We start from the raw sequence: 112282 nt of genomic DNA on the forward strand, positions 1-112282 counted from the left end.
GATGCGTTGCCGCGCAGATGGTCCAAGGCTTCGCGCGCCGTACCGACCTCATCCGCGGCGATGTCCATATCGAGCAACATGTCGACGGCGAGCATGCGGATCAACGCCTCGTCCTCGACCACAAGCACACGTTTCTGAGTCACGCCGCCCCCAATACCTTGCAGTCTTGCCGCCGCACTGAAAGCGGCGGGCCGAAGCCCGCCGCCTCTAGGCATGTCAGTCGACAGACGCGCCGCTTTGCTTGATTGGCGCTGCCCATTTCTCGATTTCGCTCTTCACGAACTTGCCGAGATATTCCGGCGTCCGGCGATCCTTGCTCACTACCGTCGCACCGAGACCGGCGAGCCGTTCTTTCACCGCAGGCGTGTCGACCGCCTGCGAGGCGGCATCAGCCAGTTTCTTCACGACATCGGCCGGTGCGCCCTTCGGCAGGAAGATGGCATTCCAGGTATAGGCCTCCATCGGCGTTCCCTGTTCAGCGGCCGTTGGAAGATTTGGCAGCGCCGGTGAACGCTCCTTGGTCATGATCGCAATCGCCTTCACCGATCCGCCGTCGATCTGCGGCTTCGCTGTCGAGATGATCTCGCACAGATAGTCGATGCGCCCGCCCTGCAGATCCTGCATCGCCGGCCCGGTGCCACGATAAGGCACATGCGTAACATCAGCTCCCATCGCCATGTTGGCAACCACGCAACCAAGATGCGTCGCTGAGCCCGCGCCGGCGGACCCGAAAGTCATCTTGTCCTTGTTGGCCTTGGTGTAAGCGACGAAGTCCTTGAGATTGTTTGCCGGGAAATCCTTGCGCGCAATCAACGCAATCGGCACCTCGGCGAGCAGCGCCACCGGCGTGAAGTCGGTCAATGAATTGTAGAGCGGCCTCTTGTAGAGCGTTTGGCCCTGCGCATGAGTACCGACCGTGCCGAGTACGAATGTGTAGCCGTCCGGTTTGGCATCCGCGACACGCTTGGAGCCGGTCTGGCCGCCGGCGCCGCCGACATTCTCGATGACCACCTGCTGTCCGAGAATTTCGCCCATGCGCGCGCCGACCACGCGGCCCAGAACGTCAGTCGGGCCACCCGCGGCGAAGGGGATAATCATCGTGACCGGCCGGCTCGGGTAATCCTGGGCCTGTGCCGCGCCTGCAAACACGAACGAAGCCAAAGCTGCGCCAAACAATGTCCTCTTCATCTGGACGTCTCCTTTGCCGAACCGCAGACTTGCCCGGCACGGGAGGCCGGTCAAGACGGCCGCACTTGTGACCCTGCCGGGCTCCACGTTAAGAACCCCGTCTGTGCAGGGAGATTTCAAGCATCATGGCAGTTCTTCGCGTCGCAATTGCCGGTCTCGGCGCCATCGGCCGTACACTCGCGCGCAAGCTCAACGATGGTATTCCGGGGCTGCAGCTCGCCTGCATCGCCGCCCGCGACAAGGCCAAAGCCGAAGCCTGGCTCAAGTCGGAAAATATCGCTTGCCCGGTCGTGACCTTCGAGGCGTTTCCGAAACATGCCGACCTCGTTGTGGAATGCGCGCCGGCCGCCGTACTCGATCAGATTTGCCGCCCGATGCTCGCGGCCGGCAAATCGGTGATGGTGCTGAGCGTCGGCGCGTTGCTTCCGCGTCCCGAGCTCACTGAACTCGCCAGGGCGAAAGGCGGGCGCATCATTGTGCCGACCGGTGCGCTCATCGGCCTCGATGCGGTCGCCGCCGCCGCAGAGGGCAAGATCGACTCCGTGCGCATGACGACACGCAAGCCACCTGTGGGACTGAAAGGCGCGCCCTATCTCGAACGCCACAACATTTCAATCGATGGCCTGACCGAGGCCAAACGCGTCTTCAGCGGCACTGCGCGCGAAGCTGCAGAAGGCTTTCCGGCCAATCTGAACGTTGTCGCCGCCTTGTCCCTGGCCGGCATCGGTCCTGACCGGACCATGATCGACATCTGGGCGGATCCGGCGGTCACCCGCAATTGCCACACGATCGAGGTGGTTGCGGATTCGGCGAATTTCAGCATGTCGATCGAGAATGTGCCATCCGACAATCCGAAGACCGGCCGAATCGTCGCACTGTCGGTGCTTGCGACATTGCGAAAAATGTACGCGCCGCTATGTGTCGGCACCTGACGCCAGCTGCAGAGAAAACCCCGCGTTCGCGCGCGGGGTTTTCTGTCACGGTTTCATCGTCACGAGCATCTTGGGCCGCAGAAGGCGCCCCAGCATCCCATCATGCGCCTTTCCCATTTCCCCCCAACGCAAACCATGCGCTGACACCAGCCAGCAGGATTGCAGTTGGCGGCGCAGACTTGCCCGGTCGTGCAGGCGGCAGGGGCCGCGGCCCTCTTCTTGCCTGCTGCGAAGGCAGCGTCGGATACAAGCGCAAGCGAAAGACATGTCAAAGCCGCAATCAGAATGGCTTTCATCGTTTCCTCCAGCGTTTCCTGACCCGTCGACAGAAGGAATATTTTATCCTTGTCCATGAGACTGACAAGAACGGCCTCCTGAACCGCCATTCATGAAATGACATCCGCGCCCGTCATTCTTGTTTTCGATTCCGGTCTTGGCGGGCTCACCGTTTATCGTGAGGTGGCGGCGGCGCGGCCCGATGCACAGTTTGTCTATGCCGCCGACGATGCCGCTTTCCCCTATGGCCGCTTCGGCGAGCGCGAACTGACCGAGCGGGTTTTGACGGTAATGGCGCGCCTGATTGAGCAGCATGCGCCGACGCTTATTGTAATCGCCTGCAACACCGCCTCCACACTGGTTCTTGCCGAACTGCGCAAGAATTTCCCGGTGCCGTTCGTCGGCACGGTGCCTGCGATCAAACCAGCCTGCACCGCTTCCCAGACGAAGCTCGTGTCGGTACTCGGCACCGAAGGCACCGTGGCGCGCGAATATACCCGCACCCTTATCCGCGACTTCGCGCAGGGCTGCGAGGTGACCCTGGTCGGATCAAAGAACCTCGCGATGCTGGCGGAAGCACATTTGCGTGGAGAACTTGTCGGCGAGGCCGCCATCGCCGGCGAATTGGCGCCCTGCTTCGTGGAGAAAAACGGCGTGCGCACCGACACTGTTGTGCTCGCCTGCACACATTATCCCCTGTTGCTGGAACGCCTGCAGGTGCTTGCCCCCTGGCCGGTGACTTTTGTCGATCCGGCCCCAGCCATTGCCCGGCGGGTCATTGACCTGATCGGCCCGGCTCGAGGCGCAAATTCCGGCACAGCCCGCCACTATTTCACGTCCGGCCGGCCCCCCGCGGGGCCGCTGGCCGCGGCCCTGGCCGGATTTGGCCTGACGGAAGGGGTCCTCGCGGTGCCTGCGAGGTTTGACACGTCCCGCTTTTCCTCCTAGATACCGCCGGTCGCGCGGGCCCGGATGGGCCCGTTCGGCGTTTCGCGACCCGCGGTTTTGGCCGACGCTTAAGGCCCAGACCTGTCGGTTCCGGCCGGAAAGCCGGGACAGAGGAGGGCGCGGTTCCTCATCCAGACCTGTCATTTCAAGAGGACGCGATATGTCAAAGCGCTCGTCTGCCAAGTACAAACTCGACCGCCGCATGGGCGAGAACATCTGGGGCCGCCCGAAAAGCCCCGTGAACCGTCGTGAATACGGCCCTGGCCAGCACGGCCAGCGCCGCAAGGGCAAGCTCTCCGACTACGGCGTGCAATTGCGCGCGAAGCAGAAGCTGAAGGGCTATTACGGCGATATCTCCGAGAAGCAATTCCAGGCGGTTTATAAGGAAGCCATCCGCATGAAGGGTGACTCCGGCGCCAACCTGATCGGCCTTTTGGAGCGCCGTCTGGACGCTGTCGTTTATCGCGCCAAGTTCGTTCCGACGATCTTCGCCGCCCGCCAGTTCGTGAATCACGGCCACGTCAAGGTGAATGGACGCCGCGTCAACATCCCGAGCTACAAAGTAAAGGTTGGCGATGTCATCGAGGTGAAGGACGCCTCCAAGCAGCTTGCTCTGGTGCTAGAAGCCGCCGCCCTCGCCGAGCGCGACGTGCCGGATTACATCGAAATTGATCACGGCAAGCTGACCGCCAAGATGACCCGCATCCCGTCTCCGGCTGAAGTGCCCTACCCGGTCATGATGGAGCCGCATCTCGTGGTCGAGTTCTATTCGCGCTAAGCGCGCTCTCACCACGCCAATTCAAAAGGCCGCCCACACGGGCGGCCTTTTTCGTGAGGGTCCTGTAATTTCGGGCGGCGAACGCGGCGCAATTAGGCGATCGCCTGACCCTGCACGGTCAAGCCTTTTTCCTTCAGCAGCGACTGCAATTCGCCGGCCTGGAACATCTCACGCACGATGTCGCAGCCGCCGACGAATTCGCCCTTCACGTAAAGCTGCGGGATGGTCGGCCACTGGGTGTAGGCCTTGATGCCTTCGCGCAGTTCGCCGGATTCAAGCACATTGATGCCCTTATAGGGGACGCCGAGGTAATCCAGGATCTGCACAAGCTGGCCGGAGAAGCCGCATTGCGGGAATTGCGGCGTGCCCTTCATGAACAGCACCACGTCGTTGCTCTTCACTTCATTGTCGATGAACTGGTTGATGCTCATTGTGTCTGTCCTGGGCGTGGCGCCCTGCTCCTTCTGAATTTAGCCTTCCGGCACACCGGTCTGCAGCGCAAGGGCGTGCAACACGCCCCCCATCTGGTCCTTCAGGGCCCGGTACACAAGCTGATGCTGCTGCACCCGTGACTTTCCGCGAAAGCTTTCGGCGATGACCGTGGCGGCATAATGGTCGCCGTCCCCGGCGAGATCACGGATGGTGACCTGGGCGTCGGGAATGGCGCTCCGGATCAGCCGCTCGATTTCGTTGGCATCCATTGGCATGCCAGACACGTACCCCCGAAAACCCTGCAAGCGCAATGCCGCTAAGCCGGCGTCCTCACCTCATATGGTCATTTTTTTACACGTGACAAATACCGGCCGGCTTTTAGGCTCCCCGGGCTTTCCGGCCGCCGGTGGGACCCTTGCGGCACGCTGATCTGCCGGCCGTTTGCAGAGGAGATTTCAATGAATTTGCGCCCCGTTTTCGCCTGCGCCGCGCTGGCGCTGGGCCTTGCCAGTCCGGCTCTGGGCCAGCCGACCGAAGCCCAGATGAGCGCCCTCAAGTCGAGCTGCCGATCCGACTACATGGCCAAGTGCATGAGCGTGAAACCGGGTGGCCCGGAAGCTTTCCAGTGCCTCAAGAAGAATGAGGCGAGCCTGTCGGCCGCCTGCAGGAACGCGGTCAACGCCGTCAGCGCGGCTTCCGCACCGGCTCAACAGCCGAAACAGGCAGCACTGGCACAACCGGCAGCCCCCGCACCCGCCGCACCGGCCACGGCCAGCCCGGCACCGGCGTCGCCGCCGCCGGCCGCAGCCGCCCCCGCCGCGAAACCGGCGGCGGCGCCCGCTCCGCAGCACAAGCCCGCCGCTCCGCCTGCCGCTGCCGCGCAGCCAAGCGCCGCCCAGCAAAACGCCATCAAGCAGAATTGCCGCAACGACTTCATGTCGCACTGCTCCGGCGTCCAGCCAGGCGGCGCGCAAGCCCTGAGCTGTCTGCAGACCAATGCCGCCAGACTGTCGCTGGCCTGCAAAAGCGCAGTCGCCATCGGCGGCGGCGCGGCCGCACCGAAGCCGGCCGCGGCGGCACCAGCGGCACCGGCGCCCGCTGCCATGCCCGCTCCCAAACTCAATTCCCCGATGGAGGCGCGCATCATCCGCGAATTCTGCTTCACCGATTTCAAGGTGCTGTGCAGGGGCGTGCGGCTGGGTAAGGGCCGTGCCTTGCAATGCCTGGCGGCGAACGCACCGGCGCTCTCACCCGGCTGCAAGGCGGCGATGGCGCAGGCGAGCAGATAGCCGCAAGTCCCTGACTTCGCGCAAATTCCTTCGCGAGGTCATGCTCGTAGAAACCGCGATCCTCGGGCGCGAGCATGGCTTGATCTCGCCCGAGGAGCGATCCTCGGGCGGTTCAACACGCCTGCGAGCAGATCGCAAGAAACTGGACCAAAGGCTCAGGCGCCGGCCGCCATGTAGGAGGGCAGCCAGCCTTCGAAGGCCTGGGTCAGCCTGGCCACAGGCACGACGCGCTCGCCTTCAATCGCGAGGACGTCGCCGCCGACCACGCCGAGCTTCGTGACAAGCACGCCAGGCGCCGTCGCCTGCGCGACCACTGCTTCCATGTTGCCGGGTTTCACAGTGACCACATAGCGCGCCTGGTCTTCGCCAAACCAGAAAGCCTGCGCCGGCATGTCCGAAGGCGCGGCAACGAGGGTCGCGCCCAGCTTGCCCGCCATCGCCATTTCGGCGAGGGCAACCAGCAGGCCGCCATCGGAAACATCATGTACGGCAGTGACTTGAGACTCGACAATGAGATGCCGCACAAACTCACCGTGGCGTTTCTCAACTTCCAGATCAACAGGCGGCGGGGCGCCTTCTTCCCGCCCGCAGATATCGCGCAGATAGAGTGACTGCCCAAGCCACGAAGGATTTTCTCCAATCAGAAGAATCGCGTCGCCCTCGTTCTTGAATCCCAGGCTCATCGACCTGGTAAAATCGTTGAGCACACCGACGCCGCCGATGGTGGGCGTTGGCAGGATCGCGCGGCCGTTGGTTTCGTTGTAGAGCGATACATTCCCCGACACGACAGGGAAATCCAGCGCCGTGCAGGCGGCCGCGATGCCGCGCACGCAGCCCACGAACTGGCCCATGATCTCCGGCCGCTCCGGATTGCCGAAATTCAGGTTGTCGGTGATGGCGAGCGGCAACGCGCCGACTGCTGACAAATTACGATAGGCTTCCGCCACCGCCTGCTTGCCGCCCTCGAAGGGATCAGCCTCGCAATAACGCGGCGTCACATCGCAAGTCATCGCGAGACCCTTCGGCCCCTCTTCCACCCGCACCACCGCCGCGTCGCCGCCCGGGCGCTGCACGGTGTTGCCGCCAATGATGTGATCATATTGCTCCCACACCCAGCGCTTGGAGCAGAGGTCGGGCGTGCCGATCAGCTTCTCCAGCGCGTCGGCGACCGGCATGGGATGCCTCACCTCTTCCGGCCTGATCACCGGCAGCTTCGGGCTCTCGACAAAGGGACGATTGTAGACCGGCGCCTCGTCACCCAGTTCCTTGATCGGCAGATCGGCCATCACGTCGCCGTGGTGGCGAATGAGGAAGCGCCTGGTCGGCGTCGTCTCGCCGACAATGGCGAAGTCGAGTCCCCATTTGCGGAAGATGCCTTCCGCTTCTTTCTCCTTCTCGGGCTTGAGCACCATGAGCATGCGCTCCTGGCTTTCCGAGAGCATCATCTCGTAGGCGCTCATGCCGGCTTCACGCGTCGGCACCTTCTCCAGATCGAGCGTGACGCCGAGGTCGCCTTTGGCGCCCATCTCCACCGCCGAACAGGTGAGCCCCGCCGCGCCCATGTCCTGGATCGCGATCACACAATCCTTCTGCATGATCTCGAGGCAGGCTTCGAGGAGGAGCTTCTCGGCGAACGGATCGCCGACCTGCACGGTCGGACGCTTCTCTTCAGAGTCTTCGCCGAATTCGGCCGACGCCATGGAGGCGCCGTGGATGCCGTCGCGGCCGGTCTTGGAGCCGAGATAGACGATCGGCATGCCGACACCGGAGGCCGCCGCGTAAAAGATGCTGTCGGTGCGCGCGAGACCGACCGCCATCGCATTCACCAGGATGTTGCCGTCATACCGGGTGTGAAAACGAACCTGTCCGCCGACTGTCGGCACGCCGAAGGAATTGCCGTAGCCGCCGATGCCGGCGACGACGCCGGACACCAGATGCCGCGTCTTCGGATGTTTGGGGTCGCCGAAGGACAACGCATTCAGGCAGGCGATCGGCCGCGCGCCCATAGTGAACACGTCGCGCAGGATGCCGCCGACGCCGGTGGTGGCGCCCTGGTAAGGCTCGATGTAGCTCGGGTGGTTGTGGCTCTCCATCTTGAAGACCACGGCCAAACCGTCGCCAATGTCGATGACGCCGGCATTCTCGCCCGGTCCCTGGATCACCCAGGGCGCCTCGGTCGGCAATCCGCGCAGATGCACCTTCGATGACTTGTAGGAGCAATGCTCGTTCCACATCGCCGAGAAGATGCCGAGCTCGGTCAGCGTCGGCTCGCGGCCGATGAGCTCGAGGATGCGCTGATATTCGTCAGGCTTGAGCCCGTGCTCGGCGACGAGTTCGGGAGTGATTTTGGGTTCGTTGCGCATCAACCAATTCGTTTCATCAAACTCCTATCCTCTTGGTGAGAAGCGCAGCGAAGCTGCGCGTCTCGAACCATGAGGCAGAGACCTCACAGGCCTCATCCTTCGAGACGGCGCTTCGCGCCTTCTCAGGATGAGCTTCAATGATCACGCCGCTTTCTCGAAATGATGCACCAGCCCGGCAAAAAGGCCGCGCCCGTCGGTGCAGCCCATGATGCCTTCGACATGGTTTTCCGGATGCGGCATCATGCCGAGCACATTGCCCTTGTCGTTGACGATGCCGGCGATGGCGTTGATGGCGCCATTATGATTCCAGTCCGGATCGATAAAGCCGTCCGGCGACGAATAGCGGAACAGCACGCGCCCCTCGCCTTCCAGCCGCGCGATGGTTTCGCCATCGGCGATGTAATTGCCCTCGCCGTGCGCGACCGGCACGCGGATCACCTGGCCGGCATTGTAGCCACGCGTGAACGGCGTATCGGAGCGCTCGACGCGAAGATAGACATCGCGGCAGATGAATTTGAGCTGCTGGTTGCGCATCAGCACGCCCGGCAGCAAGCCGGACTCGCAGAGGATCTGGAAGCCGTTGCAAACGCCGAGCACGAGCCCGCCCTTGGCCGCATGCGCGCGCACAGCGTCCATGATCGGCGCGCGGGCCGCAATGGCGCCGCAGCGCAGGTAATCGCCGTATGAAAAGCCGCCGGGCACCACCACGAGATCGGTCCCTGCGGGAAGCGCGTGCTCGGCATGCCAGACCATCGCGGGCTCGACGCCGGAGACGAGCTTCAGCGTGCGCGCCATGTCGCGCTCACGATTGATTCCGGGAAAGACGAGGACGGCGGATTTCATGAGCTACATCAGTCTCGCGATATAGGCTGCGAGTTTCTCAGTCGTCGTCCCCGTGGATTGGTAAGCCAAGATCACCCCACCACCTCGACGCGGTAATTCTCGATCACCGTATTCGCCAACAGCTTGTCCGCGGCCTGTTTCAGCAATTCCTCGGCCTTGGCACGATCCGTCGTCCCTTCCAGCTCAATGTCGAACACCTTGCCCTGCCGCACGCTGGCGACGCCTTCGACACCGAGCGATCGCAGCGCGCCTTCGATGGCCTTGCCTTGCGGGTCGAGAATGCCGGATTTCAGGGTGACGGTGACGCGGGCTTTCATCGCTGGCGGACTTTCATTCCTGCGGCCCGCCGGGCGGGCCTGAGCGGCCGCCATGCGGATTCGGCAGCCTCAGAGCCTCCGCCTAGCACCCTTCCGGGAGGCTCTCAATGCGCTATCCCCGGCTATTTTTAGGCGATTTCAATGCGCTTTTTTGGTGCGCGGCGCCGGCTGGAAGGCGGCCATCAGGGCGTCGAAACGCGGCTGCCAAGTCTCGATCTGGGCTTCCGTGGCGTGGCAGACCATCGCCACCGAATAGTTGCCTGCCGCAGTCATGTAGGAGACGTAGCGGGCGGTCTGTCCGGCCATGGACATGCGGAACTCGGCCCGTTGCACCGGATGGCGGGAAGACGACCACGGCCGATAGGGCTGCACGAGCTCCGGCGGCACGTCTGCGTCACGGTCCCAGCTCACGGCGCTGGCCACGGTCCGTTCCAGTTCAGCCTTCTGCTCGGCAAAGGCGGCGATCTGCTCGCGCGCGACCTCGGCGCCGTCGAACGTCTTCATGATCCGCTCCGCCGAGCCAAGCGGTACCTTCTCCTTGCTCAGCGAGCAGCCCGCAACCGCGCCCTGGCAGGCGTCGGGCTTGCATTCCACGCCGAATTCGCCGCTCGCATCGATGTCGAGCGACCAGAGTTCGTTGTCGTAGGTGAAGGCGAACACGTTCTCCGGATCGCGGTATTCCGCGGCAAAGGCCGATGTGGCCGCGGCCAGCAGCAACACACACGTCGCAATTGCCGTGCGGCGAAACGACCAGACAGACATCGCAGAAAACCCCGTGCGGAATTGCATCGTCCTGCTGGGTCGCGTCAGGCAAGCTTTGCGTTCAACCCGAATCCAGAAACGTAATGTAGCTAGGAAATGAAAACGGGGGCCGGAAGGCCCCCGCTTGTCACAATCTTTTTATAAATTCACGCGCTTTCAGCCCTTCACCAGCACCGGGCCGGTACCGCGCGGCGGCTCACCCTCGCTCATGATGCCGAGCCGCTTGGCGACTTCCGTATAGGCTTCGACAAGGCCGCCAAGATCGCGGCGAAATCGGTCCTTGTCGAGCTTCTCGTTCGACTTGATATCCCACAGCCGGCAGGAATCGGGAGAGATTTCGTCGGCAACGACGATGCGCATCATCTCGCCCTCCCACAGCCGGCCGCATTCCATCTTGAAATCGACCAGGCGGATGCCGACGCCAAGGAAAAGTCCGGAGAGGAAATCATTGACGCGGATGGCGAGCGCCATCATGTCGTCGATCTCCTGCGGCGTCGCCCAGCCAAAGGCGGTGATGTGCTCTTCCGACACCATCGGGTCGCCGAGCTGGTCGTTCTTGTAATAGAATTCGATGATCGAGCGGGGAAGCTGCGTGCCTTCCTCAATGCCGAGGCGAGTAGCGAGCGATCCGGCGGCGACATTGCGCACGACGATTTCCAGCGGAATGATCTCCACCTCGCGGATCAGTTGCTCGCGCATGTTGAGCCGGCGGATGAAATGCGTCGGCACGCCGATATTGTTGAGGTTCTGGAAGACGTATTCCGAAATCCGGTTATTCAGGACGCCTTTGCCCTCGATCACCTCGTGTTTCTTGGCGTTGAAGGCGGTGGCATCGTCCTTGAAATGCTGGATCAGTGTTCCGGGTTCGGGGCCCTCATAGAGGACCTTCGCCTTACCTTCATAAATGCGGCGGCGGCGGCTCATTGGAATGTACCGTGGTTTGAGAAAGTCCATGAATGCCGTGGCTCCAGGTTGGGTGTTCTGTCCGCGGCGGGACCGGACGGCGCGACGGAGAGACACAACGCGAACGGCCTGTCCGATCGGGGGCAACCTAACCGATCGACTTGCCGGATACAATGCAGCCTGGGGCCTGTCATCCACCGCATATAGCCCCTAAATTTCAGTCGTCTATGGTTGCCTTGACCCCTTTCCCCCGATATGCAAGGCGGCAACGCGCAGTATCGCGCCTATTGTTCAAAGATTGACGAGGGCAGGAATGACCACTTTCGACAAGCGCGAGGAAGGGTTTGAGAAAAAATTCGCGCATGACGAGGAACTGAAGTTCAAGGCCTATGCCCGCCGCAACAAGCTGCTGGGACTCTGGGCGGCCGAGCAACTGGGCAAGACCGGCCCGGATGCCGAAGCCTATGCCAAGGAAGTGGTGCTGGCCGATTTCGAGGAAGCCGGCGATGGCGACGTCGCCCGCAAGGTGATCGCCGATCTCGCGCCAAAGGGCATCAGCGAGGCGCAGGTGCGCGAAAAGATGAACGAATTTCTCGCCACCGCCGTCGCCCAGATCCAGTCGCAATAGTCAAAAAGGGCGGGCGGCATGTCGTCATCGCGGTTTTCGCTCGCCCGCCGGCTGCGGTCCGGCGAGACGGTATTCTCCGCCTGGTGCGGCTTGCCCGCGCCGCTGGTTGCCGAGAATGTCGCGCGCGCGGGATATTCCGCCGCAGTGATCGATCAGCAGCATGGCTTGTGGGATACCGCAACGACGTTGCAGGCGATCGGCGGCATTCATCAGGCGGCGAGCGCGCCGATCGTGCGCGTGCCGCTGAATGATTTTGCCAATGCGGCGCGCGTGCTGGATTTCGGCGCCGAGGGCGTGATCGCGCCGATGATCAACAGCGCCGCCGACGCGCGCGCTTTTGTCTCCGCCACCAAATATCCGCCGCTCGGCGAACGCAGCGTCGGCGCGCATCGCGCAGCGGCGCTTGCAGGCTTCCCGGATCAGCGGCCATATCTGAAGGAAGCGAATGACACGACGCTGACCATGGCGATGATCGAGACGCGCGCCGCGATGGCCAATCTCGATGCGATTGCCGGCACGCCCGGCATCGACATGCTGTTCGTCGGCCCGTCCGATCTTTCGATGGCCTTGACTGAGGGCAAGACGCTGGACGCGCATTCGCCCGAGGTTGAAGCCGCGCTCGAACAGATTCTCGCCGCCTGCAAGAAGGCCGGAAAAATCCCGGGGCTTTATTGCATCGACGGCGAACGTGCGGCGACGATGGCGAAACGCGGATTCAGGTTTCTCACCATCGGCAGCGATCTCGCCTTCCTGCGCGCCGGCGCGGCGGAGCAGTTGGGGAAACTGAAAACTTAACCGTCACCCTCGAACTGGCCAAAGAAAATGAAGTCGTCCCCGCGAAAGCGGGGACCCATAGCAACATGCTATCGAGATGTTTATGGGTCCCCGCGTGCACGGGGACGACACCGAGTATCGGTTAAACGATCAGGCCAGTGGATCAGTTTTGCTCAACGTTGAAGCGAGTGCATCCAGCACCGCCGCCACATCCTTCTCAACATCCCCCGCAGCAATCTTGATCACCTTGTAATCCCGTTCGGCGAGCCAAGCCCTGCGCTCCTCACGCGCACTCTCCGCCTCGCCGCTCTCCTGCACCGGCACGAGATCGATGACTGCCCGCAGCGGGAATGACACAAAGTCGACAATATGCGGACCGACCGGCGTCTGCCGCTTGAAGCCAGATGCGGCGAAGCGGCGGTCATTGGTCAGCGCGCGCCAGAAGATGCGCTCGGCGTCGGTCGGATTTCGCCGCAGAAGCCGCGCGAGCCCGCGCATCGGCGCATGCGCCGTAGCGCCTTCCGGAAGATTCGCCTGTCCGCTCAGCAGGCCGCGCAGCAATTCCGCCTGCGTGCCATCGAGCACGCCGCCCCGCGCCGGCCCTTTGCGGCCCTGCACCAGCGAGGTGATGATGCCGTGCAGGGTGCGGATATCCTGCTGCGTCGGCTGCATGCGCGTGAAGATGTTGCGCATATTGATGATCATGGTGTCGCGCTTCTCAGCCGGGCGGAAATATTCGATTTGCTCGAGCTCACTCTCGAGATCGCGGAAGAAGGCGAACAATTGTTCTTTCGGGGCCGGCGGCGACTTTTGCGGCATGCCGAACGGCAGGCCACCCTCGTTCGCCAGCTTGAACCATTCGTAACCGACCACCACCACCGCCTGCCCGAGATTGAGCGAGGCGAAGGCCGGATTGACCGGCAAGGTGAGGATGGCGTCGGCCATCCCGACTTCGTCATTCTCAAGGCCGTTGCGCTCGCGCCCGAACATCAGCGCCACCGTCTCGCCGCCGGCGATGCGCGGCGCCATGAGGCGCGCGGCCGCGTCAGCGCCGACCACGGGCTTGGCTTGATCATGCATCCGCGCGGTCGCGCCGAGCACATAATGACAGTCGGCGATGGCGGCTTCCACGCCGTCGAACAGCTCGGCCTGCTCCAGGATGCGGTCGGCGCCGGCGGCCATGACGCGTGCACGCTCGTTCGGCCAGCCCTGCACCGGCTTGACCAGCCGGAGCCGCGACAGCCCGAAATTGCCCATGGCGCGCGCCACCGCCCCAATATTCTCGCCGAGCTGCGGCTCGACCAGAATGACGATGGGCGCCGGGCGGGCGGCCCAGTCCTTGGTCTTGTCGGTTCCGGCGCCTGGCATGCAAAAAGCTCCTCGGCGGGCCAATGCCCTGAAGGCGCAGCCCCTGCCCAAGCTGGCCGGTTGCGTCAAGCGGCGGCCCCCTATCCGCCCCGAACCAGACGGCAGTGCTGGGGGGATTTCCGTGTCCGACTTTTTGCTGATGCGCCCAGCCGCATGTCTGGCGGCCGGGACCCATCTCGCACTTGCTCACAAGACTTTTACCGGCGCAGGCCGGATGCTATAGGGCGCGCGCCGAACCTCCGTCAGTCGGATTCCCGGTTGGCGGTCTCCGCGCCGCAAACAATTCATTTGAGGGCCCCTGGGCAGACGCCAGCCCGCGCCCGTCAATGTCGTTTCCGGTCGGCCCAAACAAGCCCGGCGACCATAGGTGCAAGCATGTCAAATAATGAAATCGTGTGGACAAAGGTTGATGAAGCCCCGGCGCTCGCGACCTTCTCCCTGCTGCCGATCGTCGAAGCCTTCGTTGGTGCGGCGGGCGTATCCATGAAGCTGAAGGACATCTCGCTGGCCGGTCGCATCATCGCCAATTTCCCCGAGAAGCTGACCGCCGCGCAACGGATCGGCGACGAGCTCACCGAACTTGGCGAACTGGCGACGCGGCCCGAGGCCAACATCATCAAGCTGCCCAACATCTCCGCCTCGATCCCGCAGCTCAAGGCCGCGATCAAGGAGCTGCAAGGCAAGGGCTATAACGTTCCGGATTATCCGGACAATGCCGCGACGGACGCCGAGAACGAGATCAAGTCGCGCTACGCCAAGGTGCTCGGCAGCGCCGTCAATCCCGTGTTGCGTGAGGGCAATTCCGACCGCCGCGCCGCCGGCGCCGTCAAGCAATACGCCCGCAACAATCCGCACAAGATGGGCGCCTGGAGCAAGGACTCCAAATCGCATGTGGCGCACATGTCCGGCGGCGATTTCTACGGCTCGGAAATCTCGACCACCGTCGCCTCGGCCACCAATGCCCGCATCGAACTCGTTGGCAAGGATGGCGCCGTGACTGTGCTGAAGGCGAAGACGCCGCTTGACCCAGGCGAGATCATCGACGCCGCGGTGATGAGCAAGAAGGCGCTGCGCGCGTTCTACGCGGAGCAGATCGAGGCCGCCAGGAAGGACGACGTGCTGTTCTCACTGCACGTCAAGGCGACGATGATGAAGATCTCCGATCCCGTCATCTTCGGCCACGCGGTGTCCGTGTTCTTCGCCGACGCGATCGAGAAGCACGCCGCCACGCTGCAGCGCCTCGGCGTCAATCTCAACAACGGCTTCGGCGATCTCCTGACGAAAATCGAGACGCTGCCGGAGGCTGAGAAGGCAGCGATCAAGGCCGACATTGCCGCGACTTACGAGAAACGGCCGGGCCTCGCCATGGTCAACTCCGACAAGGGCATCACCAACCTGCATGTGCCCTCGGATGTCATCGTCGACGCGTCGATGCCGGCGATGATCCGCGAGTCCGGCCGCATGTGGGGCGCCGACGGCAAGCTGCACGATGTCAAGGCCGTGATCCCGGATCGCGCCTATGCGACGCTGTATCAGACGGTCATCGAGGACTGTAAGGCCAACGGCGCGTTCGATCCGAAGACCATGGGCTCGGTGCCGAACGTGGGCTTGATGGCGCAGAAGGCCGAGGAATACGGCTCGCACGACAAAACGTTTGAAATTCCCGCGGACGGAACGGTCCGCGTCGTTGCCGGCGATGGCAAGGTGCTCTTGGAGCGTCCGGTCGAGACCGGCGACATCTTCCGCATGTGCGAGGCCCGGGACACGCCGATCCAGGACTGGGTCAAGCTCGCGGTGCGGCGCGCGCGCCTCACCGGCACCCCGGCCGTGTTCTGGCTCGACAAGAATCGTGCGCACGACGCGCAGGTCATCGCCAAGGTCGAGAAATACCTGAAGGATCACGACACCGCGGGGCTCGACATCCGCATTCTGTCGCCGGATGAAGCGATGAAGTTTTCGCTCGAGCGCATCCGCAAGGGACAGGACACGATCTCGGTCACCGGCAACGTGCTGCGCGACTATCTGACCGACCTGTTCCCGATCATGGAGCTCGGCACCTCGGCCAAGATGCTGTCGATCGTTCCGCTGCTGGCGGGCGGCGGCCTGTTCGAGACCGGTGCCGGCGGCTCGGCGCCCAAGCACGTGCAGCAGTTCCAGGAAGAGGGCTATCTGCGCTGGGATTCGCTCGGCGAATTCCTCGCCCTCGGCGCGTCGCTCGAACATCTGGCGCAGACCTACAAAAACGCCAAGGCGCAGGTTCTCGCCGAGACGCTCGACACGGCCATCGCCAAGATCCTCGAGTTCAACCGCTCCCCTGCGCGCAAGGTCGGCCAAATCGACAATCGCGGCAGCCACTTCTACCTCGCCCTCTATTGGGCGCAAGCGCTGGCCGCACAAACCAAAGATGCGGAGCTGCAAGCCCGCTTCAAGAACCTCGCCGAGACGCTCGCCAAGAACGAAGCGAAGATCAATGACGAACTGATCGGCGCGCAGGGCAAGCCGGTCAACACGGGCGGTTACTATCTGCCCGATTTTGCCAAGACGTCGGCCGCGATGCGACCGAGCGCCACGCTGAACGCCGCGATAGCCGCGCTCTGACGCTCAAGTCCGGCGGCGGCGGGCGTCGCCGAGGCATGACTTGCTGATGATGAACTGAAAAGGTGGCTTCTTAAAATGGCGAAGATCAAGGTGACGAATCCCGTCGTCGAAATGGACGGCGACGAGATGACGCGCATCATCTGGCAACTGATCAAGGACAAGCTGATCCATCCCTATCTCGACATCGACCTTCTTTATTACGACCTCAGCATCCAGAAGCGCGACGAGACCAACGACCAGATCACCGTTGACGCCGCCAACAAGACCCGCGAGATCGGCGTCGCCGTCAAATGCGCCACCATCACCCCGGACGAAGGGCGGGTGAAGGAATTCGGCCTGAAGGAGATGTGGCGTTCGCCGAACGGCACCATCCGCAACATACTCGGCGGCACGATCTTCCGCGAGCCGATCATCTGCAAGAACATCCCACGCCTGGTGCCGGGCTGGACCAAGCCGATCGTGATCGGCCGTCACGCCTATGGCGACCAGTATCGCGCCACCGACTTCAAGTTCCCGGGCAAGGGCACGCTGACCATCAAGTTCACCGGCGACGACGGCCAGGTGATCGAGAAGGAAGTGTTCAAGGCCCCGGGCGCGGGCGTCACCATGGCGATGTACAACCTCGACGATTCGATCCGCGACTTTGCCCGTGCATCGTTCAATTACGGCCTCAACCGCGGCTATTCGGTCTATCTCTCCACCAAGAACACGATCCTGAAGCAGTATGACGGCCGCTTCCTGGAGCTGTTCCAGAAGGTCTTTAACGAGGAGTTCAAGGCCGCGTTCGAGAAGGCGAAGATCACCTACGAGCACCGGCTGATCGACGACATGGTCGCCTCGGCGCTGAAATGGTCGGGCGGCTATCTTTGGGCGTGCAAGAACTACGACGGCGATGTGCAGTCGGACGTGGTGGCGCAGGGCTTCGGCTCGCTCGGCCTGATGACCTCGGTGCTGATGACACCGGACGGCAAGGTGGTGGAATCGGAAGCCGCGCACGGCACGGTGACGCGCCATTATCGCCAGCACCAGCAGGGCCAGGCGACATCGACCAATTCCATCGCCTCGATCTTCGCCTGGACGCGCGGGCTTGCGCATCGCGCCAAGCTCGACAACAACGCGGCGCTTGCGAAGTTCTCGACCACGCTGGAAAAGGTCTGCGTCGACACCGTCGAGTCCGGCTTCATGACCAAGGACCTCGCCCTCCTCGTCGGCCCCGACCAGAAGTGGCTCTCGACCACCGGCTTCCTCGACAAGATCGACGAGAATCTGAAAAAGGTGATGGCGTGACTTTCACCGTCACCCTGAGGGCCCGTGCAGCAATCTCGGGTCTGCCCGAGATCGGCATTTCTAAATTCGCGCAAGCCTCGAAGGGCGACGGTCCGAACGCCGCGGCGCACTGGCGGCGCATCCTTTGAGCTCGTTATCGGCGAGCACCTCAGGATGACGGATAGAGGTTTGTGGGCGGGCCTACGCCGCGCCCTTCTTCTTTTTGATCGCCTTGCGTAGTCCTTCGACTTCCTTGATGCGGATGTCGGCGATGCGCTGGGCCGCAACGTCTTCCGGAAAATCGAGCGATTCCAGCAGACGGCCGGCAAGCTGGAGACTGGCTTCGACGGTTTCCGGCACCGCCCCCATGCATCCGAGCCGGGTCAGCCGCGCGGCGTGCTCGGAATCTTTCGCGCGCGCCAGCACGCAAGCCTTGGGGCGCAGCTTGATCACCTCTTCCACCATGCGTTCGGTGGCTTCGGCGCCGCTCAGCGTCACCACGAAGGCGCGCGCGTGCTTGGCGCCGGCGCGCTCCAGCAATTCGCGGCGGCTGGCGTCGCCGAAATAGACCATGTGGCCGGCTTCGCGATGCTCGCTCACAAGATGTCCGTGCGTGTCGAGCGCGACCCAGGGAACGTTTTCGGAATCCAGCACCCGCGCCACCGTCTGGCCGACGCGGCCGAAGCCGCCGATGATGACGTGGTCGCGCAATTCGGCGATTTCCTCCTCGGGCGTGTCGCCGTCATGATCGAGCGGCTCGAGATATTCGCCGACCCGGCGCGCGGCGATGGCGAGCAGCGGCGTCACCATCATGCTGAGGCCGGCCACCGCGATGGCGGAGGTCGCGATCTCCGGATGCAGCAATCCTTTGCCGCGCGCGAGACCAATCACGATGAAGGCGAATTCGCCCCCCTGCGCGAGCAGCAAGGCAACTTCGGCCGCGATCGGCCGCGCCACGCGGAACAATCGCGTCGCCAGGTAAATGATGACCGCCTTCACGGCGATCAGGGACGCCAGGGCGAGCAAGATCCAGCCGATATGCGCCCACACCACCGTCAGCTCGATCATCATGCCGACAGTCACGAAGAAGATGCCGAGCAGCAGGCCCTTGAAGGGATCGAGATCGACCTCGATCTGATGGCGGTACTCGCTGTCGCTGAGCAACAGGCCGGCGAGAAAGGCGCCGAGGGCGGTGGACAGACCGGACATGCCGGTCGTAGCGGAAATGCCGACCACGATGACCAGCGAAATCGCCATGATCAGTTCGCGGCTGCCGGTGCGCGCCGCCGAACGCATCAGCGGCGTTACGACATATTTGCCGATCACCATGATCAGCACGACGGCGGCCAGCGCCTGGCCGAATGGCTTGATCAGATCGAGAAACGAATGGCCGCCCGCGCTGCGGGCCTCCAGAATGCCGATGGTGAACAGCACCGGCACCACCATCAGGTCCTGGAACAGCAGTACCGACAGCGCCACGCGCCCGACCGGCGCCGCCGCGCGATGCTGATCGAGCAGCAATTGCATCACGATCGCGGTCGAGGACAGCGCAAAGCACATGCCGAGAATGAGGCCGGTGGGCGGCGGCAATCCGCTCCAGCGGATCAGCGTGCCGATCGCAAGAATGGACGCGACCACCTGAACCGCGCCGACGCCCAGCACATAGCGCCGCAACTGCCAGAGCCGCTGCAGCGACAATTCCATGCCGAGCAAAAACAGCAGAAACACGATGCCAAGATCGGCGAGCGGCTCCGCGCGCGCCGGATCATCGAGGGTGACGTACTGGATCCAGGGAAAGCGATCGACCAGAAGGCCAAGGCCATACGGACCAAGGGCGAGACCGACCAGAAGGAAGCCGAGCACGGTGCCGAGCCGCAAGCGGTGCAGCAGCGGCACGATGATGCCGGCCGCGACCAGAAAAATCAGGATGCTCTTCAGGCCTTCGGCATGCAGCAAGGCGCATTCTCCAGCTTCGGCGATGCGATTCCCGCAATTCTCTTATCAGGTGAGCCGAGGGATTCGACACCGCCCCGCTGAAACTTTTTGGCCGCCGCCGCGGGTCACCACAGGGTCTTATTCGCCCGCTCCGACCAGGAGCGGTCATATTCGGCGCCCCCCACCCGGTTCTCGCTCAAGGCGGCGAGAATCTCTCCCGCGCTGGGGAGCGCCTTCGGATCGATGTGCCGGTTCGGATTCCACAATTCCGACCGGATGATCGCGCGCGCGCACTGGAAATAGACGGCGTCCACGGTCACGATCGCCACCGAGCGCGGCGCCTTGCCGTCCACCGCAAAGGACGACACCAGGTCGGCATCGGCGGAAAGCTGCGCCCGCCCGTTCACGCGCAGGGTATTGCCGGCGCCGGGGATGAGAAACAGCAATCCGACGCGCGGATCGCGCACGATGTTGCGCAGCGAATCGATGCGGTTGTTGCCGCGCCGGTCCGGCAGGATCAGCGTCTTCTCGTCCTGCACGCGAACGAAGCCGCGGCCGTCGCCGCGCGGCGAACAATCGAGCCCTTCCGGGCCGCAGGTCGCCAGCACCGCCAAGGGCGAGGCTTCGATGAACGCGCGATATTGCGCGGTGATGACGTCGGTCTCCTTGACGAGCGAAGCTGTGTTGGCGGTGCCGTAAAGCCCCTCAAGCTGTTCGAGGCTCGTGATGATCGACATGACTCAGGCTTGTCCGAGCGCCGCCGCGATGGCGGACAGCGCCGCATCGGCCTTGGAGCCGTCCGGACCGCCGGCCTGCGCCATGTCGGGCCTGCCGCCGCCGCCCTTGCCGCCGAGCGCTTCCGCGCCGGTGCGCACGAGATCGACGGCGTTGAAGCGCGCGGTCAGATCGGCGGTGACGCCGACCACGATCCCGGCCTTGCCGTCCTCGGTCTTGCCGACAATCGCCACGACGCCTGAGCCGACCTGCTTCTTGCCTTCGTCGGCAAGACTGCGCAGGTCCTTCAGGTCGATGCCTTCGACCGCGCGCGCGAGCAGTTTGACATCGCCGACCGAGCGGACCGCGTCGGCCGCCGCAGATTTCCCGCCGCCGCCCATGGCGAGCTTCTTTTTCGCGTCGGCGAGTTCCCGCTCGAGCTTGCGTCGCTCCTCCACAAGTTGCTCGACACGCGCGTCGATGTCGCCGACCGGCACTTTCAGCAAGCTCGCAAGATCGCGCAGCTTGCGGCTTTCCGAGGCCAGATGCTTTCGCGCGGCATCTCCCGTCATCGCCTCGATGCGGCGCACGCCGGCGCCGACCGCGCTTTCGCCCGCGACCGCGATCAGGCCGATATCGCCGGTGCGGTTCACATGCGTGCCGCCGCAGAGTTCGACCGACCAGCCCATCTGGTTGCCGGTGCCCTCGCCCATCGCCACCACGCGCACTTCGTCACCGTATTTCTCGCCGAACAGCGCGCGCGCGCCGGAGGCGATGGCATCATCGACCGCCATCAGGCGCGTCGTCACCGGCGTATTCTGCAGCAGCACCGTGTTGGCGATGTCCTCAACCCTGAGCACCTCGTCGTCGTTCATGGGCTTGGGATGCGAGAAATCGAAGCGCAGGCGGTCAGGCGCGACCAGCGAGCCTTTCTGCGCGACATGATCGCCCAGCACCTGCCGCAGCGCTTCATGCAGGAGATGCGTCGCCGAATGGTTGGCGCGGATGGCGGAGCGTCGCGCATGATCGACATCGAGCTGCAGGGCGATGCCCGCCTTCAGCGCGCCCTCTTCCACCACGCCCGAATGCACGAAAAGATCGCCGGCCTTCTTCTGCGTGTCGGTGACGCGGAAGCGCACGCCCTCGCCGGTCATGATGCCGGTGTCGCCGATCTGGCCGCCGGATTCGCCGTAGAACGGCGTCTGGTTCAGAACGACTGCGCCGGTTTCGCCCTTGTTCAGCGCGTCGACCTCTTTGCCGTCGCGCACCAGAGCGGCCACCACGCCTTCGGCGCTTTCGGTCTCGTAGCCGAGAAATTCCGTCGCGCCGACTTTCTCGCGCAGGCCGAACCAGACGGTCTCGGTCGCGGCCTCGCCCGAGCCCGCCCAGGCGGCGCGCGCCTTCTCGCGCTGCTTTTCCATCGCCGCGTTGAACGCCTCGACATCGACGCCGATGCCGCGCGGTCGCAAGGCATCCTGCGTCAGATCGAGCGGGAAGCCGTAGGTGTCGTAGAGCGTGAAGGCGGTGTCGCCCTTCAGCTTGTCGCCCTGCTTCAGCGCCTTCGATTCCGCATCGAGAATGGAGAGCCCGCGCTCCAGTGTCTTGCGGAAGCGCGTTTCCTCGAGCTTCAGCGTCTCCGAGATCAGCGCTTCGGCGCGGCGCAGCTCCGGATAGGCCTGGCCCATCTCGCGCACCAGCACCGGCACGAGCTTCCACATCAACGGCTCGCGCGCGCCGAGCAATTCGGCGTGGCGCATGGCGCGCCGCATGATGCGGCGGAGCACATAGCCGCGGCCCTCGTTCGAGGGCAAGACGCCATCGGCGATCAGGAAGGACGAGGCGCGCAGGTGATCGGCGATGACGCGATGCGAGGCCTTTTGCGGACCGTCCGGCGACACCCTGGTGAGGTCGGCGATGGCCTGGATGATCGCGCGGAACAGATCGATCGCGTAATTGTCGTGCGTGCCCTGCAGCACGGCGGCGATGCGCTCGAGCCCCATGCCGGTGTCGATCGAGGGCCTTGGCAGATTGACGCGCGCGCTGTCGGCCATCTGCTCGTATTGCATGAAGACGAGATTCCAGATCTCGATGAAGCGGTCGCCTTCGGCATCCGCGCTGCCGGGCGGGCCGCCGGGGATCTGGTCGCCGTGATCGTAGAAGATTTCCGAGCACGGTCCGCAAGGGCCGGTGTCGCCCATGGCCCAGAAATTGTCGGAGCCGGCGATGCGGATGATGCGGCTTTCGGGGAGCCCCGCGATCTTCTTCCACAGTCCGAAGGCTTCGTCGTCGTCGATATAGACGGTCGCGGTCAGCTTGTCCTTCGGCAGCCCGAATTCCTTGGTGACAAGAGTCCAGGCAAGCTCAATCGCTCGGTCCTTGAAATAATCGCCGAAGGAAAAATTGCCGAGCATCTCGAAGAAGGTGTGATGGCGCGCGGTATAGCCGACATTGTCGAGGTCGTTGTGCTTGCCGCCGGCGCGCACGCATTTCTGCGAGGTTGCCGCGCGGCTGTAGGGACGCTTCTCGAGGCCGGTGAAGACATTCTTGAACTGCACCATGCCGGCATTGGTGAACATCAGGGTCGGGTCGTTGCGCGGCACCAAGGGCGAGGACGCCACGACCTCGTGGCCGTTGCGCCTGAAATAATCGAGGAAGGAGGACCTGATCTCGTTGACGCCGCTCATGGACGGAATGCCGCTTCTTTCGCTCGCAGCGCAGCAACCGCGCCGCCCTCTTTGGTTACGGCGGCGCAGGCGCGCCGACTTGGCCGTTGCTCATGGCCAAGTCTCAAGCCCCGGCCCTTCTGGATTTTCAGGGGGATATGTAGCGACGAGGGTCAGGTCTGTCCAGAAAACGGCATAGCCCGCTCGGCCAATAGAAAAACTGCCCTCTCCCCCTTGCGGGAGAGGGCATCAGCGGTTCAACGGGGATAGCCGGATGAGGGGTGTCGTCCCTGGAACCCCCGGCTCGCGCTCGCCATCGCTCCGCGCGCGCCACCCTCTCCCACAGGGGGAGAGGAAAGCGTGCTTGTGGCTACGCCTCACATATTTGCCGACGTCGGTCAGCCGCCGGCGTTAACCCTCCGCCGCCTCGTCGCCGTCGCTCTCCGGCTCGCCTTCCAGAATCTTCTCGGCGAGGATGCCGGAATTCTGCCTAACCGCCGCTTCGATCTGCGCGGCCATGTCGGGATTGGCCTTCAGGAAATTCTTGGCGTTCTCCCGGCCCTGCCCGATCCGCTGGCTGTCATAGGAGAACCAGGCGCCGGATTTCTCGACCACCCCGGCCTTGACGCCGAGATCGATCAGTTCGCCGATCTTGGAGACGCCCTCGCCATACATGATGTCGAACTCGACCTGCTTGAAGGGCGGCGCCAGCTTGTTCTTGACGACCTTGACGCGGGTCTGGTTGCCGATCACCTCGTCGCGATCCTTGATGGCGCCGATCCTGCGGATGTCGAGGCGCACCGAGGCGTAGAATTTCAGCGCATTGCCGCCGGTCGTGGTTTCCGGTGAGCCATACATCACGCCGATCTTCATGCGGATCTGGTTGATGAAGATCACCATGGTCTTGGACTTGTTGATCGAAGCGGTGAGCTTGCGCAAAGCCTGGCTCATCAGCCGCGCCTGCAGGCCGGGCAGGCTGTCGCCCATCTCGCCTTCGAGTTCGGCGCGCGGCACAAGCGCGGCGACCGAATCGATCACCAGCACATCGACCGCACCGGAGCGCACCAGCGTGTCGGCAATTTCCAGCGCCTGTTCGCCGGCATCGGGCTGCGAGATCAGGAGTTCGTCAATATTCACGCCCAGCTTGCGCGCATAGACCGGGTCGAGCGCATGTTCGGCGTCGACGAAGGCGCAGATGCCGCCCTTCTTCTGCGCCTCCGCCACTGTGTGCAGTGCCAGCGTGGTCTTGCCGGACGATTCCGGTCCGTAAATCTCGACGATGCGCCCGCGCGGCAGCCCGCCGACGCCGAGTGCGATGTCGAGGCCGAGCGAACCTGTCGAGATGGTCTCGATTTCGATCGACTGGCCCGACTTGCCCAGCTTCATGATCGAGCCCTTGCCGAAATTGCGCTCGATCTGGGAGAGCGCGGCATCAAGAGCTTTGGACTTGTCCATGGATGAACCTTCAACCAGACGCAGGGCAGCTTGGGGGGCCATATCGCGCTCCTTTAAGACTTAAGATTCGGGGCGGGACAACACGAGCTTTTTCGCGCTGCACAGCCCTTCACCCGACTCGCCGGTCAATCCGACATCTGGAGCGCATTGTACATGGTTTGTTCTCGTTCGCAATATGTTCTTATGCGTCTCGCGAATATATGCGTTTCTTGGCATCTAAAGGGGACGTCCTGTCCGGGTTTACCCCCAGTGTCCTTATTCGACTCGGGGGATGTCCTACCGGGCGGCACTGCCGTTTGGACCGATGCGGCTCTTAAAGATGTGGCCAACTGGCTTTATGACGGGTCCCGGCGTTCAGCCGGACAAAGCAACGAATCGCCGCCGGTTTCATTTTGCCCTTATTCATTTTTGCTGTCGCAGGATGGGCAGGCACCGGAAAGGACTTCGCCATGTTTCGATTGCTGATCGCCTTCGCAGCGCTCGCCGCCGTTATCGGCGCGCCGGGCGAAGCCTCGGCGCAATATTACGATCCCTATTACCGCGGCTATTACCCGCCGCCGCCTCCGCCGCCCTATTACCGCGCGCCCGCCCCCCGCTATCGCAGCGACCGGCTGGAAAATTTCCGCCCGGCCTATGTCGACCGTCACGGCCAGATGACGTTTTACCCCAGGCGCGGCGGCGTCTGCCCGCGCGGCTACACCGTGCAGGACGGCGTCTGCAAACCCTATCGCGGCTACTGATCCGGGTCCGCCAGAATAATGCCGGACGCGCCTGAGCGCGCCTCTCGCTTGGGCTGACGCCGGCCGGCACGGAACCCGCCCCGGCGCCGGGCGTTTGCCCCGGCCTGCCGCAGCGGACCGCGCATGACGAACCCGCAGATCCTCGCCTTTGCCATCCTCGCCGCGATGATGGCGCTCTTCGTCTGGGGCCGCCTGCGCTACGACCTCGTCGCCATGCTGGCGCTGCTCGCCGCCGTGCTCGCCGGCATTGTGCCTTACAACAAGGCGTTCAGCGGCTTTTCCGACGACATCATCTTCATCGTGGCGAGCGCACTCGTGGTCAGCGCGGCGGTGGCGCGCTCCGGCGTCATTGCGACGCTGCTGCGGCCGGTCGCGCCTTGGCTCACCACGCCCACCATGCAGGTCTTCGTTCTTTCCGCCGCGGTCGCCGCGCTGTCCGGCTTTGTGAAGAATATCGGCGCGCTCGCCATGCTGATGCCGGTCGCCTTCCAGCTCGCGCGCAAAAGCAACACACCGCCCTCCGCGCTGCTGATGCCGATGGCCTTCGGCTCGCTGCTTGGCGGCATCGTCACCCTGATCGGTACGTCGCCCAACATTCTGGTTTCGCGCGTGCGCCACGAGCAGATCGGCGAGCCCTTCGCCATGTTCGACTTTGCGCCCGTCGGCGGGCTGCTGGCGATCGGCGGCGTCGCTTTTCTCGCCTTCGGCTGGCGGCTGTTGCCGGAACGCAAGGGTGCCGCCTCGATGGACGACGCCTTCACCATGGAAGGCTACACCACCGAGGTCAGCGTGCCGGAAAAATCCGACATCGCCGGCAAGACCGTGAAGGAGCTGGAAGCGCTCGGCGACGGCGACATCGAGGTGATCGCGCTGTTGCGGCGGCGCCAGCGCAATTCGGCGCCGTCCGGCAACATGAAACTGCGCGAAGGCGATATTCTCATCCTGCAGGGTGAATCCGAGGCCCTGGAGAAGATCGTCAGCGCCGCGAAGCTGACGGTCGTGCGCGACGATGCAACCAAGGAAACCGATACGCCGTCCGACGATATCGGCGTGATGGAAGCAATCGTGACGCCGGATTCGGCCGTCACCGATGCGACGCCGCAGCAATTGCGGCTCTATGACAACCACCACGTCAATGTTCTGGCGGTGAGCCGCCGCGGCCGGCGCATCTCCAGCCAGTTGCGGCATGTGCGTTTCCAGCCCGGCGATGTCATCATGCTGCAGGGCGATCTGACGCGCATGCCGGAGACACTCGGCGAATTGCGGCTGTTGCCGCTGGCGGAACGGGGTTTGCAATTCGCCACCGGCCGCCGCGGGCTCCTGCCGGTCCTGGTTCTGATCGCCGCCATGGCGCTGGTCGCCACCGGCCTCTTGCCGGTGGCCTTCGCCTTTGTCGCCGCCGCCGTGACGACGGTTTTGCTGAAGACCATCACCTTGCGCGAGGCCTATGACGCGATCGAATGGCCGATCCTAGTGATGCTAGGCGCGCTCATTCCGGTATCGGATTCCTTGCGCACCACCGGCGGCACCGATGTGCTCGCCGGCTGGCTGGCGGCCATCGCCGATGCGCTGCCGCCGGCCGGCACCCTGACGCTGATCATGGTGGCGGCGATGGCGGTCACGCCGTTTCTCAACAACGCCGCGACCGTGCTGGTGATGGGCCCGATCGCGGCGACCTTTGCGAAAAGTCTCGGACTGTCGCCCGATCCCTTCCTGATGGCGGTGGCGATCGGCGCCGCCTGCGATTTCCTCACCCCGATCGGGCACCAGTCCAACACCCTGGTCATGGGCGCCGGCGGCTATCGCTTCACCGATTACTGGAAGCTCGGCTTGCCGTTGTCGGTTTACGTCATCATCATCGGCGTGCCGCTGATCGCCTGGTTCTGGCCGCTGGTGCCGCGCTGACCTGCGATGAGCTACGTCGGCGTCAGTTTCATCTGCGCCAGCGCCGCGCGGCCGACGAGGCCATAGGGATTGGCCAGGGTCTCAACAAGCTCGAAATGATTGTAGCCCTCCCCGACCAAGAGCTCGACCGGCTTGCCTGCCTTCTTCACGGCCGCGGCAAAGTCGCGCGACTGGCGCTGGAATTCCGGCGTCTCCAATGTGCCGTGGGCGATAATCACCGGCCTGTTGAGCTTGTCCAGATGGCGTTGCGAGGACATCGCATGTTCCATGTCGTCGGTGAACTTCACATAGGATGAGCGCGCCGACAGCCGCACCGGCTTCAGGTCATACATGCCCGAGACCAGCACCGCGCCTTTCACAACATCCTTCGGCAGGGCGTAGTCCTTTTCCCAATCCGTCACCATCACCACGCCACCAAGATGGCCGCCGGAGGAATGGCCGGACATGTAGATGCGGTCGGGGTCGCCGCCGAAACTTTTCGCATTCTTGTAGATCCAGGCGATACCATCGCGGCATTGCTTCGCCATCGGCAGCAGATCGCCCTTGGTCTCCACCACATTGGTGAAATCGAGCGCGATATAATGCGCGCCGGCATTCACGAACATTTCGGCCGGGAATGAATAGCTCTGCGCCGTGCCGCCGCGCCAGGCGCCGCCATGCAGGAAGACATGGATCGGCGCGTTCGGTTTCTTGGCGGGGAACAGGTCGGCGCCCTCTACTTGCGACGATCCATAGGAGAGACGTTTTGGCTCGCCGATGCGCTTGCGCGTCTCGGCGGAATTCGTCGCATAGCGTTTCACGATCTGCGGCAGGTTCGGCGCGTATTTGATCTGGTCGTAGGCGTCGTCGAGTTCCTTCTGGTCCATGTTCATCCAGACCAGCGGCCCCTTCTCGCGCGCTGCGGGTGTCGCCGGCTGCTGCGCTGCGGCGGGAAAAGTCGAAGCGGTAAGAACGGTTGCCGCGGTTCCGGCCATCATGGTGCGGCGATTGACCGCCGTGTCGAATGCCTGATGAAGCTTTGTCATGGCGTCCCTCCTCATTGCGCGGAAGGGAATTATCTCGCCGCCGGCGTGCGCCTACCAGCGCAGAATGCGCGAACCCAGCAATGCGCCGATTGCGGTCACGATGACGATCGCAAGCGTGAACCAGGCGGCGACGAAAATCGGCGAGTCATCGGGACAATGTGAAATGTAAAGCGTCGCCGACAGCGCGCCGGAGAGCAGCCCCGCCGCCGCGCCCGCGAGCGCCGGCCGCGTCGGCGCCCCGTAACGCAAGCCGAACAGGATGGCCGCCAGCATCGGCAAGGCCAGCAGCACCATGTTCATCACGCAGACATACCAATGCACGCCTGCGAGCCGCACCAGCCATTCGCTGCGCGGCACCATCATCAATTCGACCGCCAGCGCGGCCACCATGATTGCGGGAACTGCCGCTGCAACCCAAACTGCTGATCGCGCCGACGATCCCGGTCGCGCCAGCCGCAGCACCATCGCCGCCGCCGCGATCACCAGCAGCCCCATTTCCAGCGGCTTCAGCATGAAGGGCAGCGACATCATCGCGCCGGCGAGATTGGGCCGCAGCCCGACCCAGAGCGCAAACAGCACCACCGACACGGCCAAACCGGCGAGCGCCGCCAGCCCCAGCGCAAGACCGGGCGCAGGTCCGGCCGGTTTGCGGTCCGCCGCCAAAGCACGAATGAGATCGTCGGTCCTCATGTCTCCCGTCCGTGTCGCTTGGCGAGCGAGGCCAGTCCGCGATGCAGCGCCACCCGCACCGCGCCTTCGTTCATCTTCAAGTGACTAGCGGTCTCGGAGATCGAATGGCCATCAACGGCGATGCATTGCACCACGTCGCGCTGGCGCGCCGGCAGGCCCGCGAGCGAGCGGCTGATCTCGCTGTCACGGCCCGGCTCCGGCCCCTCCTCCGCCGCCAGCACATCGGCAAAATCATCCACCGGTACTTCGATGCGGCCGCCGCGGCGGCGCAAGGCGTCGATCATCTTGTAGCGCGCGATCGCATACAGCCACGGCCCCACCGGGCGGCTGTCGTCCCAGGTCTGCCGTTTCAGGTGCACCGCGATCAGGATCTCCTGCACCACGTCCTCCGTCTCGGCCTCGCGGCCGGCGCGGGCAAGGCCGCGCCGCACATAGGCCCGCAAGGCGCGCGCGAATTCCTGCAGGCAAGCGTTATAGGCCGCCCCGTCGCCGGCATTCGCCTGCCGCATCCAGGCGGCCCATCGCACTTCGCGTTCAGTCACGCGCCGTCTTATCCCAATTCGCTCCGACACCGGACATTGTTACACGACGAGCGCTCACGATCACATGGACGTGAGCGCGCAGGTGAGCGCGTAACAGCCGGCATCGAGTCCACGAAAGCTCCCATGAGGTCGGACGATCCGGCCCGGCGGCCCGCTGGCCGTTTCATTGTCTATCAGAGTGGGAGATTCTTCATGAATGCCAAGATTACCGCCGCCGCGCTCGCTGGCTCATTCGTCGCCGCCATGTCGCTGGTGGCCGCTTCCGCCGCGCCGGTCGCGCCGCAGCCCGGCAAGGACAAGTGTTACGGCATCTCCATGGCCGGCAAGAATGACTGCGCCGCCGGTCCCGGCACCACCTGCGCCGGCACCTCCAAGGTCGATTACCAGGGCAATGCCTGGAAATACGTCGACAAGGGCACCTGCGCCTCGATGAAGACCCCGAAGGGCACGGGCTCGCTGACGCCGATCAAGAGCTGATTCGGTCGTCCGGAAGTCATCCCTCCCCTTCAGAGGAGGGATGACCCACGCCGCCGACACGCGGTCGAGAGACAACTGACATGCTGCACCAAAGCAACCTCCCCCGCGCCGGCGGCGTCGGCTTCAAGCCGCAGCATTTCGGCGACATCATTGCAGACGAGCAGCCGATCGGCTTTGTCGAGATTCATGCCGAAAACTACATGGGCCTGGGTGGCGCGCCGCATGCGCAATTGCGCGCCCTGTGCGAACGCTATGCATTGTCGGTGCATGGCGTGGGCCTGTCCATCGGCTCGATGGCGCCGCTCGATCTGGATCATCTCGCGCGCCTGCGCACTCTGTGCGAGCGCTATCAGCCCGCAAGCTTTTCCGAACACCTTGCCTGGTCCTCGCATGGCGACGTGTATCTGAACGATCTCCTGCCCCTGCCCTATACGCAGGAAACGCTCGATCGCATTGTGCAGCATGTCGATCAGGTGCAGCACACGCTGGACCGCGAGATGCTGCTGGAAAATCCGTCGACCTATCTGCAATTCGCGGACAGCACGATCCCGGAAGCGCAATTCCTCGCCGAAATTTCCCGCCGCACCGGCTGCGGACTTCTGCTCGACATCAACAATGTCTTCGTGCAGGCGACCAATCACGGCACCAGCCCCGAGGATTACCTTTCCGCCTTTCCGCTCGAGCGGGTGAAGGAAATCCATCTCGGCGGACATGACGCGCAGCAGGACGAAACCGGCGCACCGCTCCTGATCGACGCGCATGGATCGCCGGTCTCAGATCCGGTCTGGGCACTATATGCGCAGGTGATCGCACAACGCGGGCCGCTGCCGACCCTGATCGAATGGGACAATGACGTGCCCGCCTGGCCGGTGCTGGCGACACAAGCGCGCGCGGCGCAAGACATTCTGGACCGGGCCCGTCGGCAGAAGGCGGCCTGACATGTTCGCCGCGCTGCAGACCGAGTTCGCCACCGCCCTGCTTGACGCCGATCGCGCGGTGCCCGGCGCGTTGACCGCGCATACATCGCGCGAGCCGGTGAGACGCTTCGCCGTCTATCGCAACAATGTGGTGGTCAGCCTGGCGAATGCACTGCGCAGCCGCTTTCCCGCTACCGAAAGGATCGTGGGCGAGGACTTCTTCTTCGCGATGGCGCGCCTGTTCGTCGCCGTGCATCCGCCGCGCTCGAAAATTCTCAGCGACTATGGCGACGAGCTGCCCGGTTTCATTGCGGCCTTCGCGCCAGCCGCAGAACTCCGCTACCTGCCTGACGTCGCGCGGCTGGAAGCCGCCCGCACCCGCGCCTACCACGCCGCCGATGCAGCGCCGGTTTCGCCGGGCGAGCTTGCCTTGCTCGATCCGGCGAAGCTCGGCGAGATACGCGTCGCCCTGCATCCCTCGCTGCAGATCGTGCGCTCACGCTTTCCCATCGTCACCATCTGGGCGATGAATTCCGGAGAGACGCCGCTTGGCCCAGTCGATGAGACGCAAGCCGAAGATGCGCTGGTCCTGCGCCCCGCTTATGAGGTCGGCGTGCGGCGGCTGCCGCAAGGGGGCGCCGCTTTTCTGCTTGCCTTGTCCGATGGCGCGACGCTCAGCGCCGCCGCGGAAGCCGCACTCGCCGAGACCGCCGATTTCGATCTCACCGCCAATCTCGCCGGCCTGATCGGCTCCGGCGCGATGACGGGCTTCGCCCCTTCCCAAGGAGCAACATCATGAGCATGCCGCTCACCGCTTCCTCACAGCCCGGCCTCGCCGGTCTGATCGCCCGCGCCAACACATTGATGTCCGCCATTCCCTACACGCTTGTGGCGCTGATCGGCCGCGTTTCCATTGCCGCAGTGTTCTGGCGCTCCGGCCAGACCAAGCTCGACGGTTGGCACGTGTCGGAAAGCGCGATCGAATTGTTCCGCGAGGAATACAGGCTTCCGGTGATCGATCCGACGCTCGCGGCGTATCTCGCGGCCGCGGCCGAGCACATCTTCCCGATATTGCTGCTGTTTGGCCTCGCCACCCGCTTCTCCGCGCTGGCGCTCCTGATCATGACGCTGGTGATCCAGATTTTTGTCTATCCCGATGCCTGGCCGACGCACGGCTCCTGGGCCGCAATCTTTTTGATGCTGATGGCGCAGGGCCCGGGCAAGATATCGATGGATGCGCTGATCGCGCGGTCCCAGCAATAAAAGTGCCCCGCGGCGATGCCGCGAGGCATCCTGCATGCGATCAAGCAGCCGCTATTTCGCCGGCTTGACCTCGATCTTCTTGGCCTGCGCCGGCGCCGGTTTCGGCACGGTGACTTTCAGCACGCCGTTGGCGATGGTCGCCTTCACGGCATTGGCGTCGACACCCGCCGGCAATTCCAGGCTGCGGTAGAAGGAGCCGTAGCTGCGTTCGACCAGGCGGTAATTCTTGTCCTTCTCTTCCTTCTCGGCTTTCTTTTCGCCGCGGATGGTCAGGACATTGTCGGACAAGTCGATCTGCACGTCCTTCTCTTCCAGCCCCGGCAGTTCCGCGGTGATTTCGATCTCCTTGTCGGTCTCCACCACGTCGGTTGCCGGCATCAGACCCTTGGTCTCAAGCGATCCAAAGGACGGAAACCGTCCGAAATCCTCCAGCATGCGGTCCAGCTCCCGGTGCAGCCCAGCAAACGGATGAAAGCTCTGGCCAACAGCGCTGCGGTCGCGGGCAATAGGGATGAGGGATTTCAATGACATGAACACCTCCATTCGGCAAACGCCGCTCCTCACGGCAGGTACTATCTGTCACCACCGCACTGTGGCCGCTTTGATCGGCATCAAAACTATCAATGCGCGCCGGCCCACATCTTCCCGGATTCGATCGTCGCGCCCGACACCAGCTCGATCCAGACAAGATGATCCCGTACGCGCGGTGCAATATTTCAAACGCACCGGCGGCTGAATAAGCGAGGGGTGAGTTTCGCCGCTATTTCGCGCGTGGCCGTGTCCCGCCAGGCACATCCATCGCCGCATGTCCGCGATGCTCGGCGATGTTTTGATACATCTTGCGCAGCACGCTTTTCACCAGGGCGATGTCCTTTTCCGGCAGATTGCCGAAGGCGACCTCCTCGTCGGCGAGCATTTTCGGCACCAGATCCTCGACGACGCCGACACCTTTCTTGGTCAGCCGCACCGTCACCTCGCGGTTGTTGGTGTTCGACCGCGTGCGCGTGACGAAGCCTTTCTTCGCCGCGCCGGTGATCAGCCGCGACACCGTCGGCGGATCGAGACTGGTCGCTTCCGCCAGATCGATCTGCCGCATCTCGCCGCGATGCGCGAGCACCGCCAACATGCGCCAGAGCGGAATGGTGAGATGGAAATGCTTCAGCCCGGGCGAGGCGAAATCCACCATCGCGGCGCCGACGCGGTTGATCAGAAAGGGCAGCCGGTCGGTCAGGTCGTAGATCTTGCGGGACGTCACGGCGAGACTCGCTCTGCAATGGCCGGGCATTCTGTCGGAAAGCCCTTGTCTGTCAACGCGAAGGCCGATTGGCGACGTCATGCCGCGCTGCAACACATTTTCCTCTTTGACCTAGAACAAATGCATTTACAACAGTTGCATTTACAAGTATTATGCAGCCAACAAGACCAAGAACACGGCAGGAAACGCGAACAGGAGCGGTCCTATGGCGCAGGATCTGTTCAAGACCGAATTCCGCAAGGCGATGCGCAGGCTGACCAGCGCGGTCAGCGTCATCACCGCCTGTCACGAGACCCGCCGCTACGGCATGACCGCCACCGCAGTCACCTCGGTCTGCGCCGACCCGCCCTCGCTTCTCATCTGCATCAATCGCTCCGCCAGCCTGCACGAGCCGCTGGTCCGTTCCGGCCGCTTCTGCGTCAACATTCTGCTCGCCGAACAGAGCGACATCGCAACCGCCTTCAGCGGCGGCGTGCCGCAGGACATGCGCTTCGCGCAGGGCCATTGGTCGGCGGACGACGCTGGCGTGCCCTTCCTGCGCGAGGCGCAGGCGAATATCTTTTGCGAAGCCGATGCCATGTCGAGCTACGGCACCCACAGCATCATCGTCGGCAAGGTGTCGGATGTGCTGGTGCATGGCCGGGTGACGCCGCTGCTCTACCAGGATGGGCAATACACGGTCGGGCTCGGCGAAGGTGTGGACTGGGTGGTCCCGGTCGCGGGCTGGTGAAATTCAACAATCAAGAACACCGGAGGAAACAATGGAATTCGGATATTTCACCCTTTCCGACAATCACTATGAGGGCAATACGCGCGACGCCAACACCTTCGTGCAGGACCTCACGGCGGAAGCGCTCTATGCCGACCAGCTCGGCATGCATTCGGCCTGGATCGGCGAGCATCACTTCAACTCGCTCGGCGTGAATTCCTCGCCGGAAATGGTGCTGTCCTTCATCGCCGCGCGCACGAAACATATCCGCCTCGCACCCGCTGTCACCGTGCTGCCGCTGCACAATCCGATCCGTGTCGCCGAGCAATGGGCGACGCTCGACCTTCTTTCCGGCGGCCGCGTCGATTTCGCCGCCGGCCGCGGCTATGACCGCCGCGAATATATCCCGTTCGGCGTTTCGTTCGACAACAACCAGTCGATCTTCGACGAGGGTATGGAGGTCGTTCGCAAGCTCTGGAGCTCGGGCGGCAAACGCATCGACCACAAGGGTCAGCATTACCAGTTCGAGAATGTGCGCATCACGCCGCAGCCGTTGCAGAACCCGATGCCGATGTATGTCGCCTCTTTCTCTAAACCGTCGATCGAACTGGCGGCGCGGCTGAATTGCGGCCTCATTGTCGCGCCCTTCGCCGCCGCCATGAGCTTCGGCGGACTGAAGCAGGTCGCCGATCTTTATCACGAGAGCTGCGCCAAATACGGCACCAAGCCGCACCGTCTGATGTGCAGCTACTTCACGCATTTCGCCGACGACGAGACGAGCGAGAAGGCGCAGCGCGCGCGCCAGATCCGCTATTACAAGGAATGCGTGATCCCCTCCTTCCCCGGCGATCCGCGCACCGCGCCGCCGAGCTACCGCTACTTCATCGATATGGTCGAACGTCTGCACAAGGTGAAGCCGGAAGACCTGACCGAAAATTCGGTGCTGATCGGCAATTCCGCGCGCATCACCGAAATCCTGAAGAAGGTCGAGGCCGCCGGCTTCGACGAGGTCATCCTCTACTTCAATGTCGGCATGAAGCCGCACAACCAGGTCAAGGAAGAGATGCACCGCTTCATGAAGGAAGTGGCGCCGCATTTCGAGGGCAAGCACAAGCTGCGCGCGGCGTAGAGCCCCCAACCAATAAAAGCCTCTCCGACCTCCTGACCCGCCGTGCAATCGCATCGGCGGGCTTTTTCTTTGGCTGCGCAGCCGGCCGAAATTCCGCCACCTCGACCATGGCCTGCAGCAGGTCTGGCTTTGGCTCCATATACACAGAGAGCAGTCGGAATGCTTGCTTGACTCGGGTCGCGCCACGCGCATCGTCGCTGGACATTGCCTACCCAACAAGAATAACGCTGGGAGAAAAACGTGAGCATTCAGCAGAATACGGACCGCATCCAGACGACGCATATCGGCAGCCTGCCGCGCCCGCACGCATTGCTCGACATGATGAAGGCGAAATATGGCGGACAGTCCTATGACGAAGCGGCCTTCGAGGCGGCGCTGAAAAAATCCGTCGCGGATGTCGTCAGGAAACAGGCCGAGTGCGGCATCGACATCGTCACCGATGGCGAATTCTCAAAACCCGGCTTCTTTACCTACATCCAGGAACGACTCGACGGCTACGAGGCGCGGCCGAGCCGGAAGATGACCCTGTTCCAGAAGGAGGTTGAAGCCTTTCCGGAATATTACGCCGACTATTTCAAGCGGGCGATAATGGGCGGCGCCATCGTGCCGCTCAACCCGTTGGTCTGTGTTGGCGCTATCAAATATCGGGGAGAGAAATTCGCGAAGCGCGACATCGAGAACGTGAAGGCGGCGGCAAATGCCGCTGGCATTCCCGATCATCACGTCTTTCTGCCCGCAACCGCGCCCTCCGGCGTCGGCATCAACGAATATTACAAGAGCGACGAAGAATACTTTCACGCGCTTGCCGCGGAGATGCACAAGGAATACAAGGCGATCACCGACGCCGGCATTCTCGTTCAAATCGACGATCCGTTCCTGTGCGACATCTTCGTCGATCCGGGTCTCGACGAGCAGCAGATGAAGCGTCGTGCTGAGATCTACGTCGAGGCAACGAATAGCGCGCTTAAGGGCATTCCGGCCGAAAAGGTACGCTTCCACACCTGCTATGGCATCAACGAAGGACCACGCATCCACGAAGCCGCGCTTGCCGACGTCATCGATTATGTCCTGAAAATCAATGCCGGCTCGTTCAGCTTCGAAGGCGCAAATCCGCGCCACGAGCATGAATACCATCTGTTTGAGCGCGTGAGGGTGCCCGAGGGCAAGGTGCTCTGCCCCGGCGTCGTGACGCATGCGAGCAACATCGTCGAGCATCCGGAACTGATCGCGGAACGGTTGATCCGCTACGCCAATCTCGTCGGCCGCGAGAATGTCATGGCCGGCGCCGATTGCGGCTTCTCCTCGCAGGCGCTCTACAAGACCGAAGTGCACGTCTCCGTCATCTGGGAAAAGTTCAAGGCGATGCGCGCAGGCGCCGACATCGCAACGGAACAGCTCTGGCGCCAGCCGCAGAAAAAGTCAGCGTGAGGAACAAGGCCGCACACGGCCCTGTCGGAGGTGAGGAAGCAGATTGTGCCCCGCAAACGGCATTTTGCTGCTAGCGCCGTCATGCTGCAGTGCGGCAATGCAGCGCCGCCGTTTGATGCGAATCAAAGCGCATGGTTTTCTTTCCTGCCGCAATATAAAAAGACAATTGGGCAGGGTGGAACGCGATGATGTCGATCTCCGGCAAGACCGATCCCGTGGTGCGTCCGGTAACGACCGCCGACATTGCCGAGGCTCTGGCGTGGGGCATGCGCGATTTCCAGGCGGCCCCGCGTTACGGCCTCACCTTCGGCGCGCTTTATGCCGCAGGCGGTATCGTGATCGTTATGAGCCTCACGGCACTTGGCCTGACCTATCTCGCCTATCCGCTGGCGGCGGGTTTCGCGCTGATCGGCCCCTTCGTCGCCGTTGTCCTCTATGAAGTAAGCCGCCAGCTTGAGGACGGACAAAATCCGTCCTGGCGCGGCATCTGGTCGATCGTGACCAGCCGGCGCGAGATCGCCTGGATGGCCCTCGTCACTATGTTTATCTTTGTTGTGTGGATGTATCAGATCGGCTTTCTGATGGCGCTGTTCTTCGGACTGAATGCCCCCTTCAGCAGTCTGCCGCAATTCATCACAGTCGTGCTGACCACCAATCAGGGGCTCCTCTTCCTCCTTGTCGGCAACATGATCGGCGCCGCCTTGTCGCTGATCTTGTTCTCGCTGACCGTAGTATCGTTCCCGCTCTTACTCGATCGCGACGTCGATTTCGTCACCGCCATGGTGACAAGCGTACGCGCGGTTGCCGCCAGTCCGCTGCCGATGCTCGGCTGGGCTTTGATCATCGTGATGCAACTGATCGTCTCGGCCATCCCATTCTTTCTCGGGCTTCTGATCACATTGCCCGTACTCGGCCACGCGACTTGGCATCTTTACCGGCGCATCGTCGCGCCGGTCGGCGGGGAATGTTTGAGCGCACCTCTCTCTCCGCATTGCGGGGAGACACCGGCTTTCGAATGAAATGAGAAAGCCGGGCGAGTGGCCGTGCAATGCCCCTCACCCGGCTCGTACCTTTCAGGTGCTCGCCACCCTCTTCCCGTAAAATGGGCAGAGGGAAAAGCCGTCTTATCCCAAATTCAACTCCTGAAAGAAATCATTCCCCTTGTCGTCGATCACGATGAAGGCGGGGAAATTCTCCACCTCAATCTTCCAGATCGCCTCCATGCCAAGCTCCGGATATTCCAGCACCTCCACCTTCCTGATGTGGTGCTCGGCGAGTTTCGCCGCCGAGCCGCCGATGGAGGCGAGATAGAAGCCGCCGAACTTCTTGCACGCCTCGCGCACTTGCGGCGAGCGGTTGCCTTTCGCCACCGAGATCATGGTGCCGCCTTCCTTCATGAAATCGTGCATGAAGGAATCCATGCGCCCGGCCGTGGTCGGCCCAAACGAGCCTGACGCGTAACCGGCCGGCGTCTTGGCGGGGCCGGCGTAATAGACCGGATGGCTCTTGAAATAGTCAGGCAACCCCTTCCCGCTTTCCAGCCGCTCGCGCAGCTTGGCATGCGCAAGATCGCGCGCCACCACCATGGTGCCGGTGAGCGAGAGCCGCGTCTTGATCGGGTATTGCGAGAGCTGCGCCAGAATCTCCTTCATCGGCCGGTTGAGATCGACCTGCACCACCTCGCCGCCGAGCTTTGTGGTGTCGATGTCCGGCATGTATTTCGCCGGATTGCGCTCAAGCTCCTCAAGATACACGCCGTCTTTTGTGATCTTGCCCATCGCCTGACGGTCGGCGCTGCACGAGACGCCAAGCCCGATCGGCAATGAGGCGCCATGCCGCGGCAGGCGGATGACCCGCACGTCATGGCAGAAATATTTGCCGCCGAATTGCGCACCGACGCCGGAGTCCTGCGTCAGCTTGTGGATCGCCTGCTCCATCTCCAGATCGCGGAAGGCGTGGCCGTCCTCCGAGCCGTGCGTCGGCAGGTTGTCGTAGTAGCGGCAGGAGGCGAGCTTCACCGTCTTCATGGTGAGTTCGGCCGAGGTGCCGCCGATCACGATGGCAAGGTGATAAGGCGGGCACGCGGCGGTGCCGAGCGTCAGGATCTTTTCGTTCAGGAAGGCCAACATGCGCTCGCGCGTCAGGATCGACGGCGTTGCCTGGAACAGGAAGGTCTTGTTGGCCGAGCCGCCGCCCTTGGCGATGAAGAGGAACTTGTACTCGTCCTCGCCGTCGGCATAGAGCTCGACCTGCGCCGGCATGTTGGAGCGCGTGTTCTTCTCCTCGAACATCGAGATCGGCGCGAGCTGCGAATAGCGCAGGTTGCGCTTCAGGTAGCTGTCGCGCGCGCCTTCCGCGAGCGCGGCTTCGTCGTTGCCCTCGGTCCAGACGAGGCGCCCCTTCTTGCCCATGATGATGCAGGTACCGGTGTCCTGACACATCGGCAGCGTGCCGCCGGCGGCGATATTGGCGTTCTTCAGAAAGTCATAGGCGACGAACTTGTCGTTGTCGGAGGCCTCGGGGTCCTCGAGGATGTTGCGCAGCTGCTGCAGATGCCCCGGCCGCAGGAAATGGTTGATGTCGTTATAGGCCTCTTCCGCAAGCCGCTTCAGCGCCGCTTCCGGCACCACCAGCACCTCCTTGCCCAGCACCTTCTCAACCCGCACGCCGGCGACATCGAGCTTGCGGTAAGGCGTCTTGTCCTTGCCCAGCGGAAACAGCGGGGTGTGCTTGTAGGCGGGGATCGGCGGGGTCACGGGGGCGTTCATGGGCGGCATTTCTCTAGGGTTTTCAAGGGCGCGCGCAGCGGGCCGGCGCGTTCAGAGCGTTCTAGAGAATTTCAAATGGGAGGGGAAGGTGGGCATCGGCGCTTGCGCACGCAGAACAATGCGGCCGCCCGCAAGGGCAGCCGCATCATTCAAGTCGACAAGATCGGATATCGTCAGGCCGCGCGCGTGACCCGGCGGCTCTTTTTCACAAGCTTGCGCTTGCCCGCCGAACGGGCGGACGCCTTGCGGCGGCGCGGACGCGCCGCGGGCTGCATCCGGTCGGTGGCGTAATCGAGCGCCATCCGGGCATCGGATGCGATGGAATTCCGCGTGCTGCGCGGCATCAGCATCAAGGCGGCGCCGGTGCCGGCGGCAACGCCGATCAGTGCCAGAAATAGAGTCTTGTTCACGGTCACACTCCTCTTTGGCAGACAAAGCCGCCAGGAGCCGATTTCGTTCCGCGACGCGACGCAATTATCGGAAGAAAGCGCAGCCGCCTCACATCGGCCGCACCTGTTTCGGCGCGCCCAGTTCGCAGTCCAGATTGGCGCGATCCCATTTCCCCAGATCCGCCGCCGCGTCATAGCTCGATTGCAGGAAGTCCATCAGCATGCGCTCGGGTTCGTTTGCCGTGCGCACCGCCTCATAGGGCAGGATGAATTCGCCGAGCGTCTTGTGAAAATAGGCGGCCGCAGGTGTCACGTGCGCCTGCGCAAATCCCTTCGGCGCGGGATAGGCGTACGAATAGAACGCCGGCTCGTCGATCACCCCGCCCCCGCCCGGCCAGAAGCCGGCGCTCGAACATTCATGCGAATAGGCTTCGCGCGCGACCGCGTCCGGCAGATTCGGCACGCCGCCCGGATGCGCCGGCGCCCTGCGGCCGGAAAAGCGCGTCACCGCCAGATCGAAACTGCCCCAGAAGAAATGCACCGGGCTGACCTTGCCGAGAAAGCCCGAGCGGAAATGCGACAGCACATCATGTGTCGCCAGCAGGATGCGCCAGAAACGCTCCGCCGCTTCCGCGTCATAGCTGCGATGCACGGCGTCGTCGCGGAACGGGATGGCCTCCGCAATCTCATTTGGCCTCTCGTTGATGCTGACATCGAGTCCGAGCGCCGACAACATCATGAAGACTTCGGTGTAGAAATCTCCGACGCACATCGGCCGCAGCGTCAGTTGCCGCGAATGCCCGTTGCTGACGCGCACCCAGAGTACGTGATCGACAAAGTCAAAGTCGATCTGAAAGTCGCGCGCACCATGGGGAATGGACAGAGTGGTCAGGCCACGCGCGGTCACATAGAGCGGCACATGCCAGGAATGGTTCACCCACGGCGTCTGCGCGAGTCTGATCTTGCCGACGATCTGCGTCCACAAATGCAGTGTCGCGCAGGTCTCCTTCCAGTCGTTATAGGGCAAGGCGGGCCAGCGCGTGTCGCTCATGCGATCTCCTCTTTGCAAAGGCTAGCATGTCCTCGCACGTGCCGGTGGCACATCAGCCATGCCACAATTGCGCGCGGCGCAATCCGCCTTGCGCCAATCCCGAAAACGTGAGGCCGCCGACGCGGCCGCCCCGGTGTTGTCACCACAGGGCAAGCATCGTTTTCGGGAGACGTGTCATGACAAGACTATCGATCCTCGCAATTGCAGTTTGTGGCGTCTTTGCGGCCGCAACCCTTCCGACGCCCGCCGATGCGCAGCGCAGCGCCGGTGGTCAGGGCGGCGGCATGCGTGCCGGTGGCGGCGCGCCGATGGGCGGCGGCATGCGAATGGGTGGCGCACCGTCGGGCGGAATGCGAATGGGCGCTCCGTCAGGCGGCATGCGAATGGCACCATCGGGCGGCATCCGGATGGGCGCAGCACCTTCCGGTGGCGCGCGTTTCGGCGCTGCTCCTGCCGGAGGCATGCGCATGGCGCCGGCCGGCGGCACGCGCATGAGCGGCGCTGCGATCGGACCGCGCGGCAACGTCATCGGTCCGCGCATGGCCGGCCCGCGTATGGGCGCGCCACGCATGGCCGCGTTGCAGGACGGCGTTGTGCGCGGGAGCAATTGGCAAGGGGCAAACTGGCAGGGCAGAAACTGGCGCAGTGCCGACTGGCGTCGCGGCGGACGGCATGGTCATCGTCCTTTCAGACACCGCTCCTTCGCCTTTGTTGGATTCCCGGCCTTCTATGGGGCGTATGCGTATGACTATCCCTATTACGACGCCGCCTATTACGATGACTGCTATCAGGTCGTTCGCGTCGCCACGCCGTGGGGACCTCGTCTGCGCCGGGTCTGGGTTTGCGAGTAAAGCGTGATCTCGCGTTGCATGGCCGCCGCGATTTGAGCTGATCGCATCCGGCTTCGGGCGGCGCGTTCAAAGAAATGCTGGCTGCGCCGCTGCGGCCCGGCCGCCTGTGGCGTTACCCCAGCACTGCCTGGTGCACCTCGATAATCGCATCAGGCTTGATGCCATGCGGGCCGCGGAACGGCTCGTCGAGCGAGGCGATCATGTAGATGACGAGTCCGATGAACAGCGACAGCGTGCCGCCGATGATCGCATGCGTGGTACGGCGCATGTCGAACATCCAGATCACCACCGCGTTCAGCACCGCGCCGCACAGGACAATCACCCACATGATTCTGGGAATGGAAGATCCGCCGGCAGAAATGCGCAGCCGCCGCGCCTCGACGAATTCGTCAAGCGCGCTCAGCGTCTGCGCATGCAACAGGCTTTCGCTCGCTCCGCCCGGCTGAAAGCGCGCCAGCGCCGCATGCAGTTCAGTGACGAGCGCGATCTCCGCACGCGAGAATTCGCCGGTTGCCTGCAACGCCCAACCGCGATTGATCACCTCGTCCGTGTAGCGGTGCAGGATCCCTGCCATCTCTTTGGCCGCCGGCTCGGGATATTGCCGCACATCGCGATAGAGTTTGATCAGGCCGGCGGCCTCGCGGTCTACCGCGTCCTGCGCCTTGCTGTGATTCTCGAACACGGCGATCGAGAGCAGGGCCAGCAGCACACCGAAATACAACGCGAAGGCGTTGAGCAGAAAGCCCAGGACCGTGTTGATGTCGTTCTCGCCGCGGAAGATGCGCGCAACTGACGGCTGCAGCAGCCAGGAGCCGACCAGCGTCGGCAGCACGAAGGCGGCGCAGACCAGCAGCGCACCCAGCGCCTGGGGAAGATCGTGCAGCCAATCGAGCATTACCGGGGATCCGCGCAACGTAAAAGCTTCGCGGCCGGCACGCCGCGCGGCATTCTTAAGTGAGATTCCGCCCTGAAGGAAATCTGGCCCATGTTGGTTGTAAGGAATTTTTGCCTGCAAGGGGCGGAGCTTGGCTTCATCCGAGGGTCTGCGGCTCCCGGCGCCAAGTCCTCCGTAAAAGTGCTGAGGCGGAACGGGCAACCTTATTGCTCTGCAACAAAGAGATTTTGCAGTGCACAAGTACCTTGGCCATATCGCTGATTTCAAAGGCGAAAAACGGAAAGGTACTAGCCATGACACTGCCCAGAGAGAGAAATGACCGGGTGCTGTTCGGAACCATCTCGGCCTTTGCCGGGGTAGGCGCCGCGGTCGGCATCAGCCTCCTGGCCGCCACCCCCATGTTTGCAGAGATCTGCTCCCCGTCGCGGCTGTTTGCGGCCAATGCGGCCACCAGCGAAGAGGCCCCGCGCACGGCGGCCTATGTGGCGCAGCCGGCGCGCGGCGTCGTCCCGCACGCACATAACCCGAGCAAGATCGTCAAGAGCGACCATCCGATCTCCATCGTGCGCAGCCCGACCGACCTGCCCAAGCCCATCGGCAAACGTGGCCCGCTGCGGGTGAAGGTCGATCTCGACACCGTCGAGGTCACCGGCAAGCTGGCGGATGGCGCGACCTACCGCTACTGGACCTTCAACCAGAAAGTTCCCGGACCGTTCATCCGCGTGCGCGTCGGCGACACCGTCGAGGTGCGGCTGAAGAATCATGACGACAGCGCCATGATGCACAATGTCGACTTCCATGCCGTCACCGGACCGGGCGGCGGCGCGAAGGCGACGGATGCCGCTCCCAGCGAATCCCGCGGCTTCGAGTTCGTCGCGACCAATCCGGGATTGTATGTCTATCACTGCGCGGTGCCGATGGCGGCGCAGCATATCTCGAACGGCATGTACGGCATGATCCTGGTCGAGCCGGAAGGCGGTCTGCCCAAGGTCGATCACGAATTCTACGTCATGCAGGGCGAGCTCTATACCGAGCAGAAGATCGGCGCCAAGGGCGAGATCGCCGAAAGCTACGAGAAGCTGGTGGACGAGAAGCCGGAATACTTCCTGTTCAACGGCGCGGTCGGCGCACTCACCACCGAGAAGCCGCTGAAGGCGAAGGTCGGCGAGACCGTGCGCATCTTCTTCGGCGTTGGCGGCCCGAACTACACCTCGTCCTTCCACGTGATCGGCGAGATTTTCGACCGGGTCTACAGCCAGGGTTCGCTCACCGCCCGTCCGCTCACCGACGTGCAGACCACAAGCGTGCCTCCCGGCGGGGCGGTCGTCGTGGACTTCAAGCTCGAGGTGCCCGGCAAATACATGCTGGTCGACCATGCCCTGAGCCGCGTGGAAAAGGGGCTCGCCGGCGTGCTCGAGGTGGAGGGACCGGACAATCCCAATGTGTTCAAGGATTACGATCCGGTAAAATCCGCGCAATCGATGTCACACTGACATCACAACCGCCGGCCTGACAAAATTCGGCCCTCCCACTGGGGGCCGAATTTGTTTGTGCCGCTGGTTCCGGACGGTATGATGCCCGCCGTCCCCAACTTTACGGATTCGGACCTTGTGGCTTTTGCGCTCGACCGCTCTCTGATCTCCGACCTGCCCCTCTTCGCCTCGCTCACTCCCGAAGCGCTCGATCACATTCTCTCCTTCGCGCGGGCGCAGCACTATCCGAGAAATACGGTGGTGTTCGAGCAGGGCGCCGTCGCACCCTTCTTTTTCCTGCTCCTGCACGGGCGCCTGCGGGTCACCCAGGTCACGCCCACCGGCGAGCAGATCGTGGTCCGTTTCGTCCATCCAGGCGACATTTTTGGCGTCGCGATGGCCATCGGCCGCAAGACCTATCCCGGCACGGCGATCGCGGTAGTGGACAGCATCGCCCTCACCTGGCCGTCGGAAATCTGGCCGAAACTCGCCTCCGAGCACCCGGCGCTGGCCATCAATGCGATGCAGATCATCGGCAGCCGTCTGCAGGACGCGCATACCCGTCTGCGCGAGATTGCCACCGAAGAGGTCGAGCGCCGTATCGCCCATACCGTCCTGCGGCTGGCCAAGGACGCCAGCCGCGCCACCGCCGACGGGGCGGAGATTGATTTCCCGCTGAGCCGCCAGGACATCGCCGAGTTGACCGGCACCACCCTGCATACGGTCAGCCGTATCATGAGCGCCTGGGAAGCCGCGGGCGTCGTCGAAAGCGGACGTCAGCGCGTCGCGGTCCGCGACATAGCGCGTCTTGAGTCCATCGCCGAAGGCGCGACGCAGGAGTGATCCTATCATCCCGGCGCTTTGCCCTGCGGCAACGGCGATGCCAGAACTCACTCGTGCGGCAGCACCTTGAACGGCTGCTTGTAAGGCACGACCCGCAGCGACGACGCCGCCAGCACCCCGATCTTTTGCAGCGGTGCCACAACGCGCTCACCGTCCTTGGCTTGCCGCACCCCGTATTGCCAGAGCGTGAGCGCGCCCTTGGCGGCGATCGTCTTGGCGATGCCGCCGGCGTCGCCGCCCATGTCTTTCAGCTCGGCATCGTTGAGGCCGACGACGATCTCGTCCTTCACCGTCACGATCTTGAACAGGGTTTCGGCGAAAGCCGGCTGCGCCACCAGCACGACAAGGCCTGCCGCCAGCGAAGCGCCGGCGAGGCGCTGAAATGCATTGATCATCGGAAAGTCCCCCACAAGAAGTATCTGCCTGCCTTGGTCGCACAAGGCGGGCGGCCGGTTCAAGCATTCCGAAGGCGAACCTCACCCATCCAGCTCCGGATAATGCCGGAAGATTCCCATCTGGTTGAACGCAATGCGCCGGTCGCTGGCGAGATAGGCCTTGATGCGCGGCCGCGCCGCGACCGAGCCATGCCCAGCGGCGATGCGCTTGTACTGCTTGTCGAAGGACGCCATTGCGTTCGGAAACGCATAACGCAGGCCGCCCACCACCTGGAATAGCGACAGGTCGGCATAGCTGCAGCGCCTTCCAGTGAAATAAGGCCCGCCACTGCCTTTCAGCACGCGCTCGAAATAGCCAAGGAATTTCGGCAGCCGCTCGCTGCGGAAATCCTCTGCGCGGCGCTTCGCTTCCGGCTTCTGGTCCTCGTAATAAAGTCCGGAGCCGATCGGATGATGGGTGTCGTGAATCTCGACGATGAAGTCGGCAAGCGTCAGCTGCAACTGATGCACCCACAGCTTGCCTGCCTCGGTCTTAGGCGCGAGGCCGTGCCGCCCGCCGAGAAAAAGAAGGATGTTGGCGGTCTGGCCGATGACAAGTTTCCCCGCTTTCAGAAACGGCGGCGCGAAGGGCGGCGTCTTGACGGCCGCACTCTGCATCATCCGCATCATCTTCTCTTCGCCGCCGTCCTCGCGCGCGACGTCGACATAGTCCGCGCCCGCCTCCTCCAGTGCGAGCCGCACAGATTCCCCGCGCCCCTGGATCTCGGACCAGTAATAGAGCTCGTAGCGCATGATGATGACTCCTCTTCGCCGCCCCGATCATAGCGGCGGCGAGAGGATTTGGGTGTGCAGCTGCGCGAGAAAGACCGGGCGGTAAGCCGCCTCGGCTTTCGGCGCCAGCAATCTACTTCTTCGGCTCGACGACGGTTTTGGACGAGCCCTCGGGCGCTTCTTGCATGCCTGGCGGGCTTTGCCCCTGCGGGCTTTCGGCCGGCGCGCCGCCGGATTTTGTCTCGATCGGCCCGGTCCAGCCCTGAGGCTGCACCTGCCCTTTGGTCTCGGGCGAGACGGTACGCCCGGTGCTCTCCGCCGACGGGTCCGGCGATTTTTCCGGCGCCGGCGTCTGCGCCGACGCCATTGCGACGGAGGAAACCAGACAGAACGCGATAAGGGTCACCCGCATTTGAAACTCCTGAACAGACCGGTGTTTCAACTCTCGCGGGGGCGATGGGTTCCGTGCTTTGGCGAAGCGCAGACGTCATGCGGCGGCGATCGGTTGGCACGGTGGTTGACCGGTATTCAGGTTAACGTGGTGGAGACCTTGTTTATTGCGGGCATTCAGGCACAGTGCGCTCACGTATACGTAGGTGGGCGTGGCGTATGACAGCTCTCTTCGGCATCCATCCGGAAACGCTGGTGCTGCCGCTCATGTATGTCGGCATCGGCTTTCTGTTGGCCGCGCTGATCGCGCTGGCGCTGTCACCCGCCATTCACCGCCGCGCCGAGCGGCTAACCAAACGCCGCCTCGGCAAGCAGATCCCGCTGACGTTACAGCACTTGCGCAGCGCAAATGAGCAGATGCGCGCCGAGCACGCAGTGGCGAAGCGCGATCTCACATTGAGCCTGGATAAACTGCACGAAAAGACCGCGTTGCAGAGCGCCGCACTCGGCCGCAAGACCGAAGAAGCCAACCGCCTGAGAGCCGAGCTGTCAGAGAAGACGGCTGCGCTCGCCAGAATCGAAACGCGCAGCGCCGAAGGCGACGACGACCTGCGTTCCGAACTCGCTGCGGCGCAATTCGAAGCCAACGCCAGCCGACTCGCCCTGCAGGAGGCGGAGCAGGCGATCATCGCGTTGCAGTCGGAGATCACCGGACTCACCGCCGCGGTCGAGAACCGCTCGCGCCTGATCGATCGTCAGCAGCATGACATCATGACCCTGACGACGCAGCTCGCAGGCACCGGCGAGGCGGCTCCCCCGCCGATCCTGCCGCCCATCGCCACGGCGGCGACAGCTGCGCCGCATCAGGAGCAGCCGATGCTGCAGGTGCCGGTCACCGCGCCGCCTGCCCACATGGCGCCGCCGGCGCCGCGCCCCACGCCCGCGGTCATTTCCTTCGAGGCGCGGCTCGCCGCCATCCGCGACGACAAGCCATTGCGCGACGTGCGGCCCGACGCGCTCGTGCGGCGCAAGGTGCCGATCATGCCGGCGCCGCAAGCTGCGAAGCCGCAGCCGCCGTCGGACTCCGAACCTGATCCGACGCGGGTTGCGACCGACATCCGTTACGACGAGCCGCTGTCCACCGCCGAATTGCTCGAGCTCGGCAAGGCCATGCTGCGGCAGCCGGCGAAGGACGGCCCGCCGCACAAGACGCATTGATGGCGTTCAGCCAAATTGAAGCTGATGCCACATACTCGTTCGTTCCCGCGCAAGCGGGAACCCAGTGTTTCTGGCTCTGGGTCCCCGCTTTCGCGTCGACGAACGGAGAGGGATTTTGAGCGGCGAATCCAACTCGGCGTTATGCCCCTACTTCGCTAAATTCACCGCGAAGCAATAGAACAGGCCGTCACCGCCGGTCGATCGCAGATCGGCCTGTGCACAGCCGCCGCCGGGCCCACGCGAGGGATGCGACGAATTCCAGGATTTCGCAGGCGCGGAATCGTCGAGCCCCATGCGGTCATGATGGCCGACCATCGCGGAGCCTTCGCCACCCTTGGTCCAGTTGCCGCAGGTGCGATCCTGATCGCCGGTGAAGGCGGTGCCGTCCGGCTGCGAGCCGGTGAGAATGTCGTGGCGGTTCGGCTGGTCACCACGACCGTTCACGACCTCGCCCTTTTCGTTCAGCGCCGTCTGCTTGGTGAGGTTGTTGCTGGCGCCGTGCAGATCGGCCACGTCCTTGGCGATCACGACACCCTTGGCATTCTGCCAGGGCCCCTTGCCGATCCGGTCGCGCGCATTCACCGCATTCTGGCCCTGCGTCGAGAGATAGGCCCGCCATGTCTTGGAACCGGCGCCCGCCGCCTGCGCAAGGGACTGGCAATGCTTGTCGGCGCCATCCAGGCCACCGAGGTCGCCGCCCTTGCCCGGGCCGGCGCTGGTGATGAAGAATGTCATGTTGGCTTGCTGCGCCTGCGCCGCGCCGGACATCCACAACAACGCCGCCGACGCAACGACGACCGCCAAGTTTCTGGTCCGCATGGTGTTTCCTCCGTGAGCCCTACGCTCAGCCTTACCAACCCCGGCCTTGCATTTTTCATCCAGATATTGGAAGCGCTGGCCTTCATACAGACGAATCAGGCAGATAAATTTCTCGTCAACTCGCAGTTCCAACGCCGTAGCCGCATGCCGAAATATCCCTTCCGCGTCGGCCGCGCCCGCACCGGGCTTGGCCTTTTCGCCACCGAACCGATCAAGAAGCGCGCCTTCATCGTTGAGTACAAGGGCCCGCGCCTGAGCAACGAAAAGGCCGACCGGCTGGAGGCGCGCGGTTCCAAGTACATGTATCAGGTCAACGACAAGTGGACGATCGACGGATCGAGCCGCAAGAATGTCGCGCGCTACGCCAATCATTCATGCCGGCCGAATGCGGAATCCGACACCGTGCGGGGAAAAGGTGGACGCAACGGCCGCGGCGGCCGTGTCATCATCCGCGCCATCAAGAATATCAAGCCCGGCGAGGAAATCGTTTACGATTACGGCGATGACTATTTCAAATATGTCATCACGCCGCAGCGCTGCAAATGCGACAAGTGCATGAAAAGGCGCGCCGAGGCGAGGCGCCTTGCCCGTCTGAAGGCGAAGCGGCGTGCGACCCGCTCCAAAAATGCAGCCGCCAAGGCGAAGTCAGCGCGCAAAACGAAATCCGTCGGCAAGAAGAAGCGGCGCTGACTGAAACTATTGCGACAGATACCTGACGGCGGCCGAGGTCGCAGCGCCGCCGATCACGCAGGGCAATCCCATCGCAACTTGCCCGGTCACCGCCGCGGCGACGCAGCCAAGCCCGATCGCACCCTCGCCGATCTTGCCCCAGGTCGCGATGTCACGTTTCGAGCCGGGACCGTAGCGCTTCAGATTTTCCAGCGAGGCCATCGCCTCCTTGCGGATGCGTCCGGTATCGGCGATGTCGGCAGAATCGATCACCTCTTTCAGGATGGGCGCGGTCTCTTTGTTCTGATGCCTGGCCATGCGCTTGAGCATTCTCAGCAAGACGTCGTCGCGCGAGGCGTTGCGCGCCAGCGTGAATTTTGCCATCGCACCGAGTATCAGCTTCTCGTCATGATCCTTGTCCTTCGACCAGGGCAGCATGCCGACAATGCGAGCGATCGGACCATAGCCGCGGGTGGCGAAGTAATAGCCCCAGAAGGTGTCGAGCAGTTCCGGCGACAGATCGATGGACCAGGTCCTTCTTTGCTCGCGACGCTCGCGGGAGAAATAACGCCGCAGTTTTTCCATCGCCGTCGGGTCCTTGTCGGGCGCAAGATCGAGCAAGGTCGGCAGCGCGCCGCTGACATATTTATCGATCATCGCGCGGCGCGACGGCAGTTGGTCGGCAAATTCCAGCAGCAGGGTTTTCCAGTCGGGCAATCCCGAATAGGCGACCGCGCGTACGACCATCCACTGGTCCTCGCCCGGCAGCGGCAGCATCCTTTCGAGCAACTGCGCCGCCTTGTCGGGATTGGCGCCAAGCACACCGGCGACGAAGCCGACATAAACACCGGCGCTTTCAGGATCGCGCAGGGCGCCCGCCTGCGACAAGGCCTTCACCGCCGCCGGCAGCGCGGACGGGTCCCGCTTGATATGATAGATGTTGATCCAGGCGAGAATGGCTTCCGGCGTGGATGAGGCTGGGCCGCGCGTTGGCGCAGCCTGCGACCCGAGGCAGCCAATCAGAATGGCGGTCGTGGCCAAAATCCCCGTCAAGTAACGCATGTCTTCGTCCCCGCTCCATGCAAAGCGGCTTCAAAGGAAACAACGCGTGCGGGCTATTTCATGTCAGCAGAACGGCAGGACCGGGCGCGAAGCCTCACTTCCGCCGCAAGGCTTTTCACCGGACGGCAGGGCGATCAGGGCTCGACCGCCTATTGTTCGCCGGTGACGGGTTCAAGCCCGTCGACATGCTTGCCGTCCTGCTCATCCTGCATGGCGACGTGAACCATCGCCGCCTTGCGGGCATAACAACAAAAAGAGCCCGGCAAAGTGCCGGGCTCTTTGACTTGAGTTTTTCCTGTGAACTGCGAACTACGCCTGCTGGATCGCGGACAATATCCACTGTCCTCCCGGCGCGCGCATGAAGGTCCACAATTCCGTGGCCTCCTGCTTCTGGTCGGAGCCGTCGACCAGTTTGCCGCTGGCGCGATCCAGGGTCTTGTCGATCAGCGAGAAGCGCATGGCGACGGTCGCGTAGTCGGTCGCGCCCTCGCGCCAGGATTCCGCGAGATCGCCCTGTTCCAGCTTCACGTCGCTGACCTGATTGACCACGCCGCGGCTGGTATTGTCCGCTAGCTGCTCGGCGAAATAGCTGAGCATTTCAGGCGTGACGAGCGCGCGCAGCTTGCCGAGATCCTCCGACGAGTAAGCCGCCTGGACTTCGCCCAGCAATCGTTCGAACGCGTTGTAATCCTCTTCGCGAATCTCGACGTTGCCGGCCGGCACCGCCGCCATGCCGCCGGACGTGCCGCGTGCATAATCCGGCGTCGCCGCATTCATGTCGCGCAAGGACGGTCCTGTCGCGGTCGCATAGCCGCCGGCGTTGCGCCGCTGCAGCCAGTTCCAGATCAGGCGCGCGACCAGTACGATCAACGCGATCTGAATGATCAGGCCGAGCATGGACGCAAAGCCTGCGCCGAGCCCGCCAAACAGTCCGTTGCCGAAGAGCATGCCGAGCAGCCCGGCACCAAGGAAGCCGGCAAACAGGCCGCCGAGAAAACCCGGACGGTTGAAGAAGCCGCCAGCCTGACCCGTGGTCTGCGCGCCGGTTGCCGCCGGACGCTGCTGCGCCGGCTGGGTCATGCTGCGCTCCATGGGAGAGGCGGACCGCGGTGCGGTCTGCGTGACCGGGGGCGGTGAAAAGGTGCGCGATCCGCGGCTGCCGAAGCTCTTGCCTCCGCCCACGCGCGCATCGGCGTCGCCGGCGATCAGCACCAGCGCAGCCAATATGGCGACAGCCGCCAAGGGCCAGCGCAGTTGATTCCAGACCATTGAATTCCTCCCGGCACGGTCGATTTGCCGCTTATATATAAGGGCGATTGGCCCGGCAAAAACCCCGACCGGCCATGTTCGTGCCGGCGTGCCCATATGGCGCCGGCCGCGCGGCTCATTTATGATGATGATTCAAGGTCGCCACTCGGCCGACCTGTGTCAAACCAGAGCCCTCACAATGTCCCGCCCGTCGTACCGTTTCGGTCAAAATCACATCCGCGCCCTGTCCGGCGCCTTGCTCGGCGTGTTCCTATGGTTCGGCTCCGGCGTCAAAGGCAATGACATCGGCGGGATCATCCCCTGGACACCCGGCGTCGAAGATTATGCGCTCGCGATGGTATCCAACCACTGCAACCGCTACGGCAAATACGGGGTGATCACCTCGGTTCATCCGTGGCCGGGCGACTATATCGGCTTTGTCTGCCGTGCACCCGGCCGATGGGGTCCTGCATATAACTGAGCAAGGCGATACGCCGCCCTCTTGCCCAAGTTCCCGAAGGAACCTGACTGCACATGCATTGTTGCCTCCTCGCAAACAGAGGAGGATTGTGCATGAGAAAGTCCCTGATGGCTCTTTCCGCCGCCGCTGTTATCGGCGCCGCGAGCATGGCCGCGCCCTCTCCCGCGCAGGCGCATGCGTGGTGGATCGTGCCGGCGATTGTGGGCGGTGTCCTTGTGGGTGGCGTGATCGCATCAGCCGCCAGCCCTTACCCTTATGGCTATGGTCCCCGCTATGGTGAGCCCGCCTATTATCGCGGGAACGTCGCCGTTCAGCCGACGTGCCGCATCGTGCGTGAGCGCGTCCGCGGCGGATGGCGTCGTTACGAAGTCTGCCGTTAGAGCGCTCTGCATTAGGTTGACACGTATCCGCCATTCTTGAAGTCGTCGGCGCATTCTTGCGGCGTGAAGCTTTCGAGGAGTGAGGCCTGCTCGATCGAGCCCGGTCGCGCTTACTTCGCACGTTGCATGCAGTTTCAAGCGTCAAGGACCGATCACCCAGGAGCGACTATGTGCGAAACGTCGCTGTTTGTGCGCGAATCTCTTCCGCAGCGCGTTTCAATAGGATGAAGTATCGTTCCTTTGCCGTCGCCTCGTCGATCGTTCCGGAAATCAAACTCACGCTGATGGCGGCTACGACCGAACGGCTGTTGTCCCTTAACGGCACAGAGATGCCGCAAATGGAAGGATCAAGCTCACCGTCGATCCAGACGTAGCCTTGCGCGGCCACACGCTCGAGTTCCTTCTCCAGAACGCTTCGATCAACGATCGTGCGCGGGGTCAGGCGGGTGAATTTGATTTTCGACAGCTGAATATCGCGCTCCCCTTTTGACAGCCCGGCGAGGAGAACACGTCCCAGCGAAACAACGTGCGCCGGCAGCCGGCTTCCGATGCCAAGATTCGTGGTCAGGATCCGGCGTGCTGGCAAGCGCAGGACATAGACAATGTCAGTCCCGTCGAGAACGGCCAGCGCGCAGGATTCACCGATCTCGTTGCGAAGCTCCTCGAGAGTTTGCTGCGCCGGCCCCCAAAACGGCAACGCCGTCAGGTAGGAAAGTCCGAGACCCAGGGACCGCGGGCGCAGCCGGAAATAGCGGCCATCGGCCTCGCAGTAGTTGAGTGCGACCAATGTTGCGAGCACGCGCCGCGCGGTTGCGCGGGTGAGCCCGGACGCAACGGCGATTTCTGACAACATATGACGACCCGGCGGACGTCCGAGCGCTTCAATTACCGAAAACCCCCGCGCGATCGCGCGAACAAAACCGTCGCTCTCCTTTGCCATGCGCGTTCCTCCATACGGAAAGCAGCCGGCTTGCGTGGCCACGCAAAGACAGCTAGTGTTCATCTGGCGAATGAAAAGTTCGCTAGGCGAACAATACAGGAGGCAACGTGTCGGCGCAAGCGTTTGAAACGGATTTCTGGAAAGACGCGAAGGAGCGGAAGATCTGGGACGACATCGTTCCCGGCGAGCCGCGCCAAACGATTCCCTACACGCTCACCCTTGAGGCCATTCAGAAATATTGCCGCTCGGTCGGAGAGAACCACCCGCTCTATTTTGACGAGGATTATGCGCGCACGACGCCATACGGGGGCCTGATCGCGCCGCCGTCGATCCACATCCTGCTGATGTTTGCTTGCACGCCGACGGATGACTGGATGCGCAGCCCCGGAACGGTCAATGCCGGACAGTCCTGGAGCTACAACATCCCGGCGCGCCCCGGTGATACGATCACGCTGCAGGCGCGTGCGCTCGACAAGTTCATCAAGAAAGAGCGCCTCTTCGTCATCCACGACAATGTCTTTTTCAACCAGCGCGGCGAGGTGATCTGTTCCGGTCGCGGCTGGACCATCCGTCCGATGTGAGGAGAGTTTCAATGTCCGTGACGTTTGACAGTCTGGCGCCTGGCTACCGCATCGACGGTCCGGCCTTCGATGTCTCGCGCGAATCGATCCGCGCGTTCTGCGAGGCCTCGCTCGATTTCAATCCGCTGCATCTCGACGACAACTACATGCAGGGAAGTTTCGGCAAGACCAATTTCGGGGGCATCATCATGCACGGCATGAACAATTTCGGGTTGATCACCCGCATGCTGACCGATTGGGCCTATCCGGCAGGCGCCGTTCATCGCCGCCTGGAAACACGCTGGGTCAAGCCGGTGAAGCCCGGTGACACCATCCGCCCGTATGGCACGCTGAAATCGAAGCTAGCGACTCAAAAGTCCCGCTGGGCGGTCATCGACGTCGAGGTCCGCAATCAGCGCGACGAGGTCGTGGCGACCGGCGAGGCCATGATCGAATTTCCGTTGGGCGCAGCCAGATAATGATCCTGGGGCGTAGTCTACGGCGCAACGCTCAGCTCTATCCAGAGCGTGCGGCGATCATTGGCCGGGATGGCGCTACCCTCTCGCACGCGGCTTTCGCCGAACGTGTCTGGCGGCTGGCTGATGGTTTATCGCGCCGCGGGATCGGCAAGAACAGTCGCGTGGCGATCCTGGCGCGTAACTCCCCGGATTATCTCGTCGCGCATTTCGCGTTGGGGTCGATGGGGGCCTGGACCGTTCCGATCAATTTTGCTCTCAAGCCTCCGGATATCGATTTTCGCATGGCGCATGCGGAGGTCGAGGCCATATTTGTGTCGTCGGAGTTTGCGCCGCTGGTCAATGCACTCAGCGACAAGGTGGTGCAACGACTTGCCCGACGCATCTTTGCGCTTGATGACGCGCCGACTGGATGCATTCCGCTTGCCGACCTCATCGAGTCCGGAAGGCCCGCTGCGCCGGATGTGCTGCTTTCGCCCGAAGACACGCTTTACATCGGATATACATCTGGCACCACAGGGACGCCCAAGGGTGCGCTGGTTTCGCACCGCGCGATCGTTGTGGGATTCCTCTACAAGGCGCTCGCTTACGACCTGACCGACCGGGATGTGACCATCAATCCCGGCCCTTACTGGCACTCGGCGCCGCGTGATTTCGCGGCGCTCGCGCTCTATCTCGGCGGCACCGCGGTCGTTCCCGAACGCTTCGATGCGGAGATGTATCTCGCTGATGTCGAGCGCTATCGGGTCACCAATTCGTTCGTCGTGCCGACGATGCTGCAGCGGCTGGTTGCATCTCCTGATCTGAAGCGCCGCGACACCTCCAGCATGCGCGCGCTGATCAGCGGCGGAGCGCCGCTTCCCAGCGCGGTCAAGGAGCGCGTGCTTGAGGTTTTTGGCTCGGTCCTCACCGAATTCTACGGCGCGACCGAAACCCGCATCGTTACGGTCATTTCGGCGCAGGAACTCGCGGCACGCGAGCGGTCGGTCGGCCGACCGCTGCGCGATGTCGAGGTTCGCATTCTCGACGACGCCGGCTACGACGTACCGGCGGGCGAGATAGGGGAGGTTTTTCTGCGCGGCCCCGGCCTGTTCTCCGGCTATTGGCGTGATCCGGACCGCACCGCGGCCGCCTATCGTGGGGAATGGTTCAGTCTCGGTGACATGGGGCACCTCGACTCCGACGGTTATCTCTATCTCGTGGACCGCAAGCAGGACATGATCATCAGCGGCGGCGAGAACATCTTTCCAAACGACATCGAGGAATGTCTGCAGCGTCACCCGGCGGTCGCGCAAGCCGCAGTAATCGGCATTCCCGACGAACAATGGGGAGAGCTGGTTGTCGCGTATGTCGTGCTGGCTGCGGGTGCTCGCGTCACCAGCGACCAACTCATCGCATTCTGCGGCGATCACCTTTCCAACTACATGAAGCCGCGCCGCGTCGAATTCTGCCGGAGCCTGCCGCGCAGTCCAACCGGGAAACTGTTGCGGCGTGAATTGCGTGAGAAGCATCGACAGATGGTGTCCGCTGCAGAATGAGTCTGCTTTGCATAAGAAAGGGAGGAGACAATGAAAGTGAAAAGGTTTCTGAGTTCGGTCGTGCTCGCCTTGAGTTGTCTGCCGGGTCCCATTTTTGCCAGCGAGAAATTTCCGGTCGAGACCGTGAAAATTGTCGTGCCGTTCCCGGCCGGCGGAACGACGGACATCCTGGCGCGGCATGTTGCGCAGGGACTGAGTGAGAAGCTGGGTGTGTCGGTGGTGGTCGACAATCGCGCCGGCGCAAGCGGAATGATTGGCTCCGAGCAGGTCGCCCGCTCAACGCCGGATGGGTCAACTCTGCTGCTGACGGCAACTCATCACGTCATCAACCCAAGCCTGAACAAGAAGATGCCGTATGATACACAGCGCGACTTTGATCCGCTGGCCCTGGTCGCTAGTGTCCCGAACGCGCTGGTCGTGCATCCGAGTGTTCCGGCGAAAACGGTGGCCGATCTCATTGCCCTGGCAAAGAAAGAGCCTGGCAAGCTGTCTTTTGGATCGGCGGGTATCGGCGGCGCCAACCATCTCTCCGGCGAATTGTTCAAGATGCTTGCCAACATTGACGTCGTGCACGTGCCGTACAAGGGCGCGGCTCCCGCAATGAACGATCTGCTCGGTGGTCATATCCCGATGATGTTCGACTCGCTACCGACGGTGCTACCAGCGGCGAAGGATGGCCGCCTCCGAGTGCTCGGTGTCACCAGCCGCACCCGCGCGGAATCGCTGCCTGATGTTCCGACGCTCGACGAAGCCGGAGTCAAGGGTTTCGAAGCTACAGCGTGGTTCGGGCTCTATATGCCTGCGAATGTTCCTGCACCTGTCAAGGCGAAGCTTGAAGCCGCGATGAAGGACGTTCTTGCAAACCCGGAAACACGCAAGAAGTTTGATGCCCTTGGCGTCGCCCCCGGAAATCTCACCAGTGCCGAATTTAAGGCATTTGTGAATTCGGAAATTGAGAAATGGAGCGCGGTCGTCAAAAAGGCGGGCATCGCTCCCAAATAACGATCAGCGCCGATTGTGGTCAGAGTTGTCGGGGCATGGTCGTGGCCATGTGCCCCGACCGGCAGTTTGCCGGGCTGGAATTTCCAGCCCGGCATTTTTTATGACGTCATCGTTTCCTTCACCGCCGCCACCAGTTGCTTGAGCGTGAACGGCTTGGGAAGGAATGAGAACTGCCCTTCCGGCGGCAGATTTTTCTGGAACGCTTCCTCGGCATAGCCGGAGACGAAGATCATCTTGAGATCAGGATTTCTGACCCGCATCTCCTTGAGCAAGGTTGGCCCGTCCATTTCCGGCATCACCACGTCCGACACCACGAGATCGACTTCGCCGTTGCGGCGCTCAAGCACTTCGAGCGCTTCGACTCCGTTGCTTGCCTCCAGAACCGTGTAACCGCGCGAGGTCAAGCCGCGCGCATTGAGAGCGCGCAATCCTTCCTCGTCTTCGACGAGCAGAATGGTGCCGCGGCCGGTGAGATCAGGATTGGCAGCCTGCGCCAGATTGTTGGCCGCGGCCAGCGCGCCGGCGATGGCCGGCGATTCCACACGCTCCAGCTCTTCGTCCGCGGCATGCCGCGGCAGGAAGATGCGGAAGGTCGTGCCTTTGCCGGGCTCGGATTCCGGATAGATGAAGCCGCCGGTCTGCTTGATGATTCCATAGACCGTGGACAAACCCAGACCGGTGCCCTTGTTCACTTCCTTGGTCGTGAAGAACGGCTCGAAAATCTTTTCCATGACTTCCGGCGGCATGCCGGTGCCGGTATCGGTGACCTCCACCAGCACATGATCGGAGGCCGGCAAGGCTCCATAGCCAAAGCGCGCGGCCTCGGGCCCAGTCACGTTCCGGGTGCGCACCGTGAGATTGCCGCCTTCCGGCATGGCATCGCGTGCATTGACCGCGAGATTGATGATCACCTGCTCGAATTGCGACAAGTCGGCCTTGACCGGCCACAGGTCGCGGCCATGCACGACGTCGAGCTTTACCTTCTCTCCGATCAGACGGCGGATCAGGATGGTCAGGTCGGACAAGGCCTCGCCGAGATCCAGGACTTGCGGCCGCAAGGTCTGACGGCGGGAAAAAGCCAGCAACTGGCGAACAAGCGAGGCGGCGCGATTGGCGTTCTGCTTGATCTGCATGATGTCCTGGAAGGACGGATCGGTCGGCTTGTGCGCATTGAGCAGGAAATCGGTCGCCATCATGATGGCGGACAGTACGTTGTTGAAATCGTGAGCGATGCCGCCTGCCAACTGGCCGACGGTTTCCATCTTCTGCTGCTGCTTGATCTGGTTTTCCAGCGTGCGCCGGTCGGTTGTTTCCAGCGCATAGACGATGGCGGACTCGCTCTCGTCGTTCTCGATTCCGGTAACAAAGAAAGACGCGGCACGATCCCCGCTGCCGGCGAGCATGGCTTCTACCGGCGCGATATCGCCCTGCCCGTCGGCCGCCTTGTGGATGGCGGCTTCCAATGCGGCCCGATCGCGTTCGGCCAGCACCGACAGGATGTTGCGGACTTCACCGGACGCATCGTCCTTGAACAGGTCGTGGAACAGACGTGCGAACAGGGCGTTCGATCGCGCAATGCGACCATTGCGGTCGACGGTCGCAATCGCCATCGGCGTGTTGTTGAAGAAGCGCATGAAGCGCACTTCCGCCGCCCGCTGCGGATCGGAGCCGTCGGCGCGGGCGCGATTGAGCACCAAGGTCCTGGACATGCCGGGCGAGCCATCGGCGCCGAACGCGACCTTGTGAAAGAGTCGGACCGGGACGGACTTTCCGCCGCGGGTCTTGAAGTCGAGGTCGAGCACTTCGGTCTTCACCCCGCCCGGCGCTGCCGCCAGGGTTGTGAGAAGAGCGGCGCCTTCACCTGACACGATGTCTGCAAGCTTCAGCCCGCCCGACCCGACCTGCGCCAGATCATGATCGAGCCATGTCGCCAGTGTGGCGTTGAGGTAGACGATGTCGCCCTTGCCATCGACCGAGAAGAATCCGGCCGGCGCGTGGTCGAGATAGTCGATGGCGTGCTGCAGTTCCTGAAAGACGTTTTCCTGCCGCTCGCGGTCGCGCGTGACATCGGCAATGTTCCAGACCGTCAACCGCGAAGCGCGCTTTCCCTCGCCGAGCGGCCGCACCCGCATGCGCAGCCAGCGCGCCGGCCCGCCCTGCGGATCGGGGATGCGGACTTCTTCCTGCAGCCGTCGGCCTTCGCGGGACGCCTTGAGCAGCCGGTAAACCGCCTCGGACACGTCGGGGTCGCCGATGAACACCCGTTCGATGGGGCGCACATCCTTGGCGTCGACCGCATCGATCATATCCAGATATTGAGCATTGGCGTAGATGACCCGCCCGCCCGGATCGGTGACGACCAGTCCGTCGAAGGCGCCGTCCACCAGAATTTTCATCATCGGGTTGGCGGCATCCTTGCTGGCAAAGCGCAGCAAGCCGGACGCCAGGGCGAACAAGGAGAAGACGCCGATCGTGGCCAGGACCGCAAGCAGCAGAAGGATATAGAGCCCGGCCGCGTCCCGCCCGACATACAGCAGGCCCGCCACCGCCCCGACCAGCGCAATGGCGACCAGCAGGACAAACCCCATGCTTCCACCACGCCCGCTGCGGTCGAACACGCCGCGCTCCTGAGCCTCGCCAGTATCCGTCGTCGCCATAAGCTCCTTTGCCCCAGGCCGGCGGTGATCCGCAAGTGCACTTGCTTGGGCGCTCATTCGGGCACTCATGGCCGTGGCCGCGCCCCGCGCCGCAGATTCATGACATAGCCGATAACCTCGGCGACCGCACGATAGTGCTCCGGCGGAATTTCATCGTCGATATCGACGGTCGCGTGCAGGGCCCGGGCCAGCGGTGGATTTTCGACGATCGGCACTGCATGCGCCGTGGCCACCTCCCTGATCTTGAGGGCGAGCGCATCCACGCCCTTGGCGACACAGACCGGGGCATTGTCCCCGCGTTCATATTTCAGCGCGATCGCGTAGTGGGTCGGGTTGGTGATCACAACCGAGGCGTCCGGCACCGCTGCCATCATGCGCTTGCGCGCGCGCTGTTCGCGAATACGGCGAATCCGCGCCTTGACCATCGGATCGCCTTCGCTCTGCTTGAACTCCTCCTTGATCTCGCGGAGCGACATCTTCTGCTTTTCGTACCATTGTCGATACTGGAAGAAGAAATCCGCAGCAGCAATGACCGCGAGAATGGCGACGACGATGCCCATCAGCTTGAGCGAAAATATCACCACCAGCGGCAGGATCGCGGCGGGGTCGGTCGCCACCATGGATTCCAGCCGGTTCCGTTCCGGCCAGAGCAGCATCGACATCACCGTTCCCAGGAGCGCAATCTTGAGAATGCCCTTGACGAAGTTCACCAGCGCGACCTTGGAGAACAGCCGCTTCAGTCCGGCGGCCAGCGATATCTTGCTGAGCTTCGGCTTCAGGCTTTCGGTCGACCAGACCAGCCGGTGCTGGATCATGTTTCCGCCGATGGCGGCCAAGGCCAGCAGCAGGAACGGGATCGACAGAAGCGCAATCACTTCCAGACCCGTCTTGCCGGCGAAGAGAATAAGACCTCGCCCATCCATCGGAATGCGATGCATGTTGGCAAGAATGCCGCCCAGCGTGGATTTCAGGCCGGCGCTCATCGGCGTTGCGAACATCATGAGCAGCAATGTCGCCGCAGCAATCACGAACCAGGTTGAAACCTCCTGGCTTTTGGCAACATCCCCGCGCTCGACGGCTTCGTCCAACCGTTTCTGGGTTGGGTCCTCTGACTTCTCGTTGTCGTCGTTGCCGTCGGCCATCGCGCAGTCCGGTTACGAATAGGGAGCCATTTCGCGCAGAACGCCGCCGAGAAACTCGAGAAACGTGCCCATCATGGCACTGACGACAAGCAGGAGGATGAGAAAGCCGATCAGGATCGATAGCGGCATGCCGACAAAGAAAACCTGCATCTGCGGCATCAACCGCGACAGGATGCCGAGTCCGAGGTTGAAGAGAAGGCCGAAGACCAGAAACGGCGCCGACAATTGGATCCCGACCTTGAAGGCGGCCGCCACCGTCCTGGTGAACAGGGCCGCGATGTCGCCCGCGAGAAATGCCGCACCCGGCGCGAACAAACGATAGCTATCATTCAGCGCCGCGATCACGAGGTAATGCAGATCGGTCGCGAAAACGAGCGTGACGCCGAGAATGGTGAGAAAGTTGCCAACAATGACGTTCTGCTGGCCCTGCGTCGGGTCGACGGCGGTGACAAAGCCAAGGCCCATCTGCTGCGCCACCACCGCGCCGGCAACCTGCAACGCGGAAATGGTCAGGCGCGCGGTCAGTCCGAGCACCACGCCGAGCAGCAATTCCTGACCAAGCATCAGCAAGACCGGCCCGAATTGCCGCAGATCAATACTGTAGGCGTTGCGATGCAAGGGCAGGAAAATCGCCGCCAAAACGAGCGCAATGGTAAGGCGCACGCGCACCGGCACGGTCAATTCGCCAAGGCCCGGAAGCAGCATCACCATCGTTCCGATGCGGGCAAAGACCAGCATGAAAGCCGCGGCCAGCGATGGAAGGACGGAGACGTCAATGCTCATTCAGATGCGGTCTCAGCCGCCAGTAATGCGGCTCGCCAGCCGCAGCATGTGGCCCTGCATGATGTCGGCCATGAACGGCAGGGCGACCAACATGGCAATGAAGATCGCAAGAATCTTCGGAACGAAGACCAGCGTCATTTCCTGAATCTGGGTCAACGCCTGGAACAGCGAGATCGCCACACCCACGAAAAGCCCCACCAGCATCAGCGGCGCCGCTACAAACACCAACGTCATGATCGCGTCGCGCGCGACATCGAGCACTTCCGGTCCGGTCATTTCCCCTCCGATTTCACCTCTCCCCGCTTGCGGCGAGAGATCGGCTTCCGAGCAACGCGAGGAAGCCGAAGGGGGCGATGAGACCAGTGCTAAACATCGAGGCCCCCTTACCCGGCTCGCTGCGCTCACCACCCTCTCCCCGCAAGCGAGGAGAGGGAAGATCAAATCGGCATCCGCATGATTTCTTCGTAAGCCTGGATCACCTTGTCGCGCACGGAGACGAGCGTCTCGATGGCCGTCTCGGATTCGGCGACCGCAGTGACGACATCCACGACATTGGCCTTACCCGTGACCGCAGCCTGCGTCTGCGCATCGGCGCCGTGACCGGCCTTGACCACCGACGTCAGCGCATCCTTGACCATGGCGCCGAAGCTGTCGGTGCCGCCGAGGCCCGTCGCGCCTTTGGTGAGGCCGCCCGCCAATCCGCCGCCCGGATCGGTGATCTTGGCAAGACTGGCATAGGCATTGGCGGCGCCAATCGGCGAGGTCATGAGCTGCTCCGTCAGGCTTTCAGGATTTCAATCGTGCGCTGGATCATCCGCCGCGTCGCGCTGATGACGTTGACATTGGCTTCGTAGGATCGCTGCGCCTCGCGCATATCGGTCATTTCCACCAGCGAATTGACATTGGGATATTTGACATAGCCGTTGGCGTCGGCCGACGGATGTCCGGGCATGTGCTTGCTGACGAAGGGCGATTGATCGGTACGAATGCGGCCGAGCGCGACGACGCGGGCATCGAGCGCGCGATCGACTTCGCTGGTGAAGGTTGAAATCTTCCGGCGGTAGGGATCGCCGCCCGCAGTCAGCGCAGTGGAATCCGCGTTCGCGATATTCTCCGAGATGATGCGGATGCGGCCCGCCTGCGCCTTCAGGCCGGAGGCGGCGATGGCAAGTGACTTGATGAAATCCATGATCCACTCCCTCAGCGCTTGCCCAAGGCCGTCTTCAACAAACCAAGACTCTTCGCGTAGAGCGTGGAGGCCTGCTGATACTCCATCTGGTTGGCCGCGACCTTGAGCATCTCTTCCTCGAGCGCGACGGCGTTGCCGGTGGGGCGCGTCTCAAACCCGCCGTACTGGCCGGTCCGGAACCGGGGTGGGCTCAGCCCCGCCCCGGCGATATGGCCTGGATCGGTGCGCGCCAGTGCGACCGCCACGGAGGTCGGCTCTGGCTTGTCGAATTCGGGGGCCTTCAGATCGTGCGGCCTGAAAAAGGGCGTGTCGGCGTTGGCGACATTCTCGGCGAGCAGGCGCTGGCGCTCCTGATGCCAGTGCATCCTGGTGCGCAGCATCGAAAAGATCGGCATTTCGGAGATGGCCATGACGCTCCTCACCCGGGGGCACAGCGCGGCCTCTGCCACGCTGGGCAAACTTTGCCGGGGGTATGGTTAACGCGAGGTAAATATTGTGGGCGGCTGGTATTTATTGGCTTCGCCTTGAAACCGCCGCCAAGTGCCAATTTACCAATCGCAGCAGAAGGTCGGGGCCAGCCAAAGAAAGCGGTCCCCGATCCTTAAGAGTTTGTTAATATGAGCCGCGGCAAATATTGCCGAAGGCTTAACAGGTCGGGCGATTCACGGCTCGGACGGCCCGATTGCGAGCGAGGAGCCTGTTCGATCTCATGCTGGAAAGCCTCTTTGGAGCGGAGACGCCCCTCGCCGTGCGTTTTTTCATCGCTTTCATCGTCGTTTTCGCGCTGATCGGCGTGGTCGCCTGGCTCGTCCGCCGCTTTGGAACGGGTGCGCTCGGGTCGCAGGGATCGCGCGGGCGTGCGCCGCGACTTGCGGTCATCGAGGCCGGCGCGGTCGATGGCCGGCGCAAGCTGGTGCTGATCCGGCGCGACAATGTCGAGCATCTTATCATGATCGGCGGGCCGACGGACATCGTGATCGAGCCGAATATCGTGCGCGGCCAGAATGCGCGTGAAATGGCCGCTCCGCGCGGAACCGGCGCCGCCGAGGCATTGCCGCGGGCGGTTCCGCTCAGCGAAGAAACCTCCTGGCCGCTGCAGCCCGAAGTCGCACCGCGTCCGGTGCGCGCGCCGCGCCCCGCCCCGGCCGTGGAAGACACGCTGCAATGGCCGACACCGCCCGAACCCAAGGCGCCAGTCGCGCCGGCCGCCAGGCGCACGCAGCGTCCGAGCGATACGCTGGCCGGCCTCGCTGCCGAATTGTCGGCGCGTCCGGCGCCGCAGCCCGAGCCCGACATCTTGCCGGTCCGTGCCACGCCGAAAATCGAGCCTCGCATCGAGACCCCGAAAATCGAACCGCGCATCGAGCCGCGCCTGGAACCGAAGGCTGAACCCAAAGTCGAGTTCAAGCCCGAACCGAAAGTCGAGGTGCGCACAGCGCAACCGGCGGCGGCCAGCGCCGAAGATGCCGATCAGAATCTCGCCGACATGGCGCAGCGACTGGAAGCCGCCCTGCGGCGCCCAGGCGGGCCGCTGGCGCCTGCCGCCGCACCTGCTGCGGCGCCGGCGGCGGCCAAACCGGCGGTGGAAAAACCGGCGACCCCCGACAAGAAGCCCGCTCCGGCCGCCACCAAGCCGGACAATGTCTTCGGCAGCCTTGAAGAAGAGATGGCGAGCTTGCTCGGCCGTCCGCCAGGGAAGACGTGAGGGCCAAGATTGCCGCGAGCTGCGTTCGTCGATTGACGGTGGCGGCGGCGATCCTGGCAGTAGCAGACCCGGCCTTTTCTCAGGACATCAGCATCAATTTCGGCGCCGGCGCCGGGTTGACCGAGCGCGTCATCCAGCTTGTCGCGCTCTTGACGGTGCTCACGCTGGCGCCGTCGATCCTGATCATGATGACCTCGTTCACGCGCATCGTGGTCGTGCTGTCGCTGCTGCGCACGGCTTTGGGCACGGCCACCGCGCCGCCCAATGCCGTGATCGTCTCGCTCGCCCTCTTCCTGACCGCCTTCATCATGGGTCCGGCGTTCCAGAACGCCTATGACGTCGGCATCCGGCCGCTGATCAACAACGAGATCAATGTCGAGCAGGCGTTTGAACGCTCGTCCGAGCCGTTCAAAACCTTCATGCTGAAGAATGTGCGGGAAAAAGATCTGAAGCTGTTCAGCGATCTGTCGCGCGAGCCGGCGCCGGCGAGCCCCGAGACCCTGTCGCTGCGGATTCTGGTGCCCGCTTTCATGATTTCCGAGCTGAAACGCGCCTTCGAGATCGGATTTCTGCTGTTCCTGCCCTTTCTCATCATCGACCTGGTGGTGGCGTCGGTGCTGATGTCGATGGGCATGATGATGTTGCCACCAGTTGTTGTGTCGTTGCCGTTCAAGCTGATCTTTTTCGTCCTGGTCGACGGCTGGACGCTGGTGGCCGGCTCGCTGGTGCAGAGCTACGGGACCTAATGGCCTGGACTCACACGTGAACCGGAAATGTTTCACGTGAAAAAATTCCTATAGCCTCCCTTTGTCATGCTCGTAGAAGTGCTCATCCTCGGCCGCGAGCATGTCATCCTCGCCCGTGAGCATGTCTTCCTCGGCCGCGAGCATGTCTTCCTCGCCCGCGAGCATGCATGTTCTGGCGATTCTTCGGGGCGGAGGAAACGAGCACAATTAGACAGACTTTTTTCCGCGGTTCTCGTCCCGTTTCCCGCCGGGCCACCCTTCCCCGAACCAGTACCAGGCGATCACCGCGCACGGCACGCCGAGCGCGAGCCAGGACAAGCCATCCCAGAGATCATCGCCGAGCAGCGCCGAAAGGTGTCCAACGCCGCTCAGCACACCGAGCAGAATCGGAATACCGAACACCTGCAGCAACGACCGCCGCTTCATACCCGGAACAGGTTTCAAGACGCGGCCCTTGCACCGACCAGCAGCGCCATACGCGCCGGCGCGCGCGCAGAGCGGCGGCGTCTGACCCAGAGATAGAGCCCGGTCACCAGCACCACGATGGTGGCGATATCGAGCAGCGCCCAGATGATCTTCAGCGGCATGCCGCCGTAGAGCAGATCAGCGGCTCGCTGCGCGCTGGACCACAGTTTTCACCGTTCCCGTCGGCTTCAAATCGGCCGGCGGCGTGTGTGTGGATTGCTTCACCGGCATCTGCCGCGCCGCCTGACCTGACGACAGCGCGCCGACCTCCGGGAAACGCTCTCGCATCTCGCGCAGAAAATTGTCGAGCGTGTCGAAGGCGACGAGCTTGGCGATGTCCTTGAATTCAGAAGCCTTGGCGCCGAGCGGCGAGGTTGCGATCTCGAAGGCATGACGATCGGGCCCTTCCGCCATCTTCGCCGCATAACGCTCGCGCAGACGTGCGGCGCCAATGACATCTTCGCCCAGAGCATAACCGATCGCCGCGCGCAGGATGTCGGCGCGCTCGACCTCTGATAGCGGCTCGAAATTCTTCCAACTGTCGCCGTGCAGCAATTCGATCTGCTCAGCGGCCTCTGCATAACGCTTGGCCGACCAGAGAATGTCGGCGCGCAGCCGCACCGCCTCGCGCAGGTCGATATTGCTGACCACGTCCAGCGCGACGTCGTAGCGGCGCAGATCCGACAGCGCCCGCGCCTCCAGCAGCAGCCGCAGATGGCGCAATTCATTCGACATGCCGGCCATCCGCGTCGTCCGCAGAACATGCTGCGCCTTGTCCGGCTTGTGATCCATCAGATAGATGACCGCGAGCCGGGTTGCGACCTGGGCACGCGCCGCGCCCTGCAGACGGTTCTCCACCTGGTGCTGCAAAAGCTCAGCGGCCTGCGGCAGCAGGTCCACCGACACCAGCCGGTCGGCAAGCCGGCGGATCATCTCGTCGCCGCGGCGGCCGATCGGCGTCAATTCGCGGAAATCATAGAAGAGGCTGACCGCGTCGATCGCCGGCAGCACGTCGCCCTTCCCGGCCAGGAACAGGGAATCGAAGGTGATTGCGGCCTCGTCGTGAATGCGCCGCGTCATCTCCGAATTGGGATGCGCGCGCAGCGCCGTCCGCATCACATGAAACGCATCGCGGTAACGATGCTCTTCGGTATAGAGGCGCGCGAGCTTGTGCAGCGCCTCGATCTCGGTCTCATCCCCGCGCCACAAGGCCGTGAGGGTCTCGAGCTCGGCGAGCATTTCGGCCCGCTTGAGATCGCCAAGATCGTAGCGCAGGACCAGTTCGCGCAATTGCCCTTGCGCCGCAGACGGCCGGTCGGATGAATCTGCCGCGAGGCGGTAATGCTTGAGCGCCTCTTCGGTCTTGCCCAAGCCTTGTGCCAGCCGCCCGTTCAGTACTTCGATGGCCGGCCGCATCTGGATGGGCAGTCCGATGGTCTCGAATTCGTTGACCTGCTCGGACGCCGTCTGGAAATCCCGCGTCTCGATGGTCGAGCGCAGCGCTTCCTTCAGCGCCAGCCGCTGCAATTCGATCGGCAGCGTCGCAATCGCCGCCTCGACATTGCGGAAGCCCTGTCGCGCTTCCGCCCATTTCCCCTGCCGCGCATACGCAAACGCGCGCCAGAGCGGCGCATCATGATTGTCGCCGACGACGCTGTTGTTCAGATCTTTCAGCGCCTCGTCCGGACGGTTGAGCATGATGTTGGCGACCGCGCGCAGCACCAACGCCGCCCCGTCCTCGGCCGTCGAGCGGTCATCCGCCATGGCGACGTCGAGGACCGCCTTGCCCTCCACGAACATTTCACGCGACAAGTAGAAGCGCGCAAGATCGAGCCGCGGCGCGGAGCGCTTGTCTTCCGCCGCGTCCGCCGCAGCCGCGATCAGCTTGTATTGACGCTGGGTGAAATTCGACTGCCGGTCAAACCCCCAAAGCTGAGCGTCGAAAACCATCGGCCGATAAGCCGCGCTATTTTTCAGGCTCGGCATGACGCCCGACAGCGTGAGCCCATGCGGACGGCTGACAATGATCTTGTCGGACGACAATTCCATCAGGACGTCGTCCGCGATCGTCTGCACTGCAACGCCATGTGTCGAGGCCAGGGCACGGAACTCGACAAAATCCTGCGTCTTCAGGAACCCGCGCGCCGGGCCAAGGCCAGTGACCACCAGAACGGTGTCGCCAATTTCCGCATCGTGGATCTTGTGCGCTTCGCGCGGCCGGTCGAAGGGAATGGTTACGCTCGGTCTTTTGGTGCCGGTAATGTTGCGGGCAATGCCCAAGGGCCGGGTTTCTTCTTGCGCGGAATCGCCGATGGTGACGCTCCAGGTTGCGCCGTCATTATTCGCGGCGATGAGCCGCGGGCGCTCCAGCAACACGCGCACGACCTGACCATCCTGCGACGGCGCCACCTCGGCCGAACGAATGGTGCCGCTGGTATCGGCATTCAGGGCGGTAAGGTCGATCCTGTCCTTGCTGTCGAAGATGATCCACAAGGTCGCGGCGCGCTGGAAAATCGCCGCCGGCGTCGGCTTGGCGAACGGAAAAATCAGCCGCACATCATCGCCGCTGCGGACCAATTCGGCCGTGAGCGCGGCATTCGGATCGCGCGCGCCCTCTTTTGCCGGGTCGGGTGCGTCACCCGGATGTTCGTCCAGCACGACCGCGGGAGCCGCTTCAGATTTGGCCAGCTTGACCGCTGGCGCCGATTCCGAACTCGCTGCAGGCGCCGCCGCTTGGCGTGTGGCCGTCGCCGGCTGTGCGACAGGTGCCGCACCGGCTTGCCTGGCTTCTGCAGACTTTAATTCGGTCTGCGCGTCTGATTTTTTCTCAGGGCGGCTCTTCGTCTTGTCGGCCTGCGGCGCTGGTTCGGCAGCGGCTGGTTTCGCGGGAATGGTCTGAGGCGCGGCAACGCCCGGCGGGGGTGTCACAGGCTTCATCGCCGCGGCGGACGGAAGCTTCAGCTCGGTCGTCTCCGGCACGCCGACATCGACGACATAATTATTGTCCTCGCGAAAGCTGCGAATATCGATCTTGCCCTCAAACGCGAAACGCACCGAGACCGCCTCCCCGAGGTCGCTCTCCTCGATTGACTTCACGGATTTCGGCAAATGGGTCCGCGCCTCGCCCAGATCGAATTTGAGCGGAGCGGAGAATGTCACGGTGAGATCATCGGTGCCGCGATCGCTGGAAATCGGGATGACGTCCGGCAATTCAAAAACGTAGCGGACGAAGGTCGGCTGAATCGCGACCCGCACGCGCGCGGGCCTCACCGTCTTTTTCGCGGCCAGCTGCTGGGCGCGTAGAATCTTTTCCGCTTCCCGCGCGCGCCGCGCCAGCTCTTCGATCACTTCCTTCGGCAATCCTGGCGGCAGCCCGGTCCAATTCTCCGGCAGCAGATCGACAAACACGCGCTCGCCCGCCGCCATGGAATGGACGGTCACCTTGCGATTGAGCGCCAGTCGCACCCCGAGACCGTCGGGATCGCGCCGCGCTGCTGCAATGTAATTCGGAACTTCCGCCGCGATCTTCTCGGCGCCGATATCGACGGGATGCCTGAAGCCGATCACGACAATGGCGCCGGCCTGACGCACATCCGTCTCGACCTCTTCCGCCAGATGCAGAACAATCCGGGCATAGCCGCCGCTGGTTTCGACGCGGACCTCACCCTTGACGGGCGCATTCTGTGCCGGGGCGCTCGAACCAAGGGCGGCGGAAAGCGCAACAGCCATCAGCACGAAGCACAGACGGTGCAGTAGCGCCCGCGCAAGCAGTGCTGCGCCCGGCCCACTTGCTGGCATTCTTTTCTGGAAAGCCACCATAACTGCTCGTGCCATAGTAAGACGTGCTGTACAGCACATAACGGAGCCTAGGTGGCGGCATCTAAAATAGTATTAACCGTCCGTTTACGCAGAGCTAACCGCCGTTGGGTCGGCCTTCAATCTTCGGTAATTCAGAAGTCGACGGGCCGGATTTGCTGTCCGTCCCGCCGCGATTGGCAAGTTCGACGGTCAGCCGCTCGGCCGCTTCCGGCGTCATCTGCGCCATGATGTCGGACATGCGGCGAGGATTGATCTGGCTGGCCACCTCGGTCGCCAGCTTGATGTCGAGTCTGTCGAAAATCTTGGCGGCATCCTTGGCCTTCATGCTCTCATACATGGTCACAAGGCTTTTCAGCCGGCTCCGGTCGGCCTCTTCCTTCTTCTCGGTGGCGAGCGCGATGCGCGCCTCGATGTCCTTCAATTCGCTGGTCCGCGACTCGATTCGCTTTTCCGCTTCGAGCAGAAGCGTTTCCCGCACGTCAAGCTCGCGCGCGCGCTGCTCCAGTTCCTGCCGGCGCTCGGTCAGGCGCTCGAGGATGGCGCGCTCGGCGGCGGAGAGCGGCTTCGAGTCGAGCTGGATCAGAGTGCCGTCCGGCTCGCGCTTGGGCTCCACCGGCTTGGGCGGCTTCTTGTCGGCGCCGGTCTCCGCACTCGCGTCTTTCGGCGCCGGGGTCGGCGCCTTGGTTGCGCCGGTCGAGGATACGGAGCCCGTCACATCCGGAAAGAACATTTCCTGCGCCCATGACTTTTTCTTGGGCTCCGGCTGGACGCGAGCGGCCACCCCCTGGTTCAGGATCGTGTTGTCGGTCGCATAAATGTCGCGGTCCGACTTCGAGAGCGACCCGGTGCCAAGCGTATAGCCGCCCTGGGTGAAAAGGCCGACCACCTTCAGCGTGAAGAGCGCCGCGGCGGCGACCAGCACAATGGGAATCAGCCGGAACTCACGCAACAGGCGGTTCATGCAGCGCGACCATTCACCCGCATGCGGGCGCGTTCTGCAAAAGCCTGCGCGGCGGCCGCGATCGACCTGGCGTCAGCCTTGATCTCGGGAAGCCGTGCCGGCAGCGGCTCGGCTTCCTCCTCATGCTCTTCCGCCGTCGCAAGAAGCTGCCGGGCATAGGCAATCTTGCGCAGGCGGCCGAGGACCTCTTCGCCGGATTTCACGTGCTCCGCCATCGTGTTCGAATAGAAATCGGCATCGCGCAGGCGGGAGCCGAGAATCTCTTCCGCCTCACGCACCGTTTCCTTCAGGCCCGCAATGGCGCGTTCGGCGCTTTCGGTCGCCATCATCAATTCGGAGATCGTCATCCGCATCGAACGCTCGTCGGATTTCAGCACCTGGATCCGCTTGTTAAGACGCGCGCAATACAGGATCGTGAGCAGCAGCAAGACCGCCACCAGGCTCTCGATCGTCAGTCCGAGCAGATTGCTCACGTCGCCGCCTCCACCCTGTGTCTGGATTTTGATTCTTCCGCATTCTCGAACATGGCAAGCGTCATCTTCGGCTTGCGCAAAGGCTTCGCAACACGGACCGACACGCGGTCACCCACACGCCCCATGCGGCCTTCCGTCAACGTCACGTCACCGCAACGCACCGACACCAACGCATCCGGCTTGATTTCCAGCGGCAGCGTGTCGCCGACCTGCAGCTTCATCATCTGCCGCAGCGGCAGCTTGGCCTCGAACAACACCGCATCGACCGACATTTCCGCCTGCGCGATTTCCGTGGCGAGATGGCCCTCCCAGATCGGGTCGCGGCCGAACTTCTCGCCCATGAACATCTGCAGCAGGACGCCGCGAATCGGTTCGATGGTGGCATAGGGTAGCAGCAATTCCGCGGTGCCGCCGCGGTCTTCCATGTCGATGCGAAGGCGCACCAGGATCGCGGCATTGGCCGGACGGGTGATGGCGGCAAAGCGCGGGTTGGTTTCCAGCCGGTCGATATTGAACTTCACCGGCGACAGCGGCTTGAAAGCGAGTTCGGCGTCGGCCAGCACCACCTCGAGCATGCGCTTGACGAGATTGGCCTCGATCGTCGTGTAGGGGCGTCCCTCCACCCGGATCGCGCCGGAGCCGCGGCGGCCGCCGAGCAGCACGTCGATGATCGAATAGATCAGGTTGGAATTGACGGTGATGAGCCCGAAATTCTCCCATTCCTCAGCTTTGAACACGGCGAGAATGGCGGGAAGCGGAATGGAATTGAGATAGTCGCCGAAGCGCACCGAGGTGATACGGTCGAGCGAAACTTCAACGGTGTCGGAAGTGAAGTTGCGCAAGGAGGTCGTCAGCAGCCGGACCAGCCGGTCGAAGACGATTTCCAGCATCGGCAGGCGCTCGTAGGAGACCATCGCCGAATCGATGATCGCCCGGATGCCGGAATTGTCCGCGAGTGCGACATCCGCCAGGCTGAAGCCGAGCAGGCTGTCGATTTCCTCTTGCGTCAGAATGCGCTCGGTACCGGCCTTAGCGCTCTGCATGAACTGGTTTTCGTCCAGCAAAGCGTCCGCATTCGCCTCCGTCGCGCCGTCAACGCCGGCCGCCGATGTATTGCCTTCGGCTTCCAGCGCCTGCCCCCATTCAGCGGCAAGTGTTTCTTTGTTGATTTCGTCCGCCACTGCTTGCCCCTATTGGACCACGATTTCCCTGAACAGGATTGCGTTGACGCGGTTCGGTGCAATCGAAGCATTGACACGGCGAGTCAGCTCTTCCTTCAGCCGGTAAAGGCCTGCCGAGCCGTCGAGATCGGTCGGCCGCAACTCGCGCAGATAGGTCTGGAAGGCATCCATGACGCGCGGCAGCATGGGCTGCACCTGCTGCGCCATCGTCTGGTCTGGCAGCTCGAGGACGATCTTCACCTTTAGATATTGTGTGCGCTCGGAACCGGTGTTGGACAGGTTGACCAGCGTGTCCGGCAGATCGAGGAAAACCGGCGGCTTGACCGGCGTGGCGGCCGCGGTCTGGCCATTCCCGCTCTTTTTGAAGAAGACCATGTAGCCGACGGCACCGCCACCGAGCAGCAAGAGGGCTGTGACGCCCATGATGATGAGCTTGAGCGGCAGTCTTTTGAGCAGCGGAAGTGGCTTGGGCGCACCTTCGGCCTGTTCGTCCCCGGCATCGGGTTCAGGTTCAGCCTGTGCCGGCTTCTTCTTCGCTGCCATTCCGTCGGAATCCTGCAATTGAGACGGGCCGCACCGGTATCCGAAGGATGTCCAGCGGAGACGCAGCCCGTTTGCGCCCCATTGCTGCGACGTTAGGGCCACCATGGTTAATGAAATCTTTCCAAGCCCATTAACCGGGAAATATTTGCCGGGTTGGACGGGTCGAAGTTGCCGCCGGCGCTCCGCCAACAGCGGCCAGAAATAGCCAAGCTATTGTTATCGCTTTACTTTCCTGATTGGCACGCCCCCTGCAAGACTTTGTTTGCCATCCGCTTGGGAGAGCCGATGGCACCGCGGAGCCGCCTTGGGAGGGCGGCTGCAGCGATCAGGGGAGTTAAGCGATGGAGAATGCCCTTCTCATCGGATTGTCGCGGCAGATGAGTCTGCGGCGTGAGCTGGATGTGGTCGCCAACAACGTGGCCAACATCAACACTACCGGCTTCAAGTCCGACACTGCCGTCTTCGAAGAATATCTGATGCCGGTGGCGAGCCATGACGACTTCAAGGGCCGCGACCGGCGCCTGAGCTATGTCCAGGACCGCTCCACCTGGCACGATATGGGCCAGGGGCCGATCAAGCAGACCAACAATCCGCTCGACGTCTCGATCGACGGCAATGCATTCCTGGTCGTGCAGACGCCACGCGGGGAGCGCTACACCCGCAACGGCTCGTTCCAGATCAATGCGCAGGGGCAGCTCGTCACCAGCGAAGGCTACGCCGTGCTCGGCGACGGCGGCCCGGTGCAGTTCCAGGCCGAAGACCGCGACATCACCATTGCCCGCGACGGCACGGTTTCGGTGCCGGACGGCGCGCGCGGTCGGCTGCGTCTCGTCACTTTCGCCAATGCGCAGCGCCTGCAGAAAGACGGAACGTCAACGTTTGCGGCGCCCGCCGACATGCCGCCGCAGCAGGCTGAGCTTGTGCATGTGATCCAGGGAACGGTGGAGCAATCCAACGTCAAGCCGGTGGTGGAAATGGCGCGGCTGATCGAGGTTTCGCGCGCCTATACGCAGCTCGCCACGCTGCTGCAGCAGCACGGCGACATCCGCAGGTCCGCGATCGAGAGGCTGGCCGAAGTGCCGGCCTGACGCGCGGCGACGAGGAGATAGGTCATGAGAGCGTTACACACCGCAGCGACCGGAATGATGGCCCAGGAACTCAACGTTCAGGTCATCTCCAACAATATCGCCAACATGCGGACGACTGGTTACAAGCGCCAGCGCGCCGAATTCCAGGATCTGCTCTACGAACAGGTGCGCCGCGTCGGCACCCAGGCCTCCGCACAGGGCACGCAATTGCCCGCAGGCGTCGAGATCGGCTCCGGCGTCAAGACCGTCGGCACTCCGCGCATCATGACGCAAGGCCCGATGATCCAGTCGGGCAAGGAATACGACGTCGCCATCCGCGGCGAAGGCTTCTTCCAGATTCAAATGCCGGACGGCCGCACCGCCTATACGCGCGACGGCTCCTTTGAAATCGACTCGCAGGGGCGCCTGGTGACGGCGCAAGGCAATCTGGTGCAGCCAGGCATCACCGTGCCGCAGAATGCCAGCGGCTTCACCATCAATGCGCAAGGCCAGGTGTTTGTCACGCCGGTCGGCACGACCACGCCGACGCAGATCGGCCAGCTCGAACTTGCCATCTTCATCAACAAGGCCGGCCTGCAAGGCATCGGCGACAACCTCTATCTGGAAACGCCGGCCTCCGGCACGCCGCAAACCGGTCAGCCGCAAGCGCTCGGCTATGGCAGCCTGCTGCAAGGCAATCTCGAACAGGCGAATGTTGAGGCGGTCAGCGAGATTTCCGATCTGATCGCGGCGCAACGCGCCTACGAGATGAACGCCAAGGTCATCTCCGCCACCGACCAGATGCTGCAATCCACCACCGGCATGATGCGCTGAGGAGCACGAGCCATGATCCGAGCAGTCACAACCGCGCTCTTCCTCACACTCACCGCCACCGCCTCGGCGCAACAGACCGGCGCCGCTGCCCCGCTGGCACCGGCGCTGCGTAGCGACGTGCTCGCGACCAGCGAGATCGTGCGCATCGGCGACCTTGTCGACAACGCCGGCGCGGCGGCCTCGATCCCAGTCTTTCGGGCTCCCGATCTCGGACAGACCGGAAGCGTCTCCGTGGCGCGCGTGACCGAGGCGCTGCGCGCCCATAATGTCTTCGCCATTGATACCCGCGGCCTAACCGAAGTCACCGTCACGCGGGTGAGCCGGGCCATCGGCACCAAGGAAATCCAGGACCACCTCGCGCGGATCATCGCGACCCGCTATGGGCTGCGCGATCCCGAGAATCTAAGCGTGACCTTCGATCGTGAGTTCCGCACGCTTCATGTCGATCCAAAAGCGGCGGCTGATCTCAATGTATCACGGCTGTCGTTCGACACCCGCAGCGGACGGTTCGACGCTGTCCTGGAGATCAGCGGGAGCTCCGCGGCGGGCCGCATTCCCATGCGGTTTACGGGCGCGGCGATCGAGACAACCGCAGCAGCCGTCGTCATCCGGCCGATCGCGCGCGGCGACGTGCTCCGCGAATCCGACATCGCCATCGAGCGCCGGCCGCGGACCGAAATTTCGAGCGACGCGGTGCGCGATCCGCAAGGCGCGATCGGCCTGGCGGCACGCCACACCATCAAGGCCGGCCAGATCATTCGCCGCGCCGACCTCGCAAAGCCCGAGCTCGTGCATCGCAACGAACCGGTGATCATCGTCTTCGAGCAGCCGGGCCTGATGCTGACCTTGCGCGGCAAGGCGCTGGATTCAGGAGCAGAAGGCGACACGGTGAATGTCCTTAATCTGCAATCGAAAAAGACGCTGCAAGCGGTCGTGAGCGGCTCCAACCGCGTGATGGTTGTCTCCACAACGCCGCGCGCGACCACAAACATCGCCTCGATTTCTCATCCCGTTATTTCGGCGCGCCGCTAAAGAGCGAGTGAGGTCTTATGTTGTACCGAGCCAATCCATCGCCGCTTCTGCGTTCGGCCGTATGCGGTCTGGCGCTCACCTCGCTGCTGTCGGGATGCGCGGCGCTCGACCGCCTGAAACTGATCGGCGAACAGCCACCGCTGTCGGCGATTGAAAATCCGACTGCGGCTCCGGGCTACAAGCCGGTGCAGATGCCGATGCCGATGCCGCAACCGGCCTCCTACAATCCGAACTCGCTGTGGCGAAACGGCTCGCGCGCCTTCTTCAAGGATCAGCGCGCGCATCAGGTCGGCGACATCCTCACCGTCAAGGTCAAGATCACCGACAAGGCGACCGTCGAAAACGAGACCTCGCGCAGCCGCAAGAACTCGGAGGACTCCGGCGTCGACAATTTCTTCGGCAAGACGAAGCTGCCGATTTTCGACAAGGTCAACATCCCCGGCAAAATCCTGACGGCGGATTCGACCGGCTCCAGCGAAGGCAAGGGTTCAATCGACCGCAAGGACGAGATCACGACGAATGTCGCCGGTGTCGTGACCCAGGTGCTGCCGAACGGCAATCTCGTGCTTGAAGGCAAACAGGAGATCCGCATCAACTATGAAGTGCGGGAACTGATTGTCGCCGGCATCGTCCGTCCAGAGGATATCGAAAGCGACAACACCATCGACTCGACGAAGATCGCGCAGGCGCGCATTGCCTATGGCGGCCGCGGCCAGATTACCGATGTGCAGCAGCCGCGTTACGGCCAGCAGGTGCTTGACATCATCTTGCCGTTCTGACGACCGCGCTCCTCCTCCCGTCGGAGGTCAACGAGCTCCCACGCCGCTCCATCGTGCGCAATGGAACGGCGGTCACGACGCGGCCTCCGGCAGCTCCCCGCCGGAGGCCGCGATCATTTTGGAAAGCGGCCTGGGAAATTCGCGCTACATACCCCGTTCATTTCCCGCGCAGGCGGGAATGAAGCTTTGCCGGGCTGGTCCCCGCTTTCGCGGGGACGAACGGAAGGCTGATGCAACCTGATCGGAATGAACTCTAATCGTCCCGGTAAACGCGCTCGCGCCGCTCGTGGCGCTCCTGGGCTTCGACCGACAGGGTAGCAATCGGACGCGCTTCCAGCCGCTTCAGCGAGATCGGCTCGCCGGTTTCCTCGCAATAGCCGTAAGTTCCATCATCAATGCGCTGCAAGGCGGCGTCGATCTTGGCGATCAGCTTGCGCTGACGGTCGCGGGCCCGCAGCTCAATGGCTCGGTCGGTCTCTGAACTAGCCCGGTCGGCCAGATCCGGATGATTCTGGTTCTCGTCCTGGAGATGCTGAAGGGTTTCCTTGGCTTCCTTCAGAATGTCGTCCTTCCAGGCCAGGAGCTTGGCGCGGAAATAGTCCCGCTGCCTTTCGTTCATGAAAGGCTCCTTCTCGGACGGCCGATACTCTTTGGTCTTGTCCGAAGGCATTCCGTACTCCCGTATTCCCGTTAGCCGGTCCATCGCCCCTGTAAGGGGCTGGCTTATAGCCTTGGAGGGAGGGGGCCGACAACTGCCATTTATACGGTCCGCCGCGCCGGAACGTTTACGCGCAAACCATTGAAATCCGCATGATTTGGAGATTCGGGCGGCCGGCTAACGGCGCGTCATTTTGGCTATTTCGACCTCGACCCGCAGGTCGATTTCCGCCAGCACGGAATCCAGGCCCAGTTCCCCGGTGCCCTGCTTCAGGTCCGCCGAAAGGGCCCGGAGGCGGCCAAGAAGGGCGGGGTCGAGGTGCCCGCCAAGCAAACCGAGCTTGACCTCGTCCAGGACATCAAGCGCGCGTCGCCCGCGACCGACCGCACGGCGGCGACGCTCGGTTGCGTCCTCCACTCCCTGAAGGGCGACCAGGGCGTCGATGCCGCCAAGACTACGCACCGCTGCGGCCGAGTTGGGGGTCCGGGCGCCCTCGCCTTCGTCCAGCCGGAAGGCACCGGATGCCGCGCGGCGCGGCGCCTGGCTCTCGCGGGCCAAAGCAGTGGAACCGGGTCCGTAGATGCGCATCGGCATGACACTGGGCCGTTATGGTTAACCGCCCGTTAACACAGGGCAAAAGCTGCCGGGCCACGGCAAGGATTGCAGACTAGCCGAGGCCGGTATTGCCCGCACTGGATTCAAAACATCAGCATTCACAAGGCATTAATTTCGGCCGGCGCATTGGCACGGCATTCGCATCATTCCTGTTGGCATGCTGCCTTGTGGGAGCTTGGGAGCGTGCCGGACGAAGGCGGGGAGCCTGATGATGCGACGACTGAGTAGATGGATCGCGGTGAGCGGGGTCGCAGCTTTGCTGCTGCTCCAGGCCTGGCCGGCGCAAGCGACATCGCGCATCAAGGACCTCGCCAATATCGAGGGCGTGCGCCAGAACCAGCTGATCGGCTATGGCCTCGTCGTCGGCCTGAACGGCACCGGCGACACGCTCAACAACATCCCTTTCACCAAGCAGTCGCTGCAGGCGATGCTCGAACGTCTCGGCGTGAATGTCCGCGGCGCGCAGATGCGCACCGGCAACGTCGCCGCCGTGATGGTGACTGCCAACCTCCCCGCCTTCGGCACGCAAGGTACCCGCATCGACGTGACGGTGTCGGCGCTGGGTGACGCGAAAAGCCTGCAGGGCGGCACGCTGCTGGTCACCCCGCTGCTCGGCGCCGACGGCAATGTGTATGCGGTCGGACAGGGCTCGGTCGCCATCGGTGGCTTCGAGGCTGAAGGCCAGGCGGCGAAGATCGTGCGCGGCGTGCCGACCGTCGGCCGGATCGCCAATGGCGCGATCATCGAGCGCGAGATCGACTTCCAGCTCAACCGCCTCAACCAGATCCGGCTCGCCCTGCGCAATGCCGACTTCACCACTGCGAAACGCATCGCCGCCGCGATCAACGACTATATCGGCGCGCCGACCGCAGAGCCGCTCGACGCCTCCACCGTCCAGCTCACTTTGCCCGGCAAATCCGACACCAACATGGTGGCGCTGTTGACCGAGATCGAGCAATTGCAGGTCGAGCCCGATCTCGCCGCCAAGATCATCATCGACGAGCGTTCCGGCGTCATCGTGATGGGCCGCGATGTGCGCGTCTCCACCGTCGCCGTGGCGCAAGGCAATCTGACGGTGACGATTTCGGAATCGCCGCAGGTCAGCCAGCCGGCGCCGTTCTCGCAAGGGCGGACCCGCGTCGTGCCGCGCACCAATGTCCGCGCATCGGAGGACGGCTCCAAGCTGGCGCTGGTGCAGGAAGGCGTGTCGCTGCAGCAACTGGTCGATGGTCTCAATGCGCTCGGGATCGGCCCGCGCGACCTGATCACCATCCTGCAGGCGATCAAGGCGGCCGGGGCTCTGCAGGCCGATATCGAGGTGATGTGATGGCGGCCTCGATCACCACGCCCATTCCGACCTCCACCGCGGCCTATGGCTACAACATGGCCTCGGCCGTCGCGCCGGCCGCTCTCGCCAAGGCGCGCAACGCGAAAGCGCGCGAGCAGGCGCAGGACTTCGAAGCCATGTTCCTGAACCAGATGTTCAGCCAGATGTTCACGAGCATGGAAGGCGAAGGCCCCTTCGGCGGCGGCAAGGAAGTCGGAATCTGGCGCTCATTCCTCACCGACGAATATGCGAAATCCTTTGCCAAGAAGGGCGGCATCGGCCTTGCCGATCATGTCTATCGCTCGCTGATGCAACAGCAGGAAATCGCCCCCGCAAAATCCGGAGCCGCGATGTGACAACCGCGCAAGCCCCCGTCCCCGACGCCGGCAAGCTGATCATGCATCTGACCGGCGTCATGGCCGACATCATCACCATCGTCGAGCACGAAACCGAGCTTGTCCGCGCCGGCAAGCTGACCGAGGCGGCCAAGCTGGAGCCGGCCAAGACCGCGCTCGCGCAGCAATACATGGCAACGGCGAACATCCTTCAGGGGCAAAAGCCTCTGCTGGCCAAGGCCGCGCCCGATCAGCTTGACGCGCTGCGCCGCCGGCATGACGAGTTTCACGCGCTGCTGCAGATCAATCTGACGGTGCTCGCCACCGCGCATGCGGTGTCGGAAGGCATCATGCGCGGCGTGTCCGCCGAACTCGCCCGCAAGTCCGCGCCGCAGACTTATGGCGCCAGCGGACAGCATTCGGCGCCGAGCCCGAGCGCGGCGCAGCCACTCGCGGTGAGCCGGGTTCTATGACTCTTTATTTCCTCTCCCATTCACGGGGCGAGGACAGGCAGGTCCGAGCCCGGTGAAGGGCATTGCACGGCCCCTCATCCGGCTTCCTCATTTCATTCGGAAGCCGTCCTCTCCCCGCGCAGCGGGGACAGGTGAAGCACCCGCTAACAGGCGGTTAATGCAATTGGCGTAGTGTCCAGGTGAGTTCGCGCACGAGTTGATCGTGTATCCGTCCCGTTTTCACGCGACAGCGTTCCGGGGAGGTGAGCATGGACTCCAGTTTCACCATCAAGCCGCGCGACACGATTTCGCGGGTCGGGATCGGCCGCAGCAGCATCGTTCGCACCGAGCTTGCGCCCTCGCAAAGCGTGAGCGCCGCAAAGCCGCTCGCCGACACGCATGTGCCGCTCGCCGAAGGCAGCGGCCGCGAGCCGGTGATCAATCCACAGGCGCAGGCGCTGCTCAGCCGGGAGCAGGAAGAGCGGTCCAAACGCGCAAAACGGGCGGCGGACGAGGCGCTGTTGCGGCAGCGGGCCTATGGACACGCGGCACCTGTGCAAGACGCCGCGCACCATGATGAACACCATGAGAGCCAGGATCCGCACGCCGATATCGAAGTATAATTTAACAGCCGCTTTCCGGCGTCGTTAACACGACCCTAAACGGCTTTTCGGTCGCCGGTTTTTATCGAGCGATTCAAACACTCTGCAAACGCTCAATCAAATTTAACGCAACGCGCAAACGCGCGCTTAAGCATCCTTTTTTACGCGGTCTTACGCGGGCCCGTGCGATCAAGGCGCCGATCCGAAACGGATCAAGAAGAAACATCGTTCAAACCAGAAAGGTTTCGTACAATGGCGTCCAATATCACCCTCTCGGCTGGCGTTCGGCAGAACCTGCTTTCGCTGCAGAACACCGCCTCGTTGATGGCCACCACGCAGAACCGTCTTGCCACCGGCAAGAAGGTCAACTCGGCCCTCGACAACCCGACCAACTTCTTCACCTCCGCTTCGCTGCAAGGCCGCGCCTCCGACATGGGTGCGCTGCTCGACGCGATGTCGAACGGCATCAAGACCCTGGAAGCCGCCGACAACGGCCTCTCCGCGATCACCAAGACCGTCGAGTCGATGCAGTCCACGCTGCGTCAGGCCCGCCAGGACAAGTCGTTCAAGTCGGATTCCTACACGGTCACCATCTCGGCTCCGACCGGCGCCGAAGACCTGGAATTCACCGGCGGTTCGGTCGGCGCCACCCCGGTCGCCGTCAACCTGACCACCAGCGTCAACACGCTGGGCGGCGGCGCCTTCACGGCCGTCGACTTCACCAACGGCGGCAACAACAACGGCTCGATCGACTTCAGCATCACCGCCAATGGCGGCGCGGTGCAGGCGATCTCGATCACCTATGCCGAAGCCAATGCGGCTGCCGCCGACGCCTCGGCAGTAACCGCCGACGAACTGGTCGATCTCATCAATACCGAGCTGACAGCGGCCAACGTCGCCGCTACTGCGTCGGTTGATGGCAGCGGCCAGATCGACATCGTCTCCGACAGTGCCGACGGAAATACCGCCAACGTCACCATCTCCAACTTCGCGGCCACCAACGGCGCAGCCGGCTCAGGCCTCGCCGACGGTACCGGCACCGACGCCTATACCGCCAAGTCGGTGGATACGCTGGTCAACGAAATCAACGCCAATGTTTCCTTCATCGACAAGATCCGCGCCTCCAACGACAACGGCAAGCTGCGCATCGAGAACCTCTCGACCGCGGACCTGACCATCACCGGTATCAACGCCGCGACGGGCGTCGTCAACGGCGGTGCTACCACGGATGTCATCGGACCCAACGATGTTCGCCGCAACCTGGTCAAGCAGTTCAACGAACTGCGCGACCAGCTCAACAAGCTGGCGGACGATGCCTCCTTCAACGGCGTCAACCTCTTGCGCGGCGACAAGCTGAAGATCACCTTCAACGAGACCGGCACCTCGACCATGGAGATCCAGGCCAAGACGCCGGCCGGTGTTGCCACCTCGATCAACGCCTCGAACCTCAGCATCGCCTATGCTGTCGATGCCGATTTCGACAGCGACACGGTGCTGGACAGCCGCCTCGACACCCTGCAGACGGCGCTCAACACGCTGCGCTCGCAGTCGTCGTCCTTCGGCTCGAACCTGTCGATCGTGCAGAACCGCCAGGACTTCACGAAGTCGATGATCAACACGCTGGAAACCGGAGCCGACAACCTCGTCCTCGCCGATTCCAACGAGGAAGGCGCCAACCTGCTCGCCCTGCAGACCCGCCAGCAGCTGTCCACGACGGCTCTGTCGCTGTCCGCCCAGGCCGACCAGGCGGTGCTGCGTCTGTTCTAAGACCAGGACAGCTTCCAATCCGAAGACCAGAAAGGTCTTCTGAACGCAGGCGGCGGAGCTCGAAAGGGCTCCGCCGCTTGTGTTTGTTTCGCATTAACGAATTGTTAACTCTTTTTTTACCAGCCATTAGGGTTACCAGAAGATTATCAAGCCAAGCGCGTCGCGTTGAATCGCCCGCATTCAATTAAGGGAAGGCTTGTCATGGCTAGTGATGTCGTCCTGTCGGCTGGCGTCCGGCAAAATCTTTTGTCGCTGCAGAACACGGCGAGCCTGATGGCGACCACGCAGAACCGGCTTGCCACGGGCAAAAAGGTCAACACTGCCCTCGACAACCCGACCAACTTCTTCACCTCCGCTGCGCTCAAAAGCCGCGCCGGGGACCTGAGCGCCCTGCTCGATTCGATGTCAAACGGCATCAAGACCCTGGAAGCCGCCGATAACGGCATCACGGCCATCACCAAGACCATCGAGCAGATGCAGTCGACCCTGCGGCAGGCCCGCCAGGACAAGTCATTCAAGTCGACGTCCTATACCGTCGATGTGGGCGCTACGCCGGCCGGAACCGAGCAGATCAGCTTTTCCGGCGGCTCCGTCGGCACGACTCCGATCGCTGCCGATCTCACCACCGCCGTATCAACACTCGCCGCCGGCGCCTACACCAACATCGATTTCACCAACGCCGGCGCCAATGACGGCTCGATCACGTTCAACATCGCCGTCAATGGCGGCACGGCTGCGGCAATTTCCGTAACCCATGCCGACGTTGTCGCGGCCGGCGGCACACCCGCCGCGACAACCGCGACGCAACTGATGGGCATCCTCAACACCAAGCTCGCCGCAGCCAATGTCGATGCAACCGTCACGGTCGCCGGCGGCAACCTGGTCTTCACCGCAGATCGTGCCGACAGCAGCGTCGCCGACCTGACGATCAGCGGCTTTACGGCCGCCAACGGCGCGACCGGATCCGGCATCGCCAATGCCAGCGGCACCGACGGCGCCTTCGAGGCCAAGACCGTGGACGCGCTGGTCTCTCACATCAACACGGCCTTCGCCGGCCAGATCCGCGCCGCCAATGACAATGGCCGTCTGCGTATTGAAAATCTGTCGACGGCCGACCTCACGATTGCCGGATACAATACGACGGACGGGATACTCGACGGCGCAGCGACGACCGCGACCATCGGCGGCAACACCGTCCGTGCCAACTTCGTCACCCAGTTCAACGGCTATATCGACCAGCTCAACAAGCTGTCGGACGACGCCTCGTTCAACGGCGTCAACCTGCTGCGCGGCGACAAGCTGAAAATCACCTTCAACGAGGCCGGCACCTCCACCATCGAGATTCTGGCCAAGGATGCCTCCGGCAACGCCATCGCAATAAACACCTCAACGCTTGGCATCCTGCAGGCGACCAATCCGCAATTCGACAGCGACGACACGATCGATGCGCGCCTGACCGTGCTCGGCGACGCGCTGGCCAATCTGCGCGCGCAAGGTTCGGCCTTCGGCTCCAATCTCTCGATCGTGCAGAACCGCCAGACCTTCACCAAGGCGATGATCAACACGCTGGAAACCGGCGCCGACAACCTGGTGCTGGCGGATTCCAACGAGGAAGGCGCCAACATGCTGGCCCTGCAGACGCGCCAGCAGCTGTCCACGACGGCCTTGTCGCTGTCCGCTCAGGCCGACCAGGCGGTGCTGCGGCTCTTCGGGTAAGGCTTCCGAGTTCGTTAAAAAAACTTCCACGGCGGGGCCAAAAACCCCGCCGTTTTACATTTGGTTAACCATGTTCCTCAACGATGGCGCCTCGTGGAAAATGGGAGACAACCATGGCCCTCAAGGTCGAACTGAAGCCGGGCGAGCGCATCCTGATCGGCGAAAGCGTCATCACCAATGGCGACCAGCGCACCCGCTTCCTGGTCGAGGGCATGGCGCCGATCCTGCGCGAAAAAGACATCATGACCGCCAAGCACGCCGACACGCCGGCCAAGCGCATCTATCTTGCGGTTCAATTAATGTACATTTCCGGCGATCCGATGAAACATCATCAAGTCTATTTTAGCCTGATGCAGGATATCCTGCAGGCCGCCCCCTCAACCGGCAAGTACATCGCCAACATCAACAATCAAATCTTAACGGGCGATCTGTACAAGGCTTTGAAATCAGCCAAGAAACTGATCGAATACGAGCAGGAGCTTCTCCAACATGCAACAGGCGGCGCAGGCTTACGGAGCGGTGGCAAAGCAGATCGCCAATCCGCGTGATCTCGAATCAAGTCTGTTGCTGAAAGCCGCGGCGAAATTGCAGGCCATCCATGACAACTGGGAGGCCGAGCGCGGCAATCTCTACGACGCGCTGCTTTACAATCGCAAGCTCTGGATCGTGTTCATGACCTCGGCGACCAGCAAGGACAATCCGCTGCCCGCCGAAATCCGCCAGAACATTGCCAATCTCGGCATCTTCATCATGAACCAGACCGTGGCGATCACCGAAAAGCCGGCGCCGGAACGGCTGAAGGTGCTGATCAACATCAATCGCGAGATCGCCGCCGGACTGCGCAGCGCGGCCTGAGTTGCCGCCCGCGAAATGCAAAAGCCCACGCTGAAGCGTGGCTTTGTCTTTGACGCCTGTTCTTTCCTAGATGTAGTTGATGATGCTGGTCTGGTAGAGCATCGACGTGGCCCGCAGCGAGGCTTCCAGCCGGGTCTGCAGGGTGAGAATCTTGGCTGCCACTTCTTCGGTGGAAACGCCTTCGACGCCCTGCAACAGATCTTCCAGCGCCGCCTTGGTCTCGGTATGGCGCTCCTTGGCGGCGCCCATGGAGGTCTGGGCGCCGACGAGCTCCGCCTGAATCATTTCCACGCTCTCCGTGCCGGGTGGAACGCCAAGCGCCAGGCCCAGCCGTTCGGACAATTCCGTGCTCTTGAGCTGGATATCGGGATCCATTTCCGACAGCGGCATCACTGCCATGACGGCAATGTGCTGCAATTGCCAGCGGATGCCTTGCTCGTTGGCGCGCAGGCCGTACGACACGCTGATCGCCTGGTCGACCCGCGCCGTCGCCGTCGAGCGCGCGGACTGCGCGCCGGCTTCGCCGGTATACCAGAACACGGTGTTGGCCGGCGTACCTGCGAGGAGACCGGTCGCGGAGTCAAAAGGGGGACCGTCCACGCGCATCGGCGGGTTGGCCGCGTCCATGTTGAAGTATTCATCCGCGGCCTTGATCGCCGAAGCGGCGGCCAGCGAGGTATTCGCGAGAGTCGTGAGCGCGCCGGTCAGCGCTGTCTGCATGTTGGCGGCTGTGACATCGGAGGTCGCGCCAATGGTGAACTCGCCTGCGCCGGGGGTCGCCGAGGTGGTCGCGGTCAGCGTGATCGTTTCGAGTGAGCCATCAGGCAGGGTGAACGTAAATTTGACCTGCTCGCCCGCATTCGGATTGGTTGCACCGACATCGACGGACATGGCCGGCGGCATGCCGGCCGGAGGGGACACGGTCGAGCCAGTCAGGGACGAGGTGATATTTGCGAGCTTGAAGCCGAAAATGGAGGGCGCCGCGTCCTCTGCAACCTGAACTGATGTCACGGTCGGCGCCGTGATGTCCAGACGTCCCAGGCCAGTAGCGCCGCGATCCGCCTGGTTGCGCTCCGAAATGATCTGCTGCAACCCGGCGCGGACGCCGTCGCCATACAGCACATTGTTCATCGAGTCGACGGCCGACGTGTCGCTGGCCAGGCCGGAAAAGATGTAGCGATCGCCAACCTGGGTGTTGAGCAGACCGATGATTTCGTCGACGGCGTTCTTCGCGGTTTCCTTTGCGGTGGTGCGCTGGATCGACGAGTTGATCTGTCCTGATACCGCCTTCATCTCGCGGCCGAGTTCTGCAATGCGCGTCAATGCTGCATCGGCAATATCGACGCGCACGCCGACATTGCCGATGGTGTCATTGTAGCTGCCGATCGCAGCGAGCTGCGAGCGCAGGCCAACCGTCAGACCGCGATCAAGACCAAGTCCCGCGTAAGTGTCGGATCTCTTGCCCGTCGCCATCTGCCGCTGCAGGTCGCCGAGCTGGGTGCGCATGTCGACCAGCGACTGCACCATCAGCAATGACCGGGCTCCGATTCCGCCGATGCTACTCATCCTGTCCTCACATATTCATCAGCGTGTCGAGCATCTCCTTGACCGTCGACATCACCCGCGCGTTGGCGCCATAGGCTGTCTGGAGATTCAGGAGATGCGCCATTTCAACATCGACATTGACCGCAGCCGCCTCGGAAAAGCGCTCTTGCAGCGCGTTCACAACGACCTCCTGGCCTGCTGCCAGATTGGTCGCATTCTCGGCCGCCGCTCCCTGAAAACCGATCACCTGGCGCATGTAGGACGTGAGCGAACCGGAAAACGGGTTGTTCAACGCCCCGATGCCGGCGGAGGGCGAATAGGTCAGCGAAGCGCTGATCACCTGGTTGTAGATAAAGTTCGGCCGTGTGGCGTCTCCGCTCTCAGTCCCGGCCTGGTAGTTGACCAGGTTGGACGGGTCCGACAGCAACGCCGAATTGACGGAAATCCGACCGGCGAAGCCAAGGCTTTGCGGCCCCAGCGAGTTGAACGCACCGGAAAAAGGCAGTCCTGCGTCGGTGAAGAACGGCAAAGCGCCGGTTCCGCTGTTGAATGCGGTCAGCGTCCGCGTTCCGCCCACCGCATCGACATTGGATGTGTTGCCCGCGCCGTCGTCCACGATCCGCAGCGTATTTCCGGCCGGATTCGAGAAAACGACCTGACCGTTGAAATGGCTGGTCAACGCTGTCGCGACGGCGGCCATCCCGCCGGAGAAATCAACGCCGATGACTTCGTCATTCGGATCCGAGGTGGCGTCGTTCGAGAGCGGCAGCGCCTCCGGATCGTCGACCCGAATGATGCTGACCTTGCGCTGCTGGCCAGACATCACGTCCGTATAGGTCAGGTTGATGACATTGCCCGGAAGCATGCCCGTTGTGTCGATGTCGAAACCGCTTGGCGGACCGGCGACAGCCGTCGTCGGCATCGCGATACTCGATAACGACGAGGCCATGGCCGACGCAATCTGGTCGAGCTGTGCCTGGGCCTGCACCAGAATGTCGTCGCGCAGCTCCAGATAGGCGGCCATCTCGCCGGACCGGATCGACTTGCTGGCGATCAGATCCATGGGGCTGGCGGTGGATGACGTCAGGGTTAGCGTGCCCACGGTCCGCTTAGCGGGATCAGGGTCCCATTTCGCTTCCGCGGTGACCGTGCCCTGCGCGTCGAATCCGATCTGCGCGGCATCGACGCCAACCAGCTGGATACCGGAGCCCGTGAAAATATTGATCTGGTTGTTGTCGCCCTGCAGCACGCGGATGTCCATCAGGTGCGAGAGCTCGTCGATATACGCGTCGCGCTGATCCATCAGGGTTGCTGTGGCCGCGTCCTTGGCGTTGTTGCTCGACAATTGCCGGTTGATCGCGGCGACCTGCTGCATGGCGTTGTTGGCGCGCGCGACCGAGTCCGACAGACCAAGCTCCGCGTCGCTGCGCAGGCTCTGAATCTGGTTGCTCATGCTGTTGAGTTGCTGCGTCAGCACCTGCGCCAGGTTCAGCGTGGTGGTGCGCGCCGTCACCGAATCCGGGCTGGTGCTCAGCGCCTGCAGCGATGTCGTAAAGTTGTTGAACGCGGTTTCCAGCGTCGAATCCGCGCCAGGTTCGCCGAAGATGCTTTGGATGCGCGAATAATATTCGGCCCGCATCGTCGCGTAAGTGCCGCCAGAAACCTCGGCGCGCAACTGACGCTGCACATACTGATCGAGTTCGCGGTTGATCGAGGCGATGCGGACGCTGACGCCATTGGCGCCGGCGGCGGTGGTGACCTGGGCAGCCGTCTTGCGGACATAACCGGGCGTCTCTGCATTGGCAACGTTCGAAGCAACCAGCGCCAGCGAGGACTGGGTAATCCGCAGTCCGGCCACCGATGTCGCCAGGGCCTGTGAGAGACTCATGTCCTGTCCTCAGGCGTTACGCGACATGCCAATCAGCGCAGCATGTTCAGAAGGTCCTGGACCATCTGGTTCGCTGTAGTGATGACGCGGGTATTTGACGAATAGGCCTGCTGCGTCACGATCAGCTTGGTGAATTCGTCGGCGATGTCGGTGTTGGAGCCTTCCAGCGAGGAGCCGACGATCTTGCCGGAGGCGCCATAGGTCGGCGCGCCGGATTCGTCGGTCACCTCGAAGGCGCCGCCATCGATGCGCTTGAGGAAATTCGCGCCGTTGAAGTCAGCGAGCGTGATTTCGGCCAGGTCGATGGTGCGGCCGTTTGAGTAGCTGCCGACCACGCGGCCCTTGTCGCTCACCGCAACCGTCTGCAACTCGCCGGCGGCGTAGCCGTTCTGCGTCAGCAGGTTGACCTTGACGGTGCCGTTGGCGTCGGAGAATTGCGTGATGCCGCCGGCGCCGTGCACAACCTGGACGTTGCCGAGGCTGATGCCGTCGACCGTGACGTTGTTGAGCGCAAGCGTGGCGATCAGCGGATTCATTTGGCCATTGGCGCCGAATGTGTAGTTCACGCCCGCATTGCGCCACGCCACATCGGTGCCCGTCGCTGTTGAACTTTCTTGATAGAACAGGTTCCAGGTATCGGTGCCGCCGGTCGAGGCGCTGTCCACCTTGGCCCAGCGCAGCTGGATGTTTACGGGCGAGCCGGAAATGTCATAGGCGGTGATCGCGCCGCCGCCGATCGAATTATCGATGAAGGTCGACAAGTCATTGCCGACCACCGTGCCGTTGGACGGCAGTCCGGTCAGCGTCTGGATGCCGAAATTCTGCGGGCTGACGGTACCGCCGATGGTGATGACATCGGTCATGTTGCCGGCGTTGATCGTGATATTGCCGCCGGCGCCCACCGAGGCGGTGCCATAAAGTGGTGGCATGGCGCCGAGCGCAGTGGCCAGTTCAGCGAGTGTCGATACTTCGCCACCGCCGGTGCCAAATGTGATGGTGTAGGTCGGGTTGCCTCCGATGGTGATGTCCAAAGTCTGACCTTGCGCCGCCATATTCTGAGTCAGGATATTGGTGGCGTTGGTGGTGCCGATCGAAATGCCGAGTTCGGTCAGAAGCTGCGCCGGCGGCGTGCCGCCGATGGTGATGTTGGTATCCGCTGCGGCGCCGCCGGTCGTGGTGAGGACCAGCCTGCCGCCGACAATCGACGCATCAATCGGGATCGCCGCGCCGCCCATGGCAGTATCAATCGCCAATTCAATATCGGCCGGCGTATCGCCGGCTGCGAAGTTGACGTTGGTGCCATTGATCGTCAGGGTGCCGGCGGCACCCGCACTGAGGGTGGCCGGCAATGCGGTGGATCCCGTCAACGTCGCAGCTGCGTCAAGCAGGATGGTGGCGCCGGAGCCGAGAATGCGCGCGGGCTGCGGCGGACCCGCAACCGGGTTCGCCTGAAACGCCGCAGGATTGAGCACCTCGGAGCCGACCACGTCTTCATCGTAGTCCGCCGTATGCGGCGTGCGCGCCAGGTTCGCGCGATATTCGATCTGGGTCGTGGGCTGCGCCGGCAGGAAGTCGTTCTGGAATTGCAGGAGCGTCGGCACGCTGCCGACGAGATTGCCGGTCGTGGAGTCGACGGGGATGCCCATCAGATAATAGCCGGCGCCGTTGACCAGATAGCCGTTCTTGTCGACCTGGAAGTCGCCGCGGCGGGTGTAGTTCTCGACGCCGGCAAAGACCGGATTGTTGTCGACGAAATTGTCCGGCTTCTGCACCACGAAGAAGCCGTCGCCGTTGATCGCCATGAAGGTGCCGATTGAGGCGCTCTGGATGTCGCCCTGCACCGTGATGGTCGAGCGGGAATTCGCCACCACCGAACCGGCGAGCTGTTTGGAGGGGATGTTTTCAGGAATGAGGTCGACGAAGCTGGTGTCCTGGCGCTTGAACGCGGTCGTCTGCGAGTTCGCGATGTTGCCGGACACGTTCTCGAGCGCGAAAGATTGTGCGCGCATGCCGGTGACGGCGGTGCTGAGAGCGCCGAAGATACCCATTACATCCCTCCAGAGCGGCCGGGGCGGCCATCCCGGAAAAAGCCAAGGCCGCGCAATCACGCCTTGCATCGCAAGTCGCGTGCCACAAAAATTACTTTTTATTTTCAATAGCTTATATGATACAAGGAGGTAGAAGGATCGCTTGGTACTGGCGCCAAAATGCCTAGTCCCGGCAGGTTTTGCCGGGCAGATATTTACGTTCCGCCTACGTATTGCGGCTCAGGCCGCCCGGTCGGGCTTAAACTTCAGCGCCACGCCGTTCATGCAATAGCGTAGCCCGGTCGGCCTCGGTCCGTCGTCGAACACATGGCCGAGATGGCCACCGCAGCGACGGCAATGCACTTCGGTGCGGGTCATGAACAGCGAGCGGTCGACTTGAGTGCCGACCGCCTCGGGCAGCACATCGTAGAAGCTTGGCCATCCCGTGCCACTTTCATATTTCGTCGCGGAGGAGAACAGCGGCAGGTCGCAGCCGGCGCACGAATACACCCCTTTGCGCTTTTCCTGATTCAGCGCACTTGTTCCCGGCCGTTCGGTGCCGTGCTCGCGCAGCACATAGTATTGTGGAGCCGTGAGCAGCTTCTTCCATTCATCCGCCGATTTGGCGATCTCGAACGACTTCGTCTTTTCCGCCCGAGCGTCACCGCTCAGCCAGCGGGCGCCCAGAACGGCCGCACCGGCACCGGCTAACAGCATTGCGGCTTTGCGTCTGGTCTGCATGGCACTCTCCTGTATGTGCCGCTCGTCAGTGCGTCGCCTTGCCCCAAATCTGCTCGAGTCGCTGATCGCGTCCGCAATTCCAGCGGTAGAATTTATATTTGGCCGGATTCTTCAGATAGAAGTCCTGGTGATAATCCTCAGCCGGATAGAATTTCGTCGCCAGCACGATCTCGGTCTGGATCAGCAGGCTGAATTTCCCCGAAGCTTCCAACTCTTTCTTCGATTTTTCGGCAAGCTTCAATTGCGCCGCGTCATGCACGAAAATCGCCGTGCGATACATGTCGCCGGTATCGCAGAATTGCCGATCCTTGGCGAAGGGATCGATATTGTGCCAGAAGACGTCGAGCAGTTTCTCGTAAGAGACCTTGCCCGCATCAAAGACGATCTCGACCGCTTCCGCATGACCGGTGCCGCCGCGCGACACCTGCTGATAGGTCGGGTTCGCTACCTTGCCGCCGATATAGCCCGACATGGTGGAGATCACGCCGTCGACCTTGTCGAAATCGGCCTCAACACACCAGAAGCAGCCGCCGGCGAAGGTAGCTTTAGCGGTCTTCGGAGAATCGGATTGCGCCGCGGCGGCGGCGCCGGTCACAGCCACGGCCGCGAACACCAGAATGGAAGTCCATCGACGCATCGTCTGTCCTGCTTCTGATCAACACCGATCGCAGCGGCATTGCTCCATATTCGCAAGACCAGCCTAGCGCGTTTTCGCGAGCCCCTCACGCATGCTCACATTCCCGCGACCGCCCTGAAAGCCCATGAATTGCGACCTTCTTGCCCTCCCCGGCCGCTCTGACTAGTGTCCGGCCCGGCATCAGACGGGATTACCAAAATATGCGTTTTGAAGGCACCAAAGGCTATGTGGCAACCGACGATCTGAAGGTTGCAGTGAATGCCGCAGTGGCGCTGGAACGGCCGCTGCTGGTGAAGGGTGAGCCCGGCACGGGAAAGACCGTGCTGGCACTGGAAATCGCCAAGGCGATCGGCGCGCCGCTGATCGAGTGGCATGTGAAATCCACCACCAAGGCGCAACAGGGCCTCTATGAATATGACGCGGTGTCGCGCCTGCGCGACAGCCAGCTCGGCGACGAGCGCGTGAAGGACATCCGCAATTACATCAAGCGCGGGAAATTGTGGGACTCGTTCGTCTCGGACGAACGACCGGTGCTGCTGATCGACGAGATCGACAAGGCCGATATCGAGTTCCCGAACGACCTGCTGCAGGAACTCGACCGGATGGAATTCTTCGTCTACGAGACCGGCGAGACCGTGAAGGCACGGCGCCGCCCGATCGTGGTCATCACCTCGAACAACGAGAAGGAGTTGCCCGACGCCTTCCTGCGCCGCTGCTTCTTCCACTATATCCGCTTTCCCGACGCCGACACCATGCGCGCCATCGTCGATGTGCATTTTCCCGGCATCAAGCAGCGGCTGGTCGCGGAAGCGCTGAAGCTGTTCTATGAAATCCGCGATGTGCCCGGCCTGAAGAAAAAGCCGTCGACCTCCGAACTGCTCGACTGGCTCAAGCTATTGATGGTCGAAGATATCGGGCCGGACACCCTGCGCGAGCGCGATCCGAAAAAGCTGATTCCGCCGCTGCATGGCGCGCTGCTTAAGAACGAGCAGGATGTGCATCTGTTCGAGCGGCTGGCGTTCATGGCCAGACGTGATGGGCGTTGACGGCGAACAGCCGGCTCATGTCTTGTCAGAGGGCCCGTTAGGCCGCCCGTTCCGCACAGGTTTGCGCGGCTGCGGTCTTTTGCGTGCGGCCTGTTCGGCGCGATTGTCCCGCACCCGCTGGCGCAGATCGCCGGCAGCGGGCTTGTTCTTTTTCTCGACAGGACGCGCGACCTTCTTTACGTCGTGCTGACGTTCCCGTTCGGCCTTGCGCGAGGCGCGCGCCGCGAGGCGTTCCTGCGTCCTGCGGGTCCAATAGAAAATCTGTGCGAACGTGCGCCCCAGCGCGCCGCCGGCCCAGATCAATTCGAACGGCAGGAACAGCCGCCAAGCGGTATCGCCCTCGACAATGGCGCGCGCGATCATGTTGCCGGCCATCGCTGTCGTGTTCAGTCCATGTCCGCCGAAACCGCTGGCAAGCCAGACCGCATTGGTGACCTCGCCAATCTGAGGCATGCGATGCACAGCGTTCCCGAGCGTGCCGGTCCAGGCATACTCGATCTCGACATCACCAAGCTGTGGAAAGACACGCCGGATGTCGCGCCGCAATCCCTTGGCAAAGCGCCAGGGGTCGGCATTCCATGTCGCCATGCGGCCGGACCAGACCAGCCGGTCCTCCACGACGCGGTAATGATTGTCGGCCCAGTCGGTGTCCGACACCGAGCCGCGCCAGGCTATGGCCTCTGCCAGCTTGTCCGGATCCAGCGGCTTGGTTGTGATCACATAAGTGCGCACCGGCAGAATGGTCTGCGCGATGTCCGGCATCACAGAGCCAAGATGCGCATTGCCGGCGAGCACGATATGCGCGGCGCGAACGCGCGCCTGCGACGTCGCGACCCGCTTGCGTACGCCGGCAGGATCGATCGACAAGGCGGGTGTGTTCTCGCATATGCGCGCGCCTGCGTCTTCGGCAAGCTTGGCCAGCATGAGCGCATAATTGAGCGGCTGAATGTTGAACGCGTCCCGATATCCGATCGCCTGGAAATAATACGGCGTCTTCAGCAAGGTACGCACTTGCTCAGTCGCCAGAATGTCGACCTCGGCGCCGAGGTCGCGAAGCAATGCCCATTCCGACTGCACGGTTTTCGCACGGTCGATTTTTGAAACATGGAGCCAGCCGTCGCTGGCCTGGACGGGGATGTCGTTTTCCTCGATTGTCTGCCGCACGTAATCGAGACCGGCCTTCGACAGCGCCCAAAGAGCGCGCGCATGCTCGATCCCGACACGCTCGACAATGCGTCCCGGCGCTTGCGCAAATCCCGGCAGGACGAAACCTGTATTGCGGCTGGAGGCGTTCCAGGCAATGCGACTCGCCTCCAGCACGATCACCGACCATCCGCGACGCGCGATCTCTCGCGCCACCGTCAGACCGGCAAGTCCGCCTCCGATCACGCAGACATCGACATCGGCATCCACAGTCAACGGCGCCCGCGGCGGCGGCAAAGCCGCCGTCGCTGCGAACAGGCTCGATCCGTAGATCGCAATGTCCGGATTGCTCATGGAAAGGCCGGAATGGCGCCAATATCCGTCACGATCTCGCATGCTAAAGTTGGTAAAACAAGTCTTCGTACCTCGCAGGTCCCGCTCATGCGCCGCCTCATGCTGCTTCGCCATGCAAAATCCGACCGATCGCAGAACGGCCAACGCGACCATGACCGCGATCTCGCCGCGCGTGGGCGGGCGGCAGCGCCGCAAATTGGCGCCTATCTGGCGGAGCGCGCCCTGGTCCCCGATTGTGTTCTGGTCTCGACGGCACGGCGGACACGAGAGACTTGGAAGCTTGTGGCGGCCGCCCTGCCCGGAGCTCCGAAAGCCCGTTTCGATGAGCGCATCTATGAGGCGGACCCGGACGACATCCTGGACGCGATCCGCGCGACGCCGGCATCGTGCCAATGCCTGCTGGTGATCGGTCACAATCCCGGGCTGCAGGAACTGGCTTTGCTGCTGGCCAGCGATGGAAGCCAGAACGATCTCCACAGCCTGGCCGAAAAATTTCCGACCGCCGGCCTTGCCGTCTTCGATGTGCCGATCGACGACTGGGCCGATCTGCGCAGCCATACCGGCCGCCTCGATTCTTTCATCACGCCCCGCGCGCTCAGCGAAAAGATCTGATCCGCGACACCGAATCCCCTCTCCTCGCCGCCTTTGCCGTGGCAATATGCCCGGCGGCAATCCTGAGAGGAGGGCACGGTGTTCAAGACGATTCTGGTCCCGGTCGATCTCGCCGAACCCGAACTTGCCAAGCCGGCCATTGACACCGCCTGCGCAATGGCGCGCGCCTCCTCCGGCTCGGTCAGGCTGATCAATGTCCTGCCGATGACCCCGGTGATGCTTGCAGAATATGTCCCCCCGGATTTCGACGTGCAGCAGCGCAAGTCGGCCGAAGAAGGACTGATCGCGCTGGCGCGCGATTGCGGTCTCGGCGACAAGCACGTGTCAACCGTCGTCCGCCAAGGCGGCATTTATCATGAGGTCATCGAAGAGGCGAAAGCACTTCCGGCGGATCTCATCGTGATGACGTCGCACCGGCCGGACATGCGCAGCTATTTTCTGGGCTCCAATGCCGGCCACATGGTGCGCTATGCGACCTGCTCGGTGCTGGTGCTGCGAAACTAGCCTTTCGATCTGGGAAGTACATTTTCCGGAATGGCCGTTGCGGCGTAGCGGCCGGGGCGATTGCGCCGGAAAAATCCGCCGATCTGCCACAGCAGCAGCGCGAAAAATCCCACCAGAAACAGTGTCGCGGCCCAGGAATTCTGCCGCAACGCACTGACCAGCAGCGCGACAATGCCGATCGCAAGCGCTGCAAAGACGACGAACCCCGGCCAATACAGAAAAGGATGCGTGCCTGCGTCCAGCAATGGATTGGACTTTGCGGCAGCGATCCGCTGATGCAACGCGACGATGAAATCTCGATAGGGCTGATCCTGCCGCCGCTGTTCGGCGATGCCATGCCAGGATGTGGATGCGATGGTCAGCTTGGGCGCGCCCGGCGCCCATATCTCGGCGATGAACCGATAGGATTGCATCGTCGCCGGCCGGAATGACAAACGGACCCGCCGAATGTCGCGGTAGAAGATCTCGCCCTGCCGGCGGCCGATGACCCAGACCAGCCGGTCGGGGTCGAGCCGGAATTCCCAGGGCGCCCCCATCAGCGACGCCTTGTAGGCATAGGCGGGAGTTGCGGCTACCGCGCTATCGGACGTGTCCTCTACCTGACCCATTCCAACCCTTTGACCCGCCCCCAAAGCCGAGGCATCCCCTCAAGAGAGTCGCTTCCACCAACCCCTAGCCGGGCTGTTAGCCCAGCGCTGTGGATAAGCAAAGCTCGGTTTTCCCTTGGATTCGCCGCAGGGAAAGCGGTCGCCGGTAGCCGGCTGCCTCCCGGTGCGCCGTTAACCTTAACAAGATATTAAAAAATACCGCGCCGTGCCCGATTTGTACTAGGAATCCCATGGGGCGGGCACAGCCAGAACAAGCCGGGCTTTCCGGCGCGGTTGTCGCGCAGTGACTTGTTGTGTCGGTTAGGGGGTTGAACATGAAGAGGCTTACGGGGTTATTTGGACGAACCGCACATTCCAACGGCAGCGCAAGTTCAGCGCTTGCAGATACGGCATCGCAGCCGCCGGTCACCATTCAATCGCCAATCGACGAAGCCGGCCTTGAGAATCTCGGCAGCCGCATCGGCGCCGCCAACGAAGGCTTGCGCGGACTGCTGATCGAAGCCTCCCGCAAATTCGAGGAACTCGACGCGCTGAAGTCGACATTCGGCAATATCGTCACCCCCGTCGGCGATATGCTGCGCGAACTCGAGCAGGAAAAGTCGCAGAACGCGAGTCTGCGCAATCTGCTGGCCGAAGTGCGATCCAACCTCGACGCATTGCGCGCCGAGCACGTCCAGACCGAAAAAGAGCGCGCCACGCTCAAGCAGGACAACACCCTGCTGCGGCAGGAAATCGGCGCCGTCCGTCAAGAAGCGCAAGCGCTGGATTCGGTGCGCGCGCAACTGGCCGACGAAGTCACGGCCCAGCACAGTCAGATCGTTCAGCTCGAGCGGCAACTCAGCGCCGAAACCACGCAGCATCGGGCGCTTGCGGACGCGCATCGGCAATTGACCGATGAAATTCAGGCCGCCGACAAGAAAGCGGTGCGTCTCGAGGCGGATATTCGCGGCCTGCAGGAAAAGCTCGTCCTGACAGACGAGGAGAGGCAGTCGCTGCAGACCTCGCTGGATCAGAGCATCGCAGACGCCTCGCGCGTGGCGCGCCGTCTGAGTGAAACGGAAACTCTTCTGGGCAACGCCCGCAGCAAGATCAGCGATCTGGAAGCGGCCGTCACCAATGGCGAAGCCGAACGCAATGCACTGCAGCTCCGCTTTGACGAGGCGAACGAGCAGCACCAGACTGAAACATCCGCCCTGTCAAACCGTCTGGGCTCGGTGCAGTCGCGCGCGGCGGCTTCGGAAAAACTGCTCGCCGAGGTGCGGCAGGCGCTTGCGGAGCGCACCGAGGAAAGCCGGGAATGGGAGCGCAAGGCAACGGAGGCAGAAACCGCGCGCATCACAACCGAAAAGAAGCTGCAACAGATCGAAGCCGACAACGAGGCTTTGGAGCAGCAGCTTGCCGAGCTGACCCAATCGCGCGCGACGCTGATGGAACGCTCCAGTGCAGTCAGCAAGACCTTGAAGCAGCGCGAAGCGGCGCTGGCCCGCGCCGAGGAAAAGAACGCCGCACTCGCCGAGCGCGTCAAGCAGCTTGAAAGCGATCACTACGTACTGCGCGAGGCCGACGAAAAGCGTCTGGCAGAACTCAATGCCACCCTCAGCCGCGAGCGCATGGCCCGCGCCGTCGCCGAAGGTGCACTGGCCTCCTCGCGCCGCGACTTCGCTCGTGTCCAGCAGGAAATCGCCAACATCAATACGCAAAAGACAGTGAAAACGGCGCAAACTCCGGCAACGCTGGCAAAACGGGTCAAATCCAATTTTGGCAAGACCCCTGCCCCAACCAGCGAGCCTGCCTCGAAAAGCCGGAACCCCAAGAAGCCGGCCGAGGATCAAGTCGCGAAGAACTGATCAGATTGTTGCCCAGCCAGCAAACGGCGCCGGCCAGGCCGGCGCCGTTTTCGTTTGTGATCAGCTTGCCGCCTTGCGATTGACTTTGCTCTCGGCGACCGAGGTCAGCTTCTTGTCCGCGGCCTTTTCCTCCTCCAGCGTCTTTTGCAGGATTGTGGCGCAATCATCGCGGCCCAGTTGATGTGCCCACGCGACCAGCGTTCCATAGCGCGTGATTTCGTAGTGCTCGACGGCCTGCGCCGCAGCGATGATCGCCGCATCGAGAACTTCCTTATCGTCGACTTCGCCGGCAATCTCATCGGCTTCTTCGATGATGCCGTCGATGGCCGGACAATCCACGCCCTGCGGCTGCGTGCCATGCAGCTTGAAAACCTGTTCGAGGCGCGCGACGTGGTTTTTTGTTTCCTCGAGATGGCTTTTCAAGCCCTTCGACAAATCCTTGTCGGAAACTTTCTCGATCATGTCGGGCAGGGATTTCAGGATCTGGTTCTCGGCGTAATAAATGTCCTGGAGCGTGTGGACAAAGAGATCGTCCATGTTCTTGATGTCGGCAGAAAACAGGCCCATGACCGGTTCCTTTCTGTTTGCAGTCTGGATTTGCGTTGAAGGCAAGAAGCGATTGAGCACTTCCCGTGCCGATCAACGTGCTCGCCCCACCAGCGTTCCGGCGCCGCGTTCGATATCGTGGAACCTCCGGCGCCATGCTGCGTTTTGCATTGCAGCGCAATTCAGGACCGAACCCGATGTCGCCGTTCCCTACCCGCGCGTCGCAATGCCGACGCAATGCCTATTATTGCCGGATGCTCGCGATTGACGCGATCAGCACCGCCGACCGCGTCTGTCTGAGGACCATGCAGCGCGCGTGGCTGGCGCTGGCAGAAAACGAAGACTGGCTGAACGGCATGGCGACCGGCGAGATATCACCAGGAGCAATCCGACATGGCCCGCACATCCCGCAGCCAAAGATCTGACTTCATCACCACCATCACCGACACAATAGCCAGCCATCCGCGGCTCAGCGCCGCGGTCGCATTTCAGATGGGCGTGCTGCTGGGCCAGGCGATGAATAACCGCACGGGCACAATGAGGGCGCTGCGGCGGGGCATCGAAGCGGCACCAGGCGCGCTCGCCTCCGCCTTGCCGGACTTCGGCTTTTTCGACAGCAAGACCCCGCAGCCGACGCCAAAACGCCGCCGCAAAACGTCGCGCCGGCGTCGTCGGAAAGGCTGATTGCGGCATTGAACCTTCCTCGAGCGGGCCGCGACAAACGATCATCGCAACGGCAATGGCGGGGCGTGTCTTGCCATGCTCACTCGTTTGAAAGGTGAATTGCCATGAAACTCGCTTCCCTCACTCTCGCCGCCGTGATCGCTGCCACGTCACTGACCGCGCCGGCCTTCGCCGCCGGCAAAGGTTCGGGCATCGCCGCATCGCAGACGGAAGAATTCTCCGCCTCAAAGAAAAAACGCGTCTACTCGCCCTTCTACAGATATGTCGATCCCTATACGGGCGAAGTGATTACGCGATATCGCCCCGATTATCTGGTCCCGTCGAATGATTTCGACGGCGGCTATTATGCCGGCGAATATGCTTACCGTCGGGCGCTCGGCCAATGCGTCGAGGATCTCGGCTACGGTCGCTTCAAGGGCTGCTGATCATCCGGCATCGCGAGTAGAAGGCGGACCTTCGGGTCCGCTTTCATCGCATGCCTGCCGCGTGTTTTGACACGTAGGCGTGACTCGCCATCCTGCTCGTCCATGTCTAGTTTGGCTGTGACAAGACATGAGAGTGGACAAACGAGAGGTCACGATGATGTTGCGCTTGGCATCCTGCTTCTGCGCGGCCGCGTTGCTGGCAATCCCGGTTTCGGCAGCAGCGAGCGATGTCGCATCGGGACTGCATCAGGTCGACGAATGGTCATCGGCCAGCAAGCCAAAACGCAAGCGCGCGGTTACCGTCTATCCTGATTATTATCCGCCCTATCGATATGGCTGGCGCGGCGCCGATCCCTCCTTCGATCAGGACGGGCGGCCCTATCGCAATCCGTTCCCCGGCCAATGCATGGTCGATCTGGGCTACGGCCGCTTCGAAAGCTGCGACCAGGTCGGCGGACGCTGACTGCTTACGCGATAAAAAAGCCGGCCATCGCGGCCGGCTTTTCGTAATCAGCTTGGCGGCGGGAATTAGCCGCGCTTTTTGCCCTTCGGCCGATCCCAGCCGTAATAATCAAACCAGTAGTTCATCGCCCAGCCGCCGACGAACGGCACAACGCAGTTCGCGGTCGACACAAACACTTCGCGCTGAGTCAGCGGGCGGTTCACGACAATCGTGCCGACGATCGGCGACACCGCCATGCAGCCGATGGTGGCGGCACCATAGGCGAAGCCCGAATTGCTGACCGAGCCGAAGGTCTGCGCGCTGTCCTTGATCGCGAAATAGGCGCCGGTGGCGGCACCGCCGACAACGAGATTTGAGGTGGCGAGACGGGGGTCACGGACGGTCCAGGGACCGGTCCACCAATAGGCCCACGGCGCGGCCGGAGTGACGACGACTTTCGCCTTCTTCTTCGCAGCTTCCGCTGTACCGCCCATCAACATGAGGGCTGCGGCGAGCGCCGCGAAAACAGTACCGATTCTCTTCATAAACCCCCCTTTGCTGCCGGTCGGTAGGGAGCCGGTCAGACAGGACTGAATCGGCGGACAGCCCGCCGATTTCGGCGGCAGTTTGAGAATATTTGCATGCCGAAGTCGAGCCGGGTTCCATGCGTTTTTCACAAGTGTTGCAGCTAAACCACGGTTTTGCCGGCCTTTTGCCTCCCCCTGCCCGGGTCCGATCTGCGGTCCTGCATGTCCAGCCCGGCACGGACAGCGGACACATCGCCCGCCGTCAACACTGCGAATCACCGTGCCTGCAACGTCCGAATGCGGTCGCGTTGGTCAGGCTGCCCGCCGGAGACAATGCAGCGGTGACTCGCATCCACAAATGCCGCGCACAACGGCCCTCGCCGCTGCGAACTTCTATCCACGGTTCCTGCGCTTTCAGCTAGGCTATGCGAAGGTATAAGTGATTCGAGCAGCGTCGCTTCGGCCGGGCGGATACGGCGCAGGAGACTTGCACACATGAGCAAATTCGGGGGCTTTCTCGGCCGGAAAGCGGAGGCGGCGGGCGCAGACAATGCGTCGGCCAATAATGTTCCGGACAATGTCGAAAGACTTCCGCTGCGCGCTGAGGCCGGCGAGACCGAACCGATAGCTGCGATCATCAACGGCAAGGATCTCGATATCGACGACGAATTGTTCTCGCCGCTGGCGATCCAGCTCGGCGAGGAGAACGAGTCGGTGCGCAATCTCCTGATCGAGGCCACCAACAAGATACGCGAGCTCGATTCCATCCGCGACGCCTTCGGCAAGCTGGTCGAACCGGTCAGCAAGACGCTGAAAGCCTATGAGCAGGAAAAGAGCGAAAAGCTCTCGCTGCAATCCACCCTCGCCGAGTTGCGCAACGCCTACAACAAGACGCGCGGCGAACTGGCGGCCTATGAGAAGAAATCGGCGGCGCTGGAGACTGAATGCATCCGCCTGCGGCAGGATTTCTCGGTGACGCAGCAGAATTTGCGCACCGCCGAAGCCACCAAGACCGAGCAGGCGGTGGAACTGCAGAACCATCGTGCCGCCATTGCCGAACTCGACCGTCGCCTCAAGCACGAGATCGCCGAGCGCGAATCCTTCCGCGAGGAGCATCGCCGGCTGGGCGACCGCCTCGCCGCCGCCGATAAGCGCATCGTGCAGCTCGAATCCGAAGGCGACACGGCGCGCCAGAAGCTGGTCGTGGCCGAACGCGAAAAGGCAACGCTGCAATCCAATTTCGACAATGCCAGCGCCGAGACGGCACGGCTGTCGCGCAAGATCGTCGAGTCCGAAAACACCGTCGCCGCGATGCAGGGACGCGTGCGCCAGATCGAGGTGAATTTCACCGAACTCAGCGCCGACCGCGCCCGCATCGCGCAGGCGCTGGACGAGGAGCGGCAGCGTCACCAGAACGAGAGCCGCGCCCAACAGGCGCGCCTCGAGGCGCTCCAGACACGCGCCATCACCACCGAGAAGCTGCTCGACGAGGCGCGCGCCGCCTTGCTCGCGCGCGCCGAGGAAATCCGCACCTTCGAACGCCGCTCGATTGAAGCGAATTTGACGCGCAACGCCCTGGAAAGCCGGCTGAGCGAGATGCAGAACGCGGAAGCGCAACGCAATGCCGAGCTGAACGATGCCGAACAGGCGCGCATGGCGCTGAACGAGCGCGTCGCGGCCCTGACCAAGGCGGTGAAGACCCGCGAAACCGCACTCGCGCGCGCAGAAGAGCGCATCGCCATGCTCAGCGACCGCGTCTCGCGGCTGGAAAGCGAGTTGCAGGCCAACAGCTACGGCGCCGAGAAGCAGATCGAGGAACTCACCTCCGCTCTGCAGCGCGAACGCGCCGAACGGGCGATGGCGGAAGGTGCGCTGGAAACCGGGCGCCGCGATCTCGCCCGTCTTCTGCGCGAAGTCGCGGCCCTGCAGCAGGACCGCGCCAACGGCGAGCTCGATCCGCGCTTCTTCACCGCGGCGTAAGCGACATTCGTTTCGGGGTTGGGGCAAGTCGCCGGGCGCAAGCCCGGCGATTTTGTTTTTTGGTTTTCCTCTCCCCGCCCTGCCGGAAGTCGGAAGGAGGTGGCGAGCAGCGGAGCTGCCAGCCGAATGATGAGGCGCTCCAAAAGACACGTGCCGGTGAGACGCTCCCACCCGCCGGCCTCTTGCTAATGCTTCGGGTCGCCCCTGCGACAGCGGGAACCCATATTCCAAAGCGCATCTGTGGTCATGGACCCGCTTGTGCGGAGGCGACTTTTCGCCCGCATGGAGCGAGGAGGAATGTGGGATTGCAAACAAGCGATGATGCAGCCCGGATTTCGCTTCGCTCCATCCGGGCTCCGGACTAGAAGGGCAAGTGCCGATTCACTGAAGACCCCCAATGCCCAGCTTCCCTCCGCAACAGGACACCGCGCTGAAAGCCGTCTCCGCCTGGCTGAATGACAAGCCGGGAGTGAGCGCGCCGCAGACCTTTCGCCTTTTCGGCTATGCCGGCACCGGCAAGACCACACTGGCGCGCCACATCGCCGACGAAGCCGACGGCAAGGTGCTGTTCGCCGCCTTCACCGGCAAGGCGGCGCAGGTGATGCGGCAGAAGGGCTGCTACAACGCCTCCACCATCCACAGCCTCATCTACAAGCCGCGCGATCTGATGGACGAAGTTCCAAGCTTCGAATTGTGGGACGATGCCCCCGCCTCGAAAGCGAAGCTCATCATCATCGACGAATGTTCGATGGTGGATGCCGAACTCGGGCGCGATCTGCTCTCCTTCGGGGTGCCGCTCTTGGTGCTCGGCGATCCGGCGCAGTTGCCGCCGATCCAGGGCGGCGGTTTCTTCACCAACGCCGAGCCTGACGCCATGCTGACCGAGGTGCACCGGCAGGCGAAGGACGATCCGATCGTGCGGCTCTCCATGGATATCCGCGAAGGCCGCGCGCTCGCGCCCGGCAACTATGGCGAGACACATGTTGTGACGAAGAGTGCGCTCGATCCGCAGCGCGTGATCGACGCCGAGCAGGTGCTGGTCGGACGCAACAACACGCGGCGCGCCTACAACCTGCGCCTGCGAGAGCGGCGCGGCATTGAAGACCCCTTGCCCGTCTCCGGCGATCGCCTCGTGTGTCTGCGCAACAACCGCAAGAAGGGCTTGTTCAATGGCGGGCTGTGGACCGTGCGCGAGCGCGGTGGACGCAAGACCGGGCTGATGACGATGCGGCTGCGGCCCGAGGGCTCGGTCGGCACGCGCGGTATCAAGGTGACGGTGCGGCCGGAATGCTTTCTCGGCGGCATCGAGGACTTCGAGTGGAGCCAGCGCAAGCCATATGACGAGTTCGATTACGGCTATGTGCTGACCGTGCACAAAGCGCAGGGCTCGCAATGGGACGATGTGGTCCTGTTTGACGAATCCTTCGCCTTCCAGGACAGCCGCACGCAATGGCTCTATACCGGGATCACGCGGGCGGCGAAGAAGCTGACGCTTGTGCTCGCCTAGTGCAAGGCACATCCTTCCGATTGATCATCGGGATTCCCCTCAAAGGCCTGTTAGAGTTACCTTCCAATCAGGGACTCAGATGGCCGCCGAACCGCAAAATACCGAACTGATCCAGGTCGTGGCACTGCTTGCCGCCGGTGTCGTGTCAGTGCCGATCTTCAAGCGGCTCGGGCTCGGCTCCGTGCTCGGCTACCTCACGGCCGGCCTGATCATCGGCCCCTACGGCCTGAAGCTATTTTCCGACCCGCAGGCGATCCTGCATGTCGCCGAACTCGGTGTGGTGATGTTCCTGTTCGTGATCGGGCTGGAGATGCAGCCCTCGCGGCTGTGGTCCCTGCGCGGCGATATTTTCGGGCTCGGCGCAGCACAGGTTCTGGTCTGCGGTGCATTGCTCACCGCGCTCGGGATCGCGGCGGGTTTTCCGCCCGCGGCCGCCTTCATCGCCGCCATGGGCTTCGTGCTCACCTCAACCGCCATCGTGATGCAGATTCTCGACGAACGCGGCATCACCTCGACCGAACGCGGGCAGCGCATGGTGTCGATCCTGCTACTCGAGGATCTGGCAATCGTGCCGCTGCTGGCGCTGGTGGCGCTATTGTCGCCGAGCGCGGCGGCAGCCGGCGGCGGCTTTCACTGGCAAACCATCGCCATTGCGCTCGGCTCGCTCGCGGCCTTGGTGCTGGCGGGACGCTATCTGCTCAATCCGATGTTTCGTTTGCTCGCCGACGCGCATGCGCGCGAAGTATTGACCGCCGCGGCACTATTGGTAGTGCTGGGATCGGCGCTGGCGATGCAGCTCGGCGGCCTGTCGATGGCAATGGGCGCGTTTCTCGCCGGCGTGCTGCTGTCCGAATCGACGTTCCGCCACCAACTCGAGGCGGACATCGAGCCGTTCCGAGGCATCCTGCTGGGACTATTTTTTCTCAGCGTCGGCATGTCGCTCGACCTCTCGGTGATGGCGGCGAACTGGCAGATCATCCTGCTCGCCGTGTTCAGCTATATGCTGACGAAAGCCGCCGGCATCTTTGCGGTGGCGCGGCTGTTCCGCGCCTCGCAGCGCGAGTCCATCTACCGCGCGGCTTTGTTCGCGCAGGGCGGCGAATTCGCCTTCGTGCTTTATGCCGCCGCGACCTCCGCGGGAATTTTCGACGCCCGCATCAATGCGATCCTGACCGCGACCATCATCGTCTCCATGGCGCTGACGCCGATCGGCCTGATCGTTCTCACCCGTCTGCTGCCGAAAGCACGCCAATCCATGGAGGGCGTCGAGGAAGCCAACAATCTCGCCGGCAATATCCTCATCATCGGTTTCGGCCGCTTCGGACAGGTGGTGAGCCAGTGGTTCCTCGCGCGCGGCTGCGACATCGCCATCATCGATACCGACACCGACATGATCCGCAGCGCCGCCGATTTCGGCTTCAAGATCTATTACGGCGACGGCACGCGGCTCGACGTGCTACGCGCCTCAGGCGCCGGCGAGGCCAGGATGATCGCGGTCTGCATCGACGACCGGCGGGCGGCGAACAAGATTCTAGAACTCGCCAAGGCGGAATTTCCGCTGGCGCAAATTCTGGTGCGCTCCTTCGACCGCGAACACGCGCTCGAACTGATCCACGCCGGCGTCGATTACCAGATCCGCGAATTGTTCGGCTCGGCGATGGCCTTCGGCGAGGAAGCCTTGCGGCGCCTGGAGGTGCCCAAGGACGAGGTGGCCGAGATCGGCGAACGGTTGCGCCAGCGCGACGCCGAGCGGGTGTCACTGGAGGTCGCGGGCGGGCTGGCGGCCGGGAGGGCGCTGATCCAGGGCAATGTGCCGAAACCGACGCCGTTCACGCCTCCGAAACGCCCGGCGCGTCCGCTCAGCGAGGAAACCGCAAGCATCGCCGCATCGAAACCGGACGCCCCCTCCGACCCAGGTTGATACTAATCAAAGACCGGCGGCGGTCGCCCCGGCATATTGCTGCGCATGACAGCCGACCTGACGCTGCTTGAGCGCAACGTTCCGCGCTACACCTCTTATCCTACGGCCCCGCATTTCTCGCCGCAGATCGGCGCCGAGCGTTATGCGGCCTGGCTCGCCGCGCTGCCAGCGGAAGCGACGCTGTCGCTCTATCTGCACGTGCCCTTCTGCGTCCAGCTTTGCCATTATTGCGGCTGCAACACCAAGGCGACGCGGCAGCGCGGGCCGGTTGACGCCTATGCGGAACATCTGCTGGCGGAAATCAAGCTGATCGGGGCGCTCATCGGACCCCGCAAGGCGGTGCATCTGCATTGGGGCGGTGGCACGCCGTCGATCCTCGGCGAGGACTGGCTCCGGCGCGTCGTCGACGCTTTGGGCGAGGCCTTCGACCTGTCGGCGTTGAAGGAACACAATATCGAACTCGATCCGCGCCGCGTGACGAAACCGCTGGTCGCGGCGCTAAAGGAGATCGGCGTCAACCGCGCCAGTTTGGGCGTACAGGAATTCGCGCCGCATGTGCAGCAGGAGATCGGGCGAATCCAGCCTTTCGAACTGGTCGAGCGCGTTGTTGCGATGCTTCGCGAGGTCGGTATCGACCGACTCAATTTCGACCTGATGTATGGCTTGCCGAAACAAGGCCGCGCCGATGTCACGCGCAGCGCCGAGCGCGCGGTGTCGCTCAAACCGACACGTATCGCTCTGTTCGGCTATGCGCATGTGCCGTGGTTCAAGAAACACCAGGCGCTGATCAAGGAGGCCGACCTGCCCGGCCCGCAGGAGCGGCTGCGGCAGGCGCGCATCGCCGCCGACGTATTCGAAGACGCCGGCTATCAAAGCATCGGACTGGATCACTTCGCCTTTGCCGACGACGAACTTGCCATCGCCGCGCGCGAACAGCGGCTGCACCGCAATTTCCAGGGCTACACCACCGACCGCGCCGACGCGCTGATCGGACTCGGCGCCTCGGCGATTGGAAAGCTGCCGCAAGGTTTTGTGCAGAATGCGATCGATGCCGCCGGCTATTCGTGTGCGGTAGAGTCCGGGCGGCCGGCGACAGTGAAGGGAATTGCGCTGAATGACGACGACAGGCTGCGCGCGACTCTGATCGAGCGGCTGATGTGCGATCTGCGTCTTGACCTGTCGCGCTTTGGGGGCGTCGCGCGGTTTCGCGATGAAATGAATACGCTCGTGCCGCTCGCCGATGCCGGACTGGTGAGCATTGACGATCAGACGATCGTGATCACCGATGCCGGGCGGCCGCTGGTCCGCCTCGCAGCCGCTGCGTTCGACACCTATCTACCGGCGAATCAGGCGCGGCATTCGCTGGCGGTCTGATCCGCCTTCGTCTGCTCGAAGCGATCCGCATTCGGACAGAAAGCCGGCACATGCGCGACCCGCACAGGCGCGCGTTGCAGCCAGTCATTGCAGATATCGCCGGCGCTGCAGCCTTGGCAGGTGCGGATGGCCGCAACGAGATCAAGACCGCGCCGACTCGTGGCGAAGCGGTCCATATTAATCCCGGCCCTGTCCATCATGGCTTGCATGCTGGACATCTTGCGTTCCAAACGATCGACGAAGGACATGGCAGTCTCCAAGCCGTAGTCGGATGCAAGCTGCACCAATGGGTCGCAGCAATCCTTGATCCAGCGCAAGTCAGAATGTCGCGCGCTTCAGCCGCACGATGGCCTGGTCCAGCGCCGACAGGAACGCCGAACGGTCGCGCGGCGAGAACGGCTTCGGCCCGCCGGTGACGGCGCCAGCCGAGCGCAATTCGTCCATCAGATTGCGGGTGGCAAGCGTCAGGCCGATAGAGTCTTCGGTGAAGACGCGACCATTCGGCGCGATGACGCTGGCGCCCGCTTTGACGCCACGGCTGGCCAAGGGAATGTCGGCGGTGACGACGATCTTGCCCGGCGCGGCGCGTTCGGCGATCCAGTTGTCGGCCTCGTCCATGCCGGCAGGCACAATCACCCGCTCGATCATCGGATCGCACGGCACATTGATGAAGGAGTTGGAGACCACGAATACCTTCAATCCGTGCCGCGCCGCAACCTTATAGACCTCATTCTTCACCGGGCAGGCATCGGCGTCGACGTAGATTTCGATTGCTGTCATCGCCGCGATATGACGGGATCGGGCGGCGGAGACAAGAGCCGCATGATGAACCTGCCCCAGCCAGAGCACGACCCAAAACCATGGTCATATCCACACGCATAGTCGCCGGCTGCCTAACCGCCATGATCCTGGCCGGGGCCGGGATACCAACCACCCACGCTTCCGACGATCCCCTCACCCGCATCGTCGCGCCGAAGGACGGCGCCGGCGCCTGCTACCGGCGCGTCTATGATGCCGCGCATCTGAAGCGCAACCCCAAACAGCAGACCACCGACATCCTGCTCTCGTTCAAATATCAGGCCGACAAAGCCCATATCGAGCGCATCCTGCTAACACAGCGCGGCAATCAGCCTCCGCTCTATCTTGGCGGCGGCTGCGAATGGAGCCCCACCGCAAATATCGACACCTCCGGCAATCGCATGATCGCGACCTATACCAAGAACGCCGGTTATACCTGCATCGCGCTGACCGGACCCGGCTCCGCGGAAGAAGGCGGGGTTTTCCTCATCGATCTTTCGCCGGACGGCAAGAGCGTCACGCTGCATCTCGACGACCAGATTTATGCGATGCGCGGCGAGGACAAGCGCGGCGTCGGCAACTATGTGAAATTCGGTCGCGAGGATCGCGTGTTCAGGCTGACGCGCACGGACGACGCGGCTTGCCGTGCGCTGGAAGAGGCGTTGCCGGATTTGCCGTGAGGAAAATTCAGTAGCCCTGCATGGAGCGCGGCAAAAATGTGGGGCCGATCGCAAGGCCGCGCGGCTTTGCGGTCTGTTGAGTGAGAATGCGATTGCACGCATCAACATTGCAGATGTGTAGAATGAGTCAGCCGCGAATGTATCGTCATCGCGCACGCGCAATCTAAAACATTTGCAAAAATGAATGTGCTGCATAAAGTAACTGACATTGCGCACCTCCTAGCCAACGAGCGGAGCGCATGCCGGCCGGTCGGCCAATTCCAAAAAAACTCATCATGGAGTGAATGCGATGCTCGATCGTCGCCGTTTCCTTGGTGCGTCGGCCGCGACCCTGGCTGCTGCACCGGCTTTTGCGCAACCCGCCGTCATCGGCACCTCAACCGAGCTTATGCCCAGGGGCAACAGGCCGCGCGTCGTCATCGCCGGCGGCGGCTGGGGCGGGCTCACCGCCGCACGCCATCTGCGCGAACAGGCGCCCGATGCCGAAGTCGTCGTGCTGGAGCGCAATCCGGTCTTCTGGTCGTGCCCAATGAGCAACAAGTGGCTGATCGATGTCGTGGACACCGACTATCTGCTGCACGACATGCTGGCGCCGGCGCAGAAATACGGCTACCGGCTGGTGCAGACCGAGATCATCGGCATCGAGCGCGACAAGAAGCTGGTGCGCACCGCGCACGGCTCGCTTGCCTACGACTACCTGATCATCGCCGGCGGCATCCGCAACGCCTACGACGTCTGGTTCGGCAACGACCGCAGGGCGATCGACCAGACGCGGCAGTCATTCCCTTCCGCCTATATCCCCAACGCGGAGCACAAGGCGCTCAAGGAGAAGATCCGCAGCTTCAAGGGCGGCACCATCGTCATGACGCTGCCGCCACCGCCGCACCGCTGCCCGCCCTCGCCTTACGAGCGCGCCTGCGTCATGGCCTGGTATTTCAAGACCAACAAGATCCCGGCCAAGATCGTCATCCTCGATCCCAAGCCGCGTGTGATGCCGATTGGCGAAGGATTCAAGGCCGCGTTCCGCGAGCTTTATCCCGACATCATCCAGCACGTTCCGAATGCGGCCGTGAAAGAGGTCGATCCATTCAACAAGAAGATCGTCACGGCGGCCGGCGAATTCAAATTCGACGACGCCATCCTGATGCCGCCGCATCAGGCCTCCGACCTCGTCTGGCAGGCGGACCTGATCGGCAAAACGCCGGACGGCAAGCCGACCGGCTGGGCCGACATTCACCCGACCATGCTGCACGCGAAGAGCGACCAGAATGTCTACGTGATCGGCGACTCGATGGGTGCGGTGTCCAAGCAGTTCGGCCACTATCCCAAGAGCGGTCACGTCGCCAACTACATGGGCAAGATCGCAGCGACCTATATCGCCCAGCGCATCGCCGGCAAGGAGGTCAAGGTGCTTCTGCCCGATAATCTGTGCTTCATGCTGGTGAACGGCTCGCCGCGCGAGGCGATCTCGGTGGAATTCTCCTACGAGCTTTTGCCCGACGGCACCATCAAGCAGACGCAGAACGACATCGACCTGCGCGTACCCGAGCTGCTCGACGAAGACTTCAAGTGGGCGCACCGCATGTTCAGCGACTTCCTGACGGTCTGAGCACGATCCCGAAAAGCGGAAACCGTTTTTCGGGAAAGATCATGCGCGAACAGAAGGTCAAGCGGGATGACGATGCAGAGGAAATCATCCCGGCCTGAAAACGACATAATCGGTGCGGTGGCGGAAACGCCTACCGCACCAGTTCCCGCATCGCGCGGTCAAGCCCGTCCAGCGTCAGCGGATACATCCGCCCGCCCATGATCTGCCGCATCATGCGGATCGACTGCGTATAGTCCCATTCATTTTCCGGGACGGGATTGAGCCACACGCAGGCCGGATAAGTGCGCGTGATCCGGTTCATCCAGATCTGCCCTGCTTCCTCGTTCATGTGCTCGACCGAGCCGCCGGGCGCTGCGATCTCGTAAGGCGACATCGAGGCATCGCCGACGAAGATCACCTTGTAGTCGTGCGGATAGGTGTGCATCACGTCGAAGGTCGGCGTGGTTTCCTGCCAGCGCCGTCCGTTCTCCTTCCACACACGCTCGTAAAGGCAATTGTGGAAGTAGAAATGCTCCATGTGCTTGAATTCCGCGCGCGCCGCAGAGAAGAGCTCCTCGGTCGCCTTGATGTGCCAGTCCATCGAGCCGCCGACATCGAAGAAGAGCAGCACCTTGATCGCATTGTGCCGCTCCGGCCGCATATGGATGTCCAAATATCCCTTGCGCGCGGTGCCCTTGATGGTGCCGTCGAGATCGAGCTCGTCCGGCGCGCCGGTACGCGCGAACTTGCGCAGACGGCGCAACGCCACCTTGATATTGCGGGTGCCAAGCTCGACGTCGTCGTCAAAGTCCTTGAATTCGCGCTTGTCCCAGACCTTCACGGCGCGGCGATGCCGGCTTTCCCCGCCAATGCGGATTCCCTCGGGGTTGTAGCCGGAGTTGCCGAAGGGAGACGTGCCGCCGGTGCCGATCCATTTGCTGCCGCCCTGGTGGCGCTCTTTCTGCTCGGCGAGCCGCTTCTTCAGAGTTTCCAACAGCTTATCGAGGCCGCCGAGCGCCTCGATCTGCTTCTTCTCTTCTTCCGTCAGATATTTCTCGGTCAGCTTGCGCAGCCATTCCTCCGGGATTTCGGCGGCGGGCGCCTCCTCCATCAGGTCCAGACCGCGAAAGACATGGCCGAAGACGCGGTCGAACTTGTCGAGGTTGCGCTCGTCCTTCACCAGCAGGGCGCGGGACAGATAGTAAAAATCCTCGACCCGGCGCGAGGCGAGATCCGCCTGCATCGCCTCCATCAAACTGAGATATTCTCGCAGCGTCACCGGCACGCCGGCGGATTTCAGCTCGCTGAAAAACGAAATAAGCATGCCGGCAACATCGTCCTGTTGCACCGCAGCGTCAAGCGACGCGGTTATGCGCCTGTCAAATGCGGTGGGTGCGGATTCGACGGGCGGTCCGGGTGGCGACCCCCCTGGTGCGGCACCCATTCCGGCCGCCGGCGGCGACCGCCGTCGCAAACGCGAACGCGCCTTTTCGCTCGGGTCGTCGCCGATGCGGCCCGGCAGATGGGGGTGGATGACCGACGCAGTGGATGCAGCGCACAATTAATGGGATTCCCCAAAGCCGCAACAAACGGGGGATTGGCGGCACCCCTAAACGGCGCGCCACAGCGGCTTATCGGGCAAACAGGAACTCCGTTCAAATTCTATCGAATGGGGTCGATGAATCTTAACCCGACATTTTAGGGTTTTGTCGCAGTGCGGCATTGAAGTTTCTCCGGCACATGAGTCCCATCACACGACGGGCTCCGATGCCAGATCAGGCGATCCTCACCGCAGAAGACGTCGCTTTTGTCGACCGGCGCAGCGTTTTCACGACTGCGAGCATCGCCGGCCGATATTGGATCGCCAACAAGCGGAATCTGCGCGCCGAGCGCCGCGAATTCGCCTGTCGCACGCTTCGAATCTCGCCGCATTCGATCGCATTGACGGGGCCGGTCAAAGGCCCTGTCGGCGAACGGGTGATCGCGCATTTTGACGAAATCGGAAAGCTGGAAGGACGGATCATCCGGCTGATCCCGGAAGGCTTCGTCATGAGCGTGATGATGCCCGACGACCGCCGCGCCCGCCTCGCTGCCAAGATCGACTGGCTTGACAAGCACAGGCATTACCGACTGCCGGACGACCGCAAGCACAAGCGGATGATCCCGAAGAACCCACATTCCACTATTCTGCTCGCCGACGGCACGGTCATGGGCTGCTTCGTGATCGACATGTCGGTTTCCGGCGTTGCGGTGTCGGCCGATATCACACCGCAACTGGGCGATGTGCTCGCCGTCGGCAAGATCATTGGCCGCGTAGCGCGGCTCTTCCCAGAAGGTTTTGCGATGCGATTTGTCGAATTGCAGGATCCCGCCCTGCTTGAGCCGCGGCTGATCCAGTCGTGATGGCGCCTGCCCGCTAAGCCAT

At 62.9% G+C, this 112282-nt stretch carries 117 protein-coding genes and 1 pseudogene (1 of these 118 cut by a window edge); 59 read left to right on the top strand and 59 right to left on the bottom strand.

Features of this window, described 5'->3' with window-relative positions; all coding sequences use genetic code 11:
* Positions 1-143, bottom strand: partial view of a response regulator gene (locus RO009_21390; GenBank protein MDT3687588.1) — the start only. It extends 226 nt beyond the left edge of the window; 143 of the gene's 369 nt are visible here — the first part of the coding sequence; it begins with the start codon at positions 141-143; its stop codon lies off the left edge, out of view.
* A gap of 73 nt (positions 144-216) precedes the next feature.
* Positions 217-1188, bottom strand: coding sequence for a tripartite tricarboxylate transporter substrate-binding protein (locus RO009_21395; protein MDT3687589.1), 972 nt, complete (start codon positions 1186-1188; stop codon positions 217-219).
* 125 nt (positions 1189-1313) lie between these two features.
* On the opposite strand from RO009_21395, the gene RO009_21400 reads away from it, so the two are divergent.
* The 3 genes from RO009_21400 to rpsD all read left to right on the top strand — a co-directional run bounded on the left by RO009_21400 (position 1314) and on the right by rpsD (position 4122).
* Positions 1314-2120, top strand: a complete 807-nt coding sequence (locus RO009_21400) for an aspartate dehydrogenase (GenBank protein ID MDT3687590.1) — start codon at positions 1314-1316, stop codon at positions 2118-2120.
* A 393-nt stretch (positions 2121-2513) separates the two neighbouring features.
* Positions 2514-3344 carry a glutamate racemase gene (gene murI, locus RO009_21405; GenBank protein MDT3687591.1) on the top strand — a complete coding sequence of 277 codons (831 nt, stop codon included), beginning with the start codon at positions 2514-2516 and terminating at the stop codon, positions 3342-3344.
* A gap of 160 nt (positions 3345-3504) precedes the next feature.
* Positions 3505-4122 (top strand): 30S ribosomal protein S4, encoded by a 618-nt coding sequence (gene rpsD, locus RO009_21410; GenBank protein ID MDT3687592.1) that lies wholly within the window; start codon positions 3505-3507, stop codon positions 4120-4122.
* Positions 4123-4214: 92 nt separating this feature from the next.
* Here rpsD and grxD read toward each other — a convergent pair whose 3' ends face one another.
* On the bottom strand, positions 4215-4553 hold the full coding sequence (grxD, locus tag RO009_21415) for a Grx4 family monothiol glutaredoxin (GenBank protein ID MDT3687593.1): 339 nt from the start codon (positions 4551-4553) through the stop codon (positions 4215-4217).
* A 39-nt stretch (positions 4554-4592) separates the two neighbouring features.
* Positions 4593-4829, bottom strand: coding sequence for a BolA family transcriptional regulator (locus RO009_21420; protein MDT3687594.1), 237 nt, complete (start codon positions 4827-4829; stop codon positions 4593-4595).
* Between the two features lie 183 nt (positions 4830-5012).
* Between RO009_21420 and RO009_21425 the strand changes: the two genes are divergently transcribed.
* Positions 5013-5843, top strand: a complete 831-nt coding sequence (locus RO009_21425) for a hypothetical protein (GenBank protein MDT3687595.1) — start codon at positions 5013-5015, stop codon at positions 5841-5843.
* Positions 5844-5998: 155 nt separating this feature from the next.
* Here RO009_21425 and purL read toward each other — a convergent pair whose 3' ends face one another.
* The 5 genes from purL to RO009_21450 all read right to left on the bottom strand — a co-directional run bounded on the left by purL (position 5999) and on the right by RO009_21450 (position 11082).
* A complete protein-coding gene (gene purL, locus RO009_21430) occupies positions 5999-8206 on the bottom strand; it encodes a phosphoribosylformylglycinamidine synthase subunit PurL (GenBank protein MDT3687596.1) in 2208 nt (735 codons plus the stop codon).
* A gap of 141 nt (positions 8207-8347) precedes the next feature.
* Positions 8348-9049, bottom strand: a complete 702-nt coding sequence (gene purQ / locus RO009_21435; GenBank protein ID MDT3687597.1) for a phosphoribosylformylglycinamidine synthase subunit PurQ — start codon at positions 9047-9049, stop codon at positions 8348-8350.
* A 71-nt stretch (positions 9050-9120) separates the two neighbouring features.
* Entirely contained in the window at positions 9121-9366 is a 246-nt protein-coding gene (gene purS / locus RO009_21440) for a phosphoribosylformylglycinamidine synthase subunit PurS (protein ID MDT3687598.1), read from the bottom strand.
* Between the two features lie 138 nt (positions 9367-9504).
* Positions 9505-10083: a hypothetical protein gene (locus RO009_21445; GenBank protein ID MDT3687599.1), complete on the bottom strand. Its 579-nt coding sequence runs from the start codon at positions 10081-10083 to the stop codon at positions 9505-9507.
* Between the two features lie 201 nt (positions 10084-10284).
* Complete coding sequence (locus RO009_21450; protein ID MDT3687600.1) at positions 10285-11082, bottom strand: phosphoribosylaminoimidazolesuccinocarboxamide synthase; 798 nt, start codon at positions 11080-11082, stop codon at positions 10285-10287.
* 262 nt (positions 11083-11344) lie between these two features.
* Here RO009_21450 and RO009_21455 point away from each other — a divergent pair, with 262 nt between their 5' ends.
* Positions 11345-11659 carry a DUF1476 domain-containing protein gene (locus tag RO009_21455; GenBank protein ID MDT3687601.1) on the top strand — a complete coding sequence of 105 codons (315 nt, stop codon included), beginning with the start codon at positions 11345-11347 and terminating at the stop codon, positions 11657-11659.
* A gap of 18 nt (positions 11660-11677) precedes the next feature.
* Positions 11678-12454 carry an aldolase/citrate lyase family protein gene (locus tag RO009_21460; GenBank protein ID MDT3687602.1) on the top strand — a complete coding sequence of 259 codons (777 nt, stop codon included), beginning with the start codon at positions 11678-11680 and terminating at the stop codon, positions 12452-12454.
* Between the two features lie 129 nt (positions 12455-12583).
* Here the strand turns inward: RO009_21460 and RO009_21465 are convergent, their stop codons facing one another.
* On the bottom strand, positions 12584-13801 hold the full coding sequence (locus RO009_21465) for a TrmH family RNA methyltransferase (GenBank protein MDT3687603.1): 1218 nt from the start codon (positions 13799-13801) through the stop codon (positions 12584-12586).
* Positions 13802-14176: 375 nt separating this feature from the next.
* On the opposite strand from RO009_21465, the gene RO009_21470 reads away from it, so the two are divergent.
* From RO009_21470 to RO009_21480, 3 genes are all read left to right on the top strand, one after another.
* Positions 14177-16399, top strand: a complete 2223-nt coding sequence (locus RO009_21470; protein ID MDT3687604.1) for an NADP-dependent isocitrate dehydrogenase — start codon at positions 14177-14179, stop codon at positions 16397-16399.
* 75 nt (positions 16400-16474) lie between these two features.
* Positions 16475-17686, top strand: coding sequence for an NADP-dependent isocitrate dehydrogenase (locus RO009_21475; GenBank protein MDT3687605.1), 1212 nt, complete (start codon positions 16475-16477; stop codon positions 17684-17686).
* Positions 17683-17814 (top strand): hypothetical protein, encoded by a 132-nt coding sequence (locus RO009_21480; GenBank protein ID MDT3687606.1) that lies wholly within the window; start codon positions 17683-17685, stop codon positions 17812-17814. Before RO009_21475 ends, RO009_21480 begins: the two co-directional genes overlap by 4 nt.
* 52 nt (positions 17815-17866) lie before the next feature.
* Here the strand turns inward: RO009_21480 and RO009_21485 are convergent, their stop codons facing one another.
* The 4 genes from RO009_21485 to recA form a co-directional block, all read right to left on the bottom strand.
* Complete coding sequence (locus RO009_21485; protein ID MDT3687607.1) at positions 17867-19621, bottom strand: cation:proton antiporter; 1755 nt, start codon at positions 19619-19621, stop codon at positions 17867-17869.
* 104 nt (positions 19622-19725) lie between these two features.
* Positions 19726-20337, bottom strand: a complete 612-nt coding sequence (locus RO009_21490; protein MDT3687608.1) for a pyridoxamine 5'-phosphate oxidase family protein — start codon at positions 20335-20337, stop codon at positions 19726-19728.
* Positions 20338-20340: 3 nt separating this feature from the next.
* Positions 20341-22998, bottom strand: coding sequence for an alanine--tRNA ligase (gene alaS, locus RO009_21495; protein MDT3687609.1), 2658 nt, complete (start codon positions 22996-22998; stop codon positions 20341-20343).
* 390 nt (positions 22999-23388) lie between these two features.
* Positions 23389-24474 (bottom strand): recombinase RecA, encoded by a 1086-nt coding sequence (recA, locus tag RO009_21500; protein MDT3687610.1) that lies wholly within the window; start codon positions 24472-24474, stop codon positions 23389-23391.
* Between the two features lie 407 nt (positions 24475-24881).
* Between recA and RO009_21505 the strand changes: the two genes are divergently transcribed.
* Complete coding sequence (locus RO009_21505) at positions 24882-25172, top strand: hypothetical protein (protein ID MDT3687611.1); 291 nt, start codon at positions 24882-24884, stop codon at positions 25170-25172.
* Positions 25173-25295: 123 nt separating this feature from the next.
* Positions 25296-27077: an SLC13 family permease gene (locus tag RO009_21510; protein MDT3687612.1), complete on the top strand. Its 1782-nt coding sequence runs from the start codon at positions 25296-25298 to the stop codon at positions 27075-27077.
* Between the two features lie 11 nt (positions 27078-27088).
* On the opposite strand, the gene RO009_21515 is transcribed toward RO009_21510, so the two are convergent.
* The 3 genes from RO009_21515 to RO009_21525 are packed head-to-tail and all read right to left on the bottom strand — an operon-like array spanning position 27089 to position 29334.
* Complete coding sequence (locus RO009_21515) at positions 27089-28102, bottom strand: alpha/beta hydrolase (GenBank protein ID MDT3687613.1); 1014 nt, start codon at positions 28100-28102, stop codon at positions 27089-27091.
* 51 nt (positions 28103-28153) lie between these two features.
* On the bottom strand, positions 28154-28792 hold the full coding sequence (locus tag RO009_21520; protein ID MDT3687614.1) for a DUF1109 domain-containing protein: 639 nt from the start codon (positions 28790-28792) through the stop codon (positions 28154-28156).
* Positions 28789-29334, bottom strand: a complete 546-nt coding sequence (locus RO009_21525; protein MDT3687615.1) for a sigma-70 family RNA polymerase sigma factor — start codon at positions 29332-29334, stop codon at positions 28789-28791. The genes RO009_21520 and RO009_21525 overlap by 4 nt, the downstream gene beginning before the upstream one ends.
* Positions 29335-29526: 192 nt before the next feature.
* Between RO009_21525 and RO009_21530 the strand changes: the two genes are divergently transcribed.
* The 4 genes from RO009_21530 to RO009_21545 all read left to right on the top strand — a co-directional run bounded on the left by RO009_21530 (position 29527) and on the right by RO009_21545 (position 31991).
* On the top strand, positions 29527-29811 hold the full coding sequence (locus tag RO009_21530; protein ID MDT3687616.1) for a DUF2282 domain-containing protein: 285 nt from the start codon (positions 29527-29529) through the stop codon (positions 29809-29811).
* Between the two features lie 80 nt (positions 29812-29891).
* Positions 29892-30749, top strand: coding sequence for a DUF692 domain-containing protein (locus RO009_21535; protein ID MDT3687617.1), 858 nt, complete (start codon positions 29892-29894; stop codon positions 30747-30749).
* A gap of 1 nt (position 30750) precedes the next feature.
* Entirely contained in the window at positions 30751-31527 is a 777-nt protein-coding gene (locus RO009_21540) for a DNA-binding domain-containing protein (GenBank protein ID MDT3687618.1), read from the top strand.
* Between the two features lie 2 nt (positions 31528-31529).
* Complete coding sequence (locus RO009_21545; GenBank protein MDT3687619.1) at positions 31530-31991, top strand: DoxX family protein; 462 nt, start codon at positions 31530-31532, stop codon at positions 31989-31991.
* Positions 31992-32042: 51 nt separating this feature from the next.
* Here the strand turns inward: RO009_21545 and RO009_21550 are convergent, their stop codons facing one another.
* Complete coding sequence (locus tag RO009_21550) at positions 32043-32522, bottom strand: Hsp20/alpha crystallin family protein (protein ID MDT3687620.1); 480 nt, start codon at positions 32520-32522, stop codon at positions 32043-32045.
* Between the two features lie 229 nt (positions 32523-32751).
* Positions 32752-33246, bottom strand: coding sequence for a MarR family transcriptional regulator (locus RO009_21555; protein MDT3687621.1), 495 nt, complete (start codon positions 33244-33246; stop codon positions 32752-32754).
* Positions 33247-33451: 205 nt separating this feature from the next.
* On the opposite strand from RO009_21555, the gene RO009_21560 reads away from it, so the two are divergent.
* From RO009_21560 to RO009_21570, 3 genes are all read left to right on the top strand, one after another.
* The gene (locus RO009_21560) at positions 33452-33976 is read left to right on the top strand and encodes a flavin reductase family protein (protein ID MDT3687622.1); all 525 of its coding nucleotides are present in this window, start codon (positions 33452-33454) and stop codon (positions 33974-33976) included.
* Between the two features lie 31 nt (positions 33977-34007).
* Positions 34008-35084 (top strand): LLM class flavin-dependent oxidoreductase, encoded by a 1077-nt coding sequence (locus tag RO009_21565; GenBank protein ID MDT3687623.1) that lies wholly within the window; start codon positions 34008-34010, stop codon positions 35082-35084.
* A 240-nt stretch (positions 35085-35324) separates the two neighbouring features.
* The gene (locus RO009_21570; protein MDT3687624.1) at positions 35325-36512 is read left to right on the top strand and encodes a cobalamin-independent methionine synthase II family protein; all 1188 of its coding nucleotides are present in this window, start codon (positions 35325-35327) and stop codon (positions 36510-36512) included.
* Positions 36513-36591: 79 nt separating this feature from the next.
* Here RO009_21570 and RO009_21575 read toward each other — a convergent pair whose 3' ends face one another.
* Positions 36592-36717, bottom strand: a complete 126-nt coding sequence (locus RO009_21575; protein ID MDT3687625.1) for a hypothetical protein — start codon at positions 36715-36717, stop codon at positions 36592-36594.
* On the opposite strand from RO009_21575, the gene RO009_21580 reads away from it, so the two are divergent.
* Entirely contained in the window at positions 36701-37531 is an 831-nt protein-coding gene (locus tag RO009_21580; protein ID MDT3687626.1) for a DUF2189 domain-containing protein, read from the top strand. The genes RO009_21575 and RO009_21580 overlap by 17 nt on opposite strands.
* A 105-nt stretch (positions 37532-37636) precedes the next feature.
* Here the strand turns inward: RO009_21580 and RO009_21585 are convergent, their stop codons facing one another.
* From RO009_21585 to RO009_21595, 3 genes are all read right to left on the bottom strand, one after another.
* Positions 37637-39280 carry a fumarate hydratase gene (locus tag RO009_21585; protein MDT3687627.1) on the bottom strand — a complete coding sequence of 548 codons (1644 nt, stop codon included), beginning with the start codon at positions 39278-39280 and terminating at the stop codon, positions 37637-37639.
* Positions 39281-39453: 173 nt separating this feature from the next.
* Positions 39454-39690, bottom strand: a complete 237-nt coding sequence (locus RO009_21590; protein MDT3687628.1) for a hypothetical protein — start codon at positions 39688-39690, stop codon at positions 39454-39456.
* An 88-nt stretch (positions 39691-39778) separates the two neighbouring features.
* Positions 39779-40720: a DUF5996 family protein gene (locus tag RO009_21595; protein ID MDT3687629.1), complete on the bottom strand. Its 942-nt coding sequence runs from the start codon at positions 40718-40720 to the stop codon at positions 39779-39781.
* Between the two features lie 176 nt (positions 40721-40896).
* Here RO009_21595 and RO009_21600 point away from each other — a divergent pair, with 176 nt between their 5' ends.
* Positions 40897-41571, top strand: coding sequence for a hypothetical protein (locus RO009_21600; GenBank protein ID MDT3687630.1), 675 nt, complete (start codon positions 40897-40899; stop codon positions 41569-41571).
* Positions 41572-41683: 112 nt separating this feature from the next.
* Here RO009_21600 and RO009_21605 read toward each other — a convergent pair whose 3' ends face one another.
* Positions 41684-42466 (bottom strand): DUF4239 domain-containing protein, encoded by a 783-nt coding sequence (locus tag RO009_21605; GenBank protein MDT3687631.1) that lies wholly within the window; start codon positions 42464-42466, stop codon positions 41684-41686.
* A 293-nt stretch (positions 42467-42759) separates the two neighbouring features.
* On the opposite strand from RO009_21605, the gene nirK reads away from it, so the two are divergent.
* Positions 42760-43959, top strand: coding sequence for a copper-containing nitrite reductase (gene nirK / locus RO009_21610; GenBank protein MDT3687632.1), 1200 nt, complete (start codon positions 42760-42762; stop codon positions 43957-43959).
* An 81-nt stretch (positions 43960-44040) separates the two neighbouring features.
* A complete protein-coding gene (locus RO009_21615) occupies positions 44041-44781 on the top strand; it encodes a Crp/Fnr family transcriptional regulator (GenBank protein ID MDT3687633.1) in 741 nt (246 codons plus the stop codon).
* A gap of 47 nt (positions 44782-44828) precedes the next feature.
* Here RO009_21615 and RO009_21620 read toward each other — a convergent pair whose 3' ends face one another.
* The 3 genes from RO009_21620 to RO009_21630 all read right to left on the bottom strand — a co-directional run bounded on the left by RO009_21620 (position 44829) and on the right by RO009_21630 (position 46359).
* The gene (locus RO009_21620) at positions 44829-45176 is read right to left on the bottom strand and encodes a hypothetical protein (GenBank protein MDT3687634.1); all 348 of its coding nucleotides are present in this window, start codon (positions 45174-45176) and stop codon (positions 44829-44831) included.
* Between the two features lie 81 nt (positions 45177-45257).
* Positions 45258-45968: a glutathione S-transferase gene (locus RO009_21625; protein MDT3687635.1), complete on the bottom strand. Its 711-nt coding sequence runs from the start codon at positions 45966-45968 to the stop codon at positions 45258-45260.
* Positions 45969-46080: 112 nt separating this feature from the next.
* Entirely contained in the window at positions 46081-46359 is a 279-nt protein-coding gene (locus tag RO009_21630) for a hypothetical protein (GenBank protein MDT3687636.1), read from the bottom strand.
* Positions 46360-46556: 197 nt separating this feature from the next.
* On the opposite strand from RO009_21630, the gene RO009_21635 reads away from it, so the two are divergent.
* Positions 46557-47555, top strand: coding sequence for a hypothetical protein (locus RO009_21635; GenBank protein ID MDT3687637.1), 999 nt, complete (start codon positions 46557-46559; stop codon positions 47553-47555).
* A gap of 147 nt (positions 47556-47702) precedes the next feature.
* Here the strand turns inward: RO009_21635 and RO009_21640 are convergent, their stop codons facing one another.
* Positions 47703-48323: a lectin gene (locus tag RO009_21640; GenBank protein ID MDT3687638.1), complete on the bottom strand. Its 621-nt coding sequence runs from the start codon at positions 48321-48323 to the stop codon at positions 47703-47705.
* A 63-nt stretch (positions 48324-48386) separates the two neighbouring features.
* On the opposite strand from RO009_21640, the gene RO009_21645 reads away from it, so the two are divergent.
* Positions 48387-49064: an SET domain-containing protein gene (locus RO009_21645; GenBank protein ID MDT3687639.1), complete on the top strand. Its 678-nt coding sequence runs from the start codon at positions 48387-48389 to the stop codon at positions 49062-49064.
* Between the two features lie 6 nt (positions 49065-49070).
* Here RO009_21645 and RO009_21650 read toward each other — a convergent pair whose 3' ends face one another.
* Positions 49071-50105, bottom strand: coding sequence for a hypothetical protein (locus RO009_21650; GenBank protein MDT3687640.1), 1035 nt, complete (start codon positions 50103-50105; stop codon positions 49071-49073).
* A gap of 309 nt (positions 50106-50414) precedes the next feature.
* A complete protein-coding gene (locus RO009_21655; protein MDT3687641.1) occupies positions 50415-51374 on the bottom strand; it encodes a TIM44-like domain-containing protein in 960 nt (319 codons plus the stop codon).
* 178 nt (positions 51375-51552) lie between these two features.
* On the opposite strand from RO009_21655, the gene RO009_21660 reads away from it, so the two are divergent.
* Positions 51553-51834: a hypothetical protein gene (locus RO009_21660; protein ID MDT3687642.1), complete on the top strand. Its 282-nt coding sequence runs from the start codon at positions 51553-51555 to the stop codon at positions 51832-51834.
* Positions 51835-51926: 92 nt separating this feature from the next.
* The gene (locus RO009_21665) at positions 51927-52214 is read left to right on the top strand and encodes a hypothetical protein (protein ID MDT3687643.1); all 288 of its coding nucleotides are present in this window, start codon (positions 51927-51929) and stop codon (positions 52212-52214) included.
* Between the two features lie 166 nt (positions 52215-52380).
* Here the strand turns inward: RO009_21665 and RO009_21670 are convergent, their stop codons facing one another.
* The gene (locus tag RO009_21670; GenBank protein ID MDT3687644.1) at positions 52381-53154 is read right to left on the bottom strand and encodes an IclR family transcriptional regulator C-terminal domain-containing protein; all 774 of its coding nucleotides are present in this window, start codon (positions 53152-53154) and stop codon (positions 52381-52383) included.
* A 107-nt stretch (positions 53155-53261) separates the two neighbouring features.
* On the opposite strand from RO009_21670, the gene RO009_21675 reads away from it, so the two are divergent.
* The 4 genes from RO009_21675 to RO009_21690 are packed head-to-tail and all read left to right on the top strand — an operon-like array spanning position 53262 to position 56730.
* Entirely contained in the window at positions 53262-53735 is a 474-nt protein-coding gene (locus RO009_21675) for a MaoC family dehydratase (GenBank protein ID MDT3687645.1), read from the top strand.
* Between the two features lie 11 nt (positions 53736-53746).
* Complete coding sequence (locus tag RO009_21680; GenBank protein MDT3687646.1) at positions 53747-54193, top strand: MaoC family dehydratase; 447 nt, start codon at positions 53747-53749, stop codon at positions 54191-54193.
* A complete protein-coding gene (locus RO009_21685) occupies positions 54193-55728 on the top strand; it encodes a class I adenylate-forming enzyme family protein (GenBank protein MDT3687647.1) in 1536 nt (511 codons plus the stop codon). Before RO009_21680 ends, RO009_21685 begins: the two co-directional genes overlap by 1 nt.
* 30 nt (positions 55729-55758) lie before the next feature.
* Entirely contained in the window at positions 55759-56730 is a 972-nt protein-coding gene (locus RO009_21690) for a tripartite tricarboxylate transporter substrate binding protein (GenBank protein ID MDT3687648.1), read from the top strand.
* A 98-nt stretch (positions 56731-56828) separates the two neighbouring features.
* On the opposite strand, the gene RO009_21695 is transcribed toward RO009_21690, so the two are convergent.
* The 7 genes from RO009_21695 to flgB all read right to left on the bottom strand — a co-directional run bounded on the left by RO009_21695 (position 56829) and on the right by flgB (position 62911).
* Entirely contained in the window at positions 56829-59387 is a 2559-nt protein-coding gene (locus RO009_21695; GenBank protein MDT3687649.1) for a response regulator, read from the bottom strand.
* 65 nt (positions 59388-59452) lie between these two features.
* Entirely contained in the window at positions 59453-60529 is a 1077-nt protein-coding gene (gene flhB / locus RO009_21700) for a flagellar biosynthesis protein FlhB (protein ID MDT3687650.1), read from the bottom strand.
* Between the two features lie 12 nt (positions 60530-60541).
* Complete coding sequence (gene fliR / locus RO009_21705; protein ID MDT3687651.1) at positions 60542-61312, bottom strand: flagellar biosynthetic protein FliR; 771 nt, start codon at positions 61310-61312, stop codon at positions 60542-60544.
* A 12-nt stretch (positions 61313-61324) separates the two neighbouring features.
* On the bottom strand, positions 61325-61588 hold the full coding sequence (fliQ, locus tag RO009_21710) for a flagellar biosynthesis protein FliQ (protein ID MDT3687652.1): 264 nt from the start codon (positions 61586-61588) through the stop codon (positions 61325-61327).
* A gap of 161 nt (positions 61589-61749) precedes the next feature.
* Positions 61750-62079 (bottom strand): flagellar hook-basal body complex protein FliE, encoded by a 330-nt coding sequence (locus tag RO009_21715; GenBank protein ID MDT3687653.1) that lies wholly within the window; start codon positions 62077-62079, stop codon positions 61750-61752.
* A gap of 11 nt (positions 62080-62090) precedes the next feature.
* Positions 62091-62501, bottom strand: coding sequence for a flagellar basal body rod protein FlgC (gene flgC, locus RO009_21720; GenBank protein MDT3687654.1), 411 nt, complete (start codon positions 62499-62501; stop codon positions 62091-62093).
* Between the two features lie 11 nt (positions 62502-62512).
* Positions 62513-62911: a flagellar basal body rod protein FlgB gene (gene flgB, locus RO009_21725; GenBank protein ID MDT3687655.1), complete on the bottom strand. Its 399-nt coding sequence runs from the start codon at positions 62909-62911 to the stop codon at positions 62513-62515.
* A 272-nt stretch (positions 62912-63183) separates the two neighbouring features.
* On the opposite strand from flgB, the gene RO009_21730 reads away from it, so the two are divergent.
* Together RO009_21730 and fliP are read left to right on the top strand one after the other, a co-directional pair.
* Entirely contained in the window at positions 63184-64206 is a 1023-nt protein-coding gene (locus RO009_21730) for a flagellar biosynthetic protein FliO (GenBank protein MDT3687656.1), read from the top strand.
* A 32-nt stretch (positions 64207-64238) separates the two neighbouring features.
* Complete coding sequence (fliP, locus tag RO009_21735) at positions 64239-64952, top strand: flagellar type III secretion system pore protein FliP (protein ID MDT3687657.1); 714 nt, start codon at positions 64239-64241, stop codon at positions 64950-64952.
* 207 nt (positions 64953-65159) lie between these two features.
* Here fliP and RO009_21740 read toward each other — a convergent pair whose 3' ends face one another.
* From RO009_21740 to fliL, 7 genes and pseudogenes are all read right to left on the bottom strand, one after another.
* Positions 65160-65378 (bottom strand): hypothetical protein, encoded by a 219-nt coding sequence (locus RO009_21740; protein MDT3687658.1) that lies wholly within the window; start codon positions 65376-65378, stop codon positions 65160-65162.
* Between the two features lie 14 nt (positions 65379-65392).
* A pseudogene (locus RO009_21745) lies at positions 65393-65548 on the bottom strand (PepSY domain-containing protein).
* 7 nt (positions 65549-65555) lie between these two features.
* The gene (locus RO009_21750) at positions 65556-69215 is read right to left on the bottom strand and encodes a tetratricopeptide repeat protein (protein MDT3687659.1); all 3660 of its coding nucleotides are present in this window, start codon (positions 69213-69215) and stop codon (positions 65556-65558) included.
* A 115-nt stretch (positions 69216-69330) separates the two neighbouring features.
* A complete protein-coding gene (locus tag RO009_21755) occupies positions 69331-70197 on the bottom strand; it encodes a flagellar protein FlbB (protein ID MDT3687660.1) in 867 nt (288 codons plus the stop codon).
* Entirely contained in the window at positions 70194-70670 is a 477-nt protein-coding gene (locus tag RO009_21760) for a DUF6468 domain-containing protein (GenBank protein ID MDT3687661.1), read from the bottom strand. Before RO009_21760 ends, RO009_21755 begins: the two co-directional genes overlap by 4 nt.
* Positions 70667-71851, bottom strand: a complete 1185-nt coding sequence (gene fliM / locus RO009_21765; GenBank protein ID MDT3687662.1) for a flagellar motor switch protein FliM — start codon at positions 71849-71851, stop codon at positions 70667-70669. The genes RO009_21760 and fliM overlap by 4 nt, the downstream gene beginning before the upstream one ends.
* Before the next feature lie 9 nt (positions 71852-71860).
* Positions 71861-72394 (bottom strand): flagellar basal body-associated protein FliL, encoded by a 534-nt coding sequence (gene fliL, locus RO009_21770; GenBank protein ID MDT3687663.1) that lies wholly within the window; start codon positions 72392-72394, stop codon positions 71861-71863.
* Between the two features lie 341 nt (positions 72395-72735).
* Between fliL and flgF the strand changes: the two genes are divergently transcribed.
* From flgF to flgH, 4 genes are read left to right on the top strand one after another with little or no spacing between them, the layout of a single operon-like run.
* Positions 72736-73482: a flagellar basal-body rod protein FlgF gene (gene flgF, locus RO009_21775; GenBank protein MDT3687664.1), complete on the top strand. Its 747-nt coding sequence runs from the start codon at positions 72736-72738 to the stop codon at positions 73480-73482.
* Between the two features lie 24 nt (positions 73483-73506).
* On the top strand, positions 73507-74295 hold the full coding sequence (gene flgG / locus RO009_21780; protein ID MDT3687665.1) for a flagellar basal-body rod protein FlgG: 789 nt from the start codon (positions 73507-73509) through the stop codon (positions 74293-74295).
* A gap of 12 nt (positions 74296-74307) precedes the next feature.
* On the top strand, positions 74308-75327 hold the full coding sequence (gene flgA / locus RO009_21785) for a flagellar basal body P-ring formation chaperone FlgA (GenBank protein ID MDT3687666.1): 1020 nt from the start codon (positions 74308-74310) through the stop codon (positions 75325-75327).
* Positions 75328-75344: 17 nt separating this feature from the next.
* Positions 75345-76106 carry a flagellar basal body L-ring protein FlgH gene (flgH, locus tag RO009_21790; GenBank protein MDT3687667.1) on the top strand — a complete coding sequence of 254 codons (762 nt, stop codon included), beginning with the start codon at positions 75345-75347 and terminating at the stop codon, positions 76104-76106.
* 253 nt (positions 76107-76359) lie between these two features.
* Here flgH and dksA read toward each other — a convergent pair whose 3' ends face one another.
* The gene (dksA, locus tag RO009_21795) at positions 76360-76776 is read right to left on the bottom strand and encodes an RNA polymerase-binding protein DksA (GenBank protein ID MDT3687668.1); all 417 of its coding nucleotides are present in this window, start codon (positions 76774-76776) and stop codon (positions 76360-76362) included.
* Positions 76777-76941: 165 nt separating this feature from the next.
* The gene (locus tag RO009_21800; protein MDT3687669.1) at positions 76942-77352 is read right to left on the bottom strand and encodes a flagellar assembly protein FliX; all 411 of its coding nucleotides are present in this window, start codon (positions 77350-77352) and stop codon (positions 76942-76944) included.
* A gap of 238 nt (positions 77353-77590) precedes the next feature.
* Between RO009_21800 and RO009_21805 the strand changes: the two genes are divergently transcribed.
* From RO009_21805 to flaF, 8 genes are all read left to right on the top strand, one after another.
* Positions 77591-78706, top strand: coding sequence for a flagellar basal body P-ring protein FlgI (locus RO009_21805; GenBank protein ID MDT3687670.1), 1116 nt, complete (start codon positions 77591-77593; stop codon positions 78704-78706).
* Positions 78706-79062 (top strand): flagellar assembly peptidoglycan hydrolase FlgJ, encoded by a 357-nt coding sequence (gene flgJ, locus RO009_21810; GenBank protein MDT3687671.1) that lies wholly within the window; start codon positions 78706-78708, stop codon positions 79060-79062. Before RO009_21805 ends, flgJ begins: the two co-directional genes overlap by 1 nt.
* Entirely contained in the window at positions 79059-79514 is a 456-nt protein-coding gene (locus tag RO009_21815; protein ID MDT3687672.1) for a hypothetical protein, read from the top strand. Before flgJ ends, RO009_21815 begins: the two co-directional genes overlap by 4 nt.
* A gap of 248 nt (positions 79515-79762) precedes the next feature.
* On the top strand, positions 79763-80116 hold the full coding sequence (locus tag RO009_21820; GenBank protein MDT3687673.1) for a hypothetical protein: 354 nt from the start codon (positions 79763-79765) through the stop codon (positions 80114-80116).
* A gap of 231 nt (positions 80117-80347) precedes the next feature.
* Positions 80348-81862 carry a flagellin gene (locus RO009_21825; protein MDT3687674.1) on the top strand — a complete coding sequence of 505 codons (1515 nt, stop codon included), beginning with the start codon at positions 80348-80350 and terminating at the stop codon, positions 81860-81862.
* A 201-nt stretch (positions 81863-82063) separates the two neighbouring features.
* Positions 82064-83578: a flagellin gene (locus RO009_21830; GenBank protein ID MDT3687675.1), complete on the top strand. Its 1515-nt coding sequence runs from the start codon at positions 82064-82066 to the stop codon at positions 83576-83578.
* Between the two features lie 113 nt (positions 83579-83691).
* Positions 83692-84126, top strand: a complete 435-nt coding sequence (flbT, locus tag RO009_21835) for a flagellar biosynthesis repressor FlbT (protein MDT3687676.1) — start codon at positions 83692-83694, stop codon at positions 84124-84126.
* Complete coding sequence (flaF, locus tag RO009_21840) at positions 84098-84433, top strand: flagellar biosynthesis regulator FlaF (GenBank protein ID MDT3687677.1); 336 nt, start codon at positions 84098-84100, stop codon at positions 84431-84433. Before flbT ends, flaF begins: the two co-directional genes overlap by 29 nt.
* Before the next feature lie 66 nt (positions 84434-84499).
* On the opposite strand, the gene RO009_21845 is transcribed toward flaF, so the two are convergent.
* The 5 genes from RO009_21845 to msrA form a co-directional block, all read right to left on the bottom strand.
* Positions 84500-85999: a flagellar biosynthesis protein FlgL gene (locus tag RO009_21845; GenBank protein MDT3687678.1), complete on the bottom strand. Its 1500-nt coding sequence runs from the start codon at positions 85997-85999 to the stop codon at positions 84500-84502.
* A gap of 7 nt (positions 86000-86006) precedes the next feature.
* Complete coding sequence (gene flgK / locus RO009_21850; protein ID MDT3687679.1) at positions 86007-87866, bottom strand: flagellar hook-associated protein FlgK; 1860 nt, start codon at positions 87864-87866, stop codon at positions 86007-86009.
* 32 nt (positions 87867-87898) lie between these two features.
* Positions 87899-89914, bottom strand: a complete 2016-nt coding sequence (locus tag RO009_21855; GenBank protein MDT3687680.1) for a flagellar hook-basal body complex protein — start codon at positions 89912-89914, stop codon at positions 87899-87901.
* A 219-nt stretch (positions 89915-90133) separates the two neighbouring features.
* Entirely contained in the window at positions 90134-90634 is a 501-nt protein-coding gene (gene msrB, locus RO009_21860) for a peptide-methionine (R)-S-oxide reductase MsrB (protein ID MDT3687681.1), read from the bottom strand.
* A gap of 25 nt (positions 90635-90659) precedes the next feature.
* Complete coding sequence (msrA, locus tag RO009_21865; protein ID MDT3687682.1) at positions 90660-91271, bottom strand: peptide-methionine (S)-S-oxide reductase MsrA; 612 nt, start codon at positions 91269-91271, stop codon at positions 90660-90662.
* A 200-nt stretch (positions 91272-91471) separates the two neighbouring features.
* Between msrA and RO009_21870 the strand changes: the two genes are divergently transcribed.
* Positions 91472-92317 (top strand): MoxR family ATPase, encoded by an 846-nt coding sequence (locus RO009_21870; GenBank protein ID MDT3687683.1) that lies wholly within the window; start codon positions 91472-91474, stop codon positions 92315-92317.
* 15 nt (positions 92318-92332) lie between these two features.
* Here the strand turns inward: RO009_21870 and RO009_21875 are convergent, their stop codons facing one another.
* On the bottom strand, positions 92333-93814 hold the full coding sequence (locus RO009_21875) for an FAD-binding oxidoreductase (protein MDT3687684.1): 1482 nt from the start codon (positions 93812-93814) through the stop codon (positions 92333-92335).
* A 99-nt stretch (positions 93815-93913) separates the two neighbouring features.
* Between RO009_21875 and RO009_21880 the strand changes: the two genes are divergently transcribed.
* Together RO009_21880 and RO009_21885 are read left to right on the top strand one after the other, a co-directional pair.
* Positions 93914-94426, top strand: a complete 513-nt coding sequence (locus RO009_21880) for a histidine phosphatase family protein (protein ID MDT3687685.1) — start codon at positions 93914-93916, stop codon at positions 94424-94426.
* Positions 94427-94504: 78 nt separating this feature from the next.
* A complete protein-coding gene (locus tag RO009_21885; GenBank protein ID MDT3687686.1) occupies positions 94505-94930 on the top strand; it encodes a universal stress protein in 426 nt (141 codons plus the stop codon).
* Here the strand turns inward: RO009_21885 and RO009_21890 are convergent.
* On the bottom strand, positions 94927-95538 hold the full coding sequence (locus tag RO009_21890) for a hypothetical protein (protein MDT3687687.1): 612 nt from the start codon (positions 95536-95538) through the stop codon (positions 94927-94929). The two genes, RO009_21885 and RO009_21890, sit on opposite strands and share 4 nt — an antisense overlap.
* Positions 95539-95852: 314 nt before the next feature.
* Between RO009_21890 and RO009_21895 the strand changes: the two genes are divergently transcribed.
* On the top strand, positions 95853-97385 hold the full coding sequence (locus RO009_21895) for a hypothetical protein (GenBank protein MDT3687688.1): 1533 nt from the start codon (positions 95853-95855) through the stop codon (positions 97383-97385).
* Between the two features lie 60 nt (positions 97386-97445).
* Here RO009_21895 and RO009_21900 read toward each other — a convergent pair whose 3' ends face one another.
* The gene (locus tag RO009_21900) at positions 97446-97952 is read right to left on the bottom strand and encodes a ferritin-like domain-containing protein (GenBank protein ID MDT3687689.1); all 507 of its coding nucleotides are present in this window, start codon (positions 97950-97952) and stop codon (positions 97446-97448) included.
* 134 nt (positions 97953-98086) lie between these two features.
* Here RO009_21900 and RO009_21905 point away from each other — a divergent pair, with 134 nt between their 5' ends.
* The 4 genes from RO009_21905 to RO009_21920 all read left to right on the top strand — a co-directional run bounded on the left by RO009_21905 (position 98087) and on the right by RO009_21920 (position 99503).
* Positions 98087-98356, top strand: coding sequence for a hypothetical protein (locus RO009_21905; protein ID MDT3687690.1), 270 nt, complete (start codon positions 98087-98089; stop codon positions 98354-98356).
* Complete coding sequence (locus tag RO009_21910) at positions 98325-98615, top strand: hypothetical protein (GenBank protein MDT3687691.1); 291 nt, start codon at positions 98325-98327, stop codon at positions 98613-98615. The genes RO009_21905 and RO009_21910 overlap by 32 nt, the downstream gene beginning before the upstream one ends.
* A 104-nt stretch (positions 98616-98719) precedes the next feature.
* Entirely contained in the window at positions 98720-99040 is a 321-nt protein-coding gene (locus tag RO009_21915) for a hypothetical protein (GenBank protein ID MDT3687692.1), read from the top strand.
* A gap of 154 nt (positions 99041-99194) precedes the next feature.
* Positions 99195-99503: a hypothetical protein gene (locus RO009_21920; protein ID MDT3687693.1), complete on the top strand. Its 309-nt coding sequence runs from the start codon at positions 99195-99197 to the stop codon at positions 99501-99503.
* 65 nt (positions 99504-99568) lie between these two features.
* On the opposite strand, the gene RO009_21925 is transcribed toward RO009_21920, so the two are convergent.
* Positions 99569-100027: a hypothetical protein gene (locus tag RO009_21925; GenBank protein ID MDT3687694.1), complete on the bottom strand. Its 459-nt coding sequence runs from the start codon at positions 100025-100027 to the stop codon at positions 99569-99571.
* 477 nt (positions 100028-100504) lie between these two features.
* Here RO009_21925 and RO009_21930 point away from each other — a divergent pair, with 477 nt between their 5' ends.
* The 4 genes from RO009_21930 (at position 100505) to hemN (ending at position 106791) form a co-directional block, all read left to right on the top strand.
* Positions 100505-101989 (top strand): hypothetical protein, encoded by a 1485-nt coding sequence (locus tag RO009_21930; GenBank protein ID MDT3687695.1) that lies wholly within the window; start codon positions 100505-100507, stop codon positions 101987-101989.
* A 397-nt stretch (positions 101990-102386) separates the two neighbouring features.
* Positions 102387-103496 (top strand): ATP-dependent RecD-like DNA helicase, encoded by a 1110-nt coding sequence (locus RO009_21935; protein ID MDT3687696.1) that lies wholly within the window; start codon positions 102387-102389, stop codon positions 103494-103496.
* Positions 103497-103575: 79 nt separating this feature from the next.
* Positions 103576-105417: a monovalent cation:proton antiporter-2 (CPA2) family protein gene (locus RO009_21940; GenBank protein MDT3687697.1), complete on the top strand. Its 1842-nt coding sequence runs from the start codon at positions 103576-103578 to the stop codon at positions 105415-105417.
* A 45-nt stretch (positions 105418-105462) separates the two neighbouring features.
* Positions 105463-106791: an oxygen-independent coproporphyrinogen III oxidase gene (gene hemN, locus RO009_21945; protein ID MDT3687698.1), complete on the top strand. Its 1329-nt coding sequence runs from the start codon at positions 105463-105465 to the stop codon at positions 106789-106791.
* On the opposite strand, the gene RO009_21950 is transcribed toward hemN, so the two are convergent.
* Both RO009_21950 and RO009_21955 read right to left on the bottom strand, forming a co-directional pair.
* A complete protein-coding gene (locus RO009_21950) occupies positions 106764-107039 on the bottom strand; it encodes a DUF6455 family protein (protein ID MDT3687699.1) in 276 nt (91 codons plus the stop codon). The two genes, hemN and RO009_21950, sit on opposite strands and share 28 nt — an antisense overlap.
* 70 nt (positions 107040-107109) lie before the next feature.
* Positions 107110-107571, bottom strand: coding sequence for a YaiI/YqxD family protein (locus RO009_21955; GenBank protein ID MDT3687700.1), 462 nt, complete (start codon positions 107569-107571; stop codon positions 107110-107112).
* 80 nt (positions 107572-107651) lie between these two features.
* Here RO009_21955 and RO009_21960 point away from each other — a divergent pair, with 80 nt between their 5' ends.
* Together RO009_21960 and RO009_21965 are read left to right on the top strand one after the other, a co-directional pair.
* Positions 107652-108269, top strand: a complete 618-nt coding sequence (locus tag RO009_21960; GenBank protein ID MDT3687701.1) for a hypothetical protein — start codon at positions 107652-107654, stop codon at positions 108267-108269.
* Positions 108270-108558: 289 nt separating this feature from the next.
* Positions 108559-109878, top strand: a complete 1320-nt coding sequence (locus RO009_21965) for an FAD/NAD(P)-binding oxidoreductase (protein ID MDT3687702.1) — start codon at positions 108559-108561, stop codon at positions 109876-109878.
* Positions 109879-110008: 130 nt separating this feature from the next.
* Here RO009_21965 and RO009_21970 read toward each other — a convergent pair whose 3' ends face one another.
* Positions 110009-111181 carry a VWA domain-containing protein gene (locus tag RO009_21970; protein ID MDT3687703.1) on the bottom strand — a complete coding sequence of 391 codons (1173 nt, stop codon included), beginning with the start codon at positions 111179-111181 and terminating at the stop codon, positions 110009-110011.
* A 443-nt stretch (positions 111182-111624) separates the two neighbouring features.
* Here RO009_21970 and RO009_21975 point away from each other — a divergent pair, with 443 nt between their 5' ends.
* Positions 111625-112260, top strand: coding sequence for a PilZ domain-containing protein (locus RO009_21975; GenBank protein MDT3687704.1), 636 nt, complete (start codon positions 111625-111627; stop codon positions 112258-112260).
* The last annotated feature ends 22 nt before the right edge of the window (positions 112261-112282 follow it).

Origin of the sequence: Pseudorhodoplanes sp. (assembly GCA_032027085.1) — a bacterium.
In the GTDB taxonomy this organism is placed as follows: domain Bacteria; phylum Pseudomonadota; class Alphaproteobacteria; order Rhizobiales; family Xanthobacteraceae; genus Pseudorhodoplanes.

Excerpts from the sequence above, each read along its gene's own strand:
- RO009_21395 (MDT3687589.1), bottom strand. The coding sequence starts at position 1,188 with ATGAAGAGGACATTGTTTGGCGCAGCTTTGGCTTCGTTCGTGTTTGCA.
- RO009_21400 (MDT3687590.1), top strand. The coding sequence starts at position 1,314 with ATGGCAGTTCTTCGCGTCGCAATTGCCGGTCTCGGCGCCATCGGCCGT.
- murI (MDT3687591.1), top strand. The coding sequence starts at position 2,514 with ATGACATCCGCGCCCGTCATTCTTGTTTTCGATTCCGGTCTTGGCGGG.
- rpsD (MDT3687592.1), top strand. The coding sequence starts at position 3,505 with ATGTCAAAGCGCTCGTCTGCCAAGTACAAACTCGACCGCCGCATGGGC.
- grxD (MDT3687593.1), bottom strand. The coding sequence starts at position 4,553 with ATGAGCATCAACCAGTTCATCGACAATGAAGTGAAGAGCAACGACGTG.
- RO009_21420 (MDT3687594.1), bottom strand. The coding sequence starts at position 4,829 with ATGCCAATGGATGCCAACGAAATCGAGCGGCTGATCCGGAGCGCCATT.
- RO009_21425 (MDT3687595.1), top strand. The coding sequence starts at position 5,013 with ATGAATTTGCGCCCCGTTTTCGCCTGCGCCGCGCTGGCGCTGGGCCTT.
- purL (MDT3687596.1), bottom strand. The coding sequence starts at position 8,206 with ATGCGCAACGAACCCAAAATCACTCCCGAACTCGTCGCCGAGCACGGG.
- purQ (MDT3687597.1), bottom strand. The coding sequence starts at position 9,049 with ATGAAATCCGCCGTCCTCGTCTTTCCCGGAATCAATCGTGAGCGCGAC.
- purS (MDT3687598.1), bottom strand. The coding sequence starts at position 9,366 with ATGAAAGCCCGCGTCACCGTCACCCTGAAATCCGGCATTCTCGACCCG.
- RO009_21450 (MDT3687600.1), bottom strand. The coding sequence starts at position 11,082 with ATGGACTTTCTCAAACCACGGTACATTCCAATGAGCCGCCGCCGCCGC.
- RO009_21455 (MDT3687601.1), top strand. The coding sequence starts at position 11,345 with ATGACCACTTTCGACAAGCGCGAGGAAGGGTTTGAGAAAAAATTCGCG.
- RO009_21460 (MDT3687602.1), top strand. The coding sequence starts at position 11,678 with ATGTCGTCATCGCGGTTTTCGCTCGCCCGCCGGCTGCGGTCCGGCGAG.
- RO009_21465 (MDT3687603.1), bottom strand. The coding sequence starts at position 13,801 with ATGCCAGGCGCCGGAACCGACAAGACCAAGGACTGGGCCGCCCGCCCG.
- RO009_21470 (MDT3687604.1), top strand. The coding sequence starts at position 14,177 with ATGTCAAATAATGAAATCGTGTGGACAAAGGTTGATGAAGCCCCGGCG.
- RO009_21475 (MDT3687605.1), top strand. The coding sequence starts at position 16,475 with ATGGCGAAGATCAAGGTGACGAATCCCGTCGTCGAAATGGACGGCGAC.
- RO009_21490 (MDT3687608.1), bottom strand. The coding sequence starts at position 20,337 with ATGTCGATCATCACGAGCCTCGAACAGCTTGAGGGGCTTTACGGCACC.
- alaS (MDT3687609.1), bottom strand. The coding sequence starts at position 22,998 with ATGAGCGGCGTCAACGAGATCAGGTCCTCCTTCCTCGATTATTTCAGG.
- recA (MDT3687610.1), bottom strand. The coding sequence starts at position 24,474 with ATGGCCCCCCAAGCTGCCCTGCGTCTGGTTGAAGGTTCATCCATGGAC.
- RO009_21505 (MDT3687611.1), top strand. The coding sequence starts at position 24,882 with ATGTTTCGATTGCTGATCGCCTTCGCAGCGCTCGCCGCCGTTATCGGC.
- RO009_21510 (MDT3687612.1), top strand. The coding sequence starts at position 25,296 with ATGACGAACCCGCAGATCCTCGCCTTTGCCATCCTCGCCGCGATGATG.
- RO009_21515 (MDT3687613.1), bottom strand. The coding sequence starts at position 28,102 with ATGACAAAGCTTCATCAGGCATTCGACACGGCGGTCAATCGCCGCACC.
- RO009_21520 (MDT3687614.1), bottom strand. The coding sequence starts at position 28,792 with ATGAGGACCGACGATCTCATTCGTGCTTTGGCGGCGGACCGCAAACCG.
- RO009_21530 (MDT3687616.1), top strand. The coding sequence starts at position 29,527 with ATGAATGCCAAGATTACCGCCGCCGCGCTCGCTGGCTCATTCGTCGCC.
- RO009_21535 (MDT3687617.1), top strand. The coding sequence starts at position 29,892 with ATGCTGCACCAAAGCAACCTCCCCCGCGCCGGCGGCGTCGGCTTCAAG.
- RO009_21540 (MDT3687618.1), top strand. The coding sequence starts at position 30,751 with ATGTTCGCCGCGCTGCAGACCGAGTTCGCCACCGCCCTGCTTGACGCC.
- RO009_21545 (MDT3687619.1), top strand. The coding sequence starts at position 31,530 with ATGCCGCTCACCGCTTCCTCACAGCCCGGCCTCGCCGGTCTGATCGCC.
- RO009_21550 (MDT3687620.1), bottom strand. The coding sequence starts at position 32,522 with ATGTCATTGAAATCCCTCATCCCTATTGCCCGCGACCGCAGCGCTGTT.
- RO009_21560 (MDT3687622.1), top strand. The coding sequence starts at position 33,452 with ATGGCGCAGGATCTGTTCAAGACCGAATTCCGCAAGGCGATGCGCAGG.
- RO009_21565 (MDT3687623.1), top strand. The coding sequence starts at position 34,008 with ATGGAATTCGGATATTTCACCCTTTCCGACAATCACTATGAGGGCAAT.
- RO009_21580 (MDT3687626.1), top strand. The coding sequence starts at position 36,701 with ATGTCGATCTCCGGCAAGACCGATCCCGTGGTGCGTCCGGTAACGACC.
- RO009_21585 (MDT3687627.1), bottom strand. The coding sequence starts at position 39,280 with ATGAACGCCCCCGTGACCCCGCCGATCCCCGCCTACAAGCACACCCCG.
- RO009_21595 (MDT3687629.1), bottom strand. The coding sequence starts at position 40,720 with ATGAGCGACACGCGCTGGCCCGCCTTGCCCTATAACGACTGGAAGGAG.
- RO009_21600 (MDT3687630.1), top strand. The coding sequence starts at position 40,897 with ATGACAAGACTATCGATCCTCGCAATTGCAGTTTGTGGCGTCTTTGCG.
- RO009_21605 (MDT3687631.1), bottom strand. The coding sequence starts at position 42,466 with ATGCTCGATTGGCTGCACGATCTTCCCCAGGCGCTGGGTGCGCTGCTG.
- nirK (MDT3687632.1), top strand. The coding sequence starts at position 42,760 with ATGACACTGCCCAGAGAGAGAAATGACCGGGTGCTGTTCGGAACCATC.
- RO009_21615 (MDT3687633.1), top strand. The coding sequence starts at position 44,041 with ATGCCCGCCGTCCCCAACTTTACGGATTCGGACCTTGTGGCTTTTGCG.
- RO009_21620 (MDT3687634.1), bottom strand. The coding sequence starts at position 45,176 with ATGATCAATGCATTTCAGCGCCTCGCCGGCGCTTCGCTGGCGGCAGGC.
- RO009_21625 (MDT3687635.1), bottom strand. The coding sequence starts at position 45,968 with ATGCGCTACGAGCTCTATTACTGGTCCGAGATCCAGGGGCGCGGGGAA.
- RO009_21630 (MDT3687636.1), bottom strand. The coding sequence starts at position 46,359 with ATGCGGGTGACCCTTATCGCGTTCTGTCTGGTTTCCTCCGTCGCAATG.
- RO009_21635 (MDT3687637.1), top strand. The coding sequence starts at position 46,557 with ATGACAGCTCTCTTCGGCATCCATCCGGAAACGCTGGTGCTGCCGCTC.
- RO009_21640 (MDT3687638.1), bottom strand. The coding sequence starts at position 48,323 with ATGTCCGGCGCGGCGCAGGCGCAGCAAGCCAACATGACATTCTTCATC.
- RO009_21650 (MDT3687640.1), bottom strand. The coding sequence starts at position 50,105 with ATGCGTTACTTGACGGGGATTTTGGCCACGACCGCCATTCTGATTGGC.
- RO009_21655 (MDT3687641.1), bottom strand. The coding sequence starts at position 51,374 with ATGGTCTGGAATCAACTGCGCTGGCCCTTGGCGGCTGTCGCCATATTG.
- RO009_21660 (MDT3687642.1), top strand. The coding sequence starts at position 51,553 with ATGTCCCGCCCGTCGTACCGTTTCGGTCAAAATCACATCCGCGCCCTG.
- RO009_21665 (MDT3687643.1), top strand. The coding sequence starts at position 51,927 with ATGAGAAAGTCCCTGATGGCTCTTTCCGCCGCCGCTGTTATCGGCGCC.
- RO009_21670 (MDT3687644.1), bottom strand. The coding sequence starts at position 53,154 with ATGGCAAAGGAGAGCGACGGTTTTGTTCGCGCGATCGCGCGGGGGTTT.
- RO009_21680 (MDT3687646.1), top strand. The coding sequence starts at position 53,747 with ATGTCCGTGACGTTTGACAGTCTGGCGCCTGGCTACCGCATCGACGGT.
- RO009_21685 (MDT3687647.1), top strand. The coding sequence starts at position 54,193 with ATGATCCTGGGGCGTAGTCTACGGCGCAACGCTCAGCTCTATCCAGAG.
- RO009_21690 (MDT3687648.1), top strand. The coding sequence starts at position 55,759 with ATGAAAGTGAAAAGGTTTCTGAGTTCGGTCGTGCTCGCCTTGAGTTGT.
- RO009_21695 (MDT3687649.1), bottom strand. The coding sequence starts at position 59,387 with ATGGCGACGACGGATACTGGCGAGGCTCAGGAGCGCGGCGTGTTCGAC.
- flhB (MDT3687650.1), bottom strand. The coding sequence starts at position 60,529 with ATGGCCGACGGCAACGACGACAACGAGAAGTCAGAGGACCCAACCCAG.
- fliR (MDT3687651.1), bottom strand. The coding sequence starts at position 61,312 with ATGAGCATTGACGTCTCCGTCCTTCCATCGCTGGCCGCGGCTTTCATG.
- fliQ (MDT3687652.1), bottom strand. The coding sequence starts at position 61,588 with ATGACCGGACCGGAAGTGCTCGATGTCGCGCGCGACGCGATCATGACG.
- RO009_21715 (MDT3687653.1), bottom strand. The coding sequence starts at position 62,079 with ATGACCTCGCCGATTGGCGCCGCCAATGCCTATGCCAGTCTTGCCAAG.
- flgC (MDT3687654.1), bottom strand. The coding sequence starts at position 62,501 with ATGGATTTCATCAAGTCACTTGCCATCGCCGCCTCCGGCCTGAAGGCG.
- flgB (MDT3687655.1), bottom strand. The coding sequence starts at position 62,911 with ATGGCCATCTCCGAAATGCCGATCTTTTCGATGCTGCGCACCAGGATG.
- RO009_21740 (MDT3687658.1), bottom strand. The coding sequence starts at position 65,378 with ATGAAGCGGCGGTCGTTGCTGCAGGTGTTCGGTATTCCGATTCTGCTC.
- RO009_21750 (MDT3687659.1), bottom strand. The coding sequence starts at position 69,215 with ATGCCAGCAAGTGGGCCGGGCGCAGCACTGCTTGCGCGGGCGCTACTG.
- RO009_21755 (MDT3687660.1), bottom strand. The coding sequence starts at position 70,197 with ATGAACCGCCTGTTGCGTGAGTTCCGGCTGATTCCCATTGTGCTGGTC.
- fliL (MDT3687663.1), bottom strand. The coding sequence starts at position 72,394 with ATGGCAGCGAAGAAGAAGCCGGCACAGGCTGAACCTGAACCCGATGCC.
- flgF (MDT3687664.1), top strand. The coding sequence starts at position 72,736 with ATGGAGAATGCCCTTCTCATCGGATTGTCGCGGCAGATGAGTCTGCGG.
- flgG (MDT3687665.1), top strand. The coding sequence starts at position 73,507 with ATGAGAGCGTTACACACCGCAGCGACCGGAATGATGGCCCAGGAACTC.
- flgA (MDT3687666.1), top strand. The coding sequence starts at position 74,308 with ATGATCCGAGCAGTCACAACCGCGCTCTTCCTCACACTCACCGCCACC.
- flgH (MDT3687667.1), top strand. The coding sequence starts at position 75,345 with ATGTTGTACCGAGCCAATCCATCGCCGCTTCTGCGTTCGGCCGTATGC.
- dksA (MDT3687668.1), bottom strand. The coding sequence starts at position 76,776 with ATGCCTTCGGACAAGACCAAAGAGTATCGGCCGTCCGAGAAGGAGCCT.
- RO009_21800 (MDT3687669.1), bottom strand. The coding sequence starts at position 77,352 with ATGCGCATCTACGGACCCGGTTCCACTGCTTTGGCCCGCGAGAGCCAG.
- RO009_21805 (MDT3687670.1), top strand. The coding sequence starts at position 77,591 with ATGCGACGACTGAGTAGATGGATCGCGGTGAGCGGGGTCGCAGCTTTG.
- flgJ (MDT3687671.1), top strand. The coding sequence starts at position 78,706 with ATGGCGGCCTCGATCACCACGCCCATTCCGACCTCCACCGCGGCCTAT.
- RO009_21820 (MDT3687673.1), top strand. The coding sequence starts at position 79,763 with ATGGACTCCAGTTTCACCATCAAGCCGCGCGACACGATTTCGCGGGTC.
- RO009_21825 (MDT3687674.1), top strand. The coding sequence starts at position 80,348 with ATGGCGTCCAATATCACCCTCTCGGCTGGCGTTCGGCAGAACCTGCTT.
- RO009_21830 (MDT3687675.1), top strand. The coding sequence starts at position 82,064 with ATGGCTAGTGATGTCGTCCTGTCGGCTGGCGTCCGGCAAAATCTTTTG.
- flbT (MDT3687676.1), top strand. The coding sequence starts at position 83,692 with ATGGCCCTCAAGGTCGAACTGAAGCCGGGCGAGCGCATCCTGATCGGC.
- RO009_21845 (MDT3687678.1), bottom strand. The coding sequence starts at position 85,999 with ATGAGTAGCATCGGCGGAATCGGAGCCCGGTCATTGCTGATGGTGCAG.
- flgK (MDT3687679.1), bottom strand. The coding sequence starts at position 87,866 with ATGAGTCTCTCACAGGCCCTGGCGACATCGGTGGCCGGACTGCGGATT.
- RO009_21855 (MDT3687680.1), bottom strand. The coding sequence starts at position 89,914 with ATGGGTATCTTCGGCGCTCTCAGCACCGCCGTCACCGGCATGCGCGCA.
- msrB (MDT3687681.1), bottom strand. The coding sequence starts at position 90,634 with ATGCAGACCAGACGCAAAGCCGCAATGCTGTTAGCCGGTGCCGGTGCG.
- msrA (MDT3687682.1), bottom strand. The coding sequence starts at position 91,271 with ATGCGTCGATGGACTTCCATTCTGGTGTTCGCGGCCGTGGCTGTGACC.
- RO009_21870 (MDT3687683.1), top strand. The coding sequence starts at position 91,472 with ATGCGTTTTGAAGGCACCAAAGGCTATGTGGCAACCGACGATCTGAAG.
- RO009_21875 (MDT3687684.1), bottom strand. The coding sequence starts at position 93,814 with ATGAGCAATCCGGACATTGCGATCTACGGATCGAGCCTGTTCGCAGCG.
- RO009_21880 (MDT3687685.1), top strand. The coding sequence starts at position 93,914 with ATGCTGCTTCGCCATGCAAAATCCGACCGATCGCAGAACGGCCAACGC.
- RO009_21890 (MDT3687687.1), bottom strand. The coding sequence starts at position 95,538 with ATGGGTCAGGTAGAGGACACGTCCGATAGCGCGGTAGCCGCAACTCCC.
- RO009_21895 (MDT3687688.1), top strand. The coding sequence starts at position 95,853 with ATGAAGAGGCTTACGGGGTTATTTGGACGAACCGCACATTCCAACGGC.
- RO009_21900 (MDT3687689.1), bottom strand. The coding sequence starts at position 97,952 with ATGGGCCTGTTTTCTGCCGACATCAAGAACATGGACGATCTCTTTGTC.
- RO009_21905 (MDT3687690.1), top strand. The coding sequence starts at position 98,087 with ATGCTGCGTTTTGCATTGCAGCGCAATTCAGGACCGAACCCGATGTCG.
- RO009_21910 (MDT3687691.1), top strand. The coding sequence starts at position 98,325 with ATGGCCCGCACATCCCGCAGCCAAAGATCTGACTTCATCACCACCATC.
- RO009_21915 (MDT3687692.1), top strand. The coding sequence starts at position 98,720 with ATGAAACTCGCTTCCCTCACTCTCGCCGCCGTGATCGCTGCCACGTCA.
- RO009_21920 (MDT3687693.1), top strand. The coding sequence starts at position 99,195 with ATGATGTTGCGCTTGGCATCCTGCTTCTGCGCGGCCGCGTTGCTGGCA.
- RO009_21925 (MDT3687694.1), bottom strand. The coding sequence starts at position 100,027 with ATGAAGAGAATCGGTACTGTTTTCGCGGCGCTCGCCGCAGCCCTCATG.
- RO009_21930 (MDT3687695.1), top strand. The coding sequence starts at position 100,505 with ATGAGCAAATTCGGGGGCTTTCTCGGCCGGAAAGCGGAGGCGGCGGGC.
- RO009_21935 (MDT3687696.1), top strand. The coding sequence starts at position 102,387 with ATGCCCAGCTTCCCTCCGCAACAGGACACCGCGCTGAAAGCCGTCTCC.
- RO009_21940 (MDT3687697.1), top strand. The coding sequence starts at position 103,576 with ATGGCCGCCGAACCGCAAAATACCGAACTGATCCAGGTCGTGGCACTG.
- hemN (MDT3687698.1), top strand. The coding sequence starts at position 105,463 with ATGACAGCCGACCTGACGCTGCTTGAGCGCAACGTTCCGCGCTACACC.
- RO009_21950 (MDT3687699.1), bottom strand. The coding sequence starts at position 107,039 with ATGTCCTTCGTCGATCGTTTGGAACGCAAGATGTCCAGCATGCAAGCC.
- RO009_21955 (MDT3687700.1), bottom strand. The coding sequence starts at position 107,571 with ATGACAGCAATCGAAATCTACGTCGACGCCGATGCCTGCCCGGTGAAG.
- RO009_21960 (MDT3687701.1), top strand. The coding sequence starts at position 107,652 with ATGGTCATATCCACACGCATAGTCGCCGGCTGCCTAACCGCCATGATC.
- RO009_21965 (MDT3687702.1), top strand. The coding sequence starts at position 108,559 with ATGCTCGATCGTCGCCGTTTCCTTGGTGCGTCGGCCGCGACCCTGGCT.
- RO009_21970 (MDT3687703.1), bottom strand. The coding sequence starts at position 111,181 with ATGCTTATTTCGTTTTTCAGCGAGCTGAAATCCGCCGGCGTGCCGGTG.
- RO009_21975 (MDT3687704.1), top strand. The coding sequence starts at position 111,625 with ATGCCAGATCAGGCGATCCTCACCGCAGAAGACGTCGCTTTTGTCGAC.